This window comes from Streptomyces sp. NPDC092296, assembly GCF_044755465.1.
GTDB lineage: Bacteria > Actinomycetota > Actinomycetes > Streptomycetales > Streptomycetaceae > Peterkaempfera.
The window spans coordinates 1-90,205 of record NZ_JBIVRB010000006.1 but is presented as its reverse complement, the minus strand read 5'-3'; the positions used below and the strand labels follow the sequence as shown (position 1 = coordinate 90,205).

Sequence of the window (90,205 nt, the reverse complement as noted above, 5' to 3'; positions counted from 1 at the left end):
CCCACCGCGCCCGAAACCCCCACCGCGCCCGAAACCCCCACCCCCCCCGGACCCCCCCCCCCCCCCCCAAACCCCCCCCCCCCCCGCCCCCCCCCCCCCCCCCCCCCCCCCCCCCCCCCCCCCCCCCCCCGGGGCCCGGCCGGCCGGGTCGGTCGTGCGACGGTACGGTACGGGGTCAGCCCCGCTCGTCCTCGGGCAGCGTGATCACCCAGTGGGTCTGCCCCCGGGGCCGCAGATAGAGCGCCCAGTAGAGCCCGGCCGCCACCACGATGCCGCCGGTGACCAGCAGGTCCCGGCCGGTCTGCCGGCAGAGCACATACGCCAGCACCACGATCAGCAACGCCGGCACGGTCGGCCACAGCGGCATCCGCCAGGCGGCGGTGCTCCGGTGCCGGCCGCGACGGGAGAACAGCGCGGCGACCGCCACCAGCAGGTACATGCCGGTGACCGCGACGCCGGTGATGCCGCTCAGCGCCTCCACCGGGACGTAGCAGAGCACCGCGCCGGGCACGCCGACCGCCAGGGTGGCGACCCACGGGGAGCCGAACCGGCCGATGGTGGAGAAGGCCCGGTTCACCGGCTCCGGCCAGGCGCGGTCGCGGGCGGAGGCGAACAGCACCCGGGAGTTCTGGATCACCATCACGATGCCCGCGTTGATGATCGCCAGCGCGATGCAGAGGCTGACGAAGGTGCCGACGGCCGAGTTGCTCCAGCCGCTGACCATCCCGGCGATGTCGCCCGCCGCCAGCGCCTTGAGGTCGGGGGCGCCGACCGTGATGGCGGCCACCGGGACCATGATCACCGCAGCGGAGATGGCAAGCGTCCACAGCACCGTGCGGGCGACGTTGCGGCGCGGGTTCTCCAGCTCCTCGGAGAGGTAGACGGCGGTGCTGAAGCCCTGGGTGACGAAGAGCGCGATGGCCAGTCCGGTGATGACGGTGGCCAGGGGCACCGCGCTGGGAGCGCCGTGCGCGCCCGCGGTGACGCCGTGGATCAGGCTGTCGGCGCCGCGCTGGGAGTGCGCGAAGCCCAGCACCGCCACCACGGCGGCGGCGATGACCTCCAGCACCAGGAAGACACCGGTGATCCAGGCGTTGGCCCGCAGGTCCAGCAGGCCCGCCAGGGTGGCCAGCAGCATGACCCCGGCTCCGGCCAGCGGGGTGCTGATGTGCACGATCGGCGCCAGGTAGTCGGCGGTGCCCAGTGCGATGATCGGCGGCACGATCAGGACCACGATCAGCGACAGGGTGAAGACGATCCAGCCGGCCAGCCGCCCGGTCAGCGTGCCGACCATCGCGTATTCGCCGCCCGCGCTGGGGATCAGGGTGCCCAGCTCCGAGTAGCAGAAGGCGACCGCGATGCAGAGCACCACGCCGATCCCGATGGTCAGCGCGGTGGCCGTGCCCAGACCGGCGAAGAGGTCGGGCACGATCACGAACAGGGACGAGGCGGGCGTCACGCAGGAGAGCGTGAGCAGGGTGCCGCCCACCACCCCGATGGAGCGGGTGAGCTTCTTGGCACCGCCTGCGGCCGGGTCCGGCCGCGCATCGGCTGCGGTGCCGGTGCGCGGCGGGCGCATCGTGTCGGTCATACGGATTCCGATCGGGTCGGTGGGTGCTGCGGGAGCGGGACGCCGGCGCGCGCCGGTGCCGCCGGTGGCCGTCCACTCCCGCGGCCATGAAACCTCCGAGGAATCCTTGGCGTCAACCAGTGATCGGCAACGAAATCCGAAGATCTAATCGCGATCGACGACGAAACTGATAGGCAGTCAGGGTCTTTGTGCCTTATGTGCCATTTTGCTCTTTTCCTTTGATTCAAAGGTGCAGCTGGGCATTATCAGGTCAGCTGAAAGAAATCATCGCGACCGGCAGGCAGAAGAAGAGGTCATCGAACGGGCCGCCTGCCCCCTCGGACCGCCGGCCCGACCGGCACGGAAACCGGCGTAGCCCCGGCCCGGACCGCCAGGCGCGGCGGCCGGTCCGGGGGTCCGGACCGGCCGCCGCCGTGGGGTGGGGCGGGTGGTCGGGGGCTACGGGTAGGAGACGACGTTGCTGGGGACGGTGGTGCCGGCGGTGATCGCGCCCGTGTCATTGATGACATGGGTGATGGTGCCGACGTTGCCGAGCGAGACCGTGAGCAGGTCGTGGAACTTCACGCCCGCCGTGTTCGGCACCTCGAAGGCGTGGTAGCTGTTCACCGCCGGGTTGACGTTGAAGTAGCAGTAGCTGCCCAGGCCCCACGCCTCGTGGGTGGTGACATTGGTGCCGACCTTGTACGCGGCGTAGCCGTTGACCCCGGTCGGGCTCATCCAGGCCGCCTGGTTGGGCACGTCGTACGGCATCTCGTTCTGGAAGAAGATCGTCTTGCCGTTCTGGCCGTTCCAGGTCACCTCGTACTTCTGGTAGTGCTCGACGAACAGGCCGGTCGCCTCGACGTTGTTGCCGTTGACGATCACGCCGTTGTCCGCCGTGTTGACCGTCCAGCCGACCGTGCCCGCGTTGCCGTGGTCGGCGCGCCAGGCCCAGATGTGGTCGATGATGGCGTTGCTGCTGTTGACGATGAGGCTGCTGGTCGCCTTGCCCGCGATCTGGCCGCCGATCCGGAAGAACACGTCCTGGATGGTGGTCGGGTCGGCCGCGTGGGCCGCGCTCGACCCGGCCGGGCCGACGGTCAGCAGGGCCGCCGAGTTGGTGGTGCCCGCGTCGAACAGCAGGCCCTTGAGCCGGACGCCGTCCACGTCGGCGACCTGCATCGCGTTGACCCCGTTGTCCGGGACGAACGTCGGGTAGCCGATGCCGAGGACGACCGTGTCGGCCCTGGTGACGTTGAGCGTCTGGTTGAGGTGGTACACCCCCGGGGTGACGAAGAGGTTGCAGCCGCCGGCCAGCGCCGCGTTGATGGTGGCGGCCGTGTCGCCGGCCTTCACCACGTAGAACCGGCTCATCGGCAGCGAGGTGCCCGGGGTGCTGCCGCCGGCCCAGCTCGGCCCGGAGGCGTTGGTGCGCAGCGCGGGCAGGAACACCCGGTACTTGCCGCTGCCGTCGATGTAGAGGTAGGGCACGTCGCGGGAGACCGGCGTGGTGGCCAGCGTGGTCTCCGGGGGGTTGGGGAAGGTGGTGGCCGGGGCGCCGACGGTGCCTGAGAAGACCATGTTCCACACGCCGCCGGCCCAGCTGCCCATGCTGCTGTCCCGGGTGTACCACTGCTGCTGCGAGACCGAGGCCACCTGGCCGGAGACCCTGGTGTCCGCGATGTAGCCGCCGCTGGCCCAGCCGTAGCTGGCCGGGTAGAGCTGGAGGCCGCCGTGGACGTCGATCCGGCGGAACGGGGCGGCCTGGGCGACGCCCCAGCGGTCGGAGCCGCTGGAGGGGTTGATGGACAGGTTCTCCGCCGAGCGCCAGAAGTTCTGGGTGGCGTTGCCCTGGTCCTCGGCGTTGAAGGCGTCCACGGTGACATCGCCGTTGATGGTGACGTCACCGGGGTTCTGGCCGAGCCCGGCCACCGAGGTGTAGAAGCCGACGTTGTCCTCGACATTGTAGACGCCCGGCTTGTACAGGTCGGCGACCCGGTTGTTGGAGAACTGGGCGGTCGAGGTGCTCTTCATCTGGGCGAACTGGGCGTCGAGCTGCGCCTGGATGGTGGCGCTGGACATACTCGGGTCGAAGATGTGCACATTGGGGCCGAAGTCCGGGGTGTCGGACTGGGTGGGGCAGCTGCCGGTGGCGCCGATGGTGTACGTGGCGGCGGCCACGGCCGAGTCGGTGAGGCCGGACTTGGTGGCGACGGCCCGGAGGGTGGCCGTGGCGGCGATGGTGACCGGCGCGGTGTACTGGGGCGAGGCGGCGGTGGGGGTGGAGCCGTCCAGGGTGTAGCGGATGGTCGCGCCGGCGGTGGTGTCCGCGATGGTGACGGACTGCGCGGTGGTGAAGGTGCCGCCGGCCGGGCTGAAGGTCGGGGTGGCGACCTGGCCGCCGGTGCCACCGCCGGTGCCGCCGCCGCTGCTGCCGCCGCCCTGGGTGTAGCTGAAGTGCGGGGTGTCGTACTGCGGGCCGCTCTTCTCGTAGGTGAACCAGTACTCCAGGACGGTGCCGGTGCCGAGCGAGCTGACGGTCTGGGTCCAGGTGCCGGCGTTGTTGGCCATCCGGAAGTTCTGCTGGTTCGCGCCGTTGACCAGGTAGTGGACGTCGACGTACGCCGCCGGCGTGGTCGGGGTGAACGAGATCTGCGCCTGGGAGGCGCTGAGCTGGGTGGCGCTCTGGGTGTAGTCGGTGGCGGCGAGCGCGGTCCCGGCGGTGCCGGTGAGGCCGAGCAGTCCGGCCAGGGCGAGGGCGAGCACGGCGAGGAGGGCGACGGCGGGTCGGCCCCGGCCGGGGTGGGGCCGGGTGCGGCGCGGAAGGGCGGTTCTGCGCATGGGGGTCCTCTCGGCTTGGCTTCGTGAAGTGAACGCCGGATCGGCGCGGGTGGGGGCGCCGATGAGGCCGCGTGCGGGGGTTCAGGCTGTCGTTGGCCGCTGAGCCTGGGAATCAGTCCTTGGGAGCGCTCTCAAGCGACTTCCGGGGAGCACCTCTCCCCGTGAGGCAGTGTCATGGCCATGCGAAGCGCCGTCAATAAGGCGCACAGCGATCATCTTGTGAACGCCCACCGCACCGCCGTCGGCCGCTGCGACCGGGGGCGGCGGACGGAATCGGGCTTGCCCCGGCCGAGGGTCGCTCGCTAGCGTAAGTCCTCAGAGGACCTGAGCACTTAGGAGCAGCACCATGCCCCAGACAGCAGAACCGGCCACCGGGCGGCCGGAGGCCGCCCCGCCGCCACCCACCATCGCCACCGCCATCGCCACCGCCACCACCATCGCCACCGCCACCGCCGCCCGCGCGGCCGGGCGCACCGGCGGACCGGACGGAGGAGCGGCGTGAAGAAGGGCCAGCTGGGCTTTCTCACCGGCACCCATGTGGTCAACGACCTGTACCAGGGGTCGGTCCCGGCGCTGCTGCCGTTCCTGATGTCCGAGCGCCACTACAGCTACTCGGCCATCTCCGGGATCGCGCTGGCCGCCACCGGGCTGTCCAGCGTGGTCCAGCCGGTGTTCGGGATGGTGGTCGACCGCAAGCCGCGCGGCTGGCTGGTCCCGGCCGGCTTCCTGGTGGCCGCGGGCGGGATCACCGGCGCGGGGCTGGCCGGCAGCTACCTGCTGACCTGGCTGTGCGTGGCGGTCGCGGGCATCGGCATCGCCGCGTACCACCCCCCGGCGACCAGCCAGGCCCGCGCCGCGGGCGGGCAGTCCCAGCAGGCGATGAGCCTGTTCTCGGTGGGCGGCACGATCGGCGCCTCCCTGGCCCCGGCGCTGGTCACCCTGGTCGTCGGCTCGCTGGGGCTGTCCGGCAGCTATCTGCTGGCCATACCCGCCGTGGCCATGGCGATCCTCTGGCTGCTGAAGGGCAGCTGGATGCGCTGGCGGGGCTACACCCCGGCTCCGCCGCTGGTCTCGGCGGCGCTCTCCGCCAGCCGGACGGGCTCCACCGCGCCCACGGACGACTGGGGCGCGTTCACCCGGCTGGTGGTGACCACGGTCGGCTGGTCGATCCCCTATGTCACCCTCATCTCGCTACTCTCGCTGCACGTCCAGCGCGATCTGCACGGCTCCACGACGGCCGGGGCCACCGCCCTGACCTCGTTCACGCTCGCCGGAGCGGTGGGGACGCTGCTGGGCGGCTGGGCCGGGGACCGGTACGGCAGGCTGGCCCCGGTGCGGGTCGGCTATCTGCTGGGCGTGCCCGCCCTGGCGGGGGTCGCGCTGGCGCCGTCCTTCGCGCTGGCGGAGATCGGCGCCGTGCTCAGCGGGCTCGCGCTGTTCCTGCCGTTCGCACCGCAGGTGACCCTGGCGCAGGACTACCTGCCCAACCGGCCGGGCACCGCCAGCGGACTGACGCTGGGGCTGGCCATGTCGGTCGGCGGGCTGACCTCCCCGCTGTTCGGCCGGCTGGCCGACGCGCACGGGCTGCGGACCACGCTCTGCGTCGCGCTCGGCGTCTTCCTGGTCGCCGTGGTCTGCGGCCTGCGGCTGCGCAACCGCGTACTGCCCGGCGCCGACGGCCCGGCCGACCCGGCTCCGGCGGACGGCCCCGGGTCGGACCGGGACGCGCACCCGCCCCTGCTGCCGGCCGGCGGGAGCGGCGAGGCGTAGCCCGGCCGTGCCGCCCGCCGGCCGGGGCCGCCGCCCCGGTGCCCCCGGCCGGCCGGCGGCGTGCACCATGATGGTGGCCGGTCGACCGGGGTCGGGCGGCCGGGTCCAGCGGACGAGAGACGACGGAGCGCGACGTGACAGTGCGAGCGGTGCAGCGAACCTCCCTGGTCGAGCAGGCGGTGGCCGAGCTGCGCCGGTTGATCGGCGAGGGCGAGTGGCCGGTGGGCACCAAGCTCCCCGGCGAGGTCGAGCTGAGCCAGCTGCTCGGGGTCGGCCGCTCGACCTCCCGGGAGGCCGTCCGGGCGCTGATCGCGGACGGGCAGCTCCACGCGCACCACGGCTCCGGTACGTTCGTCGCCTCCGCCACCCCGGTCTCCGCCTTCGACCGGCGGCTGCGCCGGGCGGCGGTGGCCGATGTGTACGAGGTCCGGGTGGCCCTGGAGATCGAGGCGGGCCGGCTCGCGGCCGTCCGCCGTACCGACGAGGACGTCGCGGCGGTCCAGCGGGCCTGGGAGGCACGGGAGGGCGCGACGACGCCGGACGCCTTCGTCGAAGCCGATCTGGCGCTGCACCGGGCCGTGGTCACCGCCGCGCACAACCCCGTGCTGGACGAGGTGTTCGCCACCTTCCTGAACGCGCTGCGCGGCGCAGCCACCGAGATCGTCGGCGACGACGCCCTGCAGAGCCGGGAGCACCAGGCGGCGGTCGACGCCGCGCACCGCGACCTGGTCGCGGCCGTCCGCGACCGCGACCCGGAGGCGGCGCAGGACGCCACCCGGCGCAATGTCGAACTCACCCTCGCGCTGCTGCGCGGCCGGGGCGCCGACCACTCCGCTCCCTGAACCGGGCGGCGGGCGGCCGGCTCCGATCCGGCGGCGGCCGCCCGCCTGCGCGGCTGCGGTCCGTACGGGATGCTGGGTCCGAGGGGCGTACGCCGACGGAAGGGACCTTCGCCATGACTGCCAGCGCGGACCTGCTGGTCGACGCCTTCGACCGGGTCCAGGAGACCGTCCAGGAGGTGCTCGCCGGGCTCACCCCCGAGGAGCTCACCGCCCGCCCCGACAGCGGCGCCAACACCATCGCCTGGCTGACCTGGCACCTGACCCGGGTCCAGGACGACCACCTCGCCGACGCGGCCGGCACCGAGCAGGTCTGGACCGCGCAGGGCTGGGCCGACCGGTTCGGGCTGCGGCTGCCGCCCGACGACACCGGGTACGGGCACTCCCCCAAGCAGGTGGCCGCCGTCCGGGGCGTCACCGCCGAGCTGCTGACCGGCTACCACGACGCGGTGCACGACCAGACGGTCGGCTACGTCGGCGCGCTGCGCGACACCGACCTGGGCCGGGTGGTGGACGACTCCTGGTCGCCGCCGGTCACCCTGGCCGTCCGCCTGGTCAGCGTGGTCTCCGACGACCTCCAGCACGCCGGCCAGGCGGCCTACCTGCGGGGCCTGCTGAGCCGCCGCTAGCCGACGTGCCGCAGGTTCAGCGTCCGGAGGCCGCCGAGCGGCGGCGGGAGAGGGCGTCGACGCCGGCCGCGACGACCAGGACCAGCCCGGTGACCACGAACTTGACGCCGGAGCTGTAGCCCAGCAGGCCCATGCCGTTGTCGATGACCGCGACGACCGCGCCGCCGATGACCGCGTCGACGATCCGGCCACGGCCGCCGAAGAGGCTGGTGCCGCCGATCACCGCGGCGCCGACCGCGTAGAGCAGGGTGTTGCTGCCGCCGGCGTTGGGGTCCACCGAGTTGGCCCGGGAGGCGGCGAAGATGCCCGCGATCGCCGCCATGGTCGAGCCGATGACGAAGACGGAGGTCCGGATGCGGGCGACCTTGATGCCGGCGCGGCGGGCGGCTTCGGCGTTGCCGCCGACCGCGTAGATGTGCAGCCCGTACTGGGTGTACCCGAGCACAAAGGTGCCCAGGGCCAGCAGCACCACCAGCACCGGTACGACGATCGGCACGCCCTTGAGGCTCACCACCAGGACGTTGCGGCTGCGCTCCTCGTTGAGCACGGCGACCGCGCCGACGGCGATGGCGACGACCCCCGCCACCTTGACGGCCGAGACGGCCAGCGGCTCGGCGGCCAGGCCCTTGCGGAGCCGGGAGCGGGCGGTGAGTGCCTTGGTCGCGGCGTAGCCCCCGGTGACCAGGGCGAAGAGCACCCAGCCGAGGGCGGGGCTGAGGTTCCGGTTCTGGATGGCGACGATCGTGGCGTTGGTGACGGGGATGTTGCCGCCCTGACCGATGATGATCAGTACGACGCCCTGGAAGGCCAGGAAGCCGCCCAGGGTGACCACGAACGACGGGATGCCGATCCGGGCCACCAGGGTGCCGAGGACCAGGCCGATGAGGGCGCCCGCGCCGATCGCCGCCGCGAGGGCGGCCACGAGCGGCCAGCCGTGTTCGGTCAGCGTGACGGCGAGGACGGCTCCGGCCACGCCGCTGGTGAACCCGGCGGAGAGGTCGATCTCGCCCAGGAGCAGCACGAAGACCAGGCCCATGGCGATGGTGGTGATCACCGCGCCCTGGGTGAAGAGGTTGGCGAAGTTGCCGGCGGTCAGGAAGGCCGGCCGCAGGGCGCCGAAGACGGCGCACAGGACGGCCAGGCCCAGGACGGCGGGCAGTGAGCCCATGTCACCGCCGCGCACCCGTCCCGCGTAGGCGGTCAGATGGGCCGTCAGCTGGTCGACCGCCGAGGGCCGCTCCCCGGCCGGCTTCCCGGCGGGGGCGACGGTGATCGCGCTGTCGCCGCTGCTCACGTCGCCGCCGCTGCTCACGTTGTCGCCGCTGCTCATGTTGTCGGGGGTCACGGTCATGATGCGGGCACTCCGTCGGCTGTTCCGTTGACGATCTCGCCGGTCTCCGCAGGCGCCAGGCCCAGCGCTCCGGAGCGGCCGGTGGTGATCAGCTCCACGATCTGGGTGTGGCCCAGGTCGGCCCGTTTGACCTCGGCGGCCATCCGGCCGAGGTAGAGGACGGAGACCCGGTCCGCGACGGAGAGCACGTCGTTCATGTTGTGCGAGATGAGGACGACGGCGAGCCCGGCGTCCGCAAGTCGCCGCACCAGGTCGAGGACCTGCTTGGTCTGGGCGACGCCCAGGGCCGCGGTGGGCTCGTCCAGGATGACGACCTTGCTGTTCCAGAGCACCGCGCGGGCGATGGCCACGGTCTGGCGCTGGCCGCCGGAGAGGCTGGAGACCCGCTGGCTGATGGAGCTGACGGTCCGTACGGAGAGATCGGCGAGCGTCTTGAGGGCCTTCTCCTCCATCGCGGCCCGGTCGAGCAGCAGGCCGGAGCGCTCCTCGCGGCCCAGGAACATGTTCTGGACGATGTCCAGGTTGTCGCAGAGCGCGAGGTCCTGGTAGACGATCTCGATGCCGAGCCCGGCGGCGTCACGCGGCTCATGGACGCGTACCGGCCGGCCGTCGAAGCGGAACTCACCCGAGTCGATGGGGTGGATGCCCCCGATGCACTTGGTGAGGGTGGACTTGCCCGCTCCGTTGTCGCCGACGAGGGCCATGACCTCCCCCGGATAGGCGTTGAAGTCGACGCCTTTGAGCACATGGGCGGGGCCGAAGCTCTTGTTCACCTGCCTGAGTGACAGGATGGGGTCGGTCATGGTCTTCCTCGTCGTCGTGTGCGGGCGCGGACCTAGCTGATGCCGGCCTTGGCGCACTTGTCGGCGTACTCGCCGGTGCACAGCTCGTTCTTGGTGACGAACCCGTCGTCCACCACGGTCTTGACGTTCTCCTTGGTGATCGCCTCGGGCTCCAGCAGCACCGAGGGGACGTCGCGGTTGCCCTCGGGGTCGTGGACGGTGCCCGTGGTCTTGCCCTCCTGGCCGCCCGCGAGCGAGACGGCGAGGGCGGCGGCCGCGTCGGCCTCCTTCTTGACGGCCTTGTAGACGGTCATGCACTGGTCGCCGCTGAGGATGTTCTGCAGCCCCTGGACGGTGGCGTCCTGTCCGGTGACCGGCACCTTGCCGTTGACGCCGTTCTTGCGCAGCACCGAGATGACGGCGTTGCCGAGGCCGTCGTTGGCCGCCAGCACCCCGTCGATCTTCCCGCTCTGCTGGGTGTACATCTGCTCGAAGATGGTGCCGGCCTGCTGGTTGTCCCAGTCCGGGACGGACTGGTCGGCGACCTTGGTGTAGCCGCTCACCTTGGAGAGGACGCCGTCGTACCCCTCCTTGAACAGCGTGGCGTTGTTGTCGGTCGGCGAACCGTTGAGGTAGGCGATGCGGGCGCTGTCCTTGCCATCGGCGGTGAGGCACTTCTGCAGGCCCTCGCCCTGGAGGCGGCCGACCGCGACATTGTCGAAGCTCACGTAGTACTTGGCGCTGCCGCCGAGGGTGAGCCGGTCGTAGTCGATGGTGGCCACGCCCTGCTGCTTGGCCTTGTCCAGGACGGCCTTGCCGGTGCCGCTGTCCAGGTTGACGATCATCAGCACGGTGACACCGCTGGTCAGCATCTGATCCGCGATGGTCTGGAACTGCGCCTTGTCACCCTGCGCGTTCTGGATGTCGTACGGCAGCCCCGCCGCCTTGAAGGCGTCCTCCAGGTACCTGCGGTCCGCCGTCTCCCAGCGGGCCGAGGACTTGGTGTCCGGCAGGATGACCCCGATCTTCCCCTTCGCCGCGGCCCCGCCGCCGGTCGACCCGGACTTGCCGTCGGAGCCGCAGGCGGTCAGGCCCAGCACCAGGGGCAGCGCCGCAGCCAGCAACACGCTCGATCGTCTGATCATGGAACACGCCTCTCCACAAGAGGATCCACTGACGGTATGCCAGTGGTGCGGCTGATACCGGTGTGCACACCCAGCTATTTGTCAGCGCGCCGAACTTATTGGGACCGCCCGCAACTGTCCATGCCGACCCGGGTAACGATTGCGACACAGTGGAAACCGCTCCACCGGCGACCCGGCGGGACCCGCCGCACGGCACGCCGCCCCGTGCCGGAGGGCTCCGGCACGGGGCGGCGTGGGCGGGTGGTGAGCGGGTGAGCGGGCGGGCTGGCTCAGCCGGCGGCCGCCCGGACGGTGTCGGGCGCGGGCGCGGCGGCGGGGGGCTGCGCGCGGCGGCGGCTCGCGATGGCCTGCGCGCCAAAGGTGACCAGCAGGTTGGGCACCAGCGCCAGCAGCCCGGCGTCCCAGCTGCCGACGTTCACCCCGCCGAAGGTGAGCCAGGTGAGCACCGCGACACCGGTCACGATGCCCAGCAGGGCCGGGACGGCCTGCAACCGGTTGCGTACGGCCAGCGCCATCACCGTCGCCGGGGCGAGCTGCGACAGCCCGCCATAGGTGAGCAGCAGCAGGTTGGCCAGCAGGTCCGGGCGGGTCAGGCCGAGGACCAGGGCGAGCCCGGCGGCGGTGATCACACAGACGTGGTTGGTGCGCAGCCGGGCCCGCTCGGTGCGTACCGGCAGCAGGTTGTGCGAGACCAGGGTGGAGATGCCCATCACGATCGCGGCGGACGGCACCATGGCGGCCGCTGCGGCGGCCACCGCGACGACGCCGACCAGCCAGCCGGGCAGGGCGTGTCCGGCCATGGTGAGCAGCACCGAGTTGCCCGCGGTGGAGGGGTCCAGGGCGAGTACGCCGGCCAGGCCGATGATGATGGGGATGCCCAGCGCCACCTGGTACAGCGGCAGCCAGACGTAGTTGCTGCGCAGTGCCCGGCCGCTGCGGGCGGAGAGCACCGGCGGCCACAGGTGCGGCATGGTGTTGAGGCCCGATCCGATGCCGCTGATCAGCAGGGCGGTGGTGTACCAGGTGCGGTCGTAGCCGCCGCCGTGCAGGTGCAGCAGCGCGGGGTGGTCGTGCTGGAGGGTGCTGAAGAGGTGGCCGAAGCCGCCGCTCATCGAGGTGGGGATGGCGATCAGCAGGATGACCAGGGCGATCACCATCAGGGCGTCCTTGAGGTAGGCCGCGCGGGCGATGCCCCGGATGCCGGACCACAGGACGAAGACGACGGTGAGCAGGGTGGCCAGCACCATGCTGAGGTTGCCGCCGGCCTTGCTGCCGGTGGCCAGTTCGACGATCAGGCCGAGGCCGGTGATCTGGAGCTGGAGGTAGGGCAGCAGGAAGACGGCGCCGACCAGGGCGACGACCTTGCCGAGCAGCGGGCTGCCGAAGCGGTCGGCGAAGAAGTCGGCCTGGGTGATGTAGCCCTTCTCCCGGCCGAGCCGCCAGGTGCGCGGGCCGATGAAGTACATGCCGATCAGCGAGATGGCCAGATAGCCGAGGGCGTAGGTGGCGGCGACACCGCCGCCGAAGGCGATGCCGGCCAGGCCCAGGAAGCTGAAGGTGGTGAAGGACTCGCCCGCCTGGAGGAACCAGGTGGAGAGGGTGGAGAAGTGCCGTTTGCCGACCGTCCACTCGTCCAGGGCGCGCTCGGGGCTGCGGCGGCCGGCGATGCCGACGACCGCGATCAGGACCATGCCCAGCACGGTGATGACCATGGTGCTGCTCATCTGGCGGCCTCCTCGGCGGCGTCGTGCGGGTGGTCGGCGGTGTGCTCGACCACGGCGAGGGCGACCGTGGTGCCGACGGTCCACAGCAGGCTCCAGACCAGGACCGAGGGCAGGCCGAGCCAGAGGTGGGGGCCGTTGACGAACGGCAGGAAGGGCGTGGCGATGAAGCCGAGCACGGGCACGGCGGCACATGCCAGGTGGCGTTTTCTCATCGGTACTCCGGGGAGGAGGTCCGGCGCGGCCGGGGTGGGGTGGGGCGTGCGGTGCCGGGGGCGGCGGGGTGGGACGGTGGTGGGTCAGGCGGTGGTGGGGGCCGGGCGGCGGCGGCCGTGGCCGGTGGCGGCCTCGTAGGCGGCGCCGATCCGCAGGGCCGCGAGTTCGGTGCGGGGCGGGGTGATGACCTGAAGGCCGATCGGCAGGCCGGCGGGGGTGAAGCCGGCCGGGACGGACAGCGCGGGTGCGCCGAGTACCGAGAGGAAGTACGCCGAGCGCATCCAGTCCAGATACGTGTGCTGCGGCTGCCCGGCGATCTCCTGGGGGTACTCCAGCGTGAGGTCGAAGGGGGCGACCTGGCTGACCGGGGCGAGCAGCACGTCGTAGCGGGAGAAGAAGTCCACCGCGCCCAGGTGCAGCCGGCTGTGCAGCGCGTGGGCGCGGGCGACGTCGGCGCCGCTGAGCCGGCGGCCCTCCTCGATGTTCCAGACCAGGCTGGGCTTGAGGGAGGCGCGGGCGGTGTCCAGGGTCTCACCGAGGCCGAGCGCGAAGTCGTGGGCGCGCAGGGTGCGGAAGACCTCTTCGGCGCCGTCCAGGTCCGGGCAGTCCCGCTCGACCCGGCAGCCGAGGTCCTCGAACACCTTGAGCTGCGGTTCCAGTACGGCGAGCACCTCCGGGTCCACCGGGACCCGGCCGCCGAGGTCGGGGGCCCAGGCGACCCGCAGGCCGCCGAGGTCGGCGTCGAGCGGCGCGGCGAACGTCTCGCCGGGGTCGGCCAGGCTGAGCGGGCAGCGGGGGTCGGGGCCCGCCATCACCGAGAGCAGCAGGGCGGTGTCCGCGACGGTGCGGGCCATCGGGCCGGGTACGGCGAGGGTCTCCCAGAGGTTGGCCGCCGGGAGGGAGGGGACCCGGCCGGGGGTGGGGCGCAGGCCGACGACATTGCAGAACGAGGCGGGGTTGCGCAGCGAGCCGCCCATGTCGCTGCCGTCCGCGAGGGGTTGCAGTCCGGCGGCGAGGGCTGCGGCGGCGCCGCCGCTGCTGCCGCCGGCGGAGCGGGTGGGGTCGTAGGGGTTGCGGGTGGCGCCGAACACCGGGTTGAAGGTGTGTGAACCGGCGGCGAACTCCGGCACATTGGTCTTGCCGATCCGGATCGCTCCGGCGGCCTGGATGCGCTCCACCAGCAGTTCGTCGGTGTCGGGCACCTGGTCGGCGTAGAGCGGCGAGCCGTGGGTGGTGCGCATGCCCCGGGTCAGGTGGGTGTCCTTGAAGGCGATGGGCAGGCCGTGCAGCGGGCCGGCGGCGGCGCCGCGCGCCAGCTGCCGGTCCGCCTGGGCGGCGGCGGCCATGGCGCCCTCGGGGTCCAGGGTGACGATGGCGTTGACCGCCGGGTTGCGGCGCTCGATGCGGTCCAGGTGCGCCTGGACGACCTCGCGGGCGGAGAGGTCCCGTCGCCTGATCCGGGCCGCCAGGTCGGTGGCGTCCAGCAGGCAGATCTCGTCGGTGTCGTCGGTCATGAAGTCCTCTGCGATGTGGTGGTGCCCCATGCTGGGCCCGGTGACGGATGTAGTCAAGACCTGACTCCCATCTGACGTTTCTGGTCCGCTTGATCCTCGGCCTGCCATGCCCCGATGCCACCCAGGCCACCCTCTGGCGAAGGAAGATACACCTCGATGACTTGCTCTAGACGAATATGGCCACGCATGCTTGCATGGTGACCGTTTCAGTCACACTGCCGTGTCGCAATGGATCTGTGGAGTGTCATGAACGACCGCACCCCGCACCTCGACGGGCCGCTCGCCGGCCACCTGGTGCTCGACCTCTCCCGTGCCCTGGCCGGCCCGCACGCGGGCATGATGCTCGGTGACCTGGGCGCCAGGGTGATCAAGATCGAGGCGCCGGGGCGGGGCGACGACACCCGGGGCTGGGGACCGCCGTTCGTCGGCCCCGAGGACGCCCCCGAGTCCACGTACTTCCTGGCCTGCAACCGCAACAAGGAGTCGGTCACCGCGGACCTCAAGTCCGAGGAGGGCCGCGAGCTGGTCACCCGGCTGGTCCGCCGCGCCGATGTGCTGATCGAGAACTTCCGGCCGGGCGTCCTGGACCGGCTGGGCTTCCCGGTGGAGCGGCTGCACGCCCTCAACCCGGCGCTGGTCGTGCTGTCCATCAGCGGCTTCGGCCACGACGGCCCCGAGGGCGGCCGCGCCGGATACGACCAGATCGCCCAGGGCGAGGCCGGGCTGATGAGCCTCACCGGGGAGCCCGGCTCCCCCGCCAAGGTCGGCACGCCGATAGCCGACCTGCTGGCCGGCATCTTCGGCGTCTCCGGCGTGCTGGCGGCCCTGCTGGAGCGCCGGACCACCGGGCGCGGCCGGGTCGTCAGGACCTCGCTGCTCTCCTCGATGATCGGCGTGCACAGCTTCCAGGGCACCCGCTGGACCGTGGCCGGCCAGGTCCCGCGCGCCACCGGCAACCAGCACCCCTCCATCGCCCCGTACGGGCTGTTCCACTGCGCCGACGGCGACCTCCAGCTGGCCGCGGGCAGCGAGTCGCTGTGGCGGGCCGTCGCGGACGTGGCCGGGCTCGACCCCGACGACCCCCGCTACGCCACCAACGCCGACCGCGTCCGGCGCCGTACCGAGCTGGCCGCCGAGCTGGAGGCCGTCTTCGCCCGGGACACCGCCGAGACCTGGCTGCGCCGGCTCGACGCGGCGGGCGTGCCCGCCGGCCGGGTCCGCGGCATCGACGAGGTCTACGCCTGGGAGCAGACCCGGCAGCAGGGCCTGGTGGTGGACGTGGAGCACCCCACGCTCGGCACCGTCAGCCTGCCCGGCCTGCCCTGGTCCTTCGACGGCGGCGGCCGCACCCGGCACGACGCCCCGCCCACCCTCGGCCAGCACAATGCCTCGGTCCGCGCCTGGCTGGACGCCACCGACGCCGACACCACCGACACCACCGGCACCACCGACAGCGCCGACAGCGCCGACAGCGCGGAGGCCGCAGCCGACCACGCCGACGACGGCGCCGAGACCCGGCCCGGTCTGCTGACCGGAGCCCGGCCGTGACGCCGCGCCCCGCCGCCCTGCGCCTGGCCGACGCCGTCCTGGACCCCGGCAGCCACCGCAGCTGGGACGCCCCGGCCCCGGAGGTCCCCGGCCCGTACGGCGGGACGCTGCGCCGGGCCCGGGAGCGCAGCGGCGCCGATGAGTCGGTGCTCACCGGCGAGGGCCGGATCGCGGGCCGCCGGGTCGCGCTGCTGCTGGGCGAGTTCGGCTTCCTGGCCGGCTCGATCGGCGCCACCGCCGCCGAGCGGATCGTGCACGCCGTCCGCCGGGCCACCGCCGAGCGGCTGCCGCTGCTCGCCGCGCCCGTCTCCGGCGGCACCCGGATGCAGGAGGGCACCCCGGCGTTCGTCCGGATGGCCGACATCGCCGCCGCGCTGGCCGCGCACCGGGCCGCCCGGCTGCCGTACCTGGTCCATCTGCGCCACCCCACCACCGGTGGCGTCCTCGCCTCCTGGGGTTCGCTGGGGCAGCTGACCAGCGCCGAACCGGGCGCCCTGGTCGGCTTCCTCGGCCCCCGGGTGTACGAGGCGCTGCACGGCGAGCCCTTCCCCGCCGGGGTGCAGCAGGCCGAGCACCTGGAGCGGTGCGGCATCGTGGACGCCGTGCTGCCCACCGGGCGGCTACGCGGCGCGCTCATCACCACCCTGGACATCCTGGACGGCTCGCCCCGGCCGCGCAGCCACCCCGGCCCCCACCCTCACCCTGGCCCCCACCCGCACCCTGGCCGGCGGCCGGAACCGGCACCGGCCGGGGACGTCTGGCGCTCCGTCGGGCTGACCCGCACCCCGGGCCGCCCCGGTCTGGCGGAGCTGCTGGCCGCCGCCGACGCCGTGGTGCCGCTCGGCGGCACCGGAGCCGGGGAGCGGGAGGACGCGGTACGGCTGGCGCTGGCCCGGATCGGCGGCGCGCCCTGCGTCGTGGTCGGCCAGGACCGCCGGGCCGCCCGGCCGGTCGGCCCGGCGGGGCTGCGTACCGCGCGGCGCGGGATGCGGCTCGCCGAGGAGTTCCGGTTGCCGCTGCTGACCGTGGTCGACACGCCCGGCGCGCGGCTCTCCCCCGACGCCGAGGAGGGCGCCCTCGCCGGGGAGATCGCCCGCTGCCTGGCCGACCTGTCCCGGCTCACGGTGCCCAGGCTGAGCCTGCTGCTCGGCCAGGGCTGCGGCGGCGCGGCGCTGGCCCTGCTGCCCGCCGACCGCACGCTGGCGGCGGAGCACGCCTGGCTCTCCCCGCTACCGCCCGAGGGCGCCTCCGCGCTCATGCACCGCACCACCGGGCGCGCCGCCGAGCTGGCCCGCGAGCAGCACATCGGCGCCGCCGACCTGCTACGGGACGGCACCGTGCACCGCGTCCTGGCCGAACCCGTCCCGGCCGACCGGGACCCGGCGGGCTTCACCGGCCGGGTCGCGGCGGCCGTCGGCCAGGAGCTGGCCGCGCTGCACCACCGCTTCCGGGCCGCGCACGCCGCCGCCTGAGCCGGGCCCGCCGGACCGCTCGGCGTACGACGGCTCAGGCCCCGACTGCCGTACGCCCACCCCGCTGCTCCGCCGCCAGCACCGAGCGCAGCAGCGGGGTCGGCGTACCGCTGCGCTTCAGCGACTCGACCACCAGGTGCGACTGCACCGCCTCCACCCGGCTCACCCAGGGCTCGGTGGTGAGGAACTCGTACAGCGCCTGCTTGGACGGCTGGGTGACGTCGACCAGCAGCTGGTACTCCCCCATCACCACCGCCGCGTAGCGGACCAGCGGCGACCGGGTGAGCAGCCGCCCGACCTCGTCCACCTCGTCGGGCCGGGTGCGGATCCACAGCAGCGCCTCCACGGGCAGCCCGAGCAGGGCCGGCTCCACCGCCGCCCGGATGCTGAGCATCCCGCAGCGGGAGAGGGCCTCCACCCGGCGGCGGGCGGTCGCCTCGGAGACCCCGGCGATCGCGGCCAGCTCCTCGTGGGTGCGCCGACCGTCCTCGGAGAGCGCCTGGAGGATGCGCCACTCCTCCGGCCCCAGTTCGACGTCCGGGACGTCCACCGTGGAGTCGGACGAGGGGAAGCGGGCCAGTGCCGCCTGCTGGGCCGGCTCCAGGATGGCGGGGTGCCAGTCGTGCACGGTGCGGTAGTAGCGCAGCACCGGGGAGGCGTGCTGGGAGACCAGGCCGGGCAGCGACGGCACCTCCTCCAGCATGAACCTGGCCAGCTGGTCGGGCGGGCACTGCACCTCGACGACGCAGTCCGCCGGGCCGGCGAGCACATAGCTGAAGACGGTGTCGGGCCACCGCGCCGCCGCCACGGCCGCGTCCCGCACCGTGCCGGGCCGGCAGTTCAGCCGCAGCAGCACGGTGTCCCCCCGGGCGACCAGGCCGACCACGCTCACCATGCCGCCCTCCAGCAGGCGCACCGCGCGGCGGGCCACCGTACGCTCCGGCTCGCCCAGCACCGAGGCGATCTTCCGCCAGGAGGCCCGGCCGTCGATCTGCAGTGCGGCGATGATGCGGCGGTCCAGTGCGTCGGCACCCGGCTCTGCTGAGGTCACGGCACCACAGTAACGATCCGGCAGCGGGGAGCGGCAGCGGGTGCCGGGCAGGTTGCGGAGGACCGGTGCGACGGTGGGAGGCCGTGCGTGCGGGTGATACGGAGCGGCGGTGCCGGCCGCAGGGGGTTGCGGCGGTTCGGCCGAACCGGCGGCCGCCTGCGGGCCGGGGCTCGACGGCCACGTCTCGCAGGCGGCCGACAAGGGCGGCGCCGCCGGGGCGGACGACCCGCGGAGCCTGGCCGACCGGCTCCGCAGCGAGGCCCCGAAGCGGTCGGCCGTGGCGGACGAGACCGCACCGACCGTCTTCGCCCGTGACCTGGACGCCATGGCCGACTTCCTGCAACGGTTCCGGCGCGCAGCCCGGCCTGCCGTTCGGGGAGGACCGGGCAACGGCGGCCACGGTCTGCGGCTCGTCGCGCCCGGGGCCGCTACTCCGCCGGGGTCCGGCGGCGCATCCGCTCCCCGATGGCGCCGGTGTCCGTCTCCCACCACGGCCGGACGAGTTCCGCCGGGGCCGGCTGCTCGGCGGTGGGTGCGGCCGGCTGCGGGGCGACCGGGACCAGCTCGCCGTCCAGTCGGCGGTCGAGTTCGGCCGTCCTGGCGCGCTCGGTGCGGGCCCACTGGAGGAACACGGTGAGGATGAAGGGCAGCCCGACCAGCTCCGCGATGGTGAGCATGGCACCGCCGCCGAGCTGCTGGTCGCGGTGCGGGGCGGGCGCCCAGGCCGGTGCGTGCTGGGCGTACCAGGTGCCCGCGATCAGGGTGCCGCTGGTCATCACCACGATGCCCGGCAGGGCGTCGATCAGCCCGTCGAGGAAGACCAGGGCCGCCCGCACCGGATGGCTGCACCAGCGGGGCAGCAGTTCCTCCCGGGTGAGCAGCGGCAGGACGAACAGGCTGCCGGCCAGCAGCAGGTGGAGGTACATCAGCTGGTGCAGCGCGTCGTGGCGCAGCGCCGTCTCGAAGTACGGGGTGAAGTAGACGCACAGCTCGGACAGCAGCACCAGCACCGAGCTGACCAGCGGGAAGGTGAGCAGCCGCAGCAGGCGGCCGGTGGCGGCGGTGCGCAGCCGGGCGGCGGAGCGGGCCGGCAGTGCCCGGCAGGCGAGGGAGAGCGGGTCGCCGAGGGCCAGGCCGAGCGGGGCGACCAGGTCGAGCAGGATGTTCTGGACGGCGGCGGGCCAGAAGAGCACCCGGTCGTAGACGGCCAGCGCCGACATCGTCGCGAACACCACGGTGCCGAGGCCCAGCAGGGCGAAGACCGCCGTACGGGCGGCCGACCAGGACTCGCCGCGCCGCCGCAGCCGCAGGACGCCCCAGGCGTACAGCCCGGCCGCCAGCACCACCAGGGCCAGCGCGGGCACGTCGAGCGTCCACTGCTGCGGGAAGCGGCTCCAGGTCAGTTCCGGCAGGGCCGACCCGTGGAGCTGCTGACCGGCTGCGGTCACGGCGCTGTCCTTCCGCTCGGCACCGCGCGGTCGGCGGTGGCCCGGTCCACGGTAGCGGCCGACCGGCCGCACCACCGGCAGCGGCCGGGCCGACCGGGGCGGCGCGGGAGAGCGCGTACCGTCGGCACTTTTCGGCCAGCGCGGGTCCGGGCGGCAAGGGCGGGCCCCGGCCGCTCCCCCCGAAACGGCCCCTGCCGAACGCCGTCGATCCCGACTGCGGCACGCCGCACAGCGGACGGATGCTGCGCATACGGATGACTTTCCCGGACCGGTGCCGCCGCGACGCCCGACGCAGAACCGGAGCGAGCCGCCCCACATGGAGTTCCCCGAGGGTCAACAGCAAGAACCATTTCGGTCAACCCTTGGGCAAGTGAAGATCCCCCGAATATGACAACGGTTTGATTACGATCCTTGTCGCGCGGTGAAGACCGCTGCTGAATTATCCACTTCGCATGCTGTTTGTGGTCAACCTTGTTGACATGTTCCGGCCCTATGCTCCGCTCCGCTCCATAAGAAAAGTCGGAGGTGAGCGTGCATCAGCACATATCCCCGTCCCGCGGATTGCGCGGACGGATTCCGTTGGCCGGTTCCCTGGTACTGGCTCTGACGGCCTCTCTGCTCGCGGGCAGCGAGACGGCCTGGGCCGCCGGGGCCACCGGGACCACCGCTCGGACGGCCGGCGAGACCGCGAAGCCGGCGGCGGCCGAAGCGGCGGCCCGGCCGGCGGCACCGGCCGCGACGCAGGCGGCCGATCTCGCGTCGGCGCGGGTGGCGGCCCGGCTGTCCGGCAAGCGGGTGGAAGCGCTGGCCGAGCGCACGGAGACATCCACCACCTGGGTGAACCCGGACGGGTCGCTGACCACGGAGCTGTCGGCAGGGCCGGTGCGGTTCCAGCGCGACGGGCAGTGGACGGACGTCGACCTGGACCTGACGGCGCAGCCGGACGGCTCGGTGGCACCCCACGCGCACCCGGAGGGGCTGGTCCTGGGCGGCGCCGGCGGCACCAGGCCGAAGTCGCTGGCCGAGGCGGGCCGGGCGGCGGCCCGGACGCTGGTGACGCTGGGCGAGGGCGGCGAGCAGGTGGCCCTCCAGTGGAAGGGCGGCCTGCCCACGCCGGTGCTGGACGGGCCGAGGGCGACCTACCGGGACGCGGTGCCGGGCGCGGACGTGGTGGTGGAGGCCACCCGTACCGGCTTCGAGCAGTACGTCACGATCAAGCAGCGCCCCGGCGCGGACGGCTACGCCTACACGATGCCGCTGCGGGCGCGGGGCCTGAAGGCCGTCCAGCAGGACGACGGCAGCGTGCTGTTCAGCGACGCCCGGACGGGCAAGCGGCGGGCGGTGATGCCCGCGCCGGTGATGTGGGACGCCACCACCGACCCGGTCTCGGGCGAGCACACCCACCGGGCCCGGGTCGGGCTGAAGGTGGTGCAGCACGGCTCCGGCATCGACCTGGTCTTCACCCCGGACGCGGACTTCCTGGCCGACCCGGCGACCGCGTACCCGGTGACGGTGGACCCCTCGACGGCCGCGCTGGGCAATGTCTTCGACACCTATGTGCAGCAGGGCGAGACGGTCGACTGGTCGGCCGACACCGAGTTGGACCTGGGCAACCCGGGGACCAAGAACTCGGACGGCACGCCGCGCACCGCCCGCTCCTTCATCGTCTGGAACACCGCGCCGATCTCGGACGCGCTGGTCAGCGACGCCAAGCTGTCGCTGTGGGACTTCCACTCCGGCAACACGGACTGCAAGCCGTACTCCTGGGAGGTCTGGGACTCCGGCAAGCCGTCGACGGCTTCGCGGTGGCCCACGGCCTCGCAGCCCGCCTGGAACGCCAAGTACGCCACCTCCACCGAGACCCGGGGCAACTCGGCGTGCACCTCGGCCCCGGCCGGGTGGATCAACGCGGACGTCACCACCCTGGTGCAGACCTGGGCGTCGGCGAAGAACGCCACCTCGAACATGGGCCTGCGGGCGACCAGCGAGGCGGACAGCCTGTCGTGGAAGCGGGTGAACTCCGCGAACAACGCGAAGAACCCGCCGAAGCTGACGGTGACCTACAACTACCGGCCGAAGACCGGCACCGACCAGCAGGCCGGACCGCCGTTCCTCAAGGGCACCGACGGCGTCTGGTACGTCAACACGACCACGCCGACGCTGCGGGACACCTTCACCGACGCCAACAACGACAAGGTCGACGGCACCTTCCAGATCTTCGACAACGCCACCGGCACCCAGGTCGGCAATGTCCTGGTCTCCCCGTTCGTGCCCAGCGGCCAGCCCGCCTCGGTGACCGTGCCGGCCGGGCTGCTGACCAACGGCAAGACCTACAAGTTCCGTACCAGCCCGTACGACGGCACCAGCTACAACACCGGCTGGTCCGCGTACGCCATCTTCACCGTCGACACCGCCGCCCCCTCCGCGCCGACCTCGGTGACCTCCACCGACTACCCCAGCAGCAGTTGGGTCAAGGGCGCCGGCCAGGCGGGCAAGTTCACGGTGACCCCGCCCAGCGGTGACCAGAACGGCATCGAGTGGTCGCTGGACGGCACCACCTGGACCAAGGTCGCCACCGGCGGCACCACCTCCCCGGTGACCTTCTCCGTCACCCCGGCCAAGGCGGGCACCAACACCCTCCAGGTCCGGGCCACCGACAAGGCGGAGAACAAGTCCGAGGCGCTCTCCTACACCTTCCACGTCGGTCCGGGCGGCGTCACGCTGCCCGACGACGGCACCCGCACCGCCGCCCGGGTCCCGCTGGCGGCCGAGGCCGACGGCGCCAAGTACAACGCCGTCTCCTTCTCCTGGCGGCGCGGCGACGCGGACACCTGGACCACCGTCCCACCCGGCCATGTCAGCAACGCCGGACAGGCGCTGACCTCCTGGCCGGTCGCTCTCACCTCGGGCAAGAGCCCCGCCCTGGCCTGGAACGCCACCTCCACCGTCGACCCCGACGGCACCGTGCAGCTGCGCGCCGACTTCACCGGCCCCGGCAACGCGGCGACCTCCTCCGAGGCGGTCAGCGTCGTGGTGGACCGCGCCGCCTCCGGCGCCGCGAGCGAGAAGGTCGGCCCCGGCTCGGTGAACCTGCTCACCGGCGACTACACCCTCTCCGCCACCGACGCCTCGTTCTTCGGCATGTCGGTGACTCGCACCGCCTCCTCCCGCTCGCCGCGCGCCGCCGCGGCCCAGGAGGGCCAGGTGCCGATCTTCGGCAAGGAGTGGACCTCCGGCACGGTCGCCGAGGCCACCGACTCGGACTACACCGAGATCCGCAAGACCTCGGCCACCTCGCTGGATGTCGCCACGGTCGACGGCGACACCATCACCTTCACCTCCAACGCCGCCAAGACCGGCTGGGTCCCGGAGCCGGGCTCGGAGGAGCTGACCCTCACCGGGTCGTTCACCTCGGGTGACTTCACGCTCTCCGACACCAGCGGGACGGTGACCACCTTCTCCAAGGTCGGCTCCGCCGCCACGACCTGGACGGTGTCCAGCTCGCTGCTGGACGGCCTGGCCAACTCCACCACCAAGGTCGTCTCCGAGTCCGTCACCACGGGCGGCAAAACGGTGGCCCGCCCCAAGCGGATCATCGCCTCCACCAGCGCCACCACCCTGGCCGCCTGCGAGGCCGCCCCGGCCACCAAGGGCTGCCGGGTCCTGGAGTTCAGCTACCCGACCGCCACCACCGGCACCGCCGCCGTCTTCGGCGACTACGCCGGGCAGGTCTCCCAGATCAGGCTGTGGGCCACCGCCCCCGGCGCCACCGCCGCCACCGCGACCGCCGTCGCCCAGTACACCTACGACGACCAGGGCCGACTGCGCGAGAGCTGGGACCCACGGATCAGCCCGGCGCTGAAGACCACGTACGCGTACGACAGCGCGGGCCGCGTCACCACCCAGACCCCGCCCGGTCAGCTGCCGTGGACCTTCAGCTACGGCCAGGCCGGCAGCGGTCCCGCCACCGGCGACGGCATGCTGCTCAAGGCGTCCCGGTCCACGCTCACCCCCGGCAGCGCCGACCAGACCAACGGCACCGCCACCACCACCGTCGTCTACGGCGTGCCGCTCAGCGGCTCCGCCGCTCCCGAGGACCTCAGCGCCGGCAAGGCGGCCACCTGGGGCCAGACCGACCTGCCCACCGACGCCACCGCCGTCTTCCCCGCCGACCAGGTCCCGGCGTCCAACACCGGCACCGCGCTGGCGGCCGGCGGCTACACCCGGGCCACCCTGCACTACCTCGACGCCTCCGGCCGCGAGGTCGACACGGCCACTCCCGGGCACCGGATCTCGGTCACCGAGTACGACCGCTTCGGCAACTCGGTACGGACCCTGACCGCCGCCGACCGCGAACTCGCGCTGGGCAGCACCCCCGACCAGAAGGCGCAGCTCACCGCGCTGGGCATCAACGCCCTGTCCACCGGCGAGCGGGCGCAGCTGCTCTCCAGCACCAGCGTCTACAGCGACGACGGGCTGCGCGAGACCGACAGCTACGGGCCGCTGCACCAGATCACCCTGGAGGCCGCCGCCAAGAGCGGCAGCACCACGCTGGCCGCGGCCGGCACCCAGATCACCGCCCGCCGGCACACCGTCAAGAAGTACGACGAGGGGCGGCCCTCGGACGGTAGCGCCACGGTGCGGAACCAGGTCACGCTGCTGACCGAGGGCGCACAGCCGCGCTCCTGGCCGGACCTGCTCGTCGACACCCGGCAGACCCAGACCGTCTACGACTGGGCGCTGGGCATGCCGACCCGGACGGTCAAGGACAGCGGCGGTCTGGCACTGGCCACCGTCACCGCGTACGACAGCCAGGGCCGGGTCACCAAGAGCAGCCTGCCCGCCTCCAACGGTGCCGACGCCGGCACCACCGTGACCAGCTACTACACCGGTGACGGCACCGGTGCCTGCGGCGGGCGGCCCGAGTGGGCCGACGCGGTCTGCCAGACCGGTCCGGCCGCGGCCGTCACCGGCGGCGGCTCCAACCCCGCCCAGCTGCCCACCAAGATTACCCAGTACGACCTGTGGGGCAGCGAGTCGACGGTCACCGAGACCTCGGGCAGCACCACCCGGACCACCACCAGCGCCCATGACGGCGCGGGCCGGCTGACCACCGTCACCGTCAGCGGCGGCCTCGGCACGGCCGTGCCCGCCGTCACCACCTCGTACGACCCGGCGGGCGGGCAGGCGGTCAAGGAGACCTCCACCGCGGGCGGCACTCTCACCAGGGCGTACGACAAGCTCGGGCGCCTGATCTCCTACACCGACGCAGACGGCGGCGTCACCACCACCCAGTACGACGCGCTGGACCGGCCCACCAGGACCGCCGACAGCGTGCCGTCCACCACCACGTACAGCTATGACACCGCCGTCGACCCGCGCGGGCTGGCCACCTCGACCACCGACTCGGTGGCCGGCACGTTCACCGCCCGCTACGACGCCGACGGCAAGCTCGTCACCCAGACGCTGCCCGGCGGCTACACCATGGCCGAGCAGCTGGACCCGGCCGGCACCGCGACCGGCCGCACCTACACCCGGACCTCCGACGGCACGGTGCTGCTCTCCGACAGCATCACCGCCACCGTCCACGGCCAGTGGGCCACCCACACCGGCACCCCGGGGGTGACCGCGTCCCAGTCCTACCGCTACGACGGCGCCGGCCGCCTGACCCAGGTGCAGGACACCACCCCCGACGCGGTGTGCACCACCCGCACCTACACCTTCGACAAGAACACCAACCGCAAGACCCTGGCCACCGCCACCGCGCAGGTCGGCCTGGACTGCGCCACCAGCGGCGGCACCACCGTCACCAACACGTACGACAGCGCCGACCGCCTGGTGAACACCGGCTACAGCTACGACGCCTTCGGGCGCACCAGCGCGCTGCCGGGCTCGACCCTCGCCTACTACACCAATGACCTGGTCCGCCAGCAGACCGCCGGCAGCCAGCGCCAGACCTGGACCCTCGACTCCAAGCTGCGGTTCCGCGGCTGGACCGCCGAGAGCGGCAGCGGCAGCACCTGGACCCAGACCGCGTCCCGGCTCAACCACTACGACACCGACTCCGACAACCCCCGCTGGATCGTCGAGGACACCGCAGCCGGCACCGTCACCCGCAATGTCGGCGGCGTCGACGGCGACCTCGCCGCGGTGACCGCCAAGTCCGGCGGCGTCGTCCTCCAACTCGCCAATCTGCACGGCGACATCGCCCTGCAGCTCCCGGCCGACACCTCCGTCGCCCCGACCGTCCTCGACTTCGACGAGTACGGCAGCCCCCGGGCGGGCCAGTCCGCCGCCCGCTACGGCTGGCTGGGCGGCAAGCAGCGCTCGGCGGAGACCCCGAGCGGCCTCACCCTGATGGGTGTCCGGCTGTACGACCCCGCCAACGGGCGCTTCCTCTCCGTCGACCCGGTCGCCGGCGGCAACGCCAACGCGTACGAGTACTGCACCGCCGACCCGATCACCTGCTTCGACCTGGACGGCAGGTGGCACTGGAAGAAGCTGCTCAAGGGCGCCGCGCACGTCGGCATCATGGTCGGGGCGGGCGCGCTGATGCTCGGCATGTGCGCGGGCACCGGCGGCCTCGGCTGCATGCTGGCCGGCGCGGCGATCTGGGGCTCCGCCGGTCTGCTGGACTACGGCGTCTCGCACAACGGGTGGCACCATGCGAGCAGGCGCGGGGCGACGGCCGCCTACCAGAAGGGCTACATCGGCGGCTTCTTCTCCGGGCTGGTCGGCAGGAACATGTTCCGCGGGCACGGCAGGCACCGGGGGAGGTGGTCCTGGTAGGCCCGCTGCGGCGGCATGGTCCGGCGGCTGGTCCGCCGGGCGGATACTCCGGCTGAGTTAGGCTGCCCGGGTGGCCGACCCCCCTTCGAGGGGGCGGCCACCCGGGCTCCGAGATGGGCATACCTACCCCGGGAGGGGCTGTGCACGACCACCAGGTTCCGGACGGCGAAGAGGGCGGGGAGCTCCCGCGCAATGTGTTCGCGCAGGCGTGGGGGCCCGGGTTCGTCCCCAAGGCCGTCCTTGTCGCGCTGCCGTTCGCCGTCGCGCTGTGCTGGGTGCCGGACGACTGGCGTCCGCTGGTCGCGGTGCCGGTCATCATGGTGCCGCTCTACTTCTTCGCCCGCTACGAGGCGGCGCGGCGGCGCCGGGCGGCGGGGGAGGATTCGGCCGAGGGATAGCGGGCGAGGGGTAGCGGGCGAGGGTAGCGGGCGAGGGGTGGCAGGCCGCTTTCATGAGCGGAGCGAATCGGAAATGTCCGGTTTTCGCAACAGATCCACCCCAGTGGCCGTTTCCGGCAACCGGGCGGCGGCGGTGCCCGTCTTCAGCGGCGTCAGCAGACACAGCACCTCACGGGGAGAACGCCGATGTCCGTACGCCACTCGCTTGCCGTGACCACCCTGGTCACGGCCGGCGCAGTCCTCGCGCTCACCGCATACCCGTCCGGCTCCAGCCCGGCGGCGGCCGCCACACCGACAGCGGCGGTCGCCGCCGCCGGCGGTGGGAACGCCGACAGTGACAGCTACGCCTACCAGCACCCCTGCTCCTCGCAGCAGCTGTCGATCACCGTCACCGGGCGGGCGGGCGCGCCCAGCCAGCGGGTGATCGCGGTGCGCAACCACGGGAAGGCCGCCTGCGGCCTCAGCTACTACCCGCGGGTCGACCTGGGCCGCTCCACCGCCCGGGACAACAGCCACAATGTGCTGCCGCTGGTGCCCAGCGGGCTCGGCGGCCCGCCGGCCTTCCCGGTCCACGCCGGGCACACCGCGTACGCGGTGATCGACCTGGACCCGAGCGGTGCGACCAGGGGCACCGTCCCCGGGATCGACGAGCTGAACGTGCTGGCCGACGGCGACCACATGGCCAACGCGGAGACCCGCAACTTCCCGTTGGCGCGCGGCACGCGCGTGCTGAGGCCCAAGCTCGGCCTGTACCGGGACACGGTCGCGGCCGCCGTCGCCTCCATGCGGCTGGCCGACACGCCGCCGTTCTGACCCGGCGGCAGGGTCGGCCGGTGGGCCGATCGCGGCGCTGATGGTGAGGGCTCTGGCCCCGCGCCTTTGCGGCGGGGCCAGAGCCCGGTCTCCTGGTCCGCCTGCTAGCGGGCCGTCACCACGCGGCGGGCGCGGGCGGCGCCACGACCGGCGGGCGGTCGTCGCAGGTGATGGTGTTCGGCAGCTCCCAGGGGGCGAGCCAGGGGCCGGTGGTGCCGCCCCCGTCGTTGCCGCCCCGGTCGATCACCGTGAACTCCGAGCCGGCGCCGGTGAAGTTGAACGACCCGCAGTTGTTGACGCCGACCGCGCCGACGTTGCGGGCGTCCACGTTCTCGAAGGACGCCGAGCCGGCCGCGCGGGCGCTGAGCACCGAGGTGCCGGTACCGTCCACCTTGATGTTCTTGAAGTGGACGTTGCTGACCGAGTACAGGTCCTTCACCGGGAAGTCGGCCACCAGCATGATCGCGTTGTAGGTGTTGTCGAGGAAGTTGTCCCCGACCACCTCGACATCCGCGTCGATGTCCTTCTCCAGCGCGTAGAACCAGATGGCCCCGAGGCCGATGTTCCAGTTCAGCTCGTACGTACCGGCGCGCACCGTGGTGTTGTCGGTGATCCACAGGTGCCCGGTGAACGCCTCGGCGCCGAAGCGGGAGCCGACCTGGATGGCGCTGCCCTCGCGGATCGGGTCGGCCACCAGGTTGCCCGAGACGGTGTTGTCGGTGCCGCCGTAGATCGCGATGCCGTTGGCGAGCACCGGTGTCTGCACCGTGTTGTGGTCGAAGGTGTCGCGGGCGTCCTCGGTCGTCTCGGACCACATGGCGAGGGCGTCGTCACCCGTGTTGCGGATGAAGTTGTTCGACACCACCGAGTCGGTGACGCCGGTGTGGAAGTTGATGCCGTCCGCGATCTGGTCGGCGATCACATTGTTGGTGATCTTCAGATGGGACATCGGCCCGTCGAACCACATGCCCACCTTGGTGTGGTGGATGTAGAGGCCGTCGATGGTCGAGTTGCTCAGCGAGCCGCCGATGCCGTTCACCTGGTCGGTGTCGATCCGCTCGCGGACGTCGCCCTCGATCGCGAAACCCGACAGGTGGACGTTGCTGCTGCCGCCCGCCGATGCGTCCTTGCCGTAGAAGCCGACACCGGTGTGCACCGAGCCGTCGGGGGCCGGGGTGCTGAGGGTGACCTGGTGGCCCTTGATGACGGTGTACCAGTTGCCCGCGCCCTCGATCGTCACATTGTCGACGATGATGTGCCGGTTCACCTGGTAGGTGCCCGGCGGGATGTAGACCTTGAGGTGGGTCCGCTTGGCGAAGGCGATGGCCTTGTCGAACGCGTCGGCGGAGTCACGCCGGCCGAGCGGGTCGGCGCCGAACGCCAGCACATCGGCCGCGAGCAGGTTGACGTGCGGCGCGCCGACGAGCTGCGAGTCCAGCAGGTCGATGACCGTCGAGGACGCCTTGCTCCCGGCCGGGACCGCCAGGCGCACCTTGTCGCCCGCGTGGTAGGTGCGGCCCAGCAGCAGGCGCTGCTCGTCGTAGAAGTGGTTCGGGCGGTACGGCTTGGGGATCGTCGGGGCCGGCGTGGTGGCGCTGGGCACGCAGGAGCACTCGGTGATCCACCAGTCGGGCTGCAGCAGACCGGCGTTGGGGTCGTTGGAGAACGGGTACTGGTTGTACAGCCAGGCGTACTGCGAGGTCAGGGTCATGGTGGTGCGGCTCTTGCCGTTCACCGTGACATCGAGCGGCGCGGTGCTGCCGCCGCCGCCCGGGGCGTCCGGGATGCTGTATCGCACGGTGATCGCGTTGGCCGCCTGCGGCAGGGTGAACTCGACGTACTGACCGGGCGTCAGCTTGACCGCCTTGCGGCCGGACGCCTCGGCGGGCAGCGTGTACGCGCTGCGGTCCGGGCCGATGACCGTGCCGTTGGTCGCGGCGTTCTCCGCCTCCTGCTCGGCGAAGTCGACGTTGGCGCCCCGGCCCGCGACCAGCGACGGGGCCAGGCCGGCGCGCGTCACGACCGGGGCGGTGGCGGCGGCGCCCTGCGCGCCCGAGCCGGCGAAGGCGGTGCCGCCGAGCATGACGCTGAGGCCGGTGGCGGCCGCGGTCACTGCGGCGACTGCCACCGCGGCGCTCCTCGGCGACCTGCCGGCCTGTCGTCTCGGGCCGACTCCGGTGCTGGTCCGTGTCATCGGATGCTCGTCTCTCTCGGGGGTGCGGGCACACGCGGGCGCCCAAGGTGCGGCGGGCGCGGTGAAGGTGAGGTGACATTAGGGCCGCCGGACCCTGCTCCACAAGGTTCCTGCATCATATTTTCGCAGCTCTGTCACCTGAGTGCGATCCGTCATCAGATTCTTGCGCGGCTGAACGTAAGTCGTTGCGGGATGCCGCCGGGGACCACCGGGGAGGCAGCGGATCGGGCGGGAGGTCGGCCCATGATGCGCCGGACGCACGCGGGCCCCGGCCCGGGGTGCCGCGTGGGCCGCCCCGGGCCGGGGCCTGTTCGTCCGCTGGTCGTGAAGGGGGGCGGCGTGATCCGGGCTGCGTGACGGGGGCGGCGCGACGGGGGCGGCCGCCGCCCGGCGCGCTATCCGGCCGCGCGTACCAGGTAGGCGGCGCCGCCGCTCGCGCCCTGGCCGGCCCGCCGCTCGATGTCGAGGTGGGCGGCGGCCGTGGTGAAGGTGAAGGACCGCCGCTGCGGCGTGTCACCGCAGGGGACGACCCGGTGGGCGGTGGCCCGGCCGGAGCTGGCGGTGACGGTCATCGAGCCCCGGCCGACGCAGGCGGCCTCGATGACGAGCCTGCGGCCCTTGCCGATCGTCTCGTCCCGGTCCATGCCGTCCAGCGCTCCCGACCCGGCCCCCACGGCATCCGTACCGGACACCAGACCGCCACCGGTCAGCGCGGCTGCGGCCCGCTGCCCGGCCCGGACGTCGTCGGTGGACCGCGCGGGCGCGGACCGGCGGGCGCCCGGCGCGGCCGAGGGCGGCTGCGCCGTACGTCCGCTCCCGGCGCTGCACCCGGCCGCGACCGGGAGCAGCGCCATGACCGCGACCACCGAAACGGCCACCCTTGTCCTCATGCGCCCCTCCAGGTCGATCACGCTGCGCTCGGGAGCGGTATCCCGATGATCGGACCGGCCGAATCCTCAGTTGAGCGTCTTCAGAGCCTTCGCCCCCGGCCTGCGGCGGCGCAGCCCGGTCCGGTGCCGGCGGGAAGTGTCGGCGGGAAGTGTCGGCGGGTCGCCGGTCAGTGGTGGGGGTCGGCCGGGTCCTCGGTCTGGCCGAGGTGCTGCTCAAGCCGGTGCTGGTTCTCCACCAGCCGCAGGCAGAGGTGGCGCAGCTGGGTCATCTCGGCGGGGGTGAAGCCCTGGAAGATCGCCGCCATGGCGCGCTGGGTCGGCTGCCGGAAGGACTCCAGCCAGATCCGGCCGGCCGGGGTGATCCGGGCCAGTACGGACCGCCGGTCGTGGGAGTCGGGCACCCGCAGGGCCAGTCCGTCGCGCTCCAGGGTGTCGACCAGTCCGGTGACATTGCGGGAGCTCACGCCGCCGGCCCGAGCCAGGTCTCCGATGCTGAGCCCGTGTTCGGCGGTGCCGAGGCGGGTCAGTACGTCGAGTGCTCCCGCGCTCAGGCCGTGGCTCTGGGCGCCCCGGGTGCGGAGCCGTTCGACGGCGTGGAAGGCCGAGCGGGCGGCGGCTGCGGCTTCCAGGGCGAGGGTGTCGCCGCCGAGGGTGAACTCGATCATGGCTTCCCTGACCCGGGGGTCGTAGAGGGTGTCGTCGGAGTCGAGGGCCAGTCCGCTGTCTGACTTATGTACGTCCTTCATAGTGAAGTCATTCTCTAATATGACTGACTGGCCGTCAATCCACTTCTCCGCTGCTGCCGCCCCCGTCCGGAGCAACCCTGTGGTCCAGCCGGGCGGGGGCGGGGGCGTCTGAGCGGGCATGACCGGCGGGCGAGCGGAACCGGGCCGGGCGTTCCATGATGGGCGGGGGGTGACCGCCGGCCGGTGCACGCGCCGGCCCTGGTGCGAAGGAGTCCCGCCCCGATGAGAGTTGCCGTCGACCTCAACCGGTGCCAGGGCTACGCCCAGTGCGCCTTCCTGGCCCCCGATGTGTTCACCATCCGTGGCCAGGAGAGCCTGCTGTACACCCCGTACGCGGACGACTCGCAGCGCGAGCGGGTGAGCCGGGCCGTGGTGGCCTGCCCGGTGCGGGCCATCGAGGTGGACTGGGACGGCGATGCGGGCTGGGACGACGAAGTGGGGTGCGGTGGCGGAGGGGACTGCGGTGGCGAAGGGGACTGCGCTGACGGAGCGGATCGGGACGGCCGGACGCCGGTGACGGAGGTGCCCGGTGCCTGCTGACCGGGCCGCGCTGGCGGCCTTCCGGCGGGAGGGCCGGGTCGTGGTGGTGGGGGCGTCGCTGGCCGGTCTGCGGGCGGCCGAGACACTGCGCGAGGAGGGCTTCACCGGCTCGATCACCATGATCGGCGACGAGCCGTACGAGCCGTACGACCGGCCGCCGCTGTCCAAGCAGGTCCTGCTCGGCCGCGCCTCCGCCGACGCCACGGCGCTCCCCCGCCACCGGGCGATCGAGGCCCGGTGGCGGCTGGGGGTCGCCGCGTCCGGGCTGGACCTGGCCGGCAAGCGGGTGCTGCTGGCCGACGGGGACGAGGTGGCGTACGACCGGCTGCTGATCGCCACCGGCGTCCGGGCCCGGCCGTGGCCGCATGAGTCGGAGGCCGCCCTGGACGGCGTGTTCCTGCTGCGGACCAGGGACGATGCCGCCCGGTTGGAGCAGCGGCTGTCGGCCGGACCCCGCCGGGTGCTGGTCATCGGCGCGGGCTTCACCGGTTCGGAGATCGCCTCGGCGTGCCGCGAACGCGGCCTGGCCGTCACCGTGGTCGAGCGGGGGGCCGCCCCGCTGGTGGGCGCGCTGGGCGGGGTGGTCGGGGAGGCGGCCGCGCGGTTGCAGCGGGCGTACGGCGTCGATCTGCGGTGCGGCGCGATGGTGACCGGGCTGGAGGGCGACTCGGGCGGGCGGCTGCGGCGGGCCCATCTGTCGGACGGCACGGCGGTGGACGCGGAGCTGGCGGTGGTGTCGCTGGGCGCGATCCGCAACACCGAGTGGCTGGTCGGGTCGGGGCTGGCGGCCGGTTGGCGGGGCATCGCCTGCGACGCGGCCTGCCGTGCCTTCGACGTCCAGGGCATCGTCACCGACGACGTCTTCGTCGCGGGGGACGTCGCCCGCTCGCCGCACCCGCTCTTCGAGTACCAGTTCCTGTCGCTGGAGCACTGGGGCAACGCGGTGGCGCAGGCGCGGACCGCCGCCCACAACATGGTCAGCGCCGGTGCGGACCGCCGGCCGCATGTGTGGATGCCCGCCTTCTGGTCCGCCCAGTTCGGGGTCGCCGTCAAGTCGGTGGGCGTGCCGCCGATGGGCACCGAGTTCCTGGTGGCGCAGGGGTCGCTGACGGAGGGGCGGTTCGTCGGGGTGTACGGCTTCCAGGGGCGGGTCATCGCCGCCGTCGCCTTCGACCAGGCGAAATGGCTGGGCTTCTACCAGCAGCTGATCGAGTCGGCCGCCGTGTTCCCCTTCGACACGCCCGGCGTCGATCCGGGGCGCGACGGCGGACGGCCGGTCCCCGCCCGGTTCCCCGACTCCTCCGTACCGACCCACGGCCCGACCGTGACCCTCACCGGCCACTCGCCCACCGACCAGCGGATCGCCTTCACCCCGGACCGGCCCTGATCCCGCCTCGCCCTGACCCCGCCCCGGCCCCCGTACACCGTCCGGCCCGACCCCAAGGACCCCGCGATGGCACAGGACACCCTGCTGCGGCAGATCCTCGACCACGAGAACCGCGCCGACCCCTATCCGCTCTACGCCGAGCTGCGCCGGACCCCGGTGGCCCGGCAGCAGGACGGCTCGTACGCCGTGAGCACCTACTGGGAGATCCGCAACCTGCTCCAGGACCCCCGGCTCAGCGTGGACCCCCGCAACGCACCGCCGGAGGCCGCCGCCATACCGGGCGACGAGGACGAGACCGAGGTCGCGCCGTCCTTCCTGCGGCTGGACCCGCCGGAGCACGACCGGCTGCGCACCATCACCATGCAGCCGTTCGGGCCGCCGCACAGCCCCCGGCGGATCGACGACATGCGCGGCGAACTCACCCGTATCGTCGCCGGCCTGATCGACGGCTTCACCGGCCGCGACCGGGTCGACCTGGTGGACGACTTCGCCTACCCCTTCCCGGTGACGGTCATCTGCCGGCTGCTGGGCGTGCCCCGGGAGGACGAGCCGCGCTTCCACGTCTGGGCCGAGACCCTGGTCTCCAATCTGGACCCCAACCTGTCGGCGGAGGCCGCCGCGCAGCAGCGGCGCGCCACCCGGCAGGCCCGCGGCGAGATGGCGCAGTACCTGACCGAGCTGATCGACCGACGGCGCCGCTCCCCCGGCGACGACATGCTCTCCGCGCTGGCCGCCGGCCACGGGCCGGAGGGCCGGCTCTCCCAGGTGCAGCTGGTCACCACCGCGACGCTGCTGCTGATCGCCGGACACGAGACCACGGTCAACCTCATCACCAACGGCATGCTCACCCTGCTGCGCCGACCCGAGATCCTCGACCGGCTGCGCCGCGAACCCGCGCTGGCCGCGCCGCTGGTCGAGGAGCTGCTGCGCTATGAGCCGCCGGTGCAGTTCCTGCCGCAGCGCAGCACGCTGGCCGACGTGGACGTCGCCGGGACGCTCATCCCCAAGGGCTCCGCCGTCCGGCTGATGCTGGCTGCGGGCAACCGGGACCCGCTGCGCTTCGCGGACCCCGACCGCTTCGACCCCGACCGCCCGGACAACCAGCACCTCGGCTTCGGCAGCGGCATCCACTCCTGCTTCGGCGCACCGCTGGCCCGGCTGGAGACACAGCTCGCCCTGACCGCGCTGGCCCACCGGCTGGAGCGGCCCCGGCTGCTGGAGGACCCGCCGCCGTACCGGCGCAACGCGGTGCTGCGCGGCCCGCGTCACCTGGGCGTGGCCTTCGACGGGCTGCGGCCCGCGCCGACCGGCTGAGCCCGGCCGCGCCCGCCCGTTCCCGGCCGCGCCTCGATGCGACCTGTCGCGGTGGCGGGGCGGCGTGCTGTCCTGGGTGGCGGGGGCGGCGCCGGCGGGCGGCGGCCGGGGATGGGAGGGGAACCGTGGCAGTGCCGGTGGGGCGGGGCAGGAAGGCGGGGGCCGGGGCGAGTGCGGCCCGGCGGGGGCGGCAGCAGCGGGCGGCCGAGGTGGCCCGGCAGCATCGGCTGGGCCGGTGGGTGCTGCCGGGGGCGGCGCTGCCGACGCTGGGGGTCGGGCTGTGGGCCGCCTCGGTCGGCGGGGCCGCCTGGTTCGGCGCGGTGGTCGCCCTGTCGCTGTTCGTCCGGGTGGTGTGGCTGGTCTACCGGCCGGGCCGCAACAGCTGGCGGGTGGGCGCGACGGGCGAGCGCCGCACCGCCCGGCTGCTGGCGCCGTTGGAGCGGCGCGGCTGGGTGCTGCTGCACGACCGGTCGATCCCCGGTTCCCGGGCGAACCTGGACCACCTGGTGCTGGGGCCGCCCGGCGTGGTGTACGTCGACACCAAGCTCTGGGCCTCGGAGAAGTCCCGGTTGCAGCTGCGGGACGGGACGCTCTGGTACGGGCGGTATCCGCAGGACCGGGCGCTGCGGACGGTGGAGTGGGAGGCCGGGCTGGCGGCGGTCGCGCTGGGCGTGCCGGTCCGGGCGGTGGTCGCGGTCCACGGTGCGGCGGTGCCCGGCGGGGTGCTGCGGCTGGGGGATGTGATGGTGCTGCCCGCGAAGCAGCTGCGGCGGTATCTGCGGGACCTCCAGCCGGAGCGGGGCATGGACGATGCCCGCCTGCGGCAACTGGCGGCGCGGGCGGCGGTCGCCTTCCCGCCCTACCGGCCCTGACCGACTCTGACTGGCCCTGACCAGCCCTGACCAGCCCTGACCAGCGGCCGGGGCTCCCCCGGGCCTGACCGTCGGCACGGCCGGGCCCGGGGGGTGTGGTGTCGCGGGGCCGGGGTCGCTCAGGCGGTGGGCTGAGCGGCCAAGGCTGCGGAGATGGCCGCCGCGAGGGTGGTGGTGGGGCGGCCGAGGAGGCGGCGCAGGTCGCCGCTGTCGGTGCGGAGTTCGCCCCGGGCCAGGCCGAGGTCGGCGTCGGCCAGTACCTCGGCGAAGCCCTGCGGGACGCCCGCGCCGGTCAGCACCTCCGCGTACGCCGGGGCCGGGAGGTCGGTGTAGCTGATCTCCCGGCCGGTGGCGGCGGAGAGCGCGGCGGCCAGGTCGGAGAGCGTGAACGGCTGGTCGCCGCCCAGCTCGTACACCGTCCCCTGGTGCCCCTCGGTGGTCAGCACGACCGCGGCGGCCTCGGCGTAGTCGGCGCGGGTGGCGGCGCTGACCAGCCCCTGGCCCGCGCTGCCGAGGACGCTCCCGTGCTCAAGGTAGGTGGCGAGCTGGCCGGTGTAGTTCTCCAGGTACCAGCTGTTGCGCAGGATGACGAACGGAGCACCGCCGGCCTGGAGGTATTGCTCGGTCTCCCGGTGCTCGGTGGCGAGCGTCATCCGGGCGGAGTCGGCCTTGGTGATGCTGGTGTAGGCAAGGGTGGTGACACCGGCGGCGCGGGCGACGTCGATGGCGCGGCGGTGGCCGTCGGTGCGGCTGCCGAGCGCGTCGGTGGAGACGAGCAGCAACTTCTCGGCACCGGCGAACGCGGCGGTGAGGCTGTCGGAGTCGGTGAAGTCGGCCCGGCGCACGGTCACACCCCGATCGGCCAGGTCCTTGATCTTCCCGATGTCGCGGCCGGTGGCCACGATCTCCGACGGTTCCACCCCACGGCGCAGCAGCGCCTCCACGACGAGGCGGCCGAGGTGACCGGTGGCTCCGGTGACGACTGTCGACATGGCACAGACTCCTTCGCAATGCGTAGGGGACGGCGGTCGACCGCCCGTGGAAAAGTCCACCACACATACTCTCTATTGGGAAGCGGCAACCTTTTGGTAAGGTAGCCACCCAATGGAGAGTGAGCAGGTGGTGGCGGGTATGACCAAGGAGATCGCGCAGAAGTCGTGGGACCCGTATGCGCGTGACTGTCCGTCCCGGGAGATGCTGGACCGGATCGGGGACAAGTGGACGGTGCTGGTCCTCGGTGAGCTGGCCGACGCCGGGACACAGCGGTTCACGGCGCTGCGCAGGCGGGTCGCCGGGGTGAGCGAGAAGATGCTCACCCAGACGCTCCGCGCGCTGGAGCGGGACGGCCTGGTGCTGCGCACGGTGTATCCCACCGTCCCGCCCCGCGTCGAGTACCAGCTCACCGCCCTCGGGGAGTCGTTGCATGCACCGCTCGCGGCGCTCCAGCAGTGGTCCGTCGAGCACATGGACGAGGTGCTGTCGGCCCGTGCGTCCTACGCCGCGGCGGCGGGCCGCGCGGGCGGCTGACCGGTCCGAGCCGGCCGTGGGTCGGTCGCTGCGGGTCGGCCGTCGCGGGTCAGTCGGAGAAGGCGGTGTCCGGCCGGGGGACGGGTCGGCCGTCGATGGTGATGTCGACCTTCTCGTTGTAGAAGGCGACCAGCCCGGCGATGGGCAGCAGTTGGCGGGTCGGGAAGTCGTATGTCCAGGCCAGGTCCGGGTGGGTGGCGCCGCCGGTGCGGACCGACCAGTAGCCGGTGGTCCGTCCCTTGTACGGGCAGGCGGTGACCGTGTCGCTGGGCACCAGGTGGCTGAAGTCGAGGGCCGTACGGTCGAGGTAGTAGCGGGTCGGCAGGCCGGTCTCGAAGACCATCACCGGGCAGGACGACTCGGCCAGCAGCACCCCGTCGAGGGCGACCCGGACGGTACGGGTGGAGCGCAGCGCGTCGACCCGGGTGTAGGGGCTGCGCGGGTGGCCGAAGACCTGCTCGTCCTCCTCGAACCAGGCGTCCAGGGCGTCCCAGTCGAACCGGACCGTACCGGCCAGCCCCTCGGGTGCGTCCTCGGCGTGCACCCGGGCGCAGCCGGGCCGGGAGGTCCCGTCCACTCGCAGTCCGTACCGCCGGACGGTGCCCTGGCCCGGTTTGCCCTGGCCCGGCTGCTCGGTGTGCTGCTCGTCGATGAGCAGCCCGGGGGCTACGTCCGCGAGCGGAATGTAGTACTGCGGAAAGTGCGGGTGCTCCCAGACGTAGCGGGCCTGCGTGGTGTCGAGCACCGCCCGGCCGCCGAGGAAGGCCCGGATGCGCCGGGGCACGGGCTCGATGTGGCCGGTGGGAACGATCGTCCCGGGGTAGTCGCGCACGGGTCTCTCCTGCCGCTTCGAGGTGTCGTGGTACGGGTACCCGTCGTCGGCCGGGTCGATCCACCCTGCCAGGACGGGCTGGGGGCCGGGGTCGGCCCGGCGCTGCTCAGGCCGCCTCTGCCGTGCTCGCGGATGCTGCCGCCGGCTCCGGTGGGCTGCCGACCGGCCCCGGTGCGGCAGAGCCGTGGCGTAGGCTCGCCAGCCCGCCGACGGCCAGGGTGACGGCGACCCCGATCGGTACCAGCCACTGCGCGGCGATGGCGGTGGGCACGGTGCTGCCGCCCGTGGTGACGTCGATCCTGACCACCCGTACGACATAGGCCATCACCGCCACGGTGACCACGAAGGCGGCCAGCGCGTCCGGTTGCCGGGCGCGCTTGACCAGGCGGCCCAGCAGGAAGGCGCCCAGCAGCGCGCCATAGCTGTAGCCGGCGATGGTCAGCCCGGTGAGGTAGACATTGCCGGTGCTGCTGCTGAAGCCGCAGGCGAGGACCGCCATCAGGGCCGCCCAGAGCAGGGTCGCCGCTCTGGCCAGCCGCAGTAGCCCGGCGTCGGAGGGGGCGCGGTGCCCGAAGCCGCGCACCAGGTCGGAGACGGTGGAGTTGGACATGGAGTTCAGCGCGGACGACAGCGACCCCATCGCGGCGCCGAGGATGCCGGCCACCAGCAGGCCGGAGACGGCGACGGGCAGCCCGTGCAGGATGAAGTCGGGATAGAGGCCGTCGCTGCTCGGCAGGCCGAGCTCCTGGAAGGTCCGGCCGTGGTGGTAGGACCAGAGCAGCGCGCCCACCAGCGAGAACGCCGCGAACTGGACGGCGACGAAAACACCGGAGCCGATCATCGCCCTTCTGCTGTCCCGCAGGTCGCGGCAGGCGAGGATGCGCTGCACGATCAGCTGGTCCGAGCCGTGGCTGGCCATGGCGAAGACCGCGCCGCCCAGAATCGCCGTCGGCAGGGCGAACGGGCTGGTGAGCACATGGACCGGGCCGAGGTCGGCGTCGAAGACCCGGAACCGGCCGGCGTGCAGGGCCGCCGCGTAGCCGTGCGCGCCCACCTGCCCGCTGAGCACGGCCACGGCCAGCAGCGCGCCACCGAGGTAGAGCGCCATCTGCACCGCGTCGGTCCAGATGACGGCCTTGATGCCGCCCAGATGGGTGTAGACCACGGTGACCAGGGTCAGCACGGTGATGATGGCGCGGTAGCCGATGTGGAGGCCGAACTCGGCCAGCAGCAGTCTGATCGGGATGGCGGCGGCGAACAGCCGGACGCCTTCGGCGAGCAGCCGGGTGGCGACGAAGGCGAGCGAGGCCACGACCTGGAGCTGCCGCCCGAAGCGCAGCCCGAGGTACTGGTAGGCGCTGACGAAGCCGCCGCGCCGGTAGAGCGGGATCAGCACGGTGGCGACCGCCACCCGGCCGACGACATAGCCGAGGGCCAGCTCGACATTGCCGAACGCCTGCCCGGCGTAGGCGCCGCCGGGGATGCTGATGACGGTGAGGACGCTGGTCTCGGTCGCCACCACCGAGCAGCAGACGGCCCACCAGGGCAGGCCGCCCTCCCCGACGAAGTACTCCCGGGCGGTGCGCTGCCGCCCGGCGAGGCGCAGGCCGACCAGGGCGACGGCGAGCAGGTAGACGACGATCACGGCGAGGTCGACGTAGCGCATACGGCCGCTCCTTGCGGGGGGTGCCGGTGACGGGGGTCCGGTGACGGGTGTGCGGTGACGGGTCTGCGGTGGCGGGGCTGAACGATCCTGAGGGCGTTTCGTACGGCAAGAGGCGCCGGACGCGGATTTGGTGACCGCGCCCCCGCTGATTCACCCTTCCGAGTGACATCCGCCGGGGCCGCCGCCCCGAATTCCCAGCAGTGCCGGCCGGACAACCGGCACCGGGGCCCCCGCCGCACCACCCCCACGGGCGGCAGGGGCCTCCCCCACCCGGCGGCGCAGCGGCCCAGCGGGTGGCCGGATCGGCGTCTCTGGGCCGCCGGTTGACGCTCTGCTGGCATCGCCCGCATGGTCCACCAGTCGTCCGGCCTCAGCTCGCGCCGGTACGTGGACCTTCGGTACCAGGCCACCGCCATCTGTCTGCCTTCCGTGTGAAGCGCGCCCGGGACTCCCGGGCGCTGTCCCGGCACAGCCGGGACTCGACCGTCACTTCGGACCCGGGAAGGCAGCCATGGACCGTCGGGTGGCGCCCGCACGCCGTCAGACGCCGATTCGGCGGGCGGACATCCGCACCACGGAGTCGGCGCGGCGCGCGTCGAGCGCGGGGCTGGTCCTCCGCGCGGTCCTCGACCACGGCCCGGTGGCCCGCAGCACGGTGGCCCGGCTCACCGGCCTGTCCCCCGCGTCGGTCACCGGCCACTGCGCCGACCTGCTCGCCCGGGGACTGATCCGCGAGGCCCCCGGGGCGCCGGCCGACCGCACATCCCGCTGGACATCGACGCCGGCCGCCATGTGGTGTGCGGCGCCCATATCGCCGTACCGCACACCACCCTGGCGTTCTACGCCGACCTCAAGGGCCGGGCGCGGCGCCTGGGCCGCGACCCCGGTACGGTGAAGATCCTGCCGGGCATCGTCCCGGTGATCGGTGACACCGAGGCGCAGGCCCGGGAGCTGGACGCCGAACTGGACCGGCTGATCCGGCCCGAGTACGCCAAGCGGCAGCTCGCCGCGCTGCTCAGGCTCGCCCCCGATGAGCTGGACCTGGACGCCGAACTGCCCGCCGGCCTCCCCACCGAGGACGGGATCGAGGGCGCCAAGAGCCGGTACACGCTGATCGTGCAGCTGGCCCGCCGACAGCGGTTGACGGCGCGTCAGCTGATCGGGCGCCTCGGCGGCGGGCGCGGCCACCGGACCTTCGCCGGCACCCCGGTGCAGGTGGCGGACACCATCGAGCACTGGTTCCGCCACGGCGCCGCCGACGGCTTCAAGGTGATGCCGGCCGTGCAGCCCTCCGGGCTGGACGTCTTCGTCGACCGGGTGGCGCCGATCCTCCAGGAGCGGGGGCTGTTCCGTACCGAGTACGGCGGCCGGACGCTGCGCGAGCACTACGGTCTTGAGCGGCCCGCCAACCGCTTCGACAGCGCCCCCGACCCCGTACCGGCCTGCCGCTGACCGCCCGGCCCCCGCCGGACCACCACCCCGGCCGGGGCCACCCTCAGCGGTGGCGGACCGGGGCTGCTGGGCGGTCGGGGCTGCTGGGCGGTCGGGGTTGATGGGCGGTCGGGGCTGACGGGTGGTTCGGGAGGGTCAGGCTCGGCCGTCCCAGATCCGCTGGACCCGGTGCTCCCCCAGCGGCAGGTAGTGCTCGGTGAACAACCGGGCCACCAGCTCCCCCCTGCTGCCGACCCTGACCTTCTCGAACACCGCCTTGATGTGGTCCCGCACGGTGTGCGCCGAGATGTGCAGCCGGTCCGCGATCTCGGCGGTGCCCAGCCCGCGTGCGATCAGCTCGGTGATCTCCAGCTCGCGGTCGGAGAGCTCGTACGCCTCGACGATGAGCGGGGTCACCTCGGAGACGGACGCCGTCTCGATCACCACCGCCGACGGGCCGAGCGAGCCGTCGGCCTGGCGCAGGCACGACGCATGGCAGACCAGCCACGTCCCGCCCCGGCCGCGCAGCCGGATGCGGGAGGCGCCGTGGGCGCGCCCGTCCGCCACCGCGCGGGCGCGCAGCGCCGTGGAGTGCACCCACACCGGGACGCGCAGGCCGAGCGCCGTCCCGGTGGCCGGGGTGTCCGGCAATTCGGCCAGGTGGCGGCGGGCCTCGTCGTTGGCGGAGAGCAGCGTGCCGTGCTCGTCGAAGAGCAGCAGCCCCGGGCCGTACGGCGCGCCCGGCTCGGGGCGGACCGGCGGTGACGCGAAGGAGCGCAGCCGGTGGGCGAGCGGGGTGGTGAGGCTGCCGACCAGCCCGGATTCCCGGGTGTCGAAGGCGGGGGCGCCGGTCCGCCGGAAGAGGCTGATCTGCCCCCAGGAGCGGCCGCCGACCCGCAGCACGGCCCGCAGTTCGTCGGAGAGCCCGCGCGGCTGCATGAACTCGCGGTAGAGGCTGCTGCGCCGGGGCAGGTCGCCGGTGGCCTCGCGCAGCCCCGCGACCGGGACGGGGGCGCGGGCGAGTTCGTGGAAGAGGTTGACGTCGCCTTCGAGCAGCTCGCAGCCCCAGTAGACGGCGCACCCCTCGTCGCTGAGGTTCTCGACCCGGATCGGGGCGGTCATCAGCCCGGTGATCGGATCGGTGGCCCGCCAGACCGCCGCGTCGAACGGCACGGCGCGGCGCAGCCGGTGCGAGGCGGCGGCGAACACGGCGAGGGCGTCGGGCGCGCTCCGCGCGGCGGCGGTGATCTCGCCCCGGGTGCGGGCGGCTGTTGCGGTCATCCCCATGGGGCGATTCTCCGGTCCCCGGATCGGCGCCACCACCCCTCAGTTGGGGGATGGCGGGCCGGCGGTCCCCTGCGGGCGGGGGGTGCGCCCGGCCGCGGACCCCGAAGCTGCGGGATGGGTGGCGCGGCGGGCCGACGGAAGGCTGGGTGCCGTCAACGCCCCACCGTGCACAAGGAGTTCGCGCCGTGCTGATCGCCTCCCCTCTCGACAGTGTGCCGACCGAGTCGACCGACCGGGTTCGCGGGCCCGTCCTGACGCCGGGTCAGCTCGGCTACACGGAGGAGCTCGCGGGGTTCAACCTGCTGCTGGAGCAGCGGCCCGCCGTGGTGGTCGGCGCCACCGGACCGGCCGACGTCCGGGCGGCCGTCCGGTTCGCGGCCCGGCACGGGCTGCCGGTGGCGGTGCAGGCGACCGGCCACGGCCAGGTCCGCTCCGCCGAGGGAGCGGTGCTGATCACCACGCACCGGATGGACGGGGTGCGGATAGACCCGGTCCGGCGCACCGCGCGGGTGGGCGCCGGGACCCGCTGGGAGCAGGTGATCCATGAGGCCGCCGGCTTCGGTCTCGCGCCGCTCAACGGCTCGTCCCCGCTGGTCGGCGCGGTCGGCTACACCCTCGGCGGCGGACTCGGCGTGCTGGGCCGGACCTTCGGCTACGCCGCCGACCATGTGGTGGGCCTGGACCTGGTGACGGCGGACGGCACGCTGCGCGAGGTGACCGCGCAGAGCGAGCCCGACCTGTTCTGGGCGCTGCGCGGCGGCAAGGGGAACTTCGGCGTGGTGACCTCGATGGAGATCGCCCTGTTGGAGGTCGAGCGGCTGTACGGCGGCACGCTGATCTTCGACGGATCGCTGGCACCGGCCGTGCTGCACGCCTGGCGGGAGTGGACGGCGACCGCGCCGGAGGAGCTGACCTCCTCGGTGGCGCTGATCCGCTACCCGGACGCCCCGGGGCTGCCGGTCGAGCTGCGCGGGCGGTTCCGGGTCGCGGTGCGGATCGCGTACGTGGGGCCGGTGGCGGCGGGCGAGCGGCTGGTGGCGCCGCTGCGGGCGCTCGGGCCGCGTGTCGTGGACTCGCTGCGCGACCTGCCGTACTCCGAGGTGGCGTCGATCTACGCCGATCCGACCGAGCCGTATGCCTTCCATGAGCGGACGATGATGCTGGGCGCGCTGGACGCGGAGGCGGTGGACGCGCTGCTCGGCCTGGCCGGTCCGGGCACCGGCTGCCCGGTGGGCCTGGTGGAGCTGCGCCATCTGGGCGGGGCGCTGGCCCGGCCGCCCCGGGTGCCGAGCGCGGTCTCCAACCGGGACGCGGCGTACCTGCTGTTCCTGTGTCCGGCCGGGGGGCCGGGGGCGGCCGGGGTGGCGTACGCGGAACGGCTGCTGGACCGGCTGGAGCCGTTCGGCACCGGCGGGCGGTACCTCAACTTCCTGGACAGCTCCGCCGACGAGGCGCAAATCCGCTCCGCGTACAGCGAGGCCGCCTATCGGCGGCTGGCGGCGGTCAAGGCGGTGCACGACCCGGCCAACCTGTTCCGGCTGACCCACACCGTCCCGCCGCTGCCCGCCGAGAGCCGGTGAGCGCCCCGGGCCCGGTGCACCGGCCCGGACCGAAATCCTTCCCCGCCGCCGCTGAGCCGGCCGGGGAGCCCGTTACCGCTGTGAAGGGAAGTCCTGTGCGTCTGCGTCTGATCGTCCTGGCCGTCGGCAACTTCGCGATGGGTGTGGACACGTTCGTCATCGCCCCGATCCTCGGTCCACTCGCCCGCGACCTCGGGGTCGCCCGCACCACGGCCGGCTGGCTGATCACCGCCTTCGCGCTCGCCTATGCGCTGGGCGGGCCGCTGCTGGCCGCCGCGTTCGGCAACCGGGCGCCGCGCCGCATCCTGCTGGGCTCGCTGCTGGTCTTCGCGGTCGGCAACGCGCTGACGGCCGTCGCCGTCGACTACCCCTGGGCGATGGCCGGCCGGGTGGTGGCCGGGGCGGGTGCCTCGATGTACACGGCGAACGCGCTGGCGGTGGCCCGCGCGATCTCGCCGGAGGAGCGCCGCGGCCGGGCCACCGCCTTCGTGGTGGGCGGGCTGACCACCGCCATCGTGCTGGGCCTGCCGCTGGGCGCCTGGCTCGGCGCCAACTCCGGCTGGCGGGCCGCCCTGTGGCTGGTGGCGGGGCTCGGGCTGGTCGCCGTCGCCGGGGTGGCGCTCGCGGTGCCGACGCTTCCCGGCCAGCCGAGGACCACGCTGCGGGTGCGGCTGGCGCCGCTGTCCGACGTCCGGGTGGTGGCCACGCTGGCCGCCACCCTGCTCTGCCTGACCATGAGCTGGACGGTCTACAACTACGTGGACCAGGTGATGCGTCCGGCCACCGGCGGGGACTCGGGCCGTGCCTCGCTGATCCTGCTCTGCTTCGGCATCGGCGCGGTCGGCGGCAATCTGCTGGTCGGCCGGCTCACCGACCGCTACGGCGCCGGCCGGATCATCGTCTGGGTGGCCCCGCTGCTGACCGTCGCGGTGACCGTGGTGCCGCTGCTGGCGACCTCGATGGCGAGCGCGGTGGTCCTGGTGCTCTGCTGGGGCATGCTGCACTGGATGGTCAATGTGCCGCAGCAGATCCGGGTCACGGCGGCGGCGCCGCAGTCGGCGCCGCTGGTCATCGGACTGCACCAGTCGACCATCTACATCGGGATCAGCGCGGGCGGCGCCATCGGTGCGCTGGGCTTCTCGCTGGGCGGCCGGTCCGGTATCGGTTACGCGGCGCTCTGCGTGGGGCTGGTGGCGCTCGGCGTGCTGGTGGTCAGCTTCCGGCTGGACCGGCGCGGCCGGCTCGCCGCCGGGATCGCACCCGGCAGTGCCCGGCCCGCCGGCCGGCCGACCACGGGGGCGCCCAGGTGAGCTGACGCTACTTCTCGCCCTTGAGTGCCTGGAGCAGGCCGTGCAGGGTCTCGCCCACCGGGCCGGCGGTGCGGCCGTCCGCCGTGTCCCCGATGCCGAGGTTGCCGCACTGGTTGGTCGGCACACTGCCGGGCAGCGAGACGGCGAGGCCGCCCGCACCGCCGCCGTCACCGGCCGCCCACGCCCGCGTGGTGCGGCCGGTGACGGTCAGGCAGTTGTTGTCGGAGGTGCCGTTGCCCGCGCCGACGACGGTGGTCGCCCCGGCCGCAGCCGGGCAGAGCAGCACGGCGGCACCGGCGGTGAGCAGGACCGTGGCCAGGCGGATCGGCATGCGTGCCTCCGAGAGCGGGGGACCGGAAGCGCACTGCCCGGTTCGGGTACCACTCTGGCAGACCTTCCGGCCGGAGCCCGGAAACGCCGGGCCGACCACCCGCCGCGATCACGGGCACCGGCCTGCGGTCGCGCTGCGGGCCGTCGGCAGCGTCCGGGCGTGGAGACGGGTACGAAGGGCCGGCCTGGCGGCCGCATGGCGCTGCGGGCCGTGGTGATGCGGGCGGCGGCGATGCGGGCGGACCTGGAGCGGCTGGGCCGCTGCGACGGGCACCGGCCCCGGCAGCCCGCCGGGGCGGCCGACCGCCGGCGGAGGCAGCAGCGGAGCGGGGCCGGGGGTTTCAGCCGGGCACCTCGGGTTACGCGCGTGGTATCGGGTCCGACGAAGTGGCGGCGGCGCGGTGGTCCCCGCCCCGGCGCCGGAAACCCGCCCCGGCGCCGCACGACGGCGGATCGCACGTCCCGCCGAGGAGCCGGACCCGCCACGGCCGGACGGCCCGGCGGGGGCGGGGGCCGCAGGGGCAGACCAGGAAGAGGTGGATGGTCCCGTGACAGCAGGTATGACGTTAGTGACCTCCGTGGTGGGTTACCTGGCGGCGGCCCTGTGCTACGCCCGCTACCTCTACATGCGGGAGCGGGCCAGGATCATCGCGCAGGAGAACCGCCACTTCCCCGGCGAGGACCCCGCCGAGCGCTTCCGCGCCGTCAGCCAGGAGTCCACCGCCGTCACCGCGTTCGTGGCCGGACTGGTCTGGCCGCTGCTGCTGCCCGTCCATCTCGTCTACCGCTGCGCCATCCTGGTGATCATGGGCCGCCCGGACTCGACCGAGGCGGAGCGCAGCTTCCGGGAGGCCCAGCGGCGGCGGCGCATCGCCGTTCTGGAGAGAGAGCTGGGCCTGGAGAAAGAGCTCGGCCTGCGGGAGGCGCCCGGCGCGCCGGAGACCCCCGCCCAGCGGCCCCGGGAGCGGGTCGGTCGGCGGGCGGACGGTGCGCGGGACACGGCGGCGCGGATCGCGCCCGCCGGACCCCCCAGGGGGTGACGGGCCGTGGCCGGGGGGCCGGAGGAGGCGGGGCTGCCTCCTCCGGCCCTTCCGGGTGCCGGCCGCCGCTCCCCGAGCGGGGTAGCCGCTACTCGACCCCGGCCGCGCCGTGCCAGGGCTCGACGCCGGTCACCACCCGTTCGCCCTTGGCGGCGGACTCCTCGACGGCCAGTGCCACCAGGTGGTCCTGGCACCCCTGCGCCAGCGGGTAGGGGGCCGGACCCTCCTCCCGGGCCCAGGCGCCGGTGGCGAGCAGCATCGAGGCGATGGCGATCTCCTCGTCCATGAGCCGCAGGCCGACGAAGGGGTTCCGGTAGACCACCTCGCCGTCGAAGGTGATGTGCTCGGTGTCGTACCCGTCGAGGTTGAGGTCGTAGCCGAGCTGCGAGCGCAGCAGCGCGGACCGGGTGATGGTCCGCTCCCCCGCCAGCCGGACCACGGTGTCGTCCGCGATCTCGCCGTGGCTGCCGCGGATGGTGATCCGGCGCAGGCGCAGCTGGTTGTGCCACTGGTTGTCGGTGAAGTCGTACAGCCCCGACGCGCCGCCGCCGAAGTCCAGGGTGGCGAGCGTGGTCGCCGCCTCCTTGGGGGTGTCGTCGCCGGTCCAGCCGTCCCGGGTCAGCGGGTCGACCAGCGGGGCGGTGAAGCGCGAGGCGGAGACGGACACCGGGCCGAGGCCGACACCCAGCAGGCCCCGGATCATCGACACCGCGTGGTACATGTGCGTGGAGGAGATCTGTACGCTGGTGGGCTGCCCGATCACGCCGCGCTCGACCAGCGCCCGGCGGGCCGCGTGGCCGGGCATCAGCAGGTACTGCTCGGCGACCTGGACGGCGCCGCTGCCGCCCACCCGGTCCCACAGCCGGCGCAGCCCGTCGGCGTCCGGGGCCGGCGGGGTCTCGCTGAGGACCCGTACGCCGCTCTCCACCAGGGTGGCGACGATCTCGGGGTTGGCGTCCCAGGAGACGCTGCTGATGACGAAGTCGGGCCGCTGCTTGGCGACCAGTTCCTCCGGGGAGAGGTACACCGGCACCTGCCACCGGCGGCTGAGGGGCTCGACGCTCTCGGCGCGGCGGACGGCCGCGCCGACCAGGGTCAGCCGGTCCGGGAGCATGGCCGCCAGCCGGACGAAGAACTCCGCCCGCCAGCCGCCGCCGACAACACCGAATGTCGCAGTCGTGGTCATGATCCATCCTCTCAGACCGTCCGGCCGTTACGCGGGGCGGGTGTGGTGCGGCGGCACGAGGCCCGGACCGCCACCGGGCGGTCCGGGCCTCTGCGCCTACCGGCGCTGGTGCGTGCTGGTGCGTACTGCTGCCGGGTCAGCCCACCGAGCAGGTCGTCCCGCTCAGGGAGAACTGCGTCGGCTTGGTGAAGGTGGACCCGGAGTAGGTGCCCTGGAAGCCGAACGACTGGCTGCTGTTGGCCGCGATCTGGTTGTTGAAGGCGGCGGGGGTGGCGGTCACGGCTCCGCTGGTCGGCGACACGGTCGCGTTCCAGGCGCTGGTCACCGTCTGGCCGCTCGGCAGGGTGAAGCCGAGCTTCCAGTTGCTGATCGCGGTGGAGCCGGTGTTGGCGACGGTCACATTGGCGGTGTAGCCGCCCGGCCAGGAGTTGGTGTCATAGGTGACCTTGCAACCGCTGGTCGTACCGCCGTTGCCACCGGTGGTGCCGCCGGTGTTCCCACCGGTGGTGCCGCCGGTGTTGCCACCGGTGTTGCCACCGGTGTTCCCGCCGGTGGTGCTGCCGCCGGTGGTGCTGCCGCCGGTCGAGCCGGAGCCGCCGACGTTCACCGTCGAGGAGAACCCGCTGACCGCGAGGCCGGCGCCGTTCTGCCACGGCTCGAACCCGGCCTGGACGCTGGTCAGGTACCAGGAGTTCTGGGCCAGACCGCGGCTGACGGTCGCGTTGATGAAGTCCTTGACGTCGAAGCTCCAGCTCGGGATCGCCGACGGGGCCACGAAGGAGATCACGTCGTTGCCGCCGTTGTTGCCGGTCCACACCGTCCAGCTGCGGCCGCCGACGGTGGCCGAGCCGACCGAGGAGCCGACGGGCTGCACCGAGCCGACGTGGTTGAACCAGATCATGATCTCGGTCTTGTTCACACCGTCGGTCTTGGGCTGCGGGTCGAGCCAGATGTCGTACGCCGCGTCGAACACCGCGTTGTTGACGTAGGTGTACGAGATGCTGCTGGGGGCGCTGCTGATCGAGCTGACCTGCGCGGGGAGCTTGGTGCCCGGGGAGCAGTTGGCGTAGTGGCAGCCGTTGTAGATCGACGGGTACGACTTGGGCGCGCCATTGGTGGCGACCGAACCGTCCGCCTGAGTGACCTGGAAACCGCCGTTGGTGGCGTTGATGCACTGCGCCTCGCTGGTCCCCCAGCGGTTGTTCTGCACCACGTAGCTGCCCTGGATGGAGCTGCCGTACGCGGCGCAGATGCTGGTGTCGGCCTGGGCGGGCAGGGCGGTGGTGACGAAGGCGCCTATCGAACCGAGGGCGACGACGCCCGCCAGGGCGACGCTGCGTAGAGGAGATTTCATGCTGTGCCTTCCGGGGTGGCGGATGGGCTCTGCTGGACTCTCTGTGCCAATGGGAGCGCTCCCATGCAGAGTTTCGACGACCGTTCGAGCGATTGGCAAGAGACATGACACGACTTTCTGCACACGGTCATCCAGAGCACGCACAGTGGCGAACCTGGACAGAACATGCCAAGGGCCACCGCTCCCGACCGGCGGTGGCCCTGGTGTCGCGCCCAGGTGATCAGGGCTTACGGCCGACCGCCGCATACTGCGCCACCTGCACCGGAGCCTCCCCGCCGTCGACCGGATCCGGCCGCCACAGCGCGCAGGAGACCAGGCCCGGGTCCAGGATCTCCAGACCGTCGAAGAATCGGGCGATCTCCGCACCGCTACGCGCGGTGATCGGCGGCTTGGCGTTCTCGTTCCAGAACCGCATCGCCTTGGTGTTCTCCTCGCCGCCGAGTTCCAGGGTGGGGTGGGTGATCACCAGATGGCTGCCGGACGGCACCGCCGCCATGATCTCGGCCACCACCCGCTGCGCCTCCGCGGTGTCCAGGACGAAGTTCAGGATGCCCAGCAGCATGACCGCCACCGGCTGTTCGAAGTCCAGCGTCTCGGCGGCGGCCTCCAGCAGCCGGGCGGTGTCGCGGATGTCGGCGTCGACGTAGTCGGTGGCGCCCTCCCGCGTACTGCTCAGCAGGGCGCGGGCGTGGACCAGCACCAGGGCGTCGTTGTCGGCGTAGACGATCCGCGACTCCGGGGCCACCCGCTGGGCGACGTCATGGGTGTTCTCGGCGGTGGGCAGTCCGGTGCCGATGTCCAGGAACTGCCGTATGCCCGCCGTGTCGGCCAGATAGCGCACCGCGCGGCCGAGGAACTCCCGGTCGGCCCGCGCCACCTGGACGATGCCCGGGAACATCCGGAAGACGTGGTCGCCCACCGTGCGGTCGGCGAGGTAGTGGTCCTTGCCGCCCAGCCAGTAGTTCCAGACCCGGGCGTTGTGCGCCACGGTCGGGTCGAGCCGCTCCGCCACGGTGGACTCCCACTCCGTACCCACAGGTTCTCCTCCGTCCGGTGCAGGCACCCCCTGCATGATCGCCATCATGCCGGATCGGACCAACTCCTGGCAGCTCCGGGGCAGTTGGTTCCGGACGCCGGTACGCCGACGGCGTGAACCCGCGCTCGGCGCGACCGGCCTGGGCGTCATCCGAACGGGTGTTTCCGACGGGTAGGGCAGCGAATCACCCGCCGAGCTGGACACTCGCGTCCAGCGGGCCCCACGTAGCTGCGGGCTTCTCGCGTGGTCCCCCGCGCCCCTGTCGGGGACACACCCACCCGGGAGACACATGCGCAGACGACCGACCACCCACCGCCCGGCGGCGCGGCCGACCACCCACCCGAGGTGCACACCCCGCAGCGCGCGGGCCGCCACCAAGGTGCGGGGTTTCTCCCGCCCCTGCCGGGAGAAACCCCGTCCCGGGAGACACATCCGGCCGCCCCGGGGCATGGAGAACGGCGCGGTCAACCACCCGGCCACGGTGCACACTCCCCGCCGGTCAGGCCCCTGCGCAGACCCCGACTTCCCGCGCCCCCGACCGGGGAAACCCCCTTGGAAACACCCCGCCGGAGGACCCGTGTCCGGGGAGTGGGGGCTGTCGTTGAGCAGGGGCATCGCCCCGCGCGGGCGGGGCCGGCCGTGGCCGACGCGATGAGCCCGACACACCCCGTGTCCGGGGGGCGGGTGCCGTCGTTGACCGTGGGCATCGCCCGTACGCGCAAGCCCGGGACACCCCGCCGCACGACGCGGGCCCGAGCTCATCGGCCCGCCCGGTCGCCGGAGACCGCGGTGCCGCCCCACACCGGCGGCGCCCCGGCGCGGGCCGCGAGCCGCGGTGCACACCGACCCACCCCTGCCGCCCCCGGGCGGCTCCCAGCAGTCTGGAGCAGTTTGATGACCGTGCCCGACCTCCTCCACAGTGCCCCGGCACTGCCGCGACCGCGCCGCGCACCCGCCTCCGCCTGACGGCCGGGGCACCCGATCATGACAATGACCCTCGCACCCGCCCGTCCGGTCGCGGCCACCGAGTTGGACCGGGCCTTCCGCACCGCCCGCGCCGAGGGAAGGGCGCTGCTCGCGGCGTACCTCCCGGCCGGCTATCCGACCCTGGACACGAGCCTGGACGCGCTGTACGCGCTCGGCCGGCACGCGGACATCCTGGAGATCGGCATCCCGTTCTCCGACCCGGTGATGGACGGCCCCACCATCCAGGCCGCCGGAGTCCAGGCGCTGCGGGCCGGCTTCCGTACCGGCCATCTCTTCGGCATCGTGCGCGAACTCGCCGCCTCCTCCCCCGCCCAGCTGGTCGCCATGACGTACTGGCAGCCCGTCGACCGCTACGGTCCGCAGCGCTTCGCCGCCGACCTCGCCGACGCCGGGGCCGCCGGGGTGATCCTGCCGGACCTGCCGGTGGACGAGGCCGGGCCCTGGCTGGAAGCCGCCCGCGACCACGGACTGCACACCATCCTGGTGGCCGCGCCCAACGCCAGCGACGCCCGGCTGGCCCAGGTGTGCGCGGCCAGCAGCGGCATGGTCTACGCCCCCGCCGTCGGCGGGGTCACCGGCCACTGCGGCCCGCTCAACCCCCGACTGCCCGCCTTCATCAACCGGTTGCGCGAGGCCGCGCCGCTGCTGCCGATCGGCGTCGGCATCGGGGTCTCCACCGCCGACCACGCCGCTCAGCTCAGCCGGATCGCGGACGCCGCCATCGTCGGCTCGGAGCTGATCAGACGCCTCCGCGACGCCCCGGGAGCGGCCGGCATCGCCGCCGCCGCCGAGCTGGCCGCCGAGTTGGCCGCCGGCGTACGGCGGCGGATGCATCCGGCGGCCTGATCCCGGTTCCCTCCCGCGCCCCGCGCGGCCGGGCGCGCTCCTGACCGGTGGTCGAGCCGTCCTGGCCGCCGGGCCCGGTCAGGACGCCAGCGAGTGGGCGTCCCCCATCACGACGACGGGGTGCTGCCCCGGCTTCAGGGCGCGCAGCAGCTGCTTCATCCGGTCCTTGGTGAGGCTGACGCAGCCGTGGGTGGGGCCGCCGTGGTCGACGTGCAGCCAGATGCCGCCGCCCCGGGACGCCCCCAGCGGCTTGGCCGCGTCCAGCGGCGAGGTGCCCGGTACCCGGTTGTAGTCGATGGCCACCACATAGTCGAAGGAGCCCGCCAGGGGTTCGCCGGTGAAGCCGGTGCCCCCGGTGGAGAAGGCCCGGGAGCGGCTGTACGGGAGCCCGGTGCCCGGGTCGGGGAGCCGGCCGCCGGCGGCGGTGAGGGTGAAGACGCCGATGGGTGAGCGCAGGTCGCCCGCCCAGTGGTCGCGGCTCCAGCCGTGCAGGGCGTTGTGGGCGGGCCAGGCGGCGCCGGGCCGCCAGCCGTGGCCGGTACGCGTCCACAGGACCGCCGTGGCGTCGGCCGAGTCCGCGGCCCTGCCGGTAACCACCAGGACCTGCCGGGCCTGCGCGGGGACCCGGGCCCGGGTCGCCGGGCCCAGCCCGGGTACCCGGGCGGGCAGTGCCGGCCGGGCGGGGGCGGGTACGGCGGCGCCGTGCGTCCCGTCCGGCTGGACGCGGAGCGTCGCGGCGGCGCCGGGAGCGGCGGCGGGCCGCGCCCCGGTGTCGGCCGCGCATCCGGCGAGCGTCCCCAGGGCGAGCAGCGCGACGACCGGGCTCACCCGGCGGCCGGCGGTCGGCAGGAGGTGTGCGGACATGGGTCAGCCCTTCGGGTGGCGTCAGTGGGTCGATGGGACGGGAGAAGGTGCGGAGCCGCTCAGCGGCTGCTACCCGGTACGGCGGCCGAGTCACCACCCAAGGAGACCGACGCCCGGACCGAACGCTCTGCGTCGCATGGCGCACCGGGGCCGCCCAGGCAGCTGACGACGGACCCGCAGCCGAGACGCAGCGGCTGCACCAGCAGCCGGAAAGGGTGTACTGCCCGGTGTCACGGCGGCGGAGGGGGCGGGGTCTCCCGCGCGGCCGCCGGGGCGGAAAGGGGCGGCTTTCGGCCAGGGCTCAGCGGCCGCGCAGCTGTTGCAGGTCGCGCCGTTCGCGCTTGGTGGGGCGGCCGGCGCCACGGTCCCGGAGGCCGACCACCACGGCCTGCTCGCGCGGCGGCGGCGGGGGGCTCTTGTCGATGAGGCACTCGGCGGCGACGGCGGCCCCGATCCGCTTGCGGACCAGGCGGGTGACGATGACGATCCGCTCGCGGCCGTCGTGCTGGAGTCGCACCTCGTCGCCGGGGTGCAGCGGGTGGGCCGGTTTGACCCGGTCCCCGTTGACCTTGACATGGCCGGCGCGGCAGGCCGCGGCCGCCAGTGCGCGTGTCTTCGTCAGGCGTACGGACCAGATCCAGCTGTCGACCCGTACCGCCCCCTCCTCCGGAGCCATGCCCCCACTCTAGAGGGCCGTCCGCCGGGCCGGCGGCCGGGCGGGCAGCAGAACGCGGCGGCCGGGGGGCGGGGGGGGGCGGGCCCCCGGCCCCCCCCCCGTCCCGCTCAGCGCAGGGGGGCGCCGCTGTGGGGGGGCGGCGGGGGCGCGAGCCGGGGGCGGGGGGGGGGGGGGGGGGGGGGCCCCCCCCCCCGCCGCGGCCGTCCGGCTCGGCTCTGCTTCCGTCAGGGTCTGCGGCCGTCAGGCTCAGCTCTGGGCGGCTCAGCTCTGGGCGGGCGCGGGCGTGGGCTCCGGGTCGCGGGCCGGCTCGGCGGCGGCGGGCTTGCTGAAGCCCCGCAGCGGCACATGCCGGATGAACAGGGAGATCACCAGGCCGATGGCCGCGATGACGGCGCCCCAGGTGAAGATGGCGTCGATACCGTCGGTGACCGCCCGCTGGAACAGCGCGCGGGCCGCCTCCGGCAGGGCCTTCAGCGCCTCCGGGGTCATCTGCGACACCGCGCCGCCCGAGGCGGCGCCGGCGCCGCCGTGGGTGGTCATGGAGTGGGTGAGGGTGGTGGTGTAGATGGCGCCCAGCAGGGACACGCCGAGCGAGCCGCCCATGTTGCGCAGGAAGGTGGCGGCTCCGGTGGCGGCGCCGATGTCGCGCACCGGGGAGCTGTTCTGCGCGATGAGCATGGTGGTCTGCATCAGGCAGCCCATGCCGGCGCCGAGGACGACCATGTACAGCGAGGTGGTGCCGCGCGAGGTGTCGGTGCCCATGGTGGCGAAGAGGCCGAGGCCGACCGCCATCAGCGCGCTGCCGATGATCGGCATGGCCCGGTAGTGGCCGGTCTTGCTGATCACGGCGCCGCCGCCCACCGAGAACACCATGGCGGCGATCATCATCGGCATCAGCAGCAGACCGCTGTTGGTGGCCGAGGAACCCTGGACGAACTGCTGGAACTGCGGCAGGAAGGTCACGCCGCCGAACATCGCGAAGCCGGAGATGAAGCTGAGCGCGCCGGCCAGCGAGAAGTTGCGGTTGCGGAAGACCGACAGCGGCATGATCGGCTCGTCGACGCGGCGCTCCACGGCCACGAAGGCGAGGAAGGCGACGATGGTCAGCACCGCCAGGCCGATGATCGGCGCGGAGGCCCAGTCGTACTGGGTGCCGCCCCAGCTGGTGATCAGCACCAGGGCCGTGATCCAGGTGGTCAGCAGGCCGGCGCCGGTCCAGTCGATCCGGGCGCGACCGGTGCCGCGCGGCAGCTTGGCCAGGGTGAACCAGCACACGCCCAGGGCGACGACGCCCAGCGGCAGGTTGACGTAGAAGGCCCAGCGCCAGCTGAGGTTGTCGGTGATGAAGCCGCCGGCCAGCGGGCCGCCGATCATGGCGACCGGCATCACGGCCATCATCACGCCCTGGTACTTGCCACGGTCGCGGGGCGGCACCATCTCACCGAGCACCGCCATCACGCCGACCATCAGGCCGCCGGCGCCCAGGCCCTGGAGGGCGCGGAAGCCGATCAGCTCGCCCATGTTCTGCGACATGCCGCAGAGCGCCGAGCCGAGCAGGAAGATCACGATGGAGGCGATGAAGGTCGAGCGGCGGCCGAAGAGGTCACCGAGCTTGCCCCAGATGGGCGTGGCGGCGGTGGACGCCAGGATGTAGCCGGTGGTCACCCAGGCCAGGTGGTTCAGCCCGCCCAGGTCACCCACGATGGTGGGCAGTGCCGGAGCTACGATCATGTTGTCCAGCATCGCCAGCAGCATCGCGATGACGAGGCCGCTCATCGCGACCATGATCTCGCGATGGCTGAACCGGGCGTCGGTCCCTTGGGCGGAGTCCGCCGCAGTCGGTGCCATGGCGTGGCCTTTCGATACAGAGGTTCGGATGTGCAGAGGTGCAGAAGTACAGCCCGGTACTTACCGGCCGGTTAGTAATTTAACTGGTCGGCCGGTAAGTTGGCAATCCGGCCTCGGATGGACACGATCGGGCAGGGCACAACCGGAAAGGCGGACGCGTGATGGCAGGACACCGGCGGGGCGGCGACACCAAGAGCGAGATCCAGGAGGTCGCGCTGTCGCTGTTCACCGAGCGGGGCTACGAGGCCACCTCGCTGCGCGAGATCGCCGAGTGCCTGGGGATCACCAAGGCCGCGTTGTACTACCACTTCGCGAGCAAGGAGGACATCGTCCGCTCGCTGCTCACCGCCCACCTGGCCAATCTGGACGAGCTGATCGGCTGGGCCGCCACCCAGCCCGCCGGGCCGCAGCTGCGCGAGGAGATCATCGACCGGTGGAGCGCGCTGGCCGCCGGGCGGGGCCTGCGGACGATGCGCTTCGTCCTCACCAACCACCGCGTGGTCCGCGACCTGCGGCCCGAGCAGGAGGGCGTCTTCGAGCGCCTGCTGGAGCTGTTCGACTCCGTCACCGACCCGGAGGCGTCCCTGGAGGAGACGCTGCGCACCCGGGTGGCACTGCTCAGCATCAACCTCACCCTGGTCGCCGCGCAAGGGCTGGACGCGCCGGACGAGCAGGTCATCGATGTGGCCCGCCGGATCGCGCAGGGCCTCAACCCCCGCCCCGGACCAGCCAGGGCGGGCGTCTGAGTCCGGCTACCGGTCGGCCAGCAGCACGTCGCGGACCACATACCCGGCGGAGTCGACGCCCGTCCCACCGCCGATGACCTCGGCGGCCACCGCGATGCGGTCGTCGTACGCGGTGAACCAGCCGTTGTTGGGACGGCCCTCCCCCACCTCGGCGGTGCCGGTCTTGGCGCCCACCCCGGGCAGGTCACCGACCCGGGGGGCGGCGGTGCCGCCGAGCGCGGTGGCGCGCATCAGCTGCCGGACGGCCTGCGCGGTGCCGGCCGAGATCGGCCGCTGGGCCGGGGTCTGCTCAAGACCCGGGACCAGGATCGGCTGCCGGAAGCCGGTGTTGCGTACGGTGGCGGCCACCGAGGCCATCACCAGCGGGCTCACCGCGATGTCGCCCTGGCCGATGGCGTCGCCCGCCCGCAGATTGCGGTCACCGACGGCCGGATCGTTCAGCTGCGGGTCCTTGGTGGCCACCCCGATGGACCAGCTGCCGATCCCGAAGACCTGCCGCGCCTCGTCGCCGACCGCCGTGAAGCCCTCCGGCCGCTTGTCCCAGGCGTTGTCGACCAGCTTGATGAAGGCGGTGTTGCAGGACATCCGGAAGGCGTCGGACAGCGTGGCGCCGGTGGCGTGCTCATCGTCCACGTTGTGGAAGATCTGGCCGTTGACCATGGCGGTGGTCGGGCAGGGCGCGGCGGTGCCCGGCCCCATCCCGGCCCGGTCGATCAGCGCGGCGGCGGTGATGATCTTCATGGTGGAGCCGGGCGCCGACCAGCCGTTGATGGCGATGTCGCCGTCGTTCCCCCGGTACGCCACCGCCTTGACGTAGCCGTTGCCGTGGTCGATGGCGACCACGCCCGCCGACCTGTCCCCGACCCGCGCGCTGTTCACCGCCCGCTCGGCGGCGGCCTGGAGTCCGGCGTCCAGCGTCGTCCTGAGCTTCTTCGGCTTGGCGGCGGTGAAGGTCTCCACGGTGGAGACACGGTCGCCGTCGGCGTCCACGATCGCCACGCCGGTGCCGGCGCTGCCCTTGGCCTTGGCCGCGTACCTGGTCTTCAGCTGGCTGATGATGTCCCCCAGCGAGGGGTACTTCGCGCTGGTGAGGGCCGCCCCGTGGTAGTCGGTCACCACGACGTCGTCCGCCGCCGCCGGCAGCGTGCCCGCGACCAGCTGCTGATCCTCCTTGAGCTTGGGGTGGAGCACGGTCGGCGCCCAGTGCACGGCGGTGCCGCCGCCGCTGCTCCGCACCACGTCCAGCGCGCCCGGGTAGCTCCAGGCGCCGCCCTTGACCTGCGCGGTGATGGTGAAGGTGACATGGGTGCCGCCGGTGACCCCGGTGGCCGGACCGACCGCCGTGACGGCGCCGAACCGGACCGAGGAGAGCTTCAGGCCGTCGTGGAAGTCCGCCAGCCCCTGCTGCGCGGCGGCGGGGACGTCGGTGTCGCCGGCCGCGCCCGGGTAGTGGGACGGCCCGGCGGCCCAGCTGTCCAGGAACGCCCGCGCCAGCTTGGTCGCGTCGGCGTCGCTCGGCGGCTCGGTCGCCAGGGCCGTCGGCTCCACCACCGGCTTGCGGTGCGAAGCGGTCAGGCTGTGGGTGATGTTGTAGACGCCGTAGCCGCTCACCGCCAGCATCGCGGTGCACACGCCCGCCAGCACCACCTTGGGACCGCGCCGCATCTTCCCGTTCCTCCCCCGCGTCGCCACGGGCGGACGGCGCACCAAGAGCCGATCACATGTACGGAACCCTGGTGGTGCATCGTGGACGACCGAAGGTAAACCGTTATACGTCCGGGACCGACAGAGCGCGCTCAGTGGTTGGCCTCGGCCCGGCTGAGCGCGGTGAGCACCTCCTGCGCGTGCGCGGTCCCGGCGATGTCGCCCAGCGACAGCAGCCCGACCAGCCGACCACCCTCGACCACCGGGAGGCGGCGCAGCCCCCGCGCGCACATCAGCGCGGCGGCGTCGCACAGCGAGGTGTCGGGCGCCACGGTCACCAGCGCGCCCGAGGCGGCCTCGCAGGCGGACGCCTCCCCGGCGAGTTCGCCCTCGGCGGTGATCCGCACGGTCACATCCCGGTCGGTGATCAGACCGTGCAGCTGGTCACCGCTGGTCACCAGGACGCAGCCCACATCGGCGTCCCGCATCAGCGCCGCGACGTCCGTCACGGAGGTGAACGGCGGGACGGTCACCAGTCGGGTGGTCATCAGATCGCGGACCTGCTGCACGGCGGCTCCCAGGGTGCGGCGCGCGGATGCCCCCGTAGGAAGGCGGATGCCCCCGTACGAAGTCTGGCCGCGCCGCCGCCGGGACGCCACTCGCCGCTACCCGCCCTCCGGCTCGGCCGGGCCCGGGTCGGGCTGGGGCTCCAGCGGCGGGCTGGTGGGCGTGCCGTGGACGGTGCAGCGGGGTTCGGCGACCGGGCGGCCGGCGCGGCGGCGGCCGAGCGCCCCGGCGGGCACGGTGCACCAGGAGAGCACCCCGCCGAGGGCCATCAGGGCCGCGCAGATCAGCACCGCCCGGCCGAAGGCGCGGTCCACCCCGGCGGCGGAGCGGTAGCCGCTGCCCGACAGGCCGACGGCCAGCGGGAGCGCCGCCACGGCGAGCAGCTGCGCCACCCGGGCGGCCGCGTTGTTGACGCCGCTGGCGATCCCGGCCCGGCGGACGTCGACCGAGGCCAGGACGGTCGCGGTCAGCGGGGCGACGAACAGGCTCATCCCCAGGCCCTGGACGGCCACCGCGGGCAGTACGTCCGTCCAGTAGGAGCCGCCGGGGTGCAGGCGGTGCAGCAGCAGCATCCCGACGGCGGCGATCAGCGGACCGGCGGTCAGCAGCAGCCGGGGGCCGATCCGCTGCGCGAGCGCGCCGGCCGGGCCGGAGAGGGTGATCATCAGCAGCGTGATCGGCAGCGAGGCGATCCCGGCCTCCAGCGCGTCGTAGCCGAGGCCGTTCTGCAACTGGGTGGGGAGCAGGAAGAGCACCCCGCCGATCGCGGCGTACAGGCAGAGCGTCACCACGTTGACGGCGGTGAACAGCCTGGAGCGGAACACCTCCGGTGGCAGCATGGGATGCGCCGTCCGCCGTTCGCGCCGGACGAAGAGGGCGCCCAGCACCGCACCGGCGCCCGCCGCCCAGGCCACCAGCTGCCCGGCGCCCCCGGAGGCGTCGATCAGGGCGTAGGTGACGCCCGCCAGCGCCAGGGCGGCCAGCGCGGCGCCCGGGATGTCGAACCGCCCGGTGGCCTGCCAGTCCCGGCTCTCCGGCACCCAGCGCAGCGCCAGCAGGACGACGGCCAGCGCCAGCGGCACATTGATGAAGAAGATCCACCGCCAGCCGGGCCCGTCCACCAGCCAGCCGCCCAGGAACGGGCCCGCCGCGATCGCCACCCCGCCGAGGCCCGACCAGAGCCCCACCGCCTTGGCCCGGTCGTCCTCCTGGAAGGTGGCCTGGACCAGCGCCAGCGAGCCGGGGGTGAGCAGCGCCCCGCCGACCCCTTGGAGCGCGCGGGCGGCGACCAGGGTGCCGGCGCCGGGCGCCAGGCCGCACAGCACGGACGCCACCGCGAACCAGACCACGCCCAGCAGGAAGATCCGGCGGCGCCCGTAGCGGTCCCCGAGCCCCCCGCCGAGCAGGATCAGCCCGGCCAGGGTGAGCAGATAGGCGTTGAGGACCCATTGCAGCGCGGACAGCGGTACGTCCAGGTCCGCGCCGATCCGGGGCAGCGCCACGGTGACCACGGTGCCGTCCAGCATCGCCATGCCGGAGCCGAGCACCGCGCAGGCGAGCACCCCGCGCCCGGCCGGCGAGGCCAGCCGGAGGTCTCCGGCCCGGGTCACCCGCCACCTCCTGCGATCGGTCGGTGGGACCGGGTCAGACGAGGACCGGGTCGGTGACGCCGTGGTTGCACTCGCGGGCGGCGGGCCAGCCCGCCAGGTCGGCCCCGGCCCGGAAGGCGCTGTGGTAGAAGTCCTGGACGGCGGCGTGCTGGTCCGGCGCGCCGCGCACCGCCGCGTAGGGCAGCACGGCGAGGTGGGAGCCGTTCTGCTGGGTCCAGCGGGCGGCGGCCGGTTCCAGCGGGCGGGCGGCCAGCCCGGCGGGCTCCGGAGCGGTGTAGGAGTAGAAGGCCGGTTCCGGGGTGTGGTCGTCACCGAACCAGAAGCCGGAGCTGATCACCTCGTGGGAGTACGCCTCCCGGGTGACCGGGTCGATCGAGGCGTCCTCGTCCACCTTCCGGTCGGAGAAGCGGGTGACGGCGATGTCGAAGGTGTGCCAGAAGTGGTGCACCGGGCTGGTCTTGCCGCAGTAGTCGGCGGCGAACACCTCCAGCTCCATCGCCACCCGGCTGAGGATGCGCCAGTAGGTGGTGACGGCGGCGGTGTCATAGGTGTGGTGCTCGGTGTCCTCCGCGAAGGGGCGGCCGCTGTCCGGCAGGTCGAACGGGTGCGGGAGCGCCGGGCGGGTCCGGATGCCCAGGTGGGCGAGTGCGGCGAGCGTGGTCCGGTAGAAGTCGGCCACCGAGCGGCCGGCCAGCGGGAAGGAGACCTCGTCCCCGGCCAGGGTGGCGATGACCAGCCGGTGGGCGACGAAGTCGAAGTCGATGGTGAACAACCGCCCGCTCGCCGGATCGCGCATCGGGCGGGTGGTGATGCCGCGTCCGGTCAGGTGGAAGGGGACGTTCCACCAGTGGTTGCGCCGGGGGCTGGCGGCCAGCCGGATCTTCCCGATGATCTGGGCGAACCGGTGGACGGTCTCCTTGGTCGGACGCCAGTCCGCCAGTGGGAACGCCGGATACTGCTCCACAGGGCCTCACTCCCGATCACCTGGTCACCCGATCGCCCGATCGTCTGATTCGCCCGATCGCCCGATCGCCCGATCGCCTGGTCGGCGCCTTCGCGGCGCACCGGGCCCACTCTGCGGGCCGGGTGGTCGGTCGGCAACCGGAGCGCGCCCGGCCCGGCGCGCGGCGGCGGCCGGCCGGGTGCGCCGCGTAGCATGGCGGTCACCGAGCGCGTTCCGCACGCCGACCACCGAGTCGGTGTCGTGTTCGGGGAGCGACGACGCCGGGTGGGTGAATTCCGCGCCCGGGGGCAGGTTCGCACTATGAGCGTGACCGAAGGCCGTTCCCAGGTGGCCGGCCGACCCCCCGTACCGCCCGTCTTCGACGCACCGCGAAGCGGCGGGCCGCCCGCCGGCGCCGCCGTCCGCAGGGTGCGGCCGGGGCGGCGGTGCTGAGCGTCCGCGCCGCCCGGCGGGAGCCGTTCCCGCTGCCGGGCCAGTTCACCACTCCGGGCCAGTTCACCACTTTGGGCCACCCCACCGATCCGGGCCCGGTCCACCACTCCGGGAAAGTCCAGGAAGAAGGCGTACGAGTGACCACCAGCACCCCGCTGCCCGCTACCGCCGTCGGCGGCGCCACCACCGTCGGTGAGGCGATGGAGCCGCCGCAGTTGCAGATCCGCGACGACGTCATCGTGGACCGGGCGCTCGACATCCTGCACGGCGCGGGCGTCGACCACCTGCTCGTCCGGACGGGGGACGGCCGGTGCGCGGGGGTGCTGACCCGCGCCCAGCTGGCGCCGTACCAGGCCCGCTCCTGGTACACCGAGCGGATCGCGGTCCGCGACATCCTGCAGGACGCGGGGCCGTTCGCCCGCCCGCAGCTGCCGGTCACCGCGGCGGCGGTCGCGATGCGGGCGCGCCGGCTGCGCGCCTGGCCGGTGGTCGACGCGGAGGGCCGCGCCGTCGGTGTGCTCACGGTGGAGCGGCTGCGCGCCGCGCTGGCCGCGCCGCCGGCCGGGTTCAGCACGGTCGCCTGAGCGCGGGGCCGCCCGGCTGCGGCGGCAGGCCGGCCGCAAGGGCGTCCGTCTACAGTGGCGGGCATGGAACCAGTGCTGGTCAGCGCCTGTCTGCACGGGGTGCCGTGCCGCTACGACGGCCGGGCGACGGGCGGTCCGGGCGAGGTGGCGGACGGCGGGCGGGTGGTGCCGTTCTGCCCCGAGGTCGCGGGCGGTCTGCCCACGCCGCGCCGGCCCGCCGAGATCGTCGGCGGGGACGGGCACGAGGTGCTGGACGGCCGGGCCCGGGTGCTGGACGACCGGGGCACCGATGTCACCGAGGAGTTCCTGCGGGGCGCCCACCGGGCGCTGGCGGCGGCCCGGCGGGCGGGCTGCGGCAGCGCGGTGCTGATGCCGCGCAGCCCGTCCTGCGGTCGCGGGGTGGTCTACGACGGCTCGTTCAGCGGTGCGCGCCGTACGGGTGACGGGGTGACCGCCGCCCTGCTGGAGCGCCATGGCATCCCGGTCCGCCCGGCCGACCCGACCTGACCCGACTCGGCTTGGCCGGGCTCAGCGGGCCCCGGTGGGCGGGTCGCTGAGCCCGGTGGCCCGCAGGGTGAGGTTGAGCCGGCCGGCGGCCAGACCGGTGGCCGGGTCGCCGGTGCCGGGGTGGACGCGGGGCACGCCGTGGTACGCGAACCGGGCGGGGCCGCCGAAGACGAACAGGTCACCGGAGGCCAGCTCGACATCGGTGTAGGGCCGACCCCGGTTCTCGGTGTTGCCGAACCGGAAGACGCAGCTGTCACCGATGCTCAGCGAGACGACCGGGGCGGCGCTGCGCTCGTCCTTGTCCTGGTGCATGCCCATCCGGGCGTCGCCGTCGTAGAAGTTGACCAGGGCGGTGTCCGGCGTGTACGCATCGCCGGCCGCCTGGTCCTGGTAGGCGGCCGCCACCGCGCGGCGGCCCAGCGCGACCAGCCAGTCCGGGAACGGCGCGACCGGCTGCCCGTTCACGTCGTCGGCGGTGCGGCTGTAGGCGTACGGCCGCCAGTGCCAGCCGACGCAGACCGTCCGCACCGACATCACGCCGCCGCGCGGCAGCCGGGTGTGCCGCAGCGGGACCGGGCCGGTCGCCCAGCGGCGGCAGGCCCGGACCAGCTCCCGCTGCTGCTCCAGGGTCAGCCAGTCGGGCAGATGGACCGCGCCCGGGGCGAGCTGCCGCCGGGGGCGCGGGAGGAGAGCACTGGCCATCGGGAGCCTCCGTCACCGGGCGGGCCGTCACCGCCAGTCTGCCCGCCCGGCCCCGCTGCCCGCCCATCCGGTCAGGCGGCGGGGAAGACCCCGTCCAGGAAGGCGTTGCGGAACTTCCCGGCCGGGTCGCGGTCCCGCAGCAGCCGCCGGAAGTCGGCGGCCCGCTCATAGCGGCCGGGCAGGCTCTGCGGCGCGGCGGCGGTCAGCTTGCCCCAGTGCGGCCGGCCGCCCAGCGGCAGCAGTTGCTCCTCGATCGCGGCGACGACCGGGAGCACCGCCTCGGTGTCCTGGGCCCAGGTGAAGTGGACGGCGACGCTGTCGCGGCCGTGGCTCGGGCTGAGCCACAGGTCGTCGGCGGCCACGGTGCGGATCTCGGAGACCTGGAGCACCGGGGCCATCCGGCCGCCGAGGGCGCGCAGCGCGGCGAAGGCGGCGGGGGCGGCGGCGCGCGGCAGCAGCAGCTCGGACTGGAGCTCCTCGCCGTTGCTGGGGGTGAAGTCGGGGCGGAAGTGCGGCAGCCGCTCGTGCCAGGGCCCGGGGACGCCCAGCTGCTCGGTGCAGTACTGCGCGGGCAGTCCGGCGATGGGGTGCTGCGGGCGGTCGGCGCGGTCGGCGCCCAGCCAGTGCCTGCCGGGGCCGCCGGAGTCGCGGTCGGTGCGCTGCTTGAGCCAGATCCTGGCGTCGGTGCGCCAGTCGGTGAAGACGCTGACGCTGTAGGCGGCGGCGCTGATCTCCTGGTGGGAGTCGGCCAGCCGGTCGAGGGGCAGTCCGGTGTAGACCTGCTGGGCCACCTCGTAGGTCGGCTCGATGTCCAGGGTGACGGCGGTGACGACGCCGAGCGCGCCGAGGCCGACCACCGCGCCGCGCAGCGTCTCGGGGTCGCCGTCCCGGGTCGGCTCGGTCAGGTCGCCGTCCGGGCCGACGAGTCGCAGTCCGGCCACCGCCGCCGCCAGGCCCGGGAGGGCGTCGCCGGAGCCGTGGGTGCCGGTGGCGCAGGCGCCGGCGACCGAGATGTGCGGCAGCGAGGCCAGGTTGGCCAGCGCGTACCCGGCCGTGTGCAGCCGGGCGGCGACTTCGGCGTACCGCAGTCCGGCGGCGACGGTCACGGTGGAGCGCTGCGGGTCGATGTCGATCCGGGGCGGCAGGCCGTCCAGCCGGACCAGGTCGCCGGTGGTGTCGGCGATCCGGCTGAAGGAGTGGCCGGTGCCCAGGGCGCGGACCCGGTCGGCGGCGGCGACGGTACGCCGCAGTTCGTCGACCGTGGTCGGGCGGTGCACGCGGGCCGCGCCGAAGGTGACGTTGCCTGCCCAGTTCGTCGGGGAACCTGCTGTCGACATCCGGATTCCTGTTCCAAGGGGGAACCCGCAGTCTAGAGCGTCGCCACCACTGCCCCCGCAGGTCCGGGGGCGGCGGGCGGGGCCGGTCAGTCCGAGACCCGACTCCGGTTCTGGTAGATCAGGTCGGCGTACTCGGGGTGGCGGCCCAGCCAGCCCGCGATGAACGGGCAGGTGGCCAGGACGGGCAGCTCCCGGGCACGGGCGTCGTCCAGCGCGGCCCTGGCCAGCGCGCCGCCGACGCCTCGGCCCTCGAACTCCGGCTCCACCTCCGTATGCGGCAGGACGACGAGGTCCGCGCTGCGCAGGTAGTCGGCGAATCCGGCCCGCCGCTCCCCCTGCCTGGCCTCGAAGCGGCCGAGTTCGGGCACATCGACGACGGCGATGTCCAGCTGGTCCATCGGGTCCTCCCGGGGTCTGCTGCGGTGGGCGCCACACGTCCGTCCTGCGCCGGGCCGCCTTGGGCCGGTGGGCGAGGTGGTGCCGCCCGGACGACGACTGCGGGACCCGGAGGTGTCCGGGTCCCGCAGTGGCGGTGTGCGCTTGGCGCTGCCTGCGTTACGTGCGTCAGAAGATGATCGTCACGTTGCGGCCGTAGCCGCCGCCGAACAGGCCGCCCCCGAAGAGGCCGCCGCGGTCGAAGCCGAAGCCCCGGTCGCCGCGGTCGAAGCCGCGGTCGAACCCACGGCGGCCACGGTCGAAGCCCCGGTCCTCGCGGCCCCAGCCCCAGCGGTGGCCGTGGTGGTGGTGGTGATGGTGGTGGCGGGAGAAGTGTCGGCCGCCGTCCCGGCCGAAGCCGCCGTCACCGTAGGAGGTGGCGCTCGCGCTGCCGGCCAGCGGGACGACGGTGGCGGCAGCGGCGAGGGCGGCGGTGGCGATGAGGCGGGTCATGCGCTTGGACATGGGTGTTTTCTTCCTCTCGGGGTTTGTTCCGGAGAACCGGTGCCGCCAACGTAAGTACGTTCGACATAAGGCCGCGCGTCGAAAGTCCGTTTGCGTAGCCGTTCGAATGCACGGAGCCACCGCCGCTCGGAGCGCCGTTTTCGCAGGTCGCCACGGTATTTCGCCGGCCGGAGCACCCCGGTGCGGACCGTTTCGAACTCGCAGCCGGATGTACTCCATCCGGGGTGCGGGCCGCCGCCGTACCGCCGCCCGTCAGCCGCTGTGCGGGGCGCCGGAGCCGCCCCGGTCCCCGCCCGCCCAGGCCGGCAGCGGCTCGACCGCCGAGCGCCAGCGCGCGGGGATGCCGTCGGTGCCGACCCGGGCCGCGACGATCCCGCCGACGATGGCGCAGGTGGTGTCCACGTCCCCGCCCGCCGACGAGGTCGTCCACAGCGCCTGCTCGTAGTCCCGCAGGTGGCGGGCGGCGCACCAGAGCGCGAACGGCACGGTGTCCACCGCGCTCACCCGGGCACCGTTGCCCAGCCGGTGCGCGGCGGCCTCGGGGTGCGGCTCGTCGGCCAGCGACCGCGCCTCGGCCACGCCCGCGCGGACCCGGCCCGCCGGGGTCAGCTCCAGCACGGCGTCCAGCAGGGCCGCCGGGGCCGGGTCCGAGTGCCGGGTACGGGCGGCCCAGGCGGCGGCGACGGCCACCGCCACGGCTCCGGCGACGGCCTCGGGGTGGGCGTGGGTGACCTCGGCGGAGCGGGCGGCCTGCTCGGCGGCCCGCTCGGGGTCGGCCGCGAACCAGGCGCCCAGCGGCGCCACCCGCATCGCGGCCCCGTTCCCCCAGGACCCCTGGCCTTCGAACAGCCCGGCGGCCAGCTCCCGCCACGACCCGCCCTGCCGGACCAGCCGCAGCAGCCGGTTCACCGCCGGGCCGTAGCCCCGGTCGAAGTCATGGTGGTGTGCGAAGGAGGCGGCCAGCGCGTCCTGGCCGACGGCGCCGTCCCGGCGCAGCACCGCCAGCACCGAGCAGGCCATCTCGGTGTCGTCGGTCCACGGCCAGGGCGCGGGCGGCAGGGCGCGGCGGCGCAGCGCGTCGAGGTTGCCGGGGACGAAGAACTGGGCGCCGAAGGCGTCACCGGCGGCCAGGCCGCGCAGCGAGTCCAGGGCGACGCCGGGGCCTGACAGTGCGTCAGTGGCGGTCTCGAAAGTCATCGCCCGCGATTGTGCCACCGCCCGGCCCCCGGGCGGGCGGTATTCGGGCGGGCGCTGTTCGGGCAGCGGGCCGCCGCCGGGTCAGGCGCCGGGCGGGCTGTTCCAGTGGGTGGTGCTGTCCGGGTCGGCGTCGGGGTCGGCGTCGGCCGCCCAGACCCGGATCTCCACCCGGGCGGGCATGGACTGCGGGTCGCCCTGGAGCAGCGCGATCCAGTCCCGCAGCCTGCGGTCGGCGAAGTCCTCGGCGGTGCCCTCGAACTCCTGCGGGTTGGCCTGGATGCCGTCGGACGTACGGGAGGTCCGCCGCCCGTTCGCGTCGACGGCCTCCAGTTCCCAGCGGTAGAGCGGCATGGCTGGCCTCCTGTGGTCCGGCTACTGGTGCCCCTGCGCCCGGCGTTCGCCCTCCTCGCGGCCCGCCTCGTAGACACGGCGTACGAAGTCGGCGGCGGCCGCCTGGTCCAGGTCGTCGGTCAGTTCCATCAGCTCGTTGGTGAAGCGGACCAGCGGATGCGGTGCGGTCATACCCACCAGCAGACCCCGGCCGCCGCCGCCCCGCACCCCGGCGGACCCGGCCGGGCTACGGCGTGTCGCCGGGCGCCGGGGTGCGGGCGAGCACCGAGTGCCGGTAGGAGTAGCCGCCGTAGATCACCAGGCCGACGACGAACCACACCGCGAAGCGGACCCAGGTCTGCCAGTGCAGGAAGGTGATCAGCCAGAGCGAGAAGCAGACGCCGATCGCGGGCACCAGCGGCACGGCGGGGCAGCGGAAGGCGCGCGGCAGGTCGGGGCGGGTGCGGCGGAGCACGATCACCGAGGTGGAGACCACCGCGAAGGCCAGCAGGATGCCGATGTTGGTCAGTTCGGCGGCCTCCGCGATCGGGACGAGGCCCGCGATGACGGCCGAGGCGGCGCCGACGATCCAGGTGACCCGGGTCGGTACGTGCCGGGTGGGGTGCGTCCGGGCGAACCACTTGGGCAGCAGCCCGTCCCGGCTCATCGAGAACCAGACCCGGGTGACGCCGAGCATGAAGGTGAACATCACGGTGAGGATGCCGATGATCGCGCCGACCGCGACCACATTGGCCAGCCCGCTGAGCCCCACCGACTTGAACGCGGTGGAGAAGCCGCTCTCCCGGTCGATCTCCGTGTAGTGCTGCATCCCGGTGAGCACCAGGCAGGCCAGGATGTAGAGGACCATGGCGATGGCGAGCGAGTAGACGATCGCCTTGGGCATGTGCCGCTGGGAGTCCTTGGACTCCTCCGCCGCCGTGCTCATCGCGTCGTAGCCGAAGACGGCGAAGAAGACCGTGGCCGCGCCGGTGAACGCGCCACCGACGCCGTACGGGAAGAAGGGCCGGTAGTTGCCGGTGTCGATGTGGAGGAAGCCGACCACCACGACCAGCAGCACCACCACGACCTTCAGCACCACCACCGAGGTCTCGAAGCGGGCGGCGTTGCTCATGCCCTGGTTGAGCAGATAGGCGATCAGCAGGCACAGCACGGCGGCGAAGAGGTCGACCCGGTGGCCGGGCCCGGTGCCGGGGGCGCCCATCATCCAGGCCGGCACGTGCGCCCCCAGGTTGCCGATCAGGAACTCGAAGTAGCCGGAGATGCCGATGGCGACCACCGCGACGATGGCGGTGTACTCCAGCAGCAGGTCCCAGCCGATGCACCAGCCGACCACCTCCCCGAGGACCGCGTAGCCGTAGGTGTAGGCCGATCCGGCCTTGGGGATCAGCCCGGCGAACTCCGCGTACGACAGGGCGGCGGCCGCGCTGGCGATGCCGGCGATCACGAAGGAGAGCACCACGGCGGGGCCCGCCGTGCCGTTGGCGACGGTCCCCGCCAGGGTGAAGATCCCGGCGCCGATGATGCCGCCGACCCCGATGGCGGTGAGCTGCCAGAGCCCGAGCACCCGGGTGAGCTGCTCGCTGCGGGCGCCCTCGGGGTCCTCGATGTGCTCGATCGGCTTGCGGCGCAGTGGGCCGGTGCCCGCCCGGAGCCTGCTCATGGCCGTCCTCTCGGTTGGTCCGCCGGCGGTGGGCGCCGTCCTGGCGCCCGGCCCGGCTGCACCCGGTGTGATACCCGCAGCCGGTGGCCGGCGACCGGCCCGGGGGAGGAACCGGCCCGCACGTCACCCGTACGGGTGGCCGGTCAGCCGCGCCTGCGGGCCTCGCGGAGCGCCGCCCCGGCGGCGGACCACGGCTGCGGGCGGCGGTCGGCCGTCAGGGTCGCGCCGGGCGTGGACCACGGCGCGGACGACGCGGCGCCGCGCACCACCCGGACCCGTACCGTGTAGCAGATGTCGTCCTGTAAGAGGTCGACCCGGACGCTGCGTCCGGAGCGCAGCGCGGCCAGCCCTTCGGCGTACTGCGCGGGCTCGCGTAACCAGTCGGTGACCGTCTCCGAGGCGGGCGGGTCCAACTGCTCGGCGATCTGCGCGATCCGGGCGCGCAGCCACTCCAGCGCCGCCTCGACCGACTCGGCGTACTGGCCGCCGAGGGCGAAGGTGCGCTGCTCTGCCGACTCCTGGGCTGCGGCGCTGGCACACCAGTACGCCGTTGGGGAAATCATGCGAAATACTCCTGAATCCGACCGGGGACGGGCAGCATGCTGCCATGTCTCCGGCATGGTGCACGGGGGGACGGCGGGACCGGTGGCGTCCCGCCGGGGGTCGGACTGCGGACCGGCAGGGGTCAGAGGGTCCAGCAGGCGTCCGGGCGGCGGCGGGCCACCAGCCGGGCCTGCCAGCGGCCGTCCTGCCGGGAGACCTCCAGCGGCATCCCGAAGCAGCTGCTCAGCCGCGCGGAGGTGAGGGTGGCGGCGGCCGGACCGCTGGCGACGGTGCCGCCCCGGCGGAGCAGCAGCGCATGGCCGAAGGAGGCGGGCAGCTCCTCCAGGTGGTGGGTGACCAGCACCATGGCCAGTTCCGGCCGGTCGGCGGCGAGGGTGTCCAGGGCGTCGATCAGCTGCTCCCGGGAGGGCAGGTCCAGCGCCGCCCCCGGCTCGTCCAGCAGCAGCAGGCGGGGCTGCGGGACCAGCGCGCGGGCGATCCGGGCGCGGCTCTGCTCGCCCTGGGAGCAGTGCAGCATCTCCTGCTCGGCGAGCGGGCCCAGGCCCATCAGGTCGGCGCACTCCAGCGCCCGCCGGCGCTCCGCCGGGCCGTACTTGCGAGGCAGCGGCAGCACGGTGCCGGTGATGCCGGTGAACACGTAGTCCCGCACCGTGAGCCGTTCGGGGATGCGGGTGGCGGCCGAGACATGGCCGACCTCCGCGCGCAGGTCCCGCAGGTCGGCGCGGCCCAGGCGGCGGCCCAGCACGTCGACGGTGCCGCTGCTGGGGTGCTGGACGGCTCCGGCGAGCGAGAGCACGGTGCTCTTGCCGGCCCCGTTGTGGCCGAGCAGCGCCCAGCGCTCGCCCCGGCGCACTTCCCAGTCGATGCCCGTCAGCAGGGTGTGGCGGCCGCTGGGCGTATGACGCCACAGGTCGACGTCACGCAGCCGCAGGACGGTGTCGGGGTCGGGGGCTTCCAGGGGTTCCACGCGGGTCGTTCCTGTTTCCCGGGCGTGGCGCGGCAGCTCGCGACGGAGTCTGCGGTCCGACGCCCGTACGGTCGAATGGTGCGGCGGGGGCGGCGGGGCCGCGCGGGGATGCCGGGCGGGCCGGCCGGGCGGAGCGGGCGGCGGTGCGGCCACCGTACTACGGGGACCTGGCGGTGCGGTCGCGGACAAGCCGCCGGGGCGACGGGCGGCGCCCATGGGGACCGGTGACCTCGGAGAGTGACCGGGCGGGGGCATCGCCGCTGCGGTCCGGACGCCGGCAGCGCCCGCGCCGGGCGGCCGGCTCGGGCGGACGCGCAGGTGGGAGGCCGGGTCAGGGCTTGTCGCGGTCGGACTCCCGGTCCTGGTCGGTGGGCGCGGTGCCGGCGCCGCCGACGGTGTCCGCGTACTCGGCGTCGTCCAGCGGGTCCTGGGAGCCGGTGCCCACGCCGGTGCCGCCGGTGGTTCCATAGCTGCCCGAGGTGCCGGGTGGCATGTCCGCGTCGGCCTGCTCGGAGCTGACCCGGCGGACCGCCCGGACCCCGGGGCGGCGCTCCGGATAGGGGTAGCTGAAGGGACGCGACCGCTCCCGCTCGCGCTCGGCGGCCTCGAAGGCGGCCTGCTCCGGGTTGACGTCCTGCTCCAACCGCTCGGTCTGCTCCAACCGCTCGTCCTGCTCGGCGCGCTCGGTCTGCTCGGCGCGCTCAGTCTGCTCGGCGCGCTCGGGGTTCTCGTGCTGGTCGTCGCGGTCGTTCATGCGGGTGCTGCTACCCGGCCGCCCGGCGGCCATGCGGCGCCGGGCGCGCCCGGTCAGCCGGTGGCCGGGCGCTGCCTGGGCATCGTCGGATGCGCCGGGCCGGCGGCGGACGGGCGGCGGCGCCGGGTGCGGGCGCAGGCCGTCCGCAGGGCGCCCTCGACCAGCTTGACCTGCTCCAGCATGGCGCTGGCCCACTCCCGTTCCCGGGCGTAGAGCTCGGACGCCTGCGGGACCGGGGCGGGCACCGGCCCCCGGGGCAGTACCGACCGGGTGACCGCCCGCAGCCCGGCGTGCATGGCCATCACATCCGCCTCCAGCCGCAGCCGGACCATCCGGGCCAGCTCGACCGGGTAGCGGTGCAGCATCTCCTCGTGCCACCAGCGGGCCGGGGCCAGTTCGAACAGCCAGTCCTTGGCGGACTGCTCGAAGCCGGGCGAGGCGGGCGGGCAGACCGCTCCCGGCCAGTGCGGGCAGTGGGCCGGGGGCATGCCCTCCTGCGGGCTGCCGGGGCGGCGGTGGTCCGGAGTCGGCTCCGGCAGGGGTCCTGGATGTGCCACGTCATGCTCCCTTGCTCCTCGCCGTCCCCGGCACCGGGAGAGGCACGTGCGGGGACGGCTCGGCGTCCGGGCACGGCGGCCGGGTCGCGCCCGGACCGGGATGGCGGTGGCGCCCAGCGGGTCGGACCGTGGCGGTCGGGATGGCGACCGGTTGCGCTCACCCGATGCGGGTGGGGTCCGGCGGCCCGCCGGGTGGTAGGCAACGAAACGTACCTACTTCATGAAATCTACACAAGGGGTGTTGCTTTGCGGGCTGCGCGCGGGTCGGCCGAAACGCGACACCTCGTTCCGGAAGTGGCGTTTCGTGCGCGGAAACCGCCGAACGCCTGCCCGGTGGTGATCGAAGTGGCTATAAGGGGAGGGTCGCCGCAGTGGTCAGGCCGACGCAGTGGCCGGGTCGCGGGAGTGGCCAGGTCACAGCAGTCGGCAGGGGGAGGGAAGGGAGCGGATGGAGAAGCGGTCGCCGGCCCCGCCGGGTGCGGGGGCGCGGGGGCGGCCGGCCGGCTGGGTGCTCTGGCTGGCGGCCGGGACGCTCGGCGGCTGCGGCTACCTGGCGCTGCCGGCCGGGCCCGGCGCCGACGCGCTGTACGCCCTGCTGGACCTCGGCTGTGCGGCGGCCGTCGTGGTCGGGGTGCGGGTGCACCGGCCCGCCGTCCGCACGCCCTGGTATCTGCTGGCCACCGGGCAGCTGCTGCTGACCTGCGGCGACCTCGGGTACCGGATCTGCGTGGACGTCCTGCACCGGGCGCCGGTCCCCTCCCCCGCCGAGGTCTGCTACCTCGGCGCCTACCCGATGCTGGCCGCCGCCGTCCATCTGCTGACCCGGCGGCGCGGGCCGGGCGGCGACCGGGGCGCGCTGCTGGACGGCGCCCTGCTGACGAGCGGGCTCGCGCTGCTCGCCTGGATCTACCTGATCGAACCGGCCACCGCCGACCACCCCGACGGCCTGCTCCCCCGGCTGCTCTCGCCCGCCTGCCCGCTGGCCGACCTGGTGGTGCTGGCCCTGGTGCTGCGACTGCTCGGCCGCCCCGGACCGCGCCCGACCGCGCTGCGGCTGCTCACCGCCTCGCTGGTGCTGCTGCTGCTCGCCGACGCCGCGCTCGCCGCGCTGACCACCGCCGGCCGCGCCGTCCCCCGCCCGCTGGAGCTGGGCGGACCGGCCGCCGCGCTGCTGTGGACGGCGGCGGCGCTGCACCCCAGCATGCGTACGCTCGCCGGAGCACCCCCCGGCCCGGAGGCGGCGCTCACCCGGCGCCGGCTGACGCTGCTCACCGGCGCCGCGCTGCTGGCACCCGCCGTGCTGTTCGCGGAGGGGGCCAGCGGCCGGTGCCGGATCGACTGGCTGGCGGTCAGCATCGGCTCCGCCGTGCTCTTCCTCCTGGTGCTGACCCGGGTGTCGTACCTCACCGCGCAGGTGCAGGGGCGGGCGGACCAGCTGGCCGCGCTCGCCAGCAGCGACGGGCTGACCGGCATACCCAACCGCCGCGCCTGGGACGGCGAGGTGGCCCGGCAGCTGGCGGAGGCCGCGCGCACCGGGGCGCCGGTCTGCGTCGCCCTGCTGGACCTCGACCGGTTCAAGCGGTTCAACGACGCCCACGGCCACCCGGCCGGCGACCGGCTGCTGCGCGGTGCCGCCGCCGCCTGGCAGCGGCAGCTGCGCCCCGGCGACCTGCTCGCCCGCTACGGCGGGGAGGAGTTCGGGGTCCTCACCGTGGGGCTGAACGCCACCGGGGCCGCCGCGCTGGTCGACCGGCTGCGCCGGCACACCCCGCTCGGGCAGACGCTGTCGGCGGGCGTCGCCCGCTGGGACGGCACCGAGACGGCGCAGGCCCTTCTCGGCCGCGCCGACCGGGCCCTGTACCGGGCCAAGCGCGCCGGGCGGGACAGGGTGGTGGTCGCGGACGGGAAGGGCCTGCCGGGGGGAGAGGCTCAGAGAGTAACGTCGGAGCAGGAGTAGAAGGCGTTGCCGGTGTCGGCGATGTCCCAGACGGCCAGGATCACCTGGTGCCCGGACCGGCCGGTCGGGATGGTCGCGGTCTGGCTGATGTCACCGGCCGGCTGGGCGCCGTGGTAGAGCACGGTGAGGAAGGGGGTGGCCTCCAGGGCGTTGCGGGTCAGCGGCTGGTTGGGGTTCCAGCCGGACTTGGTGATGAAGTAGCGGAACGAGGTGGTGGCGTGCCGCGCGGTGAAGTGCCAGTTGAAGGTGTACTGCTGGCCCCCGGTGAGCGCGGTGGTCGGCCAGTTGCCGCCGCGCGGGTCATCCAGCTGGGAGAAGCGGTCGTTGCCGCCCGCGCAGATGGTGCCGTCGGCGGGGCCGGACGCCGGGAAGCCCTTGGGGCCCTCGACGCTCTGCGGCTCCCACTGGATGTCGCCGCAGTTGGTGACGGCCCGCAGGGCGCAGAGGTCCTGCCGGCTGGGCGGGGTGGTGATGTAGCCGTGCGCGCCGGCCGACGAGGCGGTGGCCAGCGGGGCGGCGAGGACGGCGGCCGCCAGGGCCGCGAGCAGCGGCGCGCGGCGGAGGGAGTGACGCCTGGGCATGGTGCCTCCTGGATGCACTTGGCATGGATGCGGCAGGTGTCGGGGTGGTCACACCGTAGAAGAAGCGGAATGAGCGCGTCAATGGTCTGAACCAATTGAGGAAGCGCCCCTTCGGACGGATTGCCGCCGGCCGTCGACCACGCCGGACACCGCAGCGGGTAGGGATCGGCCCATGGACCATCAGCAGCACAAGAACTTCCGGGCCTGGCTCGTCTCGTACGCGCAGATCCACGGCCCGCTCGGCGACCTGGCCCGGACCGTACTGGATGACCCCGACTGGCCCGAAGGCCCCGCCGACCTGGAGAAATGCCGATCCCGGCTGCTGGCACGCGGCGCCGACACCGGCGCCGTGGACTCCCTGGAGGAAGCCTGGGACCGCTACCGCCGAGGCCGCTGACCACCGCCCGCACGAGGTGGCCCCGGTGGCCGGAATGCGGCTGTTGTGACCGCACACGAACGGTGCGTAGCGTGCGACGAGCGCCGCCCGGGGACGGCGGCGGGAACGCGACACAGGAGGTGCCACATGTGCGGGATCACCGGTTGGATCGCGTACGACCGGGATCTGTCGGACCAGCAGCGCACGCTGGCCGCCATGACCCGGACCATGGAATGCCGCGGCCCGGACGCCGAGGGGGTCTGGATCGCTCCGCACGCCGCCCTGGGCCACCGGCGGCTGGCCGTGATCGACCTGGAGGGCGGCCGCCAGCCGATGGCCGTCGCCGAGGACCAGCGGGAGGTGCTGGTCACCACCTACAGCGGCGAGGTGTACAACTACCGCGAGCTGCGCCGCGAGCTGGAGGCGCTGGGCCACCGCTTCCGCACCGACAGCGACACCGAGGTCGTGCTGCACGCCTACCTGGCCTGGGGCGCCGACTTCACCGCCCGGCTGAACGGGATGTACGCCTTCGCCCTGTGGGACCCGCGCACCGAGGAACTGCTCCTGGTCCGCGACCGGATGGGCATCAAGCCGCTGTACTACTACCCGCTCCCCTCCGGCGTGCTGTTCGGCTCCGAGCCCAAGGCGATCCTGGCCCACCCCTCGGTGGAGCCGGTGGTCGACGCGGGCGGGCTGCGCGAGCTGCTGGCCGTCGCCAAGACCCCCGGCGAGGCCGGCTGGTCCGGCATGCGCGAGGTGCGGCCCGGCCACACCATACGGGTGAACCGCGCCGGCCTCACCGACCAGCGCTACTGGTCGCTGGAGGCCCGGGAGCACACCGACGACCTGGACACCACCGTCGCCACCGTCCGCTCGCTGCTGGACGACATCGTCACCCGGCAGCTGATCGCGGACGTGCCGCTGTGCACCCTGCTCTCCGGCGGCCTGGACTCCAGCGTGATCACCGCACTGGCCGCCCAGGGGCTGCGCGGGCAGGGCCGGGGGCCGGTGCGCTCCTTCTCCGTCGACTTCGTCGGCCACACCGAGCACTTCACCGCCGACGCGCTGCGCCCCACCCCCGACGCCCCGTACGCGCACGCCATGGCCGAGCACGCGGCGGCGGACCACCGGGACATCGTGCTGGACACCGCCGCCCTGATGGACCCGGGCAACCGGGACGCGGTGCTGCGCGCCCGGGACCTGCCGGTCGGCCTGGGCGACGGCGACACCTCGCTGTACCTGCTGTTCCGGGCCATCCGGGAGCACTCCACGGTGGCGCTGTCCGGCGAGTCCGCCGACGAGGTCTTCGGCGGGTACCGCTGGTTCCACGACCCGGCGACGGTCGGCGCCGACACCTTCCCGTGGGTGGCCGCGCTCCAGGGCTTCACCGGCCGGGACGGCGGCTCCCGCGAGGCGCTGCTGGACCCCGGGCTGCTGGCCGACCTCGACCTGCCCGGCTACCGCGACGCCCGCTACCGCGAGGCGCTGGCCGAGGTGCCGCACCTGCCCGCCGCCGACGCCCACGAGCGGCGGATGCGGGAGATCTGCTACCTGCACCTGACCCGCTTCGTGCAGCTGCTGCTGGACCGCAAGGACCGGATGAGCATGGCCACCGGCCTTGAGGTGCGCGTCCCCTTCTGCGACCACCGGCTGGTCCAGTACGTCTTCAACACCCCCTGGTCGATGAAGACCTTCGACGGCCGGGAGAAGAGCCTGCTGCGGGCGGCCGCCCGCGATGTGCTGCCGACCGCCGTCGCGGAGCGGGTCAAGAGCCCGTACCCCTCCACCCAGGACCCGCGCTACGCCCGCGCGCTGTGGGGCCAGCTGTCCCAGGTGCTCGCCGACCCGTCCGCCCCCGTGCACGCGCTGCTGGACGCCTCCGCCGCGCAGCGGGTGGCCGCCGCCGAGGGCGACCCGGACTCGGTGCGGGGCACGGCCGAAATGGTGCTGGAGCTCAACACCTGGCTGCGGGAGTACGGGGTACGGCTCAAGCTGTGACGCCGCTCGAACCGTGAACGGGCCCAGGCTGTGAACGGGCCCGATCGCCGTCCGCCGCCGGCGCCCGGGGTGGGCACCGCCGAACCCGGCGCGGTGCCCACCCGCCCGCCCGCCACGGTGGCGTCCCGCTCGCGGAACGCGGTGCGGCGCCGCACGCTTGAGGGGTGAGCGACGAGCGGCCCCGCGATCCGGTACCGCCCGGCTGGCCGGACGCGGTGCGGCCGCCGGGGGCGGCGGGCTGGCAGGAGTCGGCGGTGCGCTGGCTGTGGACGCTGCTGCCCCCGGCCTGGGCGGAGTACGACGTCTTCCACCGTCAGCCGCTGCTGCTGGCCCGGCAGGCCGATCTCCAGCTGCGGGCCCAGGTCGCCGGGCTGCGGCACGGCTGGGCCACCACCCGCCGGGACCTGGCCGAGGCCGGGATGGACCCGACCACCGTCGACCGGACCCTTGAGGTGTACGCCGTCGAGGGCGGGCGGCTGCGCGAGGTCGACCGGCAGTTGCGGCTGGTCACCGACGCGCTGGTGCGCTCCATCCGGGAGCGGGCCCGTCCGCATGCCTAGCCGGGGCGGGCGGCGGTCCGCCCTGCCCGGTGCCGGCCCGGCGGGACCGGGGATGCCGCAGCCGCGCTGGTATCGGCGGCTGCATCTGACCTGGCACCGCTCGGGGGTGCGGCGCGGCTGGCGGCGCGGCGGTGAGCTGGAGCTGATGCACCGGGCGCTGAGCTTCGCGGCGCTGGGGCTGGTCACGCTGGTGCCGCTGCTGATCGTGGTGGCGGCGGCGGACCCGGTGGGGCGGCACGGCTTCGCGCAGTGGGTGGTGGACGGGATGGGGATCTCGGGGCGGTCGGCGGCGGCGGTGCAGCGGCTCTTCGCGGCGCCCCGGCGGGTGCTCAGTACGACCAGTGCGTTCAGTGTGGTGGCGCTGGCGGTGTTCGGGCTCTCCTTCGCGTCGGTGGTGCAGACCGGGTACGAGCGGGTGTGGGACATGTCGGCCGGTCCGTGGCACTCGGCGTGGCGGCGGATCGTCTGGCTGGCGGTGCTGACCGGGTATCTGTTCGCGGATGTGCAGAGCGCCGCGGTGCTGCACCGGCTGGGGTGGGTGCGGGTGGCGGCGACGCTGCTGAGCGCGGTGCTGTTCTTCTGGTGGAGCCAGCGTTTCCTGCTCGGCGGCCGGCAGTCCTGGCGGTCGCTGCTGCCGGGGTCGGCGGCGACCGTGGTGGGGCTGGTGGGGCTGCGGGTCTTCTCCTCGCTGGTCTTCGCGCCGCTGATCGTCTCCAACGCGGTGAGCTACGGCCCGGTGGGCACCGTGCTGATCGTGCAGTCCTGGCTGATCGGCGCGGGGGTGGTGGTCTTCGGCGGCGCGCTGGTGGGCCGCCAACTGCTGGAGGAGCGCCGCCTGCTGGAGGAGCGGCACCGCGCCCACCGGCGGCGGCACCGGGCCGGATGAGGACCGGCCCGGCAGCTCACCGCCGCCGGAGCAGCGCGTCGACCTGCGCCGCCGCGGCCGGGGCGCCTGCCCGGTTGTCGATCTCGTGGTGCGGCACGGGCGGCGGCTCCCCGGGGCGGGTACGGGCGACGAAGGCGGCGAAGTCGGCCAGCTTTCCGGTGTCGCGCGGGCTGCGGCGGGCACGCAGCCGGGCGGCCAGGGTGGCGGCGTCGGAGCGCACCCAGACCAGCCGTACCGGGTCGCCGCCGAGTTCGGCCGCCCAGCGGTGCCAGTGGTCCGGGTCGCGGATCTGCCCGGTGAAGGGGGCGACCAGCAGGACGGGGCAGCCGGCCGCGCGGACCTGCCGGGCGGCGGCGGTCATCCCGGCGTACTCATGGACCTTGACATGGGCGTCGTACCAGGGCCCCTCCCGCTCGCCCGGCGGCCTGCCGTGCCCGGTCTGCACCTCGCCGACGAACCCGGCGAACAGGGTGTCCTTGTCCAGCAGCGCCGGAACCGGCCGCAGGCCGGCCAGCAGCAGTTCGGCCACGGTGGACTTGCCGGCCCCCGGGGCGCCGGCCACCACCCACACCGCGGCCCGGTGCGTACGCTCCTCCATCCGCTCATGCTCCCCCATCCGCCGGTCGTGCGGCGGCCGGTCGGGTGAGTCGCGGCGGGGACGGCCCCGCCATCGGGCCGCCGGGCGCCGGCCGGGGCGAGGATCGCTTCGACCCTTACCCCACCCCGCGAGGAGCCGACAGCCGTGCTGGAGCGAACCAAGCGCAAGAACCGCACTGAGGTCACCTTCGTCCTGCCCGCCGACCATCCGCACACCGAGGTGAGCGTGGTCGGCGACTTCAACGACTGGCAGCCCGGCGCCCACCCGCTGGAGCCGCGCCCGGACGGTTCGCGTGCGGTGACGGTCGCGCTGCCGGCCAAGTCCCGGTTCGGCTTCCGCTACCTGGCCGAGGGCGGCCACTGGTTCGACGAGGAGCACGCGGACGGGCACGACGGCGGCAACGGCTATCTGCTGACCTGACCCCACCGGCCGCGCGTCGGCCCCGCCCGGGAGCTTCCGGGCGGGGCCGCTGTGCTGCGGGGGCCGTACGGTGGGGGCCGTACGGTGGAGGTCAGTGCATGACGGCCAGTGCGTCGCCCTGGTACTTGGCGCCGGCGTTCCACAGCAGGAAGGACTGCATGCCGTCGTCGGCGGCGGCGCGGATCTCCTCGTGGACCTCCTGCGGCCCGTAGTGGACGCCCAGCGAGAAGTCCTGGAGCCAGGGCATCACCTGGGCCTCGCTGCCCTTGGTCTTGCGGGCGAAGTCCGCCAGCGAGCGCTGCACGATGTCGTACGGCTGGGCGTTGGGGTCGGCCACCTTGTACTCGCCGGGACCCCAGTGGGAGGGGTAGACCATCGGCGCGATGTAGTCGGCCTGCTGGGCCAGCAGCCCGATGTCCTGGGCGATCTCCTTGGGCCGGCTGGCCGCCACGCCGAACACCGAGACGCCGAGGAAGGCGCCCTTGGGCCGGACGACGGCGCGGGTCTCGGCCACGAAGCCGGCGATGCTCTGCTCGGGCGTGTCGCTGCCCAGGCCCTCGAACTTCATCCCGGAGAGCGGGCCGTCGGGGCGCCGCACATAGTCGTACAGGATGTCGTCGAAGCCCAGCGAGGCGGCCTCGGACGCCAGGTCGATGTTGTAGCGGCGCACCGTGGTGTCGGCGAAGTTGGTGAAGGCCAGCGAGCCGTAGTTGCCGCCGCCGTAGGGGTCGCCGCCGGGGGTCTGCACCACGGAGGAGCGGTGGTCGCCCTGCCAGGCGGCGTTGGCCAGGATCGGGTCGCGGAAGGCGACGATGCGGCCGATGACCTGCGCGCCCAGCTTGTGGATCGCCTCGATGGCCTGGCGGGCGTCGTAGTAGCCCTTGGCGGCGCCGATCCGCCGGGCCAGCGGCACCTTGCTGGCGTACCCGATCTCGCCGTCCTCGTCCTTGATGTCCAGTTCGACGGCGTTGAGCTTCTTCTGCCGGATCAGGTCGAGCACGCCCTCGCGCAGGCTGTCGGAGGTCCAGCCGATGGCGGTCAGGTGCGCGGCGCGCATCAGCGGGTGCTTGACGACCGCCTGCACCGTACCGGTGGCGACGTTGCCCGCCCGGTCGGTGGCGGTGACCTTGATGACCGGCGGCGGGTTCTGGACGGTGACCTCGAACGTCCCGTCGGCGCCGATGTCGGTCTTGCGGCCGTTGACCTCGATCTGGCGGGCACCGCTGGCCCGGCCCCGGACGGTCACCGGCGCGTGCAGGCTGGCGGCCTGGGCGGGGCCGAGCCGCAGGACGGGCGGGGAGGTGTCGACGGTGAAGGTGCGGCTGGCCCGGGGGCTGGTGAACGGGATCGATCCGCCGCTGCCCTCGACGGAGAGCCGGTGCTTGCCGTCGGCCAGCGCGGGGGGCTGGATCTCCAGCCGGTCGCCGTTCAGCCGGGTGGGCACCGGTCGGCCGTCGAGGGTGACCCGCAGGCTGCGCAGCAGCGAGGTGTCGTCGGCGGTGACGGACATGGCCAGCGACTTGGCGTGCGCGGCGTTCAGCACCGAACCGCCGCTCAGCCCGCGGACCGTCAGTTCCGGCGTGAGCGCCTGGACCGTGAAGGCGCCGGCCGCCCCGCAGGCGACCACGACCCCGGCGGCGAGCGCCAGCCGGCCCTTGCGGGTGCGCAGAAAGGAGCGTTTCCGGGTCGCGTCGGCCCGGCTTGCGGATGCAGGAGACATTCGACACCAACTTGATCGATGACTGACCGTCGATGAGAGATTGACCAAATAAGGTCGGATAATCCTGTTAATTGCCGCATATCACCCGGACGGACCGGCCGGTTCCCCCGGCACACCCGGCAGCGGGCATTCCTTGCGCCGTTCGGCGGCAGAACGGTTGTGACCCCCGGCCCGGAGGCAACGTCTTGGCTGTCCGTCACCACCCGGGAGGTTCCGTGCGTCGCTCCGTACCAGTCCTGTCCGCCCTGCTCGTCGGTCTGCTGGCCACCTCGTGCTCGGGAGGCGGACCCGCCGGGACCGGCGGCCCGGCGGCCACCGGCGCGGCCGCCCGCCCGGCCGGCGACCTCCGGTCGCCCGCCGCCGGCGCCGCCAAGGACCCCGCCGCCGTGCACGCCAACGAGCTGGGCGCCGTCCCGGTCCTGATGTACCACCAGCTCAGCGAGCACCCGGCGAGCGTCTACGACCGGACCCCGGCCGACTTCCGCGCCGAGCTGGAGCGGCTGGCCCGCGAGGGGTACGTGCCGATCACGGCCGCCGAGTTCACCAGCGGGCGGATCGACATCCCGGCGGGCGCCCACCCGGTCGTACTGACCTTCGACGACTCCACCAACAGCCAGGTCAAGCTGGGCTCCGACGGCAAGCCCGACCCGAACACCTCGCTGGGCATCCTGCTGGACGTCGCCAGCCGCCACCCCGGCTTCCGCGCCACCGCGACCTTCTTCGTCAACGGCGACCCCTTCTCCGCCACCGGCAGCAAGGCCGCCCTGACCTGGCTGGCCGCGCACGGCTTCGAGGTCGGCAACCACACCCTGGACCACGCCAACCTGCGCGGCCTGGGCGAGGCCGAGGTGGAGCACGAGATCGCGGACGACCTCAAGGGCATCAAGCAGATCCTCCCCAACGCCAATGTGGTCTCGCTGGCGCTGCCCTTCGGATCGATGCCCAAGCCCGGCTCGCTGGCCGTCCAGGGCGCCTCGGGCGGCGTCTCCTACCACCACCGCGGCGTCTACCTGGTCGGCGCCAACCCCTCGGTCTCCCCCTTCGCCGCCTCCTTCGACCCGACGGCGATCCCGCGCATCCGCTCCGAGGCGGCGACCGGCGAGGAGGCGGAGTTCGGCTCCACCAGCTGGCTGGACAAGATGGCGCAGAGCCCGGCCAACCGCTACACCTCCGACGGCGACCCCGACACCGTCGCCTTCCCCAAGTCGGAGCAGTCCCGGCTGAACCCCGCCTTCGCCAAGCAGGCCCGCCCCTACTGAGCGCCCGTACGCCGCTGAGGGCGCCGACGCACGGCGGCGGCCGCGGTCCCACCCCGAAGGGGGTCCCGCGGCCGCCGACCCACGGCTCCGGCAGGCGGCCCGTGCGGGCCGACCGCCGTCACCCGTGCCGTCACTCCAGGGTGGTGCGGCCCTGGTCCGGCGTCTCCGCCTCGATGCGCTCCTTGCGCACCTGGCCGCTGACGGTCTCCTGCTCGACGTGCTCCTCGGTCGTCAGCCGGACCAGCTCCACCGGCACCGTCTCCACGCTGGTGACCGCCTGCTCGTCGTGCAGCACGACCTCCTGCTCGGCCTCGGAGAGCTCCGGGCCCGCCATGGCCTTGTCGCGGTTGGCGTCGGTGATCGGCTCCCGCTCGATCCGGACCGTCTCGTGCCGCACCGGGACGGTCATCTGCTCCTCTTCGGTGACCACGTACTTGCGCAGCCGGGCGCGGCCGGTCTCGTGCCGCTCGGTGCTGACCCGCAGCCGCTGCTCCGAGCGGGTCATCGGCTCGCCGGCGGTGGCCCGGTCGCCCTCCCGCCCGCCCCGCCGCAGGCCGGTGTCGGCCGGGGCGGCGTACCCGGTGTCCGCGACCCCGGCGGCGCCCGCCGTGCCGCGCTTGCCCTTGACGCCCTTGCCGGTCTCGGTGCCCGCCGCGCCCATGGCGGTGCCGGTGCCCATGGCCGTGCCCGCCGCCGTGCCCCTGCCGGTGCCCGACTTCGTACCGGACACCCAGTCGCCCTCGCCGGAGCGGCTGGACTGCGCCCAGGTGGCGTCCAGGTCGATCCCGTAGTAGTCGTAGAGCCGGTGCTCCTCCCGCTCCGAGAGGTGGCCGCCGGCGTCGACGTCGACGTTCGGGGCGTCCTTGACCTTGTCCTTGGGATAGGCGACCTGCAGGTGATCCTCCACCACGGTGGCGTCGTGGATGGGCACGAACGACTCGCTGCTTCCGAACAGCCCGGTGCGCACACTCACCCACTCGGGGCGGCCGCTGGCGTCGTCGAGGAAGACGTGCTTGGCCTCGCCGATCTTGTTGCCGTCGGCGTCGTAGACCGGGTGGTCGAGCACCTCGGTGATCTGCTGTCTGGTGATCATGCCTGACCCCTTTCCGTTCACGGGTCGCATTACCCCCACATGGCGCACGAAACGGATCGAATCGACTCAATTCACCCATGTCTTGCCCGAAGGGGACCAGTCAGCGCGCAAGGGGCCCCTGCCGCCGTGCCAGGGACCTCCGCCGCCGTGCCAGGGACCTCCGCCGCCGTGCCAGGGACCTCCGGGGCCGATCAGGGCCGGGAGTCGCCCGCCGGGAGGAAGCCCGCCTCGACCGCGATCCAGCAGAGGGTGATCAGCCGGACGGCGGGGAAGAGGTCGGGGTCGTGCGGCCGCCAGCCCTGGTCGTACAGCTCGTCCAGGAAGCCGACCACGTAGTCGGCGAGGTGCTCGGCGTCCAGCGGTATCGCGTCGCACACGGCCGCGGCGTGCTGGTCGACGGCGGCGAGCAGTCCCGGCTCCCACTCCAGGCGGGTCAGCTCGGGGCCGTAGACGGAGGCCAGCCAGGCAAGCGGGGCCGGCGAGTAGCTCTCGTGGGGCATTCGTCCACCCTAATGACGCGGATACCGCCCCAAACCCCCTCGTACGGGTGTCTCTGCTCACACCCGTCCCCAGCCCCCTTTAGAACGAATGTCTGCATTGCCGGGAATGTCGCAGAGGGCGGACGGGTACCCACCGCTCACCTGATGCGATCCGCGCGGTCCGAGGAGGACGCCATGCTCAACACCACCACGCTGGCAGCGGTGGACGTCACCGGAGGGATCTCCAACGCCTGGAGCGCGGTGGCGACCTTCGTCCCCAAGTTCGTGGCCTTCCTGGTCATCCTGGTCATCGGCTGGGTCATCGCGCGGATCGTGGCCAAGGCGGTGGGCGCCGTGCTCGGACGGGTCGGCTTCGAGCGGGTGGCCGAGCGGGCCGGCATCGCCAGGGCGCTGGAGCGGAGCACCTGGAGCGCCACCGAGATCATCGCCAAGCTGGTCTACTACGCACTGCTGCTGATCACCCTGCAGATCGCCTTCTCGGTGTTCGGCAACAACCCGATCAGCCTGCTGCTCAAGGGCGCGCTCTCCTGGCTGCCGAAGCTGGCCGTCGCGGTGGTCATCGTGATCGTGATGGCGGCCATCGCCTCCGGCGCGCGCACTCTGATCCGGGGCGCGCTGGGCACCCTCCCGTACGCCAAGCCGCTCGCCATGATCGCGTCGGTGTTCATCATCGGCCTGGGCCTCATCGCGGCGCTCAACCAGATCGGGGTGGCGATCACGGTCACCATGCCGGTGCTGATCGCCGTGCTGGCCTCGCTGGCCGGCATCCTGATCGTCGGCGTGGGCGGCGGCATGATCCGGCCCATGCAGCAGCGCTGGGAGCGCTGGCTGACCTCGGCCGAGGGGCAGACCGAGGCCACCCGCAGCCAGATCGAGGCGTACCAGCGCGGTCGGCAGGACGCCCGGGGCGCCGTCGCACCGGAGACCGCCGGCGGTGCCACCAGCGCCGAGCAGCGCAGGCGGCAGCCACCGGACGCCGAGCGCTGAGCGGCGGTGGCGGCGGCGCACCGGCCGCCGTGCCCGGGTCGGGGCCGGGCGCGGCGGCCGGCGGGGTGCCCGCCGGTGTCGTACGGCGGTTCAGCCGCGCGTGAGCGGCGCGTACTTGTAGCCGACCCGGCGCACCGTCACGATGCTGTCGCGGTGCGCGGTGCCGAGCTTGCGGCGCAGCCGGGCGACATGGACGTCCACGGTGCGGCCGTCGCCGACGTGTCCGTAGCCCCACACCGCCGAGACCAGGTGGTCACGGGAGTGCACCCGGTGCGGATGCGCCGTCAGGTGGGCGAGCAGTTCGAACTCCAGGAAGGTCAGGTCCAGTGGCCGGCCGTCGACATGGGCGGTGCGGCGGTCCAGATCCACCGTGATGCCGACGGCGTCCTCGGCGGCGGCGGGGTCGGCGGCGGGGGTGTCTCCACTGTGCTCGGCGCGACTGTCGGTCAGGGGATTGCCGGCCAGGGAGCTGCCGGCCAGGGGACTGCCGGCCAGGGGGCTGTCGGCCAGGGGGCTGTCGGCGGCGCGGATCTGCCGGGCGCCGGGCGGCGGCGGGCTGCCGGCGGGCAGCAGCACCAGGTAGCCGACCATCGGGGCGCCGTGCCGCTGGGCGGCCGCACCGCCGTACTGCTCCAGCAGCTGGGCGGGCAGCGCGGCCTGCGGCAGGGCGGCGAGTACGGCGCCCTCCGGCAGCTGGTCGGGGAAGAGCGGCCGGACGGGTTCGGCGGCGGGGCTTCGGGTGTCCGAGCCGTCCGAACCGTCCGAGCTGTCCGGGCGCACGGCGCGCAGTCGGGGGACGGTGGGGGTGGCAGGGGTCACCGGCAGGGTGGAGGCGATCGACATGGCAGCGGTTCCTTCGCGCGAGGGGGACGGATGCGGTACGTCGTCTGCGCGCGGTCCGGACAGCCGGGCCGACCGGGAGGCTCTGCTCCGGGTCAGCCGTGACGGTGTCCGCGCGCGCCCAGTGCGCGGGGACACTTCTGGTCGAAGTGGTGGTACTGCCGGGACGGCCAGAACGGCTCAAGGTCGCGGCGACCCGATGCTCCGTTCGAGGTGGTGTCCATGGCCCTATTGAACCAGACGTACGGTGCGGCCCGCTGCCCGCGTGACCGGGTCAGCGGGCCGCACCCGCGATGCCTCGCCGGGCGTCAACCCATCGACGGGGGCGGCGGTTCGGGCGCGGGCTCCGGCTCGGGGTCCGGGACGGGACCCGGGCGGGACGGGCCGGGCACCGGCTCGGGGCCGGGCAGCGGGCCCGGTCCGGGGGGCGGCGTCGGCTTGGGCGGCACCGGGTCGGGGTGGGTCGGGCCGGGCCGGGGCGGTCCGGGCATCGGGACCGGGGGCACCGTACCGACGGCGGCCCGGCGGGGGGCGTCCGGTTCGTACGGTGCGGGGCTCTTCATGTCGTCACTCCTCCTGCGCTGGTCGGTGTTGCTGCCTGCTGGGCCGCCTACCCGGCGGCTGCCCGGATACCCGCCGGGTGGCGGTCGGCGGGCGCCGGGTCCACGGTGGAGGGATGACGGACGACGCCCGCCCGCGCACCGGTGTCCCGCCCGGCTGGCCCGCCCGGGTGCTGCCGCCGGGCACGCCGGGGTGGCAGGAGGAGGCGCAGCGCTGGCTGTGGGAGTTGCTGCCGGCCCAGTACGGCCGCCATCCGCTGCTGCACCGACAGCCGGTGCTGCTGGCCCGGCAGGCGCTGCTCCAGGTGGAGGCGGAACTGGTGGCGCTGCGCAAGGGCTCGCGGTCGGCCCGGGTGGACCTGGCGGGCCTGGCGATGGACCCGGCCGTCGTCGAGGAGGCACTGCGGCTCTACGCGGCCGAGGGCGAGCGGTTGCAGGAGCTGGCCGGGCAGGCACGGCTGGTGACGGATGCGCTGGTGCACGATGTGCGGCGGGCGGGGGCGGGTGGTGGCTGAGCGGGCGTCCGGGCCGGCGGGGGTGCGGGGCATCGACCATGTCGGGGTGACCGTCCCGGACCTCGATGCCGCGACGGCGTTCCTGGTGCGGGCGCTGGACGCCGAGGTGCTGTACGACACGCTGCGGCGCGAGGAGGGTCCCAAGGGCGGGGCCGGGGTGGAGGCGCGGCTCGGCGTGCCGGCCGGTACCGCGGAGGTGGCGATCCGGATGCTGCGGCTGCCGAACGGACCCGGGCTGGAGCTGTTCGAGTTCCGGGGCCCCCGGCAGGACCCGGCCGCGCTGCCCTGCGATCTGGGCTGGCAGCATCTGGCGGTGTACGTGGACGACCTGGACGCCGCCGCCGCACGGCTGGCCGGGGCCGGGGCGACGCTGCTGGGCGAGCCGCGTCCGCTGCCCGAGCGGGAGTCGGGCCCGCGCAACCGGTTCCTGTACTGCCGTACGCCGTGGGGGTCCACGCTGGAGCTGATCAGTTACCCGGACCCGCAGCCGTACGAGCGGCGGACCGCGCGGCGGCGCTGGCGGCCGTGAGCACCGGGCCCACGGGGGCGCTCCGGGGCGCCCCTCCCCCGCACGCGGGAGGGGCGCCGGTCGGGGGGCGGGCCCAGGCGGGGCGAACTCAGCCGCGGCGGGCTCAGCGGATGTGCAGGCCGGAGAGGGTGCGGGCGATCACCAGGCGCTGGATCTCCGAGGTGCCCTCGAAGACGGTGTAGACGGCGGCGTCGCGGTGCATGCGCTCCACCGGGTACTCCCGGGTGAAGCCGTTGCCGCCGAGGATCTGCATCGCCTGGCCGGTGACCCACTTGGCGGTCTCGCCCGCGTACAGCTTGGACATCGAGCCCTCGGCGGCGGTGAAGGGCTTGTTGTCGGCGGCCATCCAGGAGGCGCGCCAGACCAGCAGCCGGGCGGCGTCGATCCGGGTGCGCATGTCGGCGAGGGCGAAGGCGATGCCCTGGTTGTCGATGATCGGCCGGCCGAACTGGACGCGGGTCCTGGCGTAGTCGAGCGCCACCTCGTACGCGGCGCGGGCGATGCCCACCGCCTGGGCGCCGACGGCCGGGCGGGACGCCTCGAAGGTGGCCATGGCGGCGTTCCCGCCGCGCTGCCGGGCACCGCCCCCGGCCTGGGCGGCGGCGCGCTCGCGGGCCCTGGCCAGGCGCTCGTCCAGCTTCTCCTTGCCGCCGAGCAGGCAGTGGCCCGGCAGCCGGACGTCGTCCAGCACCACCTCGGCGGTGTGCGAGGCGCGGATGCCGTGCTTCTTGAACTTCTGCCCCTGGCTGAGGCCGGGGGTGCCCGGCGGGACGACGAAGGACGCCTGGCCGCGTGCGCCCAAGGCCGGGTCGACGGTGGCGACCACGACGTGGACGCCCGCGATGCCGCCGTTGGTGGCCCAGGTCTTGGTGCCGTTGAGCAGCCACTCGTCCTTGGCCTGGTCGTGGACGGCCCGGGTGCGCATCGCGGAGACATCGGAGCCGGCGTCCGGCTCGGAGGAGCAGAAGGCGGCGACCTTGACGTCCTCCGGAGTGCCGAACATCTGCGGCACCCAGGTGCCGATCTGCTCCTCGGTGCCGTTGGCCAGCACGCTGACGGCGGCCAGGGTGGTGCCGACGATGGCCAGCCCGATGCCCGCGTCGCCCCAGAACAGCTCCTCCATGGCGATCGGGATGCCCAGCCCGGAGGGGTCGAAGTACTGCTGGGCGTAGAAGTCCAGCGAGTAGATGCCGAGCCTGGCGGCCTCCTGGATGATCGGCCAGGGCGTCTCCTCGCGCTCGTCCCACTCGGCGGCGGCCGGCCGGACGACATCGGCCGCGAAGCCGTGCAGCCAGTCGCGGACGGCGATCTGGTCCTCGCTGAGCTCCAGCGTGAAGGTCATCTTCTGCTCCGGTGAATCCGAATGCCATGGTGTTACCGGGGGTAACCTCTCTCTGGAAGAGTCTGTTACCGGGCAGTAGGAATGTCAACGCCCCCGGCCGGGGGCACGGCGAGGGAGGAGCGCGATGGCCGACGGCACAGCGGGACAGCCGGGGCAGCGCCGGGAGCAGCTGCTGGACGCCGCCGACCGGGTGATCTGGCGGGACGGCCCCGGCGCGAGCATGAACGCCATCGCGGCCGAGGCGGGCATCACCAAGCCCATCCTGTACCGGCACTTCAGCGACAAGCACGGCCTCTACCAGGCCCTGGCCGAACGCCACACCGCCGGGCTGCTCGCCGCCGTACGGGCCGCGCTGGCCCGGCCGCTGGAGCGCCGCGACCTGGTGGAGGCAGTGCTGGACACCTATCTGGCGGCGATCGAGTCCCGGCCGCAGGTGTACCGGTTCCTCACCCACCCGGAGGCGGGCGACGGCCTCGGGCCGGGCGGCCCGCTGGCACCCGCGCTCCAGCGGATCGCGGACGAGCTCGCCGCCGCCATCCGCCTCCAGGTCGACCTGGGCCCGCAGGCCGATCTGCTGGCCGAGACCTGGGGACGCGGCATCACCGGGATGGTGCTGGCGGCCGGCGACTGGTGGCTGGACCGGCGGCCCTGCTCCCGCGAGGCGATGGTCCGCTCGCTCGCCGACCTGCTCTGGGGCCGGCTGGCAGCGGCCGGGCAACGCCCGGTGGCGGCAACGGCGGCCCCACCGGACCCCGCCCCGGCCCGACCCTGAGCCACGGCCCCCACCCGAGCCGCCACCCGAGGCACGGGCCATCGCCCACTCGGCGCTGTACGGAGTACGGCGTTCTCGCGCAGCCCCGCGCCGCCGGGTGTGCGCGGCCGGACAGCGGGCAGCGGTCCGGGGCGGGCACTCGGGCGTGGCCCGGGGGGTCGGGATGGCGGGATGGCTGGAGGTCGGGATGGCGGAGAAGAGCGGCGGCGCGGCGGCGCTGCTCGATGTGGACGGCACCCTGGTGGACACCAACTATCTGCACGCCGTGACCTGGTGGGAGGCGTTCCGGCAGTCGGGCAGACCGGTGCCGATGGCGGACATCCACCGGACGATCGGCATGGGGTCCGACCGGCTGATCGGCCGGCTGCTGGGCGAGGACCGCGACCGCGAGCAGGACGCCGCGATCACGGCGGCGCACCGCGCCCTGTACGGGGAGTACTGGACCCGCCTGGCCCCGCTGGAAGGCGCAGCCGACCTGCTGCGGGAGTGCAGGCGGCGCGGCTGGACGGTGGTGCTGGCCAGTTCGGCGCAGGGCGCTGAGCTGGCGGCGATGCGCCGGGCGCTGGACGCCGAGGACGTCGTAGCGGACGCGACCAGCTCCGACGACGTGGCCGGCAGCAAACCGGCGCCCGACCTGGTGGAGCAGGCGCTGCGGCGGGCCGGGGTGGCGGCCGACCGGGCGGTGTTCGTGGGTGACACCGTCTGGGATGTGACGGCGTGCCGCCGCGCCGGGGTGCCCTGCCTGGGCGTGCTGTCCGGCGGGATCAGCGAGCGGGAGCTGCGCGAGGCGGGCGCCGCCGAGGTGTACCGGGGCCCGGCCGAGCTGCTGGAGCGGATCGGGGACAGCCTGCTGGGTGCGCCGCCGCGCTGAGCGGCGGCGGCCGTTTCGGCCCTCGGCGCCCGGGTACGCGCCGCTCGCCCGCGCCCCGAGCAGCCCCGTTATGTTTTCCGCGGCTCCGCAACGGGGCCGCTGGCCTCCGGGCCCGGCATGACTGTTGCCCCCTGTCGAAGGCATGACCTGGGGGGTGG

At 73.9% G+C, this 90,205-nt stretch carries 80 protein-coding genes and 2 pseudogenes; 34 read left to right on the top strand and 48 right to left on the bottom strand.

Annotated features, from left to right (window positions below; genetic code table 11):
* Positions 1 to 175 precede the first annotated feature (175 nt).
* Together ACIQGZ_RS16800 and ACIQGZ_RS16795 are read right to left on the bottom strand one after the other, a co-directional pair.
* Positions 176 to 1,591, bottom strand: a complete 1,416-nt coding sequence (locus ACIQGZ_RS16800) for an APC family permease (RefSeq protein ID WP_402602511.1) — start codon at positions 1,589 to 1,591, stop codon at positions 176 to 178.
* 438 nt (positions 1,592 to 2,029) lie between these two features.
* The gene (locus ACIQGZ_RS16795; protein ID WP_402602509.1) at positions 2,030 to 4,411 is read right to left on the bottom strand and encodes a chitobiase/beta-hexosaminidase C-terminal domain-containing protein; all 2,382 of its coding nucleotides are present in this window, start codon (positions 4,409 to 4,411) and stop codon (positions 2,030 to 2,032) included.
* Positions 4,412 to 4,757: 346 nt separating this feature from the next.
* Here ACIQGZ_RS16795 and ACIQGZ_RS16790 point away from each other — a divergent pair, with 346 nt between their 5' ends.
* From ACIQGZ_RS16790 to ACIQGZ_RS16775, 4 genes are all read left to right on the top strand, one after another.
* Positions 4,758 to 4,913 carry a hypothetical protein gene (locus ACIQGZ_RS16790; RefSeq protein ID WP_402602507.1) on the top strand — a complete coding sequence of 52 codons (156 nt, stop codon included), beginning with the start codon at positions 4,758 to 4,760 and terminating at the stop codon, positions 4,911 to 4,913.
* Positions 4,910 to 6,181 (top strand): MFS transporter, encoded by a 1,272-nt coding sequence (locus tag ACIQGZ_RS16785; RefSeq protein ID WP_402602505.1) that lies wholly within the window; start codon positions 4,910 to 4,912, stop codon positions 6,179 to 6,181. The genes ACIQGZ_RS16790 and ACIQGZ_RS16785 overlap by 4 nt, the downstream gene beginning before the upstream one ends.
* A 149-nt stretch (positions 6,182 to 6,330) precedes the next feature.
* Positions 6,331 to 7,023, top strand: a complete 693-nt coding sequence (locus ACIQGZ_RS16780) for a FadR/GntR family transcriptional regulator (protein WP_402602503.1) — start codon at positions 6,331 to 6,333, stop codon at positions 7,021 to 7,023.
* Between the two features lie 113 nt (positions 7,024 to 7,136).
* On the top strand, positions 7,137 to 7,649 hold the full coding sequence (locus tag ACIQGZ_RS16775) for a DinB family protein (protein WP_402602501.1): 513 nt from the start codon (positions 7,137 to 7,139) through the stop codon (positions 7,647 to 7,649).
* A 16-nt stretch (positions 7,650 to 7,665) separates the two neighbouring features.
* Here the strand turns inward: ACIQGZ_RS16775 and ACIQGZ_RS16770 are convergent, their stop codons facing one another.
* The 6 genes from ACIQGZ_RS16770 to ACIQGZ_RS16745 form a co-directional block, all read right to left on the bottom strand.
* Entirely contained in the window at positions 7,666 to 9,000 is a 1,335-nt protein-coding gene (locus ACIQGZ_RS16770; protein WP_402602499.1) for a sugar ABC transporter permease, read from the bottom strand.
* On the bottom strand, positions 8,997 to 9,803 hold the full coding sequence (locus ACIQGZ_RS16765) for an ATP-binding cassette domain-containing protein (RefSeq protein WP_402602498.1): 807 nt from the start codon (positions 9,801 to 9,803) through the stop codon (positions 8,997 to 8,999). Before ACIQGZ_RS16765 ends, ACIQGZ_RS16770 begins: the two co-directional genes overlap by 4 nt.
* A gap of 32 nt (positions 9,804 to 9,835) precedes the next feature.
* Positions 9,836 to 10,927, bottom strand: a complete 1,092-nt coding sequence (locus ACIQGZ_RS16760) for a sugar ABC transporter substrate-binding protein (protein WP_402602497.1) — start codon at positions 10,925 to 10,927, stop codon at positions 9,836 to 9,838.
* A gap of 269 nt (positions 10,928 to 11,196) precedes the next feature.
* Complete coding sequence (locus ACIQGZ_RS16755; RefSeq protein WP_402602496.1) at positions 11,197 to 12,651, bottom strand: sodium:solute symporter; 1,455 nt, start codon at positions 12,649 to 12,651, stop codon at positions 11,197 to 11,199.
* A complete protein-coding gene (locus ACIQGZ_RS16750) occupies positions 12,648 to 12,863 on the bottom strand; it encodes a hypothetical protein (RefSeq protein WP_402602494.1) in 216 nt (71 codons plus the stop codon). Before ACIQGZ_RS16750 ends, ACIQGZ_RS16755 begins: the two co-directional genes overlap by 4 nt.
* 84 nt (positions 12,864 to 12,947) lie before the next feature.
* The gene (locus tag ACIQGZ_RS16745) at positions 12,948 to 14,378 is read right to left on the bottom strand and encodes an amidase (protein WP_402602820.1); all 1,431 of its coding nucleotides are present in this window, start codon (positions 14,376 to 14,378) and stop codon (positions 12,948 to 12,950) included.
* 246 nt (positions 14,379 to 14,624) lie between these two features.
* Between ACIQGZ_RS16745 and ACIQGZ_RS16740 the strand changes: the two genes are divergently transcribed.
* Both ACIQGZ_RS16740 and ACIQGZ_RS16735 read left to right on the top strand, forming a co-directional pair.
* Positions 14,625 to 15,926 carry a CaiB/BaiF CoA transferase family protein gene (locus ACIQGZ_RS16740; protein WP_402602493.1) on the top strand — a complete coding sequence of 434 codons (1,302 nt, stop codon included), beginning with the start codon at positions 14,625 to 14,627 and terminating at the stop codon, positions 15,924 to 15,926.
* The gene (locus tag ACIQGZ_RS16735) at positions 15,923 to 17,398 is read left to right on the top strand and encodes a carboxyl transferase domain-containing protein (protein WP_402602491.1); all 1,476 of its coding nucleotides are present in this window, start codon (positions 15,923 to 15,925) and stop codon (positions 17,396 to 17,398) included. The genes ACIQGZ_RS16740 and ACIQGZ_RS16735 overlap by 4 nt, the downstream gene beginning before the upstream one ends.
* Before the next feature lie 34 nt (positions 17,399 to 17,432).
* On the opposite strand, the gene ACIQGZ_RS16730 is transcribed toward ACIQGZ_RS16735, so the two are convergent.
* Positions 17,433 to 18,449 (bottom strand): Lrp/AsnC family transcriptional regulator, encoded by a 1,017-nt coding sequence (locus tag ACIQGZ_RS16730; RefSeq protein ID WP_402602489.1) that lies wholly within the window; start codon positions 18,447 to 18,449, stop codon positions 17,433 to 17,435.
* Positions 18,450 to 18,877: 428 nt separating this feature from the next.
* On the bottom strand, positions 18,878 to 19,897 hold the full coding sequence (locus ACIQGZ_RS16725; protein ID WP_402602487.1) for a cytochrome c oxidase assembly protein: 1,020 nt from the start codon (positions 19,895 to 19,897) through the stop codon (positions 18,878 to 18,880).
* A gap of 579 nt (positions 19,898 to 20,476) precedes the next feature.
* On the opposite strand from ACIQGZ_RS16725, the gene ACIQGZ_RS16720 reads away from it, so the two are divergent.
* From ACIQGZ_RS16720 to ACIQGZ_RS16710, 3 genes are all read left to right on the top strand, one after another.
* Positions 20,477 to 26,686 carry a DNRLRE domain-containing protein gene (locus ACIQGZ_RS16720; protein ID WP_402602485.1) on the top strand — a complete coding sequence of 2,070 codons (6,210 nt, stop codon included), beginning with the start codon at positions 20,477 to 20,479 and terminating at the stop codon, positions 26,684 to 26,686.
* A 140-nt stretch (positions 26,687 to 26,826) separates the two neighbouring features.
* Positions 26,827 to 27,084, top strand: a complete 258-nt coding sequence (locus ACIQGZ_RS16715; RefSeq protein WP_402602484.1) for a hypothetical protein — start codon at positions 26,827 to 26,829, stop codon at positions 27,082 to 27,084.
* A 186-nt stretch (positions 27,085 to 27,270) separates the two neighbouring features.
* Entirely contained in the window at positions 27,271 to 27,897 is a 627-nt protein-coding gene (locus ACIQGZ_RS16710; protein ID WP_402602483.1) for a DUF4232 domain-containing protein, read from the top strand.
* A gap of 115 nt (positions 27,898 to 28,012) precedes the next feature.
* Here the strand turns inward: ACIQGZ_RS16710 and ACIQGZ_RS16705 are convergent, their stop codons facing one another.
* The 3 genes from ACIQGZ_RS16705 to ACIQGZ_RS16695 form a co-directional block, all read right to left on the bottom strand.
* Positions 28,013 to 29,980 (bottom strand): glycosyl hydrolase family 28-related protein, encoded by a 1,968-nt coding sequence (locus ACIQGZ_RS16705; RefSeq protein WP_402602819.1) that lies wholly within the window; start codon positions 29,978 to 29,980, stop codon positions 28,013 to 28,015.
* Between the two features lie 506 nt (positions 29,981 to 30,486).
* Positions 30,487 to 30,981 (bottom strand): hypothetical protein, encoded by a 495-nt coding sequence (locus tag ACIQGZ_RS16700; protein ID WP_402602482.1) that lies wholly within the window; start codon positions 30,979 to 30,981, stop codon positions 30,487 to 30,489.
* A gap of 167 nt (positions 30,982 to 31,148) precedes the next feature.
* The gene (locus tag ACIQGZ_RS16695) at positions 31,149 to 31,727 is read right to left on the bottom strand and encodes a MarR family winged helix-turn-helix transcriptional regulator (protein WP_402602481.1); all 579 of its coding nucleotides are present in this window, start codon (positions 31,725 to 31,727) and stop codon (positions 31,149 to 31,151) included.
* 222 nt (positions 31,728 to 31,949) lie between these two features.
* Between ACIQGZ_RS16695 and ACIQGZ_RS16690 the strand changes: the two are divergent.
* The 4 genes and pseudogenes from ACIQGZ_RS16690 to ACIQGZ_RS16675 all read left to right on the top strand — a co-directional run.
* A pseudogene (locus ACIQGZ_RS16690) lies at positions 31,950 to 32,132 on the top strand (ferredoxin); the annotation flags it as partial.
* 124 nt (positions 32,133 to 32,256) lie between these two features.
* Complete coding sequence (locus ACIQGZ_RS16685) at positions 32,257 to 33,654, top strand: NAD(P)/FAD-dependent oxidoreductase (RefSeq protein ID WP_402602480.1); 1,398 nt, start codon at positions 32,257 to 32,259, stop codon at positions 33,652 to 33,654.
* A 66-nt stretch (positions 33,655 to 33,720) separates the two neighbouring features.
* A complete protein-coding gene (locus tag ACIQGZ_RS16680; RefSeq protein WP_402602478.1) occupies positions 33,721 to 34,968 on the top strand; it encodes a cytochrome P450 in 1,248 nt (415 codons plus the stop codon).
* A 125-nt stretch (positions 34,969 to 35,093) separates the two neighbouring features.
* On the top strand, positions 35,094 to 35,840 hold the full coding sequence (locus ACIQGZ_RS16675; protein ID WP_402602477.1) for a nuclease-related domain-containing protein: 747 nt from the start codon (positions 35,094 to 35,096) through the stop codon (positions 35,838 to 35,840).
* A 119-nt stretch (positions 35,841 to 35,959) separates the two neighbouring features.
* On the opposite strand, the gene ACIQGZ_RS16670 is transcribed toward ACIQGZ_RS16675, so the two are convergent.
* Complete coding sequence (locus ACIQGZ_RS16670) at positions 35,960 to 36,832, bottom strand: SDR family oxidoreductase (protein WP_402602475.1); 873 nt, start codon at positions 36,830 to 36,832, stop codon at positions 35,960 to 35,962.
* 112 nt (positions 36,833 to 36,944) lie between these two features.
* Between ACIQGZ_RS16670 and ACIQGZ_RS16665 the strand changes: the two genes are divergently transcribed.
* Positions 36,945 to 37,367 carry a winged helix-turn-helix transcriptional regulator gene (locus tag ACIQGZ_RS16665; protein ID WP_402602474.1) on the top strand — a complete coding sequence of 141 codons (423 nt, stop codon included), beginning with the start codon at positions 36,945 to 36,947 and terminating at the stop codon, positions 37,365 to 37,367.
* A gap of 49 nt (positions 37,368 to 37,416) precedes the next feature.
* On the opposite strand, the gene ACIQGZ_RS16660 is transcribed toward ACIQGZ_RS16665, so the two are convergent.
* Positions 37,417 to 38,199 (bottom strand): DUF427 domain-containing protein, encoded by a 783-nt coding sequence (locus ACIQGZ_RS16660; protein WP_402602472.1) that lies wholly within the window; start codon positions 38,197 to 38,199, stop codon positions 37,417 to 37,419.
* Positions 38,200 to 38,305: 106 nt separating this feature from the next.
* Complete coding sequence (locus ACIQGZ_RS16655; protein WP_402602470.1) at positions 38,306 to 39,865, bottom strand: sodium:solute symporter; 1,560 nt, start codon at positions 39,863 to 39,865, stop codon at positions 38,306 to 38,308.
* An 834-nt stretch (positions 39,866 to 40,699) separates the two neighbouring features.
* Between ACIQGZ_RS16655 and ACIQGZ_RS16650 the strand changes: the two are divergent.
* Positions 40,700 to 41,317 (top strand): annotated as a pseudogene (locus ACIQGZ_RS16650) (LLM class flavin-dependent oxidoreductase); the annotation flags it as partial.
* A 135-nt stretch (positions 41,318 to 41,452) separates the two neighbouring features.
* Here the strand turns inward: ACIQGZ_RS16650 and ACIQGZ_RS16645 are convergent.
* Positions 41,453 to 42,583 (bottom strand): LuxR C-terminal-related transcriptional regulator, encoded by a 1,131-nt coding sequence (locus ACIQGZ_RS16645; protein WP_402602468.1) that lies wholly within the window; start codon positions 42,581 to 42,583, stop codon positions 41,453 to 41,455.
* A 185-nt stretch (positions 42,584 to 42,768) separates the two neighbouring features.
* Between ACIQGZ_RS16645 and ACIQGZ_RS16640 the strand changes: the two genes are divergently transcribed.
* On the top strand, positions 42,769 to 44,163 hold the full coding sequence (locus ACIQGZ_RS16640; protein ID WP_402602466.1) for an FAD-binding oxidoreductase: 1,395 nt from the start codon (positions 42,769 to 42,771) through the stop codon (positions 44,161 to 44,163).
* A 95-nt stretch (positions 44,164 to 44,258) separates the two neighbouring features.
* Positions 44,259 to 45,473 carry an MFS transporter gene (locus ACIQGZ_RS16635; RefSeq protein WP_402602464.1) on the top strand — a complete coding sequence of 405 codons (1,215 nt, stop codon included), beginning with the start codon at positions 44,259 to 44,261 and terminating at the stop codon, positions 45,471 to 45,473.
* A gap of 7 nt (positions 45,474 to 45,480) precedes the next feature.
* On the opposite strand, the gene ACIQGZ_RS16630 is transcribed toward ACIQGZ_RS16635, so the two are convergent.
* Positions 45,481 to 45,804 carry a hypothetical protein gene (locus ACIQGZ_RS16630; protein WP_402602462.1) on the bottom strand — a complete coding sequence of 108 codons (324 nt, stop codon included), beginning with the start codon at positions 45,802 to 45,804 and terminating at the stop codon, positions 45,481 to 45,483.
* 559 nt (positions 45,805 to 46,363) lie between these two features.
* Here ACIQGZ_RS16630 and ACIQGZ_RS16625 point away from each other — a divergent pair.
* Positions 46,364 to 46,843 carry a hypothetical protein gene (locus tag ACIQGZ_RS16625; RefSeq protein WP_402602460.1) on the top strand — a complete coding sequence of 160 codons (480 nt, stop codon included), beginning with the start codon at positions 46,364 to 46,366 and terminating at the stop codon, positions 46,841 to 46,843.
* Positions 46,844 to 46,931: 88 nt separating this feature from the next.
* Here the strand turns inward: ACIQGZ_RS16625 and ACIQGZ_RS16620 are convergent, their stop codons facing one another.
* From ACIQGZ_RS16620 to ACIQGZ_RS16610, 3 genes are all read right to left on the bottom strand, one after another.
* On the bottom strand, positions 46,932 to 48,029 hold the full coding sequence (locus ACIQGZ_RS16620; protein WP_402602458.1) for a Gfo/Idh/MocA family protein: 1,098 nt from the start codon (positions 48,027 to 48,029) through the stop codon (positions 46,932 to 46,934).
* Positions 48,030 to 48,165: 136 nt separating this feature from the next.
* On the bottom strand, positions 48,166 to 49,383 hold the full coding sequence (locus ACIQGZ_RS16615; RefSeq protein ID WP_402602457.1) for a cellulose binding domain-containing protein: 1,218 nt from the start codon (positions 49,381 to 49,383) through the stop codon (positions 48,166 to 48,168).
* Positions 49,384 to 49,603: 220 nt separating this feature from the next.
* Positions 49,604 to 50,455, bottom strand: coding sequence for an SAM-dependent methyltransferase (locus tag ACIQGZ_RS16610; RefSeq protein ID WP_402602456.1), 852 nt, complete (start codon positions 50,453 to 50,455; stop codon positions 49,604 to 49,606).
* A 954-nt stretch (positions 50,456 to 51,409) separates the two neighbouring features.
* Between ACIQGZ_RS16610 and trpA the strand changes: the two genes are divergently transcribed.
* Positions 51,410 to 52,252 (top strand): tryptophan synthase subunit alpha, encoded by an 843-nt coding sequence (gene trpA / locus ACIQGZ_RS16605; RefSeq protein ID WP_402602454.1) that lies wholly within the window; start codon positions 51,410 to 51,412, stop codon positions 52,250 to 52,252.
* 78 nt (positions 52,253 to 52,330) lie between these two features.
* Here the strand turns inward: trpA and ACIQGZ_RS16600 are convergent, their stop codons facing one another.
* From ACIQGZ_RS16600 to ACIQGZ_RS16590, 3 genes are all read right to left on the bottom strand, one after another.
* A complete protein-coding gene (locus tag ACIQGZ_RS16600; RefSeq protein WP_402602452.1) occupies positions 52,331 to 53,116 on the bottom strand; it encodes a L,D-transpeptidase family protein in 786 nt (261 codons plus the stop codon).
* A gap of 301 nt (positions 53,117 to 53,417) precedes the next feature.
* Complete coding sequence (locus ACIQGZ_RS16595; RefSeq protein ID WP_402602451.1) at positions 53,418 to 53,792, bottom strand: RNA-binding S4 domain-containing protein; 375 nt, start codon at positions 53,790 to 53,792, stop codon at positions 53,418 to 53,420.
* Between the two features lie 261 nt (positions 53,793 to 54,053).
* Positions 54,054 to 55,640, bottom strand: coding sequence for an MDR family MFS transporter (locus tag ACIQGZ_RS16590; protein ID WP_402602449.1), 1,587 nt, complete (start codon positions 55,638 to 55,640; stop codon positions 54,054 to 54,056).
* A 161-nt stretch (positions 55,641 to 55,801) separates the two neighbouring features.
* On the opposite strand from ACIQGZ_RS16590, the gene ACIQGZ_RS16585 reads away from it, so the two are divergent.
* Positions 55,802 to 56,386 (top strand): TetR/AcrR family transcriptional regulator, encoded by a 585-nt coding sequence (locus ACIQGZ_RS16585; RefSeq protein ID WP_402602448.1) that lies wholly within the window; start codon positions 55,802 to 55,804, stop codon positions 56,384 to 56,386.
* Between the two features lie 6 nt (positions 56,387 to 56,392).
* Here the strand turns inward: ACIQGZ_RS16585 and ACIQGZ_RS16580 are convergent, their stop codons facing one another.
* The 4 genes from ACIQGZ_RS16580 to ACIQGZ_RS16565 all read right to left on the bottom strand — a co-directional run bounded on the left by ACIQGZ_RS16580 (position 56,393) and on the right by ACIQGZ_RS16565 (position 61,171).
* Positions 56,393 to 58,051: a penicillin-binding transpeptidase domain-containing protein gene (locus ACIQGZ_RS16580; RefSeq protein WP_402602447.1), complete on the bottom strand. Its 1,659-nt coding sequence runs from the start codon at positions 58,049 to 58,051 to the stop codon at positions 56,393 to 56,395.
* Between the two features lie 131 nt (positions 58,052 to 58,182).
* Entirely contained in the window at positions 58,183 to 58,599 is a 417-nt protein-coding gene (locus ACIQGZ_RS16575) for a CBS domain-containing protein (RefSeq protein ID WP_402602446.1), read from the bottom strand.
* A gap of 96 nt (positions 58,600 to 58,695) precedes the next feature.
* Positions 58,696 to 60,129 carry an MFS transporter gene (locus tag ACIQGZ_RS16570; RefSeq protein ID WP_402602818.1) on the bottom strand — a complete coding sequence of 478 codons (1,434 nt, stop codon included), beginning with the start codon at positions 60,127 to 60,129 and terminating at the stop codon, positions 58,696 to 58,698.
* Positions 60,130 to 60,241: 112 nt separating this feature from the next.
* Positions 60,242 to 61,171, bottom strand: coding sequence for a DUF5996 family protein (locus ACIQGZ_RS16565; RefSeq protein WP_402602445.1), 930 nt, complete (start codon positions 61,169 to 61,171; stop codon positions 60,242 to 60,244).
* Between the two features lie 569 nt (positions 61,172 to 61,740).
* Between ACIQGZ_RS16565 and ACIQGZ_RS16560 the strand changes: the two genes are divergently transcribed.
* Both ACIQGZ_RS16560 and ACIQGZ_RS16555 read left to right on the top strand, forming a co-directional pair.
* Positions 61,741 to 62,187 carry a CBS domain-containing protein gene (locus tag ACIQGZ_RS16560; protein WP_402602443.1) on the top strand — a complete coding sequence of 149 codons (447 nt, stop codon included), beginning with the start codon at positions 61,741 to 61,743 and terminating at the stop codon, positions 62,185 to 62,187.
* A 63-nt stretch (positions 62,188 to 62,250) separates the two neighbouring features.
* Positions 62,251 to 62,694, top strand: a complete 444-nt coding sequence (locus ACIQGZ_RS16555; protein ID WP_402602442.1) for a DUF523 domain-containing protein — start codon at positions 62,251 to 62,253, stop codon at positions 62,692 to 62,694.
* A 21-nt stretch (positions 62,695 to 62,715) separates the two neighbouring features.
* Here ACIQGZ_RS16555 and ACIQGZ_RS16550 read toward each other — a convergent pair whose 3' ends face one another.
* The 12 genes from ACIQGZ_RS16550 to ACIQGZ_RS16495 all read right to left on the bottom strand — a co-directional run bounded on the left by ACIQGZ_RS16550 (position 62,716) and on the right by ACIQGZ_RS16495 (position 71,683).
* On the bottom strand, positions 62,716 to 63,396 hold the full coding sequence (locus ACIQGZ_RS16550; RefSeq protein WP_402602440.1) for an alpha-ketoglutarate-dependent dioxygenase AlkB family protein: 681 nt from the start codon (positions 63,394 to 63,396) through the stop codon (positions 62,716 to 62,718).
* A 71-nt stretch (positions 63,397 to 63,467) separates the two neighbouring features.
* Entirely contained in the window at positions 63,468 to 64,733 is a 1,266-nt protein-coding gene (locus ACIQGZ_RS16545; RefSeq protein ID WP_402602438.1) for an FAD-binding protein, read from the bottom strand.
* A gap of 86 nt (positions 64,734 to 64,819) precedes the next feature.
* Positions 64,820 to 65,131, bottom strand: a complete 312-nt coding sequence (locus tag ACIQGZ_RS16540; protein WP_402602436.1) for a GNAT family N-acetyltransferase — start codon at positions 65,129 to 65,131, stop codon at positions 64,820 to 64,822.
* Between the two features lie 166 nt (positions 65,132 to 65,297).
* The gene (locus tag ACIQGZ_RS16535) at positions 65,298 to 65,633 is read right to left on the bottom strand and encodes a hypothetical protein (RefSeq protein ID WP_402602435.1); all 336 of its coding nucleotides are present in this window, start codon (positions 65,631 to 65,633) and stop codon (positions 65,298 to 65,300) included.
* A gap of 252 nt (positions 65,634 to 65,885) precedes the next feature.
* A complete protein-coding gene (locus ACIQGZ_RS16530; protein ID WP_402602433.1) occupies positions 65,886 to 66,830 on the bottom strand; it encodes an ADP-ribosylglycohydrolase family protein in 945 nt (314 codons plus the stop codon).
* 81 nt (positions 66,831 to 66,911) lie between these two features.
* Complete coding sequence (locus tag ACIQGZ_RS16525; RefSeq protein WP_402602431.1) at positions 66,912 to 67,181, bottom strand: hypothetical protein; 270 nt, start codon at positions 67,179 to 67,181, stop codon at positions 66,912 to 66,914.
* A 21-nt stretch (positions 67,182 to 67,202) separates the two neighbouring features.
* Complete coding sequence (locus ACIQGZ_RS16520) at positions 67,203 to 67,352, bottom strand: hypothetical protein (RefSeq protein WP_402602429.1); 150 nt, start codon at positions 67,350 to 67,352, stop codon at positions 67,203 to 67,205.
* Positions 67,353 to 67,407: 55 nt separating this feature from the next.
* On the bottom strand, positions 67,408 to 68,841 hold the full coding sequence (locus ACIQGZ_RS16515; protein WP_402602428.1) for an amino acid permease: 1,434 nt from the start codon (positions 68,839 to 68,841) through the stop codon (positions 67,408 to 67,410).
* Between the two features lie 143 nt (positions 68,842 to 68,984).
* On the bottom strand, positions 68,985 to 69,404 hold the full coding sequence (locus ACIQGZ_RS16510; protein ID WP_402602426.1) for a hypothetical protein: 420 nt from the start codon (positions 69,402 to 69,404) through the stop codon (positions 68,985 to 68,987).
* Between the two features lie 122 nt (positions 69,405 to 69,526).
* Positions 69,527 to 70,363 (bottom strand): ABC transporter ATP-binding protein, encoded by an 837-nt coding sequence (locus tag ACIQGZ_RS16505; protein ID WP_402602817.1) that lies wholly within the window; start codon positions 70,361 to 70,363, stop codon positions 69,527 to 69,529.
* A 340-nt stretch (positions 70,364 to 70,703) separates the two neighbouring features.
* Positions 70,704 to 71,126 (bottom strand): hypothetical protein, encoded by a 423-nt coding sequence (locus ACIQGZ_RS16500; RefSeq protein ID WP_402602424.1) that lies wholly within the window; start codon positions 71,124 to 71,126, stop codon positions 70,704 to 70,706.
* 53 nt (positions 71,127 to 71,179) lie between these two features.
* Positions 71,180 to 71,683, bottom strand: a complete 504-nt coding sequence (locus ACIQGZ_RS16495; protein WP_402602422.1) for a hypothetical protein — start codon at positions 71,681 to 71,683, stop codon at positions 71,180 to 71,182.
* Positions 71,684 to 72,131: 448 nt separating this feature from the next.
* On the opposite strand from ACIQGZ_RS16495, the gene ACIQGZ_RS16490 reads away from it, so the two are divergent.
* Entirely contained in the window at positions 72,132 to 73,640 is a 1,509-nt protein-coding gene (locus ACIQGZ_RS16490) for a GGDEF domain-containing protein (protein ID WP_402602420.1), read from the top strand.
* Here the strand turns inward: ACIQGZ_RS16490 and ACIQGZ_RS16485 are convergent.
* Positions 73,613 to 74,221, bottom strand: coding sequence for a lytic polysaccharide monooxygenase (locus tag ACIQGZ_RS16485; protein ID WP_402602418.1), 609 nt, complete (start codon positions 74,219 to 74,221; stop codon positions 73,613 to 73,615). The two genes, ACIQGZ_RS16490 and ACIQGZ_RS16485, sit on opposite strands and share 28 nt — an antisense overlap.
* A 172-nt stretch (positions 74,222 to 74,393) precedes the next feature.
* Between ACIQGZ_RS16485 and ACIQGZ_RS16480 the strand changes: the two genes are divergently transcribed.
* The 4 genes from ACIQGZ_RS16480 (at position 74,394) to ACIQGZ_RS16465 (ending at position 78,041) form a co-directional block, all read left to right on the top strand.
* The gene (locus ACIQGZ_RS16480) at positions 74,394 to 74,618 is read left to right on the top strand and encodes a YozE family protein (RefSeq protein ID WP_402602416.1); all 225 of its coding nucleotides are present in this window, start codon (positions 74,394 to 74,396) and stop codon (positions 74,616 to 74,618) included.
* A gap of 126 nt (positions 74,619 to 74,744) precedes the next feature.
* Complete coding sequence (gene asnB, locus ACIQGZ_RS16475) at positions 74,745 to 76,595, top strand: asparagine synthase (glutamine-hydrolyzing) (RefSeq protein ID WP_402602415.1); 1,851 nt, start codon at positions 74,745 to 74,747, stop codon at positions 76,593 to 76,595.
* A gap of 164 nt (positions 76,596 to 76,759) precedes the next feature.
* Positions 76,760 to 77,155, top strand: coding sequence for a hypothetical protein (locus ACIQGZ_RS16470; protein ID WP_402602413.1), 396 nt, complete (start codon positions 76,760 to 76,762; stop codon positions 77,153 to 77,155).
* 52 nt (positions 77,156 to 77,207) lie between these two features.
* Complete coding sequence (locus ACIQGZ_RS16465; protein WP_402602412.1) at positions 77,208 to 78,041, top strand: ribonuclease BN; 834 nt, start codon at positions 77,208 to 77,210, stop codon at positions 78,039 to 78,041.
* A gap of 16 nt (positions 78,042 to 78,057) precedes the next feature.
* On the opposite strand, the gene ACIQGZ_RS16460 is transcribed toward ACIQGZ_RS16465, so the two are convergent.
* On the bottom strand, positions 78,058 to 78,639 hold the full coding sequence (locus ACIQGZ_RS16460; RefSeq protein ID WP_402602410.1) for an AAA family ATPase: 582 nt from the start codon (positions 78,637 to 78,639) through the stop codon (positions 78,058 to 78,060).
* 144 nt (positions 78,640 to 78,783) lie between these two features.
* On the opposite strand from ACIQGZ_RS16460, the gene ACIQGZ_RS16455 reads away from it, so the two are divergent.
* Positions 78,784 to 79,059, top strand: a complete 276-nt coding sequence (locus ACIQGZ_RS16455) for an isoamylase early set domain-containing protein (protein WP_402602408.1) — start codon at positions 78,784 to 78,786, stop codon at positions 79,057 to 79,059.
* A 91-nt stretch (positions 79,060 to 79,150) separates the two neighbouring features.
* On the opposite strand, the gene ACIQGZ_RS16450 is transcribed toward ACIQGZ_RS16455, so the two are convergent.
* Entirely contained in the window at positions 79,151 to 80,779 is a 1,629-nt protein-coding gene (locus ACIQGZ_RS16450; RefSeq protein ID WP_402602407.1) for a putative glycoside hydrolase, read from the bottom strand.
* Positions 80,780 to 80,994: 215 nt separating this feature from the next.
* Here ACIQGZ_RS16450 and ACIQGZ_RS16445 point away from each other — a divergent pair, with 215 nt between their 5' ends.
* Entirely contained in the window at positions 80,995 to 82,038 is a 1,044-nt protein-coding gene (locus tag ACIQGZ_RS16445; RefSeq protein WP_402602405.1) for a polysaccharide deacetylase family protein, read from the top strand.
* Between the two features lie 130 nt (positions 82,039 to 82,168).
* Here ACIQGZ_RS16445 and ACIQGZ_RS16440 read toward each other — a convergent pair whose 3' ends face one another.
* A complete protein-coding gene (locus ACIQGZ_RS16440; RefSeq protein ID WP_402602404.1) occupies positions 82,169 to 83,131 on the bottom strand; it encodes a DUF2382 domain-containing protein in 963 nt (320 codons plus the stop codon).
* A gap of 191 nt (positions 83,132 to 83,322) precedes the next feature.
* Complete coding sequence (locus tag ACIQGZ_RS16435) at positions 83,323 to 83,631, bottom strand: DUF6401 family natural product biosynthesis protein (protein ID WP_402602402.1); 309 nt, start codon at positions 83,629 to 83,631, stop codon at positions 83,323 to 83,325.
* Between the two features lie 144 nt (positions 83,632 to 83,775).
* On the opposite strand from ACIQGZ_RS16435, the gene ACIQGZ_RS16430 reads away from it, so the two are divergent.
* Positions 83,776 to 84,618 carry a hypothetical protein gene (locus ACIQGZ_RS16430; protein ID WP_402602400.1) on the top strand — a complete coding sequence of 281 codons (843 nt, stop codon included), beginning with the start codon at positions 83,776 to 83,778 and terminating at the stop codon, positions 84,616 to 84,618.
* 90 nt (positions 84,619 to 84,708) lie between these two features.
* Here ACIQGZ_RS16430 and ACIQGZ_RS16425 read toward each other — a convergent pair whose 3' ends face one another.
* Positions 84,709 to 85,461, bottom strand: coding sequence for a winged helix-turn-helix domain-containing protein (locus tag ACIQGZ_RS16425; RefSeq protein WP_402602398.1), 753 nt, complete (start codon positions 85,459 to 85,461; stop codon positions 84,709 to 84,711).
* A gap of 305 nt (positions 85,462 to 85,766) precedes the next feature.
* Positions 85,767 to 86,021 carry a hypothetical protein gene (locus ACIQGZ_RS16420; RefSeq protein ID WP_402602396.1) on the bottom strand — a complete coding sequence of 85 codons (255 nt, stop codon included), beginning with the start codon at positions 86,019 to 86,021 and terminating at the stop codon, positions 85,767 to 85,769.
* Between the two features lie 113 nt (positions 86,022 to 86,134).
* On the opposite strand from ACIQGZ_RS16420, the gene ACIQGZ_RS16415 reads away from it, so the two are divergent.
* Together ACIQGZ_RS16415 and ACIQGZ_RS16410 are read left to right on the top strand one after the other, a co-directional pair.
* The gene (locus ACIQGZ_RS16415; RefSeq protein ID WP_402602395.1) at positions 86,135 to 86,533 is read left to right on the top strand and encodes a hypothetical protein; all 399 of its coding nucleotides are present in this window, start codon (positions 86,135 to 86,137) and stop codon (positions 86,531 to 86,533) included.
* Complete coding sequence (locus ACIQGZ_RS16410; protein WP_402602394.1) at positions 86,502 to 87,062, top strand: VOC family protein; 561 nt, start codon at positions 86,502 to 86,504, stop codon at positions 87,060 to 87,062. Before ACIQGZ_RS16415 ends, ACIQGZ_RS16410 begins: the two co-directional genes overlap by 32 nt.
* A 103-nt stretch (positions 87,063 to 87,165) precedes the next feature.
* On the opposite strand, the gene ACIQGZ_RS16405 is transcribed toward ACIQGZ_RS16410, so the two are convergent.
* Positions 87,166 to 88,404 (bottom strand): acyl-CoA dehydrogenase family protein, encoded by a 1,239-nt coding sequence (locus ACIQGZ_RS16405; protein ID WP_402602393.1) that lies wholly within the window; start codon positions 88,402 to 88,404, stop codon positions 87,166 to 87,168.
* Positions 88,405 to 88,528: 124 nt separating this feature from the next.
* Between ACIQGZ_RS16405 and ACIQGZ_RS16400 the strand changes: the two genes are divergently transcribed.
* On the top strand, positions 88,529 to 89,176 hold the full coding sequence (locus ACIQGZ_RS16400; protein ID WP_402602391.1) for a TetR family transcriptional regulator: 648 nt from the start codon (positions 88,529 to 88,531) through the stop codon (positions 89,174 to 89,176).
* Between the two features lie 187 nt (positions 89,177 to 89,363).
* Positions 89,364 to 90,047, top strand: coding sequence for an HAD family hydrolase (locus ACIQGZ_RS16395; RefSeq protein WP_402602390.1), 684 nt, complete (start codon positions 89,364 to 89,366; stop codon positions 90,045 to 90,047).
* The last annotated feature ends 158 nt before the right edge of the window (positions 90,048 to 90,205 follow it).

Bases quoted from the DNA above. Each gene is read 5' to 3' on its own strand.
- ACIQGZ_RS16570 (WP_402602818.1), bottom strand. From the start codon at position 60,129: ATGGCGATGCTGGACGGCACCGTGGTCACCGTGGCGCTGCCCCGGATC.
- ACIQGZ_RS16590 (WP_402602449.1), bottom strand. From the start codon at position 55,640: ATGGCACCGACTGCGGCGGACTCCGCCCAAGGGACCGACGCCCGGTTC.
- ACIQGZ_RS16585 (WP_402602448.1), top strand. From the start codon at position 55,802: ATGGCAGGACACCGGCGGGGCGGCGACACCAAGAGCGAGATCCAGGAG.
- ACIQGZ_RS16550 (WP_402602440.1), bottom strand. From the start codon at position 63,396: ATGGCCAGTGCTCTCCTCCCGCGCCCCCGGCGGCAGCTCGCCCCGGGC.
- ACIQGZ_RS16700 (WP_402602482.1), bottom strand. From the start codon at position 30,981: ATGAGGACAAGGGTGGCCGTTTCGGTGGTCGCGGTCATGGCGCTGCTC.
- ACIQGZ_RS16395 (WP_402602390.1), top strand. From the start codon at position 89,364: ATGGCGGAGAAGAGCGGCGGCGCGGCGGCGCTGCTCGATGTGGACGGC.
- ACIQGZ_RS16515 (WP_402602428.1), bottom strand. From the start codon at position 68,841: ATGAGCAGGCTCCGGGCGGGCACCGGCCCACTGCGCCGCAAGCCGATC.
- ACIQGZ_RS16535 (WP_402602435.1), bottom strand. From the start codon at position 65,633: ATGTCCAAGCGCATGACCCGCCTCATCGCCACCGCCGCCCTCGCCGCT.
- ACIQGZ_RS16775 (WP_402602501.1), top strand. From the start codon at position 7,137: ATGACTGCCAGCGCGGACCTGCTGGTCGACGCCTTCGACCGGGTCCAG.
- ACIQGZ_RS16620 (WP_402602458.1), bottom strand. From the start codon at position 48,029: ATGACCACGACTGCGACATTCGGTGTTGTCGGCGGCGGCTGGCGGGCG.
- ACIQGZ_RS16410 (WP_402602394.1), top strand. From the start codon at position 86,502: ATGTGCGGCGGGCGGGGGCGGGTGGTGGCTGAGCGGGCGTCCGGGCCG.
- ACIQGZ_RS16755 (WP_402602496.1), bottom strand. From the start codon at position 12,651: ATGAGCAGCACCATGGTCATCACCGTGCTGGGCATGGTCCTGATCGCG.
- ACIQGZ_RS16435 (WP_402602402.1), bottom strand. From the start codon at position 83,631: ATGCCCCACGAGAGCTACTCGCCGGCCCCGCTTGCCTGGCTGGCCTCC.
- ACIQGZ_RS16425 (WP_402602398.1), bottom strand. From the start codon at position 85,461: ATGTCGATCGCCTCCACCCTGCCGGTGACCCCTGCCACCCCCACCGTC.
- ACIQGZ_RS16625 (WP_402602460.1), top strand. From the start codon at position 46,364: ATGACGTTAGTGACCTCCGTGGTGGGTTACCTGGCGGCGGCCCTGTGC.
- ACIQGZ_RS16580 (WP_402602447.1), bottom strand. From the start codon at position 58,051: ATGCGGCGCGGTCCCAAGGTGGTGCTGGCGGGCGTGTGCACCGCGATG.
- ACIQGZ_RS16545 (WP_402602438.1), bottom strand. From the start codon at position 64,733: ATGTCGACAGCAGGTTCCCCGACGAACTGGGCAGGCAACGTCACCTTC.
- ACIQGZ_RS16465 (WP_402602412.1), top strand. From the start codon at position 77,208: ATGCCGCAGCCGCGCTGGTATCGGCGGCTGCATCTGACCTGGCACCGC.
- ACIQGZ_RS16485 (WP_402602418.1), bottom strand. From the start codon at position 74,221: ATGCCCAGGCGTCACTCCCTCCGCCGCGCGCCGCTGCTCGCGGCCCTG.
- ACIQGZ_RS16595 (WP_402602451.1), bottom strand. From the start codon at position 53,792: ATGGCTCCGGAGGAGGGGGCGGTACGGGTCGACAGCTGGATCTGGTCC.
- ACIQGZ_RS16670 (WP_402602475.1), bottom strand. From the start codon at position 36,832: ATGTCGACAGTCGTCACCGGAGCCACCGGTCACCTCGGCCGCCTCGTC.
- ACIQGZ_RS16705 (WP_402602819.1), bottom strand. From the start codon at position 29,980: ATGCTCGGCGGCACCGCCTTCGCCGGCTCGGGCGCGCAGGGCGCCGCC.
- ACIQGZ_RS16765 (WP_402602498.1), bottom strand. From the start codon at position 9,803: ATGACCGACCCCATCCTGTCACTCAGGCAGGTGAACAAGAGCTTCGGC.
- ACIQGZ_RS16430 (WP_402602400.1), top strand. From the start codon at position 83,776: ATGCGATCCGCGCGGTCCGAGGAGGACGCCATGCTCAACACCACCACG.
- ACIQGZ_RS16645 (WP_402602468.1), bottom strand. From the start codon at position 42,583: ATGGGGATGACCGCAACAGCCGCCCGCACCCGGGGCGAGATCACCGCC.
- ACIQGZ_RS16480 (WP_402602416.1), top strand. From the start codon at position 74,394: ATGGACCATCAGCAGCACAAGAACTTCCGGGCCTGGCTCGTCTCGTAC.
- ACIQGZ_RS16490 (WP_402602420.1), top strand. From the start codon at position 72,132: ATGGAGAAGCGGTCGCCGGCCCCGCCGGGTGCGGGGGCGCGGGGGCGG.
- ACIQGZ_RS16440 (WP_402602404.1), bottom strand. From the start codon at position 83,131: ATGATCACCAGACAGCAGATCACCGAGGTGCTCGACCACCCGGTCTAC.
- ACIQGZ_RS16600 (WP_402602452.1), bottom strand. From the start codon at position 53,116: ATGTCCGCACACCTCCTGCCGACCGCCGGCCGCCGGGTGAGCCCGGTC.
- ACIQGZ_RS16450 (WP_402602407.1), bottom strand. From the start codon at position 80,779: ATGTCTCCTGCATCCGCAAGCCGGGCCGACGCGACCCGGAAACGCTCC.
- ACIQGZ_RS16770 (WP_402602499.1), bottom strand. From the start codon at position 9,000: ATGACCGTGACCCCCGACAACATGAGCAGCGGCGACAACGTGAGCAGC.
- ACIQGZ_RS16555 (WP_402602442.1), top strand. From the start codon at position 62,251: ATGGAACCAGTGCTGGTCAGCGCCTGTCTGCACGGGGTGCCGTGCCGC.
- ACIQGZ_RS16710 (WP_402602483.1), top strand. From the start codon at position 27,271: ATGTCCGTACGCCACTCGCTTGCCGTGACCACCCTGGTCACGGCCGGC.
- ACIQGZ_RS16610 (WP_402602456.1), bottom strand. From the start codon at position 50,455: ATGCAGGGGGTGCCTGCACCGGACGGAGGAGAACCTGTGGGTACGGAG.
- ACIQGZ_RS16400 (WP_402602391.1), top strand. From the start codon at position 88,529: ATGGCCGACGGCACAGCGGGACAGCCGGGGCAGCGCCGGGAGCAGCTG.
- asnB (WP_402602415.1), top strand. From the start codon at position 74,745: ATGTGCGGGATCACCGGTTGGATCGCGTACGACCGGGATCTGTCGGAC.
- ACIQGZ_RS16540 (WP_402602436.1), bottom strand. From the start codon at position 65,131: ATGGACCAGCTGGACATCGCCGTCGTCGATGTGCCCGAACTCGGCCGC.
- ACIQGZ_RS16500 (WP_402602424.1), bottom strand. From the start codon at position 71,126: ATGAACGACCGCGACGACCAGCACGAGAACCCCGAGCGCGCCGAGCAG.
- ACIQGZ_RS16760 (WP_402602497.1), bottom strand. From the start codon at position 10,927: ATGATCAGACGATCGAGCGTGTTGCTGGCTGCGGCGCTGCCCCTGGTG.
- ACIQGZ_RS16795 (WP_402602509.1), bottom strand. From the start codon at position 4,411: ATGCGCAGAACCGCCCTTCCGCGCCGCACCCGGCCCCACCCCGGCCGG.
- ACIQGZ_RS16630 (WP_402602462.1), bottom strand. From the start codon at position 45,804: ATGCCGATCCGCCTGGCCACGGTCCTGCTCACCGCCGGTGCCGCCGTG.
- ACIQGZ_RS16405 (WP_402602393.1), bottom strand. From the start codon at position 88,404: ATGACCTTCACGCTGGAGCTCAGCGAGGACCAGATCGCCGTCCGCGAC.
- ACIQGZ_RS16695 (WP_402602481.1), bottom strand. From the start codon at position 31,727: ATGAAGGACGTACATAAGTCAGACAGCGGACTGGCCCTCGACTCCGAC.
- ACIQGZ_RS16420 (WP_402602396.1), bottom strand. From the start codon at position 86,021: ATGAAGAGCCCCGCACCGTACGAACCGGACGCCCCCCGCCGGGCCGCC.
- ACIQGZ_RS16615 (WP_402602457.1), bottom strand. From the start codon at position 49,383: ATGAAATCTCCTCTACGCAGCGTCGCCCTGGCGGGCGTCGTCGCCCTC.
- ACIQGZ_RS16790 (WP_402602507.1), top strand. From the start codon at position 4,758: ATGCCCCAGACAGCAGAACCGGCCACCGGGCGGCCGGAGGCCGCCCCG.
- ACIQGZ_RS16665 (WP_402602474.1), top strand. From the start codon at position 36,945: ATGGAGAGTGAGCAGGTGGTGGCGGGTATGACCAAGGAGATCGCGCAG.
- ACIQGZ_RS16680 (WP_402602478.1), top strand. From the start codon at position 33,721: ATGGCACAGGACACCCTGCTGCGGCAGATCCTCGACCACGAGAACCGC.
- ACIQGZ_RS16655 (WP_402602470.1), bottom strand. From the start codon at position 39,865: ATGCGCTACGTCGACCTCGCCGTGATCGTCGTCTACCTGCTCGCCGTC.
- ACIQGZ_RS16800 (WP_402602511.1), bottom strand. From the start codon at position 1,591: ATGACCGACACGATGCGCCCGCCGCGCACCGGCACCGCAGCCGATGCG.
- ACIQGZ_RS16745 (WP_402602820.1), bottom strand. From the start codon at position 14,378: ATGACCGACGACACCGACGAGATCTGCCTGCTGGACGCCACCGACCTG.
- trpA (WP_402602454.1), top strand. From the start codon at position 51,410: ATGACCCTCGCACCCGCCCGTCCGGTCGCGGCCACCGAGTTGGACCGG.
- ACIQGZ_RS16415 (WP_402602395.1), top strand. From the start codon at position 86,135: ATGACGGACGACGCCCGCCCGCGCACCGGTGTCCCGCCCGGCTGGCCC.
- ACIQGZ_RS16750 (WP_402602494.1), bottom strand. From the start codon at position 12,863: ATGAGAAAACGCCACCTGGCATGTGCCGCCGTGCCCGTGCTCGGCTTC.
- ACIQGZ_RS16525 (WP_402602431.1), bottom strand. From the start codon at position 67,181: ATGCCGCTCTACCGCTGGGAACTGGAGGCCGTCGACGCGAACGGGCGG.
- ACIQGZ_RS16530 (WP_402602433.1), bottom strand. From the start codon at position 66,830: ATGACTTTCGAGACCGCCACTGACGCACTGTCAGGCCCCGGCGTCGCC.
- ACIQGZ_RS16740 (WP_402602493.1), top strand. From the start codon at position 14,625: ATGAACGACCGCACCCCGCACCTCGACGGGCCGCTCGCCGGCCACCTG.
- ACIQGZ_RS16510 (WP_402602426.1), bottom strand. From the start codon at position 69,404: ATGATTTCCCCAACGGCGTACTGGTGTGCCAGCGCCGCAGCCCAGGAG.
- ACIQGZ_RS16460 (WP_402602410.1), bottom strand. From the start codon at position 78,639: ATGGAGGAGCGTACGCACCGGGCCGCGGTGTGGGTGGTGGCCGGCGCC.
- ACIQGZ_RS16520 (WP_402602429.1), bottom strand. From the start codon at position 67,352: ATGACCGCACCGCATCCGCTGGTCCGCTTCACCAACGAGCTGATGGAA.